General features: G+C 61.0%; 121 protein-coding genes and 2 pseudogenes. 53 read left to right on the top strand and 70 right to left on the bottom strand.

Annotated features, from left to right (window positions below):
- Window positions 1-49 precede the first annotated feature (49 nt).
- The 3 genes from R1W01_RS00615 to R1W01_RS00605 all read left to right on the top strand — a co-directional run bounded on the left by R1W01_RS00615 (window position 50) and on the right by R1W01_RS00605 (window position 2,667).
- Complete coding sequence (locus R1W01_RS00615; RefSeq protein ID WP_243611441.1) at window positions 50-427, top strand: hypothetical protein; 378 nt, start codon at window positions 50-52, stop codon at window positions 425-427.
- Between the two features lie 78 nt (window positions 428-505).
- A complete protein-coding gene (locus R1W01_RS00610) occupies window positions 506-1,888 on the top strand; it encodes a leucyl aminopeptidase family protein (protein WP_297756519.1) in 1,383 nt (460 codons plus the stop codon).
- Window positions 1,885-2,667, top strand: coding sequence for an NlpC/P60 family protein (locus tag R1W01_RS00605; protein ID WP_297756520.1), 783 nt, complete (start codon window positions 1,885-1,887; stop codon window positions 2,665-2,667). Before R1W01_RS00610 ends, R1W01_RS00605 begins: the two co-directional genes overlap by 4 nt.
- Before the next feature lie 85 nt (window positions 2,668-2,752).
- Here R1W01_RS00605 and R1W01_RS00600 read toward each other — a convergent pair whose 3' ends face one another.
- Entirely contained in the window at window positions 2,753-3,094 is a 342-nt protein-coding gene (locus tag R1W01_RS00600; protein WP_297756521.1) for a DUF2794 domain-containing protein, read from the bottom strand.
- A 333-nt stretch (window positions 3,095-3,427) separates the two neighbouring features.
- On the opposite strand from R1W01_RS00600, the gene R1W01_RS00595 reads away from it, so the two are divergent.
- Window positions 3,428-4,564: an S-(hydroxymethyl)glutathione dehydrogenase/class III alcohol dehydrogenase gene (locus R1W01_RS00595; RefSeq protein ID WP_243611445.1), complete on the top strand. Its 1,137-nt coding sequence runs from the start codon at window positions 3,428-3,430 to the stop codon at window positions 4,562-4,564.
- Window positions 4,565-4,637: 73 nt separating this feature from the next.
- Window positions 4,638-5,351: an NYN domain-containing protein gene (locus R1W01_RS00590; RefSeq protein WP_243611446.1), complete on the top strand. Its 714-nt coding sequence runs from the start codon at window positions 4,638-4,640 to the stop codon at window positions 5,349-5,351.
- On the opposite strand, the gene R1W01_RS00585 is transcribed toward R1W01_RS00590, so the two are convergent.
- On the bottom strand, window positions 5,329-5,970 hold the full coding sequence (locus tag R1W01_RS00585) for an NAD(P)-dependent oxidoreductase (protein ID WP_297756522.1): 642 nt from the start codon (window positions 5,968-5,970) through the stop codon (window positions 5,329-5,331). The genes R1W01_RS00590 and R1W01_RS00585 overlap by 23 nt on opposite strands.
- 155 nt (window positions 5,971-6,125) lie before the next feature.
- On the opposite strand from R1W01_RS00585, the gene R1W01_RS00580 reads away from it, so the two are divergent.
- Together R1W01_RS00580 and R1W01_RS00575 are read left to right on the top strand one after the other, a co-directional pair.
- Window positions 6,126-6,992 (top strand): LysR family transcriptional regulator, encoded by an 867-nt coding sequence (locus R1W01_RS00580; RefSeq protein ID WP_279391694.1) that lies wholly within the window; start codon window positions 6,126-6,128, stop codon window positions 6,990-6,992.
- 117 nt (window positions 6,993-7,109) lie between these two features.
- Complete coding sequence (locus tag R1W01_RS00575; protein WP_297756523.1) at window positions 7,110-7,850, top strand: outer membrane protein; 741 nt, start codon at window positions 7,110-7,112, stop codon at window positions 7,848-7,850.
- A 33-nt stretch (window positions 7,851-7,883) separates the two neighbouring features.
- On the opposite strand, the gene R1W01_RS00570 is transcribed toward R1W01_RS00575, so the two are convergent.
- Window positions 7,884-8,507: a TetR/AcrR family transcriptional regulator gene (locus R1W01_RS00570; protein ID WP_243611450.1), complete on the bottom strand. Its 624-nt coding sequence runs from the start codon at window positions 8,505-8,507 to the stop codon at window positions 7,884-7,886.
- Window positions 8,508-8,642: 135 nt separating this feature from the next.
- Here R1W01_RS00570 and mbfA point away from each other — a divergent pair, with 135 nt between their 5' ends.
- From mbfA to R1W01_RS00530, 8 genes are all read left to right on the top strand, one after another.
- Complete coding sequence (gene mbfA / locus R1W01_RS00565; RefSeq protein ID WP_297756524.1) at window positions 8,643-9,617, top strand: iron exporter MbfA; 975 nt, start codon at window positions 8,643-8,645, stop codon at window positions 9,615-9,617.
- A 58-nt stretch (window positions 9,618-9,675) separates the two neighbouring features.
- Window positions 9,676-10,605 (top strand): AEC family transporter, encoded by a 930-nt coding sequence (locus R1W01_RS00560; RefSeq protein ID WP_243611452.1) that lies wholly within the window; start codon window positions 9,676-9,678, stop codon window positions 10,603-10,605.
- Between the two features lie 86 nt (window positions 10,606-10,691).
- Window positions 10,692-11,525, top strand: coding sequence for an S-formylglutathione hydrolase (fghA, locus tag R1W01_RS00555; RefSeq protein ID WP_297756525.1), 834 nt, complete (start codon window positions 10,692-10,694; stop codon window positions 11,523-11,525).
- A 22-nt stretch (window positions 11,526-11,547) separates the two neighbouring features.
- A complete protein-coding gene (sthA, locus tag R1W01_RS00550) occupies window positions 11,548-12,984 on the top strand; it encodes a Si-specific NAD(P)(+) transhydrogenase (RefSeq protein ID WP_243611454.1) in 1,437 nt (478 codons plus the stop codon).
- The gene (locus tag R1W01_RS00545; protein WP_243611455.1) at window positions 12,981-13,430 is read left to right on the top strand and encodes a YaiI/YqxD family protein; all 450 of its coding nucleotides are present in this window, start codon (window positions 12,981-12,983) and stop codon (window positions 13,428-13,430) included. The genes sthA and R1W01_RS00545 overlap by 4 nt, the downstream gene beginning before the upstream one ends.
- Before the next feature lie 59 nt (window positions 13,431-13,489).
- Complete coding sequence (locus tag R1W01_RS00540) at window positions 13,490-14,443, top strand: DMT family transporter (protein WP_243611456.1); 954 nt, start codon at window positions 13,490-13,492, stop codon at window positions 14,441-14,443.
- Between the two features lie 35 nt (window positions 14,444-14,478).
- The gene (locus R1W01_RS00535; protein ID WP_317275008.1) at window positions 14,479-15,099 is read left to right on the top strand and encodes an HAD family phosphatase; all 621 of its coding nucleotides are present in this window, start codon (window positions 14,479-14,481) and stop codon (window positions 15,097-15,099) included.
- Window positions 15,096-16,007 carry an ornithine cyclodeaminase family protein gene (locus R1W01_RS00530; RefSeq protein WP_297756527.1) on the top strand — a complete coding sequence of 304 codons (912 nt, stop codon included), beginning with the start codon at window positions 15,096-15,098 and terminating at the stop codon, window positions 16,005-16,007. Before R1W01_RS00535 ends, R1W01_RS00530 begins: the two co-directional genes overlap by 4 nt.
- Window positions 16,008-16,159: 152 nt before the next feature.
- On the opposite strand, the gene R1W01_RS00525 is transcribed toward R1W01_RS00530, so the two are convergent.
- Window positions 16,160-17,395: an MFS transporter gene (locus R1W01_RS00525; RefSeq protein WP_297756528.1), complete on the bottom strand. Its 1,236-nt coding sequence runs from the start codon at window positions 17,393-17,395 to the stop codon at window positions 16,160-16,162.
- A 138-nt stretch (window positions 17,396-17,533) separates the two neighbouring features.
- On the opposite strand from R1W01_RS00525, the gene zapE reads away from it, so the two are divergent.
- Window positions 17,534-18,601 (top strand): cell division protein ZapE, encoded by a 1,068-nt coding sequence (gene zapE, locus R1W01_RS00520; protein WP_317275007.1) that lies wholly within the window; start codon window positions 17,534-17,536, stop codon window positions 18,599-18,601.
- A gap of 242 nt (window positions 18,602-18,843) precedes the next feature.
- Here the strand turns inward: zapE and R1W01_RS00515 are convergent, their stop codons facing one another.
- The 3 genes from R1W01_RS00515 to R1W01_RS00505 all read right to left on the bottom strand — a co-directional run bounded on the left by R1W01_RS00515 (window position 18,844) and on the right by R1W01_RS00505 (window position 22,094).
- Window positions 18,844-20,124, bottom strand: coding sequence for a bifunctional folylpolyglutamate synthase/dihydrofolate synthase (locus R1W01_RS00515; RefSeq protein ID WP_297756530.1), 1,281 nt, complete (start codon window positions 20,122-20,124; stop codon window positions 18,844-18,846).
- A 97-nt stretch (window positions 20,125-20,221) separates the two neighbouring features.
- The gene (accD, locus tag R1W01_RS00510; protein ID WP_243611462.1) at window positions 20,222-21,148 is read right to left on the bottom strand and encodes an acetyl-CoA carboxylase, carboxyltransferase subunit beta; all 927 of its coding nucleotides are present in this window, start codon (window positions 21,146-21,148) and stop codon (window positions 20,222-20,224) included.
- Window positions 21,149-21,212: 64 nt separating this feature from the next.
- Window positions 21,213-22,094, bottom strand: coding sequence for a CPBP family intramembrane glutamic endopeptidase (locus R1W01_RS00505; RefSeq protein ID WP_297756531.1), 882 nt, complete (start codon window positions 22,092-22,094; stop codon window positions 21,213-21,215).
- Window positions 22,095-22,299: 205 nt separating this feature from the next.
- Here R1W01_RS00505 and R1W01_RS00500 point away from each other — a divergent pair, with 205 nt between their 5' ends.
- Together R1W01_RS00500 and R1W01_RS00495 are read left to right on the top strand one after the other, a co-directional pair.
- Window positions 22,300-23,073: a DUF6478 family protein gene (locus R1W01_RS00500; protein ID WP_317275006.1), complete on the top strand. Its 774-nt coding sequence runs from the start codon at window positions 22,300-22,302 to the stop codon at window positions 23,071-23,073.
- A gap of 20 nt (window positions 23,074-23,093) precedes the next feature.
- Window positions 23,094-23,471 (top strand): hypothetical protein, encoded by a 378-nt coding sequence (locus R1W01_RS00495; RefSeq protein ID WP_243611465.1) that lies wholly within the window; start codon window positions 23,094-23,096, stop codon window positions 23,469-23,471.
- 7 nt (window positions 23,472-23,478) lie between these two features.
- On the opposite strand, the gene R1W01_RS00490 is transcribed toward R1W01_RS00495, so the two are convergent.
- Window positions 23,479-24,240: an SDR family oxidoreductase gene (locus R1W01_RS00490; protein ID WP_297756533.1), complete on the bottom strand. Its 762-nt coding sequence runs from the start codon at window positions 24,238-24,240 to the stop codon at window positions 23,479-23,481.
- A 164-nt stretch (window positions 24,241-24,404) separates the two neighbouring features.
- On the opposite strand from R1W01_RS00490, the gene R1W01_RS00485 reads away from it, so the two are divergent.
- Both R1W01_RS00485 and R1W01_RS00480 read left to right on the top strand, forming a co-directional pair.
- Window positions 24,405-26,432, top strand: coding sequence for an NADPH-dependent 2,4-dienoyl-CoA reductase (locus R1W01_RS00485; RefSeq protein ID WP_297756534.1), 2,028 nt, complete (start codon window positions 24,405-24,407; stop codon window positions 26,430-26,432).
- A gap of 67 nt (window positions 26,433-26,499) precedes the next feature.
- Complete coding sequence (locus tag R1W01_RS00480; protein WP_317275005.1) at window positions 26,500-28,014, top strand: YifB family Mg chelatase-like AAA ATPase; 1,515 nt, start codon at window positions 26,500-26,502, stop codon at window positions 28,012-28,014.
- Here R1W01_RS00480 and R1W01_RS00475 read toward each other — a convergent pair.
- The 4 genes from R1W01_RS00475 to rsmI form a co-directional block, all read right to left on the bottom strand.
- The gene (locus tag R1W01_RS00475) at window positions 27,980-28,894 is read right to left on the bottom strand and encodes an alpha/beta hydrolase (RefSeq protein WP_317275004.1); all 915 of its coding nucleotides are present in this window, start codon (window positions 28,892-28,894) and stop codon (window positions 27,980-27,982) included. The genes R1W01_RS00480 and R1W01_RS00475 overlap by 35 nt on opposite strands.
- The gene (gene gshB, locus R1W01_RS00470; RefSeq protein WP_243611470.1) at window positions 28,891-29,826 is read right to left on the bottom strand and encodes a glutathione synthase; all 936 of its coding nucleotides are present in this window, start codon (window positions 29,824-29,826) and stop codon (window positions 28,891-28,893) included. The genes R1W01_RS00475 and gshB overlap by 4 nt, the downstream gene beginning before the upstream one ends.
- 63 nt (window positions 29,827-29,889) lie before the next feature.
- Window positions 29,890-30,273 (bottom strand): YraN family protein, encoded by a 384-nt coding sequence (locus R1W01_RS00465; RefSeq protein WP_297756537.1) that lies wholly within the window; start codon window positions 30,271-30,273, stop codon window positions 29,890-29,892.
- Window positions 30,274-30,289: 16 nt separating this feature from the next.
- On the bottom strand, window positions 30,290-31,150 hold the full coding sequence (gene rsmI, locus R1W01_RS00460; RefSeq protein ID WP_297756584.1) for a 16S rRNA (cytidine(1402)-2'-O)-methyltransferase: 861 nt from the start codon (window positions 31,148-31,150) through the stop codon (window positions 30,290-30,292).
- 105 nt (window positions 31,151-31,255) lie between these two features.
- Here rsmI and R1W01_RS00455 point away from each other — a divergent pair, with 105 nt between their 5' ends.
- From R1W01_RS00455 to murJ, 3 genes are read left to right on the top strand one after another with little or no spacing between them, the layout of a single operon-like run.
- Window positions 31,256-32,419, top strand: coding sequence for a penicillin-binding protein activator (locus R1W01_RS00455; protein ID WP_297756538.1), 1,164 nt, complete (start codon window positions 31,256-31,258; stop codon window positions 32,417-32,419).
- A complete protein-coding gene (locus R1W01_RS00450) occupies window positions 32,379-35,189 on the top strand; it encodes a [protein-PII] uridylyltransferase (RefSeq protein ID WP_411028129.1) in 2,811 nt (936 codons plus the stop codon). The genes R1W01_RS00455 and R1W01_RS00450 overlap by 41 nt, the downstream gene beginning before the upstream one ends.
- Complete coding sequence (murJ, locus tag R1W01_RS00445; RefSeq protein ID WP_297756539.1) at window positions 35,186-36,727, top strand: murein biosynthesis integral membrane protein MurJ; 1,542 nt, start codon at window positions 35,186-35,188, stop codon at window positions 36,725-36,727. Before R1W01_RS00450 ends, murJ begins: the two co-directional genes overlap by 4 nt.
- Window positions 36,728-36,735: 8 nt before the next feature.
- On the opposite strand, the gene R1W01_RS00440 is transcribed toward murJ, so the two are convergent.
- On the bottom strand, window positions 36,736-37,425 hold the full coding sequence (locus R1W01_RS00440; protein WP_297756540.1) for a rhomboid family intramembrane serine protease: 690 nt from the start codon (window positions 37,423-37,425) through the stop codon (window positions 36,736-36,738).
- A gap of 74 nt (window positions 37,426-37,499) precedes the next feature.
- On the opposite strand from R1W01_RS00440, the gene trpS reads away from it, so the two are divergent.
- Window positions 37,500-38,534 carry a tryptophan--tRNA ligase gene (trpS, locus tag R1W01_RS00435; protein ID WP_297756541.1) on the top strand — a complete coding sequence of 345 codons (1,035 nt, stop codon included), beginning with the start codon at window positions 37,500-37,502 and terminating at the stop codon, window positions 38,532-38,534.
- Between the two features lie 21 nt (window positions 38,535-38,555).
- Here trpS and R1W01_RS00430 read toward each other — a convergent pair whose 3' ends face one another.
- Window positions 38,556-39,821, bottom strand: coding sequence for a PqqD family protein (locus tag R1W01_RS00430; RefSeq protein WP_317275003.1), 1,266 nt, complete (start codon window positions 39,819-39,821; stop codon window positions 38,556-38,558).
- Window positions 39,822-39,846: 25 nt separating this feature from the next.
- Window positions 39,847-40,305, bottom strand: a complete 459-nt coding sequence (locus R1W01_RS00425; protein ID WP_243611477.1) for a hypothetical protein — start codon at window positions 40,303-40,305, stop codon at window positions 39,847-39,849.
- A 435-nt stretch (window positions 40,306-40,740) separates the two neighbouring features.
- Between R1W01_RS00425 and R1W01_RS00420 the strand changes: the two genes are divergently transcribed.
- The 7 genes from R1W01_RS00420 to R1W01_RS00390 all read left to right on the top strand — a co-directional run bounded on the left by R1W01_RS00420 (window position 40,741) and on the right by R1W01_RS00390 (window position 45,630).
- The gene (locus R1W01_RS00420; protein WP_243611478.1) at window positions 40,741-41,610 is read left to right on the top strand and encodes a branched-chain amino acid aminotransferase; all 870 of its coding nucleotides are present in this window, start codon (window positions 40,741-40,743) and stop codon (window positions 41,608-41,610) included.
- 76 nt (window positions 41,611-41,686) lie between these two features.
- The gene (locus R1W01_RS00415) at window positions 41,687-42,142 is read left to right on the top strand and encodes a universal stress protein (protein ID WP_243611479.1); all 456 of its coding nucleotides are present in this window, start codon (window positions 41,687-41,689) and stop codon (window positions 42,140-42,142) included.
- 92 nt (window positions 42,143-42,234) lie between these two features.
- Window positions 42,235-42,798, top strand: coding sequence for a NifU family protein (locus R1W01_RS00410; RefSeq protein WP_243611480.1), 564 nt, complete (start codon window positions 42,235-42,237; stop codon window positions 42,796-42,798).
- A complete protein-coding gene (tsaB, locus tag R1W01_RS00405; protein WP_297756543.1) occupies window positions 42,788-43,441 on the top strand; it encodes a tRNA (adenosine(37)-N6)-threonylcarbamoyltransferase complex dimerization subunit type 1 TsaB in 654 nt (217 codons plus the stop codon). The genes R1W01_RS00410 and tsaB overlap by 11 nt, the downstream gene beginning before the upstream one ends.
- Window positions 43,441-43,863: a ribosomal protein S18-alanine N-acetyltransferase gene (rimI, locus tag R1W01_RS00400; RefSeq protein WP_297756544.1), complete on the top strand. Its 423-nt coding sequence runs from the start codon at window positions 43,441-43,443 to the stop codon at window positions 43,861-43,863. Before tsaB ends, rimI begins: the two co-directional genes overlap by 1 nt.
- 92 nt (window positions 43,864-43,955) lie before the next feature.
- Complete coding sequence (locus R1W01_RS00395) at window positions 43,956-44,870, top strand: sulfite exporter TauE/SafE family protein (protein ID WP_243611483.1); 915 nt, start codon at window positions 43,956-43,958, stop codon at window positions 44,868-44,870.
- Window position 44,871: 1 nt separating this feature from the next.
- Window positions 44,872-45,630, top strand: a complete 759-nt coding sequence (locus tag R1W01_RS00390) for a TIGR02186 family protein (RefSeq protein WP_297756545.1) — start codon at window positions 44,872-44,874, stop codon at window positions 45,628-45,630.
- 10 nt (window positions 45,631-45,640) lie between these two features.
- Here R1W01_RS00390 and R1W01_RS00385 read toward each other — a convergent pair whose 3' ends face one another.
- The 6 genes from R1W01_RS00385 to R1W01_RS00360 all read right to left on the bottom strand — a co-directional run bounded on the left by R1W01_RS00385 (window position 45,641) and on the right by R1W01_RS00360 (window position 52,572).
- The gene (locus R1W01_RS00385) at window positions 45,641-46,369 is read right to left on the bottom strand and encodes an SDR family oxidoreductase (RefSeq protein ID WP_297756546.1); all 729 of its coding nucleotides are present in this window, start codon (window positions 46,367-46,369) and stop codon (window positions 45,641-45,643) included.
- Window positions 46,366-47,898, bottom strand: a complete 1,533-nt coding sequence (locus tag R1W01_RS00380; RefSeq protein ID WP_297756547.1) for an ATP-dependent RecD-like DNA helicase — start codon at window positions 47,896-47,898, stop codon at window positions 46,366-46,368. The genes R1W01_RS00385 and R1W01_RS00380 overlap by 4 nt, the downstream gene beginning before the upstream one ends.
- 51 nt (window positions 47,899-47,949) lie before the next feature.
- Window positions 47,950-48,588: an acyl-homoserine-lactone synthase gene (locus R1W01_RS00375; RefSeq protein ID WP_297756548.1), complete on the bottom strand. Its 639-nt coding sequence runs from the start codon at window positions 48,586-48,588 to the stop codon at window positions 47,950-47,952.
- Window positions 48,589-48,666: 78 nt separating this feature from the next.
- On the bottom strand, window positions 48,667-49,386 hold the full coding sequence (locus R1W01_RS00370) for a helix-turn-helix transcriptional regulator (RefSeq protein ID WP_243611631.1): 720 nt from the start codon (window positions 49,384-49,386) through the stop codon (window positions 48,667-48,669).
- A gap of 385 nt (window positions 49,387-49,771) precedes the next feature.
- A complete protein-coding gene (gene ccrA / locus R1W01_RS00365) occupies window positions 49,772-51,058 on the bottom strand; it encodes a crotonyl-CoA carboxylase/reductase (RefSeq protein ID WP_243611488.1) in 1,287 nt (428 codons plus the stop codon).
- Between the two features lie 155 nt (window positions 51,059-51,213).
- A complete protein-coding gene (locus tag R1W01_RS00360; protein ID WP_243611489.1) occupies window positions 51,214-52,572 on the bottom strand; it encodes a 1-acyl-sn-glycerol-3-phosphate acyltransferase in 1,359 nt (452 codons plus the stop codon).
- Window positions 52,573-52,637: 65 nt separating this feature from the next.
- On the opposite strand from R1W01_RS00360, the gene R1W01_RS00355 reads away from it, so the two are divergent.
- The 4 genes and pseudogenes from R1W01_RS00355 to deoD all read left to right on the top strand — a co-directional run bounded on the left by R1W01_RS00355 (window position 52,638) and on the right by deoD (window position 56,623).
- On the top strand, window positions 52,638-53,228 hold the full coding sequence (locus tag R1W01_RS00355; protein ID WP_297756549.1) for a GNAT family N-acetyltransferase: 591 nt from the start codon (window positions 52,638-52,640) through the stop codon (window positions 53,226-53,228).
- A 105-nt stretch (window positions 53,229-53,333) separates the two neighbouring features.
- A pseudogene (locus tag R1W01_RS00350) lies at window positions 53,334-55,304 on the top strand (methylmalonyl-CoA mutase family protein); the annotation flags it as partial.
- A gap of 182 nt (window positions 55,305-55,486) precedes the next feature.
- On the top strand, window positions 55,487-55,801 hold the full coding sequence (locus R1W01_RS00345) for an H-NS histone family protein (protein WP_297756550.1): 315 nt from the start codon (window positions 55,487-55,489) through the stop codon (window positions 55,799-55,801).
- Between the two features lie 111 nt (window positions 55,802-55,912).
- Window positions 55,913-56,623: a purine-nucleoside phosphorylase gene (gene deoD, locus R1W01_RS00340; RefSeq protein WP_297756551.1), complete on the top strand. Its 711-nt coding sequence runs from the start codon at window positions 55,913-55,915 to the stop codon at window positions 56,621-56,623.
- On the opposite strand, the gene R1W01_RS00335 is transcribed toward deoD, so the two are convergent.
- A complete protein-coding gene (locus R1W01_RS00335) occupies window positions 56,576-57,427 on the bottom strand; it encodes a LysR family transcriptional regulator (protein ID WP_317275002.1) in 852 nt (283 codons plus the stop codon). The two genes, deoD and R1W01_RS00335, sit on opposite strands and share 48 nt — an antisense overlap.
- Before the next feature lie 138 nt (window positions 57,428-57,565).
- Here R1W01_RS00335 and glyA point away from each other — a divergent pair, with 138 nt between their 5' ends.
- The 3 genes from glyA to R1W01_RS00320 all read left to right on the top strand — a co-directional run bounded on the left by glyA (window position 57,566) and on the right by R1W01_RS00320 (window position 60,895).
- Window positions 57,566-58,888: a serine hydroxymethyltransferase gene (glyA, locus tag R1W01_RS00330; protein WP_297756553.1), complete on the top strand. Its 1,323-nt coding sequence runs from the start codon at window positions 57,566-57,568 to the stop codon at window positions 58,886-58,888.
- A gap of 50 nt (window positions 58,889-58,938) precedes the next feature.
- Window positions 58,939-59,847, top strand: a complete 909-nt coding sequence (locus R1W01_RS00325; RefSeq protein WP_297756554.1) for an AEC family transporter — start codon at window positions 58,939-58,941, stop codon at window positions 59,845-59,847.
- Window positions 59,848-59,989: 142 nt separating this feature from the next.
- A complete protein-coding gene (locus R1W01_RS00320; protein ID WP_297756555.1) occupies window positions 59,990-60,895 on the top strand; it encodes a LysR family transcriptional regulator in 906 nt (301 codons plus the stop codon).
- 124 nt (window positions 60,896-61,019) lie between these two features.
- Here the strand turns inward: R1W01_RS00320 and R1W01_RS00315 are convergent, their stop codons facing one another.
- Genes R1W01_RS00315 through R1W01_RS00300 form a run of 4 tightly spaced genes read right to left on the bottom strand, consistent with a single transcriptional unit; the run spans window position 61,020 to window position 63,978 of the window.
- Window positions 61,020-61,913: an OmpA family protein gene (locus R1W01_RS00315; protein ID WP_317275001.1), complete on the bottom strand. Its 894-nt coding sequence runs from the start codon at window positions 61,911-61,913 to the stop codon at window positions 61,020-61,022.
- A 38-nt stretch (window positions 61,914-61,951) separates the two neighbouring features.
- A complete protein-coding gene (locus tag R1W01_RS00310; protein WP_243611499.1) occupies window positions 61,952-62,524 on the bottom strand; it encodes a peroxidase-related enzyme in 573 nt (190 codons plus the stop codon).
- A 12-nt stretch (window positions 62,525-62,536) separates the two neighbouring features.
- Complete coding sequence (locus tag R1W01_RS00305) at window positions 62,537-63,262, bottom strand: GNAT family N-acetyltransferase (RefSeq protein ID WP_243611500.1); 726 nt, start codon at window positions 63,260-63,262, stop codon at window positions 62,537-62,539.
- Window positions 63,259-63,978, bottom strand: a complete 720-nt coding sequence (locus tag R1W01_RS00300) for a competence/damage-inducible protein A (RefSeq protein ID WP_297756557.1) — start codon at window positions 63,976-63,978, stop codon at window positions 63,259-63,261. Before R1W01_RS00300 ends, R1W01_RS00305 begins: the two co-directional genes overlap by 4 nt.
- 49 nt (window positions 63,979-64,027) lie before the next feature.
- Here R1W01_RS00300 and sfsA point away from each other — a divergent pair, with 49 nt between their 5' ends.
- The 3 genes from sfsA to R1W01_RS00285 all read left to right on the top strand — a co-directional run bounded on the left by sfsA (window position 64,028) and on the right by R1W01_RS00285 (window position 66,971).
- Window positions 64,028-64,732, top strand: coding sequence for a DNA/RNA nuclease SfsA (sfsA, locus tag R1W01_RS00295; RefSeq protein ID WP_297756558.1), 705 nt, complete (start codon window positions 64,028-64,030; stop codon window positions 64,730-64,732).
- Between the two features lie 142 nt (window positions 64,733-64,874).
- Complete coding sequence (map, locus tag R1W01_RS00290) at window positions 64,875-65,681, top strand: type I methionyl aminopeptidase (RefSeq protein ID WP_243611503.1); 807 nt, start codon at window positions 64,875-64,877, stop codon at window positions 65,679-65,681.
- Window positions 65,682-65,924: 243 nt separating this feature from the next.
- On the top strand, window positions 65,925-66,971 hold the full coding sequence (locus R1W01_RS00285) for a TRAP transporter substrate-binding protein (RefSeq protein WP_243611504.1): 1,047 nt from the start codon (window positions 65,925-65,927) through the stop codon (window positions 66,969-66,971).
- A gap of 60 nt (window positions 66,972-67,031) precedes the next feature.
- Here the strand turns inward: R1W01_RS00285 and R1W01_RS00280 are convergent, their stop codons facing one another.
- Window positions 67,032-67,568 carry a DUF3833 domain-containing protein gene (locus R1W01_RS00280; protein WP_411028128.1) on the bottom strand — a complete coding sequence of 179 codons (537 nt, stop codon included), beginning with the start codon at window positions 67,566-67,568 and terminating at the stop codon, window positions 67,032-67,034.
- A 105-nt stretch (window positions 67,569-67,673) separates the two neighbouring features.
- Between R1W01_RS00280 and ttcA the strand changes: the two genes are divergently transcribed.
- From ttcA to yihA, 5 genes are all read left to right on the top strand, one after another.
- The gene (ttcA, locus tag R1W01_RS00275; protein ID WP_297756560.1) at window positions 67,674-68,552 is read left to right on the top strand and encodes a tRNA 2-thiocytidine(32) synthetase TtcA; all 879 of its coding nucleotides are present in this window, start codon (window positions 67,674-67,676) and stop codon (window positions 68,550-68,552) included.
- A gap of 56 nt (window positions 68,553-68,608) precedes the next feature.
- A complete protein-coding gene (locus tag R1W01_RS00270; protein ID WP_297756561.1) occupies window positions 68,609-70,126 on the top strand; it encodes a putative bifunctional diguanylate cyclase/phosphodiesterase in 1,518 nt (505 codons plus the stop codon).
- Between the two features lie 108 nt (window positions 70,127-70,234).
- Window positions 70,235-72,052, top strand: coding sequence for a membrane protein insertase YidC (gene yidC, locus R1W01_RS00265; protein ID WP_297756562.1), 1,818 nt, complete (start codon window positions 70,235-70,237; stop codon window positions 72,050-72,052).
- Window positions 72,049-72,801, top strand: a complete 753-nt coding sequence (locus R1W01_RS00260) for an MOSC domain-containing protein (protein WP_297756563.1) — start codon at window positions 72,049-72,051, stop codon at window positions 72,799-72,801. Before yidC ends, R1W01_RS00260 begins: the two co-directional genes overlap by 4 nt.
- Window positions 72,801-73,454 (top strand): ribosome biogenesis GTP-binding protein YihA/YsxC, encoded by a 654-nt coding sequence (yihA, locus tag R1W01_RS00255; RefSeq protein WP_243611510.1) that lies wholly within the window; start codon window positions 72,801-72,803, stop codon window positions 73,452-73,454. Before R1W01_RS00260 ends, yihA begins: the two co-directional genes overlap by 1 nt.
- Window positions 73,455-73,633: 179 nt before the next feature.
- Here yihA and R1W01_RS00250 read toward each other — a convergent pair whose 3' ends face one another.
- On the bottom strand, window positions 73,634-74,365 hold the full coding sequence (locus R1W01_RS00250) for an SDR family NAD(P)-dependent oxidoreductase (protein ID WP_243611511.1): 732 nt from the start codon (window positions 74,363-74,365) through the stop codon (window positions 73,634-73,636).
- 112 nt (window positions 74,366-74,477) lie between these two features.
- On the opposite strand from R1W01_RS00250, the gene argB reads away from it, so the two are divergent.
- From argB to R1W01_RS00235, 3 genes are read left to right on the top strand one after another with little or no spacing between them, the layout of a single operon-like run.
- Window positions 74,478-75,341 carry an acetylglutamate kinase gene (gene argB, locus R1W01_RS00245; RefSeq protein WP_243611512.1) on the top strand — a complete coding sequence of 288 codons (864 nt, stop codon included), beginning with the start codon at window positions 74,478-74,480 and terminating at the stop codon, window positions 75,339-75,341.
- 23 nt (window positions 75,342-75,364) lie between these two features.
- Complete coding sequence (locus R1W01_RS00240) at window positions 75,365-76,024, top strand: ferredoxin (protein ID WP_297756565.1); 660 nt, start codon at window positions 75,365-75,367, stop codon at window positions 76,022-76,024.
- A complete protein-coding gene (locus R1W01_RS00235) occupies window positions 76,014-76,505 on the top strand; it encodes a SixA phosphatase family protein (protein WP_297756566.1) in 492 nt (163 codons plus the stop codon). Before R1W01_RS00240 ends, R1W01_RS00235 begins: the two co-directional genes overlap by 11 nt.
- Window positions 76,506-76,562: 57 nt before the next feature.
- Here the strand turns inward: R1W01_RS00235 and R1W01_RS00230 are convergent, their stop codons facing one another.
- From R1W01_RS00230 to rpsM, 14 genes are all read right to left on the bottom strand, one after another.
- Entirely contained in the window at window positions 76,563-77,354 is a 792-nt protein-coding gene (locus R1W01_RS00230; protein WP_279391695.1) for an amino acid ABC transporter ATP-binding protein, read from the bottom strand.
- A 12-nt stretch (window positions 77,355-77,366) separates the two neighbouring features.
- Window positions 77,367-78,665, bottom strand: a complete 1,299-nt coding sequence (locus R1W01_RS00225; RefSeq protein ID WP_243611515.1) for an amino acid ABC transporter permease — start codon at window positions 78,663-78,665, stop codon at window positions 77,367-77,369.
- A 3-nt stretch (window positions 78,666-78,668) separates the two neighbouring features.
- On the bottom strand, window positions 78,669-79,901 hold the full coding sequence (locus tag R1W01_RS00220; protein ID WP_243611516.1) for an amino acid ABC transporter permease: 1,233 nt from the start codon (window positions 79,899-79,901) through the stop codon (window positions 78,669-78,671).
- Window positions 79,902-80,018: 117 nt separating this feature from the next.
- On the bottom strand, window positions 80,019-81,035 hold the full coding sequence (locus tag R1W01_RS00215; protein ID WP_243611517.1) for an amino acid ABC transporter substrate-binding protein: 1,017 nt from the start codon (window positions 81,033-81,035) through the stop codon (window positions 80,019-80,021).
- A gap of 203 nt (window positions 81,036-81,238) precedes the next feature.
- A complete protein-coding gene (locus tag R1W01_RS00210; RefSeq protein WP_243611518.1) occupies window positions 81,239-81,946 on the bottom strand; it encodes an ATP12 family chaperone protein in 708 nt (235 codons plus the stop codon).
- The gene (locus R1W01_RS00205; RefSeq protein ID WP_297756567.1) at window positions 81,943-82,623 is read right to left on the bottom strand and encodes an HAD-IA family hydrolase; all 681 of its coding nucleotides are present in this window, start codon (window positions 82,621-82,623) and stop codon (window positions 81,943-81,945) included. The genes R1W01_RS00210 and R1W01_RS00205 overlap by 4 nt, the downstream gene beginning before the upstream one ends.
- The gene (locus R1W01_RS00200; protein WP_243611520.1) at window positions 82,620-83,672 is read right to left on the bottom strand and encodes an RluA family pseudouridine synthase; all 1,053 of its coding nucleotides are present in this window, start codon (window positions 83,670-83,672) and stop codon (window positions 82,620-82,622) included. Before R1W01_RS00200 ends, R1W01_RS00205 begins: the two co-directional genes overlap by 4 nt.
- Entirely contained in the window at window positions 83,669-84,046 is a 378-nt protein-coding gene (gene crcB / locus R1W01_RS00195; protein WP_243611521.1) for a fluoride efflux transporter CrcB, read from the bottom strand. Before crcB ends, R1W01_RS00200 begins: the two co-directional genes overlap by 4 nt.
- Window positions 84,047-84,099: 53 nt before the next feature.
- Window positions 84,100-85,416: a replication-associated recombination protein A gene (locus R1W01_RS00190; RefSeq protein ID WP_297756568.1), complete on the bottom strand. Its 1,317-nt coding sequence runs from the start codon at window positions 85,414-85,416 to the stop codon at window positions 84,100-84,102.
- A 3-nt stretch (window positions 85,417-85,419) separates the two neighbouring features.
- Window positions 85,420-86,796: a trypsin-like peptidase domain-containing protein gene (locus tag R1W01_RS00185; protein ID WP_297756569.1), complete on the bottom strand. Its 1,377-nt coding sequence runs from the start codon at window positions 86,794-86,796 to the stop codon at window positions 85,420-85,422.
- A gap of 257 nt (window positions 86,797-87,053) precedes the next feature.
- The gene (gene rplQ, locus R1W01_RS00180) at window positions 87,054-87,479 is read right to left on the bottom strand and encodes a 50S ribosomal protein L17 (RefSeq protein ID WP_243611524.1); all 426 of its coding nucleotides are present in this window, start codon (window positions 87,477-87,479) and stop codon (window positions 87,054-87,056) included.
- Between the two features lie 137 nt (window positions 87,480-87,616).
- Window positions 87,617-88,633, bottom strand: coding sequence for a DNA-directed RNA polymerase subunit alpha (locus R1W01_RS00175; RefSeq protein WP_243611525.1), 1,017 nt, complete (start codon window positions 88,631-88,633; stop codon window positions 87,617-87,619).
- A 114-nt stretch (window positions 88,634-88,747) separates the two neighbouring features.
- Window positions 88,748-89,137, bottom strand: coding sequence for a 30S ribosomal protein S11 (gene rpsK / locus R1W01_RS00170; RefSeq protein WP_243611526.1), 390 nt, complete (start codon window positions 89,135-89,137; stop codon window positions 88,748-88,750).
- Between the two features lie 15 nt (window positions 89,138-89,152).
- A complete protein-coding gene (rpsM, locus tag R1W01_RS00165; RefSeq protein WP_243611527.1) occupies window positions 89,153-89,521 on the bottom strand; it encodes a 30S ribosomal protein S13 in 369 nt (122 codons plus the stop codon).
- 457 nt (window positions 89,522-89,978) lie between these two features.
- On the opposite strand from rpsM, the gene R1W01_RS00160 reads away from it, so the two are divergent.
- From R1W01_RS00160 to R1W01_RS00150, 3 genes are all read left to right on the top strand, one after another.
- Complete coding sequence (locus R1W01_RS00160; RefSeq protein ID WP_297756570.1) at window positions 89,979-90,392, top strand: universal stress protein; 414 nt, start codon at window positions 89,979-89,981, stop codon at window positions 90,390-90,392.
- 53 nt (window positions 90,393-90,445) lie between these two features.
- A complete protein-coding gene (locus tag R1W01_RS00155) occupies window positions 90,446-92,089 on the top strand; it encodes a BCCT family transporter (protein WP_297756571.1) in 1,644 nt (547 codons plus the stop codon).
- A gap of 188 nt (window positions 92,090-92,277) precedes the next feature.
- The gene (locus tag R1W01_RS00150; RefSeq protein ID WP_243611530.1) at window positions 92,278-92,706 is read left to right on the top strand and encodes a BLUF domain-containing protein; all 429 of its coding nucleotides are present in this window, start codon (window positions 92,278-92,280) and stop codon (window positions 92,704-92,706) included.
- Window positions 92,707-92,790: 84 nt separating this feature from the next.
- On the opposite strand, the gene R1W01_RS00145 is transcribed toward R1W01_RS00150, so the two are convergent.
- The 16 genes from R1W01_RS00145 to R1W01_RS00070 all read right to left on the bottom strand — a co-directional run bounded on the left by R1W01_RS00145 (window position 92,791) and on the right by R1W01_RS00070 (window position 101,438).
- The gene (locus R1W01_RS00145; RefSeq protein WP_243611531.1) at window positions 92,791-93,369 is read right to left on the bottom strand and encodes an adenylate kinase; all 579 of its coding nucleotides are present in this window, start codon (window positions 93,367-93,369) and stop codon (window positions 92,791-92,793) included.
- A complete protein-coding gene (gene secY / locus R1W01_RS00140; RefSeq protein WP_243611532.1) occupies window positions 93,366-94,730 on the bottom strand; it encodes a preprotein translocase subunit SecY in 1,365 nt (454 codons plus the stop codon). The genes R1W01_RS00145 and secY overlap by 4 nt, the downstream gene beginning before the upstream one ends.
- A gap of 117 nt (window positions 94,731-94,847) precedes the next feature.
- Window positions 94,848-95,309 (bottom strand): 50S ribosomal protein L15, encoded by a 462-nt coding sequence (rplO, locus tag R1W01_RS00135; protein WP_243611533.1) that lies wholly within the window; start codon window positions 95,307-95,309, stop codon window positions 94,848-94,850.
- 545 nt (window positions 95,310-95,854) lie between these two features.
- Entirely contained in the window at window positions 95,855-96,043 is a 189-nt protein-coding gene (gene rpmD / locus R1W01_RS00130) for a 50S ribosomal protein L30 (RefSeq protein ID WP_050605831.1), read from the bottom strand.
- Window positions 96,044-96,056: 13 nt separating this feature from the next.
- A complete protein-coding gene (rpsE, locus tag R1W01_RS00125; protein WP_243611535.1) occupies window positions 96,057-96,620 on the bottom strand; it encodes a 30S ribosomal protein S5 in 564 nt (187 codons plus the stop codon).
- 129 nt (window positions 96,621-96,749) lie between these two features.
- On the bottom strand, window positions 96,750-97,112 hold the full coding sequence (rplR, locus tag R1W01_RS00120; protein WP_297756572.1) for a 50S ribosomal protein L18: 363 nt from the start codon (window positions 97,110-97,112) through the stop codon (window positions 96,750-96,752).
- An 11-nt stretch (window positions 97,113-97,123) separates the two neighbouring features.
- Window positions 97,124-97,657 carry a 50S ribosomal protein L6 gene (rplF, locus tag R1W01_RS00115; RefSeq protein WP_243611537.1) on the bottom strand — a complete coding sequence of 178 codons (534 nt, stop codon included), beginning with the start codon at window positions 97,655-97,657 and terminating at the stop codon, window positions 97,124-97,126.
- 10 nt (window positions 97,658-97,667) lie between these two features.
- Entirely contained in the window at window positions 97,668-98,060 is a 393-nt protein-coding gene (gene rpsH, locus R1W01_RS00110; RefSeq protein ID WP_243611538.1) for a 30S ribosomal protein S8, read from the bottom strand.
- Window positions 98,061-98,072: 12 nt separating this feature from the next.
- Window positions 98,073-98,378 carry a 30S ribosomal protein S14 gene (rpsN, locus tag R1W01_RS00105; protein ID WP_243611539.1) on the bottom strand — a complete coding sequence of 102 codons (306 nt, stop codon included), beginning with the start codon at window positions 98,376-98,378 and terminating at the stop codon, window positions 98,073-98,075.
- A gap of 18 nt (window positions 98,379-98,396) precedes the next feature.
- Window positions 98,397-98,957: a 50S ribosomal protein L5 gene (rplE, locus tag R1W01_RS00100; RefSeq protein ID WP_243611540.1), complete on the bottom strand. Its 561-nt coding sequence runs from the start codon at window positions 98,955-98,957 to the stop codon at window positions 98,397-98,399.
- Entirely contained in the window at window positions 98,950-99,261 is a 312-nt protein-coding gene (gene rplX, locus R1W01_RS00095) for a 50S ribosomal protein L24 (RefSeq protein WP_243611541.1), read from the bottom strand. Before rplX ends, rplE begins: the two co-directional genes overlap by 8 nt.
- Complete coding sequence (gene rplN / locus R1W01_RS00090) at window positions 99,261-99,629, bottom strand: 50S ribosomal protein L14 (protein WP_005621870.1); 369 nt, start codon at window positions 99,627-99,629, stop codon at window positions 99,261-99,263. The genes rplX and rplN overlap by 1 nt, the downstream gene beginning before the upstream one ends.
- A 101-nt stretch (window positions 99,630-99,730) precedes the next feature.
- A complete protein-coding gene (gene rpsQ, locus R1W01_RS00085; RefSeq protein WP_243611542.1) occupies window positions 99,731-99,961 on the bottom strand; it encodes a 30S ribosomal protein S17 in 231 nt (76 codons plus the stop codon).
- A 14-nt stretch (window positions 99,962-99,975) separates the two neighbouring features.
- Window positions 99,976-100,176 carry a 50S ribosomal protein L29 gene (gene rpmC, locus R1W01_RS00080; protein ID WP_243611543.1) on the bottom strand — a complete coding sequence of 67 codons (201 nt, stop codon included), beginning with the start codon at window positions 100,174-100,176 and terminating at the stop codon, window positions 99,976-99,978.
- 270 nt (window positions 100,177-100,446) lie between these two features.
- Entirely contained in the window at window positions 100,447-100,653 is a 207-nt protein-coding gene (locus R1W01_RS00075; protein WP_243611633.1) for a cold-shock protein, read from the bottom strand.
- 212 nt (window positions 100,654-100,865) lie between these two features.
- Window positions 100,866-101,438, bottom strand: a complete 573-nt coding sequence (locus R1W01_RS00070) for a TetR/AcrR family transcriptional regulator (protein WP_243611544.1) — start codon at window positions 101,436-101,438, stop codon at window positions 100,866-100,868.
- Between the two features lie 176 nt (window positions 101,439-101,614).
- Between R1W01_RS00070 and R1W01_RS00065 the strand changes: the two genes are divergently transcribed.
- On the top strand, window positions 101,615-102,088 hold the full coding sequence (locus R1W01_RS00065; RefSeq protein WP_297756574.1) for a YHS domain-containing (seleno)protein: 474 nt from the start codon (window positions 101,615-101,617) through the stop codon (window positions 102,086-102,088).
- A gap of 64 nt (window positions 102,089-102,152) precedes the next feature.
- On the opposite strand, the gene R1W01_RS00060 is transcribed toward R1W01_RS00065, so the two are convergent.
- From R1W01_RS00060 to tuf, 12 genes and pseudogenes are all read right to left on the bottom strand, one after another.
- Window positions 102,153-102,773 carry a TIGR02466 family protein gene (locus tag R1W01_RS00060; protein ID WP_297756575.1) on the bottom strand — a complete coding sequence of 207 codons (621 nt, stop codon included), beginning with the start codon at window positions 102,771-102,773 and terminating at the stop codon, window positions 102,153-102,155.
- A gap of 125 nt (window positions 102,774-102,898) precedes the next feature.
- Complete coding sequence (gene rplP / locus R1W01_RS00055) at window positions 102,899-103,312, bottom strand: 50S ribosomal protein L16 (RefSeq protein ID WP_243611547.1); 414 nt, start codon at window positions 103,310-103,312, stop codon at window positions 102,899-102,901.
- Between the two features lie 14 nt (window positions 103,313-103,326).
- A complete protein-coding gene (gene rpsC, locus R1W01_RS00050) occupies window positions 103,327-104,034 on the bottom strand; it encodes a 30S ribosomal protein S3 (protein ID WP_243611548.1) in 708 nt (235 codons plus the stop codon).
- On the bottom strand, window positions 104,034-104,414 hold the full coding sequence (gene rplV / locus R1W01_RS00045; protein WP_243611549.1) for a 50S ribosomal protein L22: 381 nt from the start codon (window positions 104,412-104,414) through the stop codon (window positions 104,034-104,036). The genes rpsC and rplV overlap by 1 nt, the downstream gene beginning before the upstream one ends.
- 3 nt (window positions 104,415-104,417) lie before the next feature.
- Window positions 104,418-104,696 carry a 30S ribosomal protein S19 gene (gene rpsS / locus R1W01_RS00040; RefSeq protein ID WP_243611550.1) on the bottom strand — a complete coding sequence of 93 codons (279 nt, stop codon included), beginning with the start codon at window positions 104,694-104,696 and terminating at the stop codon, window positions 104,418-104,420.
- A gap of 3 nt (window positions 104,697-104,699) precedes the next feature.
- Window positions 104,700-105,542 carry a 50S ribosomal protein L2 gene (rplB, locus tag R1W01_RS00035; protein ID WP_243611551.1) on the bottom strand — a complete coding sequence of 281 codons (843 nt, stop codon included), beginning with the start codon at window positions 105,540-105,542 and terminating at the stop codon, window positions 104,700-104,702.
- Window positions 105,543-105,995: 453 nt separating this feature from the next.
- Window positions 105,996-106,292, bottom strand: coding sequence for a 50S ribosomal protein L23 (locus R1W01_RS00030; RefSeq protein WP_243611552.1), 297 nt, complete (start codon window positions 106,290-106,292; stop codon window positions 105,996-105,998).
- On the bottom strand, window positions 106,289-106,906 hold the full coding sequence (rplD, locus tag R1W01_RS00025) for a 50S ribosomal protein L4 (protein ID WP_243611553.1): 618 nt from the start codon (window positions 106,904-106,906) through the stop codon (window positions 106,289-106,291). Before rplD ends, R1W01_RS00030 begins: the two co-directional genes overlap by 4 nt.
- Window positions 106,903-107,628, bottom strand: coding sequence for a 50S ribosomal protein L3 (gene rplC, locus R1W01_RS00020; protein ID WP_243611554.1), 726 nt, complete (start codon window positions 107,626-107,628; stop codon window positions 106,903-106,905). The genes rplD and rplC overlap by 4 nt, the downstream gene beginning before the upstream one ends.
- Window positions 107,629-107,643: 15 nt before the next feature.
- Complete coding sequence (gene rpsJ, locus R1W01_RS00015) at window positions 107,644-107,952, bottom strand: 30S ribosomal protein S10 (protein WP_044028221.1); 309 nt, start codon at window positions 107,950-107,952, stop codon at window positions 107,644-107,646.
- A 176-nt stretch (window positions 107,953-108,128) separates the two neighbouring features.
- Entirely contained in the window at window positions 108,129-108,965 is an 837-nt protein-coding gene (locus R1W01_RS00010) for a lysophospholipid acyltransferase family protein (RefSeq protein WP_317275000.1), read from the bottom strand.
- Between the two features lie 155 nt (window positions 108,966-109,120).
- Window positions 109,121-109,423, bottom strand: a pseudogene (tuf, locus tag R1W01_RS00005) (elongation factor Tu); the annotation flags it as partial.

The raw sequence follows: 109,423 nt of genomic DNA, 5'->3' as shown, positions 1-109,423 counted from the left end.
TGCCCCGCATCCTGCTATTTGCCGTGGGGGCTGATTGTGGGTGAGAGAAATGCACGTATCCGTTCTGAAAATGCGGGAACCGGTCTATGTCAATCATGACCGGGTCCATCAACTGAATCGCCAGTTGGGAGAAGAGACAACGCGCTCGATCCTGACCCGCGCAATTGAGGAGGCGGCGGTACGCCTCGAACACATCGCGCGCACGCATGCCAGCGCCGCTCTGGATGAGATGACGCGCTGCACCCGATCGCTCATCGGCATCAGCGACCAGATCGGCCTCGATACCTTGACGATGGTGGCCGACGATGTGCTGGCCTGTCTCGAATCATGCGACACCGTGGCCACCGCGGCAACCACCGCGCGCCTCTTGCGGATCGGCGAAGGCTCCTTGCGCGAAATCTGCGATCTTCAGGGCCTGCCACGCTGAGCGACGCGCCTTCCCGCTTGCAGGTCCGCCCCGGCGCGCTAGGCTACGGGCAAACAGGATCGACGCGAAAGGCCTATCATGCCCCTGAGTTTTGCCCCCGACAGTGAGGACGCCCTGCCTCTGCACCTCGTTGATAGCGACGGCTATGACGGCTGGTGCGCGGCACAAACCCCGGCTCATCAAGCCTGGCTCGCGGCGGGTGATTTCAAACCGGGCATCGGCAAATCCGCTCTCCTGCCCGGCCCGGATGGCGCCCCGGTGATGGCCGTGGCCGGATTTGGCGATGCGCGGGCGCGCGCGCGTGGCCGCTTCCCGCTTGCTGCGGCTGCCGCCTCCTTGCCCAAAGGCACCTACCATCTCGCCACGCCGCTCCCGGCTGGCGATCTCGAGACCGAAGCGCTGGGTTGGCTTCTGACGGGCTATCGCTTTGACCGTTACACCTCGCAACCCGGCGTCGGCGCCGCGTTGGTCTGCCCCGAAGGCCTCGACGCCGCCCGGATCGAGGCCATCGCCAATGCCGAGGCGCTGACCCGCGACCTCATCAACACACCCGCCTCCGACATGGGCCCCGATGCGCTCGAGGCGGCCTGCCGTGACCTCGCCACGGCCTTTGACGCGACACTCACGGTGACAACAGGCGACGCGCTTCTGGCCAACAACCTGCCGATGATCCATGCCGTCGGTCGCGCCGCGACGGCTGCGCCGCGCCTGATCGACATGCGCTGGGGCACATCCGGCCCGCAACTGACGCTTGTCGGCAAAGGGGTCTGTTTTGACACGGGCGGTCTCAACCTCAAGCCCGGCAATTCCATGGCGCTGATGAAAAAGGACATGGGCGGCGCGGCCACGGTGCTTGGTCTTGCGCGCATGATCATGGCCCTCAACCTGCCCCTGCGCCTCCGTGTCCTGATCCCGGCGGTCGAAAACGCCGTCTCCGGCAACGCCTTCCGCCCCGGTGACATCCTGACGTCGCGCAAGGGTCTGACCGTCGAGATCAACAATACCGACGCCGAAGGCCGCCTTGTCCTCGCCGATGCCCTGACCTTGGCGGACGAGGACGATCCCGATCTCCTGCTCTCCATGGCGACGCTGACCGGCGCGGCGCGCGTTGCTGTCGGCCCGGACCTCTCGCCTTTCTATACCGATGACGACGCCCTCGCCGCCGCCCTGTCCTCGGTTACCTCCGAGGTCTCCGATCCGGTCTGGCGCATGCCCTTCTGGGAACCTTACGAAAAAATGATCGAACCCGGCATCGCCGATCTCGACAACGCGCCCTCCGGCGGGTTTGCGGGCTCGATCACCGCTGCGCTCTTTCTGCGCCGGTTCACCAGCAACCCGCGCTATACCCATTTCGACATCTACGGCTGGAACCCGACCCCGGCGCCGGCCCGATCCAAAGGCGGCACGGGCATGGGCGCGCGCGCCCTTCTCGGCGCGCTGCCCGGGCTCTTGAACCTGTGAGCGATCGTCGCCTGACACCGAACCCGGACTGGGCCACAGGCGAGACGCCGGCGCGCATCTGCCTGCCCGTGGTGGACCTTCTCGCGCGTCCCCACGGCCCCCGGGATCGCCAGCTCCTCATGGGCGAGGCCGTCACGATCCTCGGACAACGCGAGGACACCGCCCATATCCGAGCAGAGAAGGATGGCTACCACGGCTTCGTCAATGCTGCCGCGCTCGGCCCTGAGAGCCAGCCAACGCACAAGATCTCGGCACCCGCGAGCCATGCCTATGCCGAGCCGGACCTTAAATCCCCCGACCGCCTTTCGCTCAGCTTCGCAAGCCGCGTCGCCGTCATCGCCACCTCGGGCGATTTCTGCGAAACAGAATACGGCCACATCCCGGCGCAACACCTGCGCCCCATCGACAGCCTCGAAACCGACCCCGCCGCGGTCGCCGAGAGGTTCATCGGCACGCCTTACCTCTGGGGGGGCAATTCCCGCTTCGGCATTGACTGCTCCGGCCTCGTTCAGGCCGCCTTCCTCGCCTGTGGCCATCCCTGCCCCGGCGATAGCGATCTGCAAGCCGCAGATCTGGGTGAGGCGCTTCCTGACGGCACGCCCTATCTGCGCAACGACCTCCTCTTCTGGAAAGGCCATGTCGCTCTGGTGCTGACCCCGAAAACCCTGATCCACGCCAACGCCCATGCCATGGCCGTGGCCGTTGAGGGCATCGACGCCGCGATTGCACGGATCGCGTCCCAAGGCGACGGCCCGGTCACCGCGCATAGACGCCTCTGAGCGCCCGTCTCTTTCTCTTGCTGAAAATATCCCCGCCGGAGGCATGAAATCTCCGAGGTCGCCCGCAAGGGCGGCTGAGGCTGTGCTACTCGACCGCGCGGATCAATTTCCGCTCGAGCACTCTGAGCACGGTCTTGAGATCATGTCCGCGTTTGAGGATCTGTCCATCCATGCCGATCACGGCGTACATCCCCTGTTTGGCGCGCAGCTTCGGGCGTTTCTCGATCTGGTAGAGCGGATGCTCAGCCGTGCGGCGAAACACAGAAAAGACCGCGACATCGCGCAGGTTCGAAATCCCGTAGTCGCGCCATTCCCCGGCCGCGACCATGCGCCCATAGAGCGACAGGATGACATTGAGCTCCGTGCGGTGAAAAGAGACCTGCGTCGGGGCGACTGCGGCAAATGGCGAGGTTGGGGGCGCGTTCATATCCCCAGAGTTGCGCCGCTTGGAGGAAAAATCAACCCCGCCCCCGTTTCGCCTCAAATTCTTCTGCAAAAGGTCACCGGCTTTCCCTCTTACTGCCCAAGGCCGGGGCAATATTGGCATCATAGCGAAAGATAACGCTACCTCCGGCGACGCAGCGCATTTGCCCCCACCCAGTCTGTGTCGTCGGAGGGCCTATTTCCGCCTCTTTTCACCATAGCCTGCCTGCCGGTCTCGCGCCTCGTGCCGCAAATGGTCCGCAGGACGACGCGCTTCCCCTTGCACGGCCACGGCACCTGCCTCTACTCTCCCCGAAAGTAACAGGAGGACTCCCCCATGCGCACCCGTGCCGCCGTCGCCCTTGAGGCTGGAAAACCGCTTGAAATCATGGACGTGAACCTCGAAGGCCCGAAGGCCGGCGAGGTGCTGATCGAGGTCAAGGCCACCGGCCTTTGCCACACGGATGAATTTACCCGCTCCGGCGCCGACCCCGAGGGGCTTTTCCCCTCGATCCTCGGCCACGAAGGGGCCGGCATCGTTCTTGAAGTCGGTGAAGGCGTCACCACGCTGAAACCCGGCGATCACGTGATTCCGCTCTACACGCCGGAATGCCGCGAATGTCATGCGTGCTTGTCTGGCAAGACCAACCTCTGCACCGCCATTCGTGGCACCCAAGGCCAGGGTCTCATGCCCGATGGCACAACGCGCTTTTCCATGCTCGATGGCACCCCGATCTATCACTACATGGGCTGCTCGACCTTCGCCAACCACACCGTGATGCCCGAGATCGCGCTCGCCAAGGTTCGCGATGACGCGCCCTTCGACAAGATCTGCTATATCGGCTGCGGCGTGACGACGGGTATTGGCGCGGTCATCAATACCGCAGGCGTCGAGATCGGCTCCTCGGCGGCGGTCTTCGGGCTTGGCGGCATCGGTCTCAACGTGATCCAAGGCCTGCGCATGGCGGGCGCAGACAAGATCATCGGCGTCGACCTCAACGACGACAAGGCCGAGATGGCACGCAAGTTCGGCATGACTGATTTCGTGAACCCCTCCAAACTCCCCGAGGGCCAATCCGTCACCGAAGCGATCATCGAACTGACCAAGACCGACAAAGACCAATTCGGCGGCGTCGACTATTCCTTCGACGCGACAGGCAACGTGCAGGTCATGCGCGATGCGCTCGAATGCTCGCATCGCGGCTGGGGTGTGTCGGTCATCATCGGTGTCGCCCCGGCGGGCGCCGAGATTTCCACCCGCCCATTCCAACTCGTCACGGGCCGCGTCTGGAAAGGCACGGCCTTCGGCGGCGCCAAGGGCCGCACCGACGTGCCGAAATTCGTCGATTGGTACATGGACGGCAAAATCGAGATCGACCCGATGATCACACACAAGCTCACGCTGGACGAGATCAACCACGGCTTCGACCTCATGCACGAGGGCAAATCCATCCGCGCCGTGGTGGAATTCTAAGGCCCGAGACCATATACTCGACCGAACAGGGCGCGCTGATCTTGGCGCGCCCTTCTTTGTTGCAAGGACTTCCATGCCCAACCGTGACCGCCCGCTTTATGCCGTTCTGATCGACGCCGACAACATCCCCGCGAAATACGCCGGGCCGATCCTGAAGGAGATCACCTCCGTGGGCGAACCCGCCCTGCGCCGGGTCTATGGCGACTGGTCCTCCGGCCAGCTTCGCGGCTGGGCCGAGACGGTGCGCGAACACGGGCTTGTCGCGCATCAGGAATCGGCCAACACCAAAGGCAAGAACGCCTCGGACATCGGCCTCGTGATCGACGCGATGGACATCCTGCACACCGGGCGTTTCGACGGTTTCGTGCTGGTCTCCTCCGATAGCGACTTTACCGCGCTCGCCAACCGCATCCGCGAACAGGGGCTCGACGTGATCGGCATCGGCGAAGGCAAGACCCCGGAATCGCTCCGCAATGTCTGCAATCGCTTTATCCTGATCGAGAATATCGTCGATGAACCCACGCCCGAGAAATCCGGCGCCCCCGCGAAATCCGGCAAACGTCCGGTGACCGAGGCGATCCCGCTCATCCTCTCTGCGATGGAGAAGATCGAACAGGACGATGAATGGTATGCGCTCGGCCCCCTTGGCCAATATATCACCGCCGAACATTCCGATTTCGACACCCGTTCCTACGGGCACAAGAAACTCTCGGACCTCGTGAAAAGCCTCAAGCGCTTCGAGACCCGCAAGACCGGCAATCAACTCATGGTGCGGCGCGTCGACTGATCGGGCCCGAAACCCCAACAACGTCATGCCCGGCCCATCCGCGGCAAACGCTATCGACAAGGAAATGCGCAAGCGCCTTACGCGCAACCGACCGCCCCTTTTCAGGCAGCGCATCGTGTTTCGCGCGATAGACCGAGGTCTCCGCATCCGTCAGGAACCCACAGCGCGCCACCACCACGTCAAGGCCCGTGGAAAACAGCGTCCGCTCCATCTTGCGCGCCGCGAGAACAACCGGCCGCGCGATGAGACCAAGAATCCGGTCCGCCAATCCGCGCGCCGGGAAAAGAAGGGCGGTCGAGGTCACAGCCACCTTCCTGACCCCGGCGTCCCATGCCGCCTCTGCAATCGCCTCTGCCGAGTCTGGATAGACCGACGCCGCCTTGCGTGTCGGGCTGCGTCCCCCAAGGGTCGAGATCACCGCGTCCTGCCCGTGCAGAACTTTCCGCAGGAACCGCGCATCGCACGGGTCTCCGATCACGACGCTAAGCCTCGGGTCCGTCTCTCGCGGCCATTTGGCGACGGAGCGCACGACCGCCGTCACCTCTGCTCCCTCGTCCAACGCCCGCCGCAAGACAAGACGCCCCGTGCGCCCATTGGCGCCAAGAATGACAAGCTTCATATCTGTTCCGATCTTTTCTCTGGTGGCGGGTCCGGCCCATGCTCCGGCCCCGCGCCGCATTGCTCTTTCAAGCGAAACCGTAATACATACGGATTTCGACAGTAAATTTCGAAAATCTGTTGCCTAGCATACGCAAATAGAAGACTGAGACCGTGATGTCCTTCGACTGGAACCATGCCCGGACCTTCCTTGCCGCAGCCGATGCGGGTTCGCTCTCTGCCGCCGCGCGCCTCCTAAATCAGACGCAGCCCACCGTGAGCCGCCAGATTGCCGCCCTTGAGACAGCGCTCGGCGTGACGCTGTTTGAACGCACCGGCCGCTCTGTCCATCTCACGCAGGCCGGGATTGAACTTGTCGAGCATGTCCGCGCGATGCAGGCCGGTGCCAACCTCGTGTCGCTCTCCGCCTCCGGAAAATCGCAATCCATCGAAGGACAGGTCCGCATCACGGCCTCTGACATGGTCGCGGCGCATCTCTTGCCGCCGGTCCTCAAATCGCTCCGCCGTGCCGCACCACAGCTCGAGATCGACGTGATCGCCGACAACGGCGTCAAGGATCTTGTCCAACGCGAAGCCGATATCGCAATCCGCCATGCGCGCCCCGAACAACCGGGCCTCGTGACCCGGCGCCTGCGGGACGAAATGCTCCGCTTCTATGCAAGCGAGTCCTATCTCAAAGCCCATGGTGACCCACGCCCCGACGCCCTCGCCCATCACCAGTTCCTGAGCTTTGTCGATGCCGACCGCATGCTCGGCTATCTCTGCCCGCTCGGGCTTGATCTCACCCGCGCGAACTTCCGCATCACAGCGTCAACGCAACTCGCCGCATGGGAACTGGCGCGCAGTGGGCTTGGCATGATGATCATGCACGAAAGCGTCGCCAAAGCATGCCCGGACATGCGCCCGGTCCTGACGGAGATCGAGCCGTTTACCATCCCTGTCTGGCTCGTGGCGCATCGCGAATTGAAGACAAGCCGCCGTATTCGCATGACCTTTGACCTCCTCGCTGACGCCCTCTCCTAACGGGTTCGACCCCCCCGAAACCCATCCGGAGCGCGCCAGATATCCGCTCATCGCAGGGAATCCGTGACCGAAGCGCCAAAATGACCTATGGTAAACTCAGAAAAAAAGGGGGATTCGATGAAAACGCTAAAGATGCGCGCGCTCGCCACGGCCTGCGCCTTAGTCACCGTCGGCAATGGCGGCATGGTCTCGGCAGACGGCTATACCGTCGCAACGCCGGACCCTGCCCCGACTGCCTCGATACCCGATGTGAACTGGACCGGCTTCTACGGCGGCCTGTTTGTCGGCCATGGCAACGGCGATTCCAACCACTGTGACCAGAGTGCCGCCGGGAATTGCTCCGTCCCGCCGACCGTCGCGAACCAAGTCAGCACCGACCCAAGCGGCGCTGTCTTCGGGATCATGGCTGGCTATAACTACCAGATGGCCAACGACATCGTTCTCGGCATCGAATTCGACTACGCCAAGAGCAATATGGACGCGACATCGCCCAGTTTCGGCCTATTCAACTGCGTCACGAACTGCACGACGGATATCGAGAACATGGCGACGCTCCGGGTCCGCGCGGGCTATGCCGTTGACAATCTCCTGCCCTACGTCACCGCTGGTATCGCAAGCACCGAATACACCGCGACGATCAATGGCACCGGCTCATCGAACCGCGTGACAAGCGCGGTCTACGGCGTCGGTCTCGAATACATGCTGAACGAAAAATGGACCGTGCGCGGCGAATTCCTGCAAGTGCATGATCCGGGCTTGATCGACTATGACGTGGTCAACTCTTGCTTGGCGCCCGGCTGTGCGATCGTGGATAACACCTACCGCATGTTCCGTTTCGGCGCGACCTACCGGTTCTAAGACCACATCGGGGGCGGGCCGCACGCCCGCCTCTCACCGTTCCGCGCCGTAGCGCGCCATGAACATCTCGACCGCGCCCGTCAGGACGCGCTCTATCTCTGCTTCGCCGAAATCCTCGTCCATACCAAAAACGAGACGCGGGAAAAGATCGGCCTTGCAAAGCTCCGGGAACTGGCTCGCGGCAAGGTCGAAATCCTCGATCCGCACTTCCCCGCGCGCCGCCGCCTCCTTGAGATAGCATTTCAACCCTTCATGCAGAAACGCAGGCCCGGTCTCATAGAACTTGCGGCCCAGCTCTGGAAAACGATCCGATTCCGCGACCGCGATGCGAAAGACCCGCCGTCCGAACTCGGTCAACATAAAGCTCATCATGCCGCGTCCGACCTGCGGCAACACGGTCTCGGGCGGGGCGTTAAAGTCAAGGCAGGAGGCCATACGCTCTGCCTGCCCCGCCATCTCGAGCCGCGCCATCTCCATGAAAAGCGCTGATTTATCAGGGAAGTAGCTATAGAGAGTCGCCTTGGAAACCGACGCCGCGCGTGCGATATCATCGACGCTCGCGCCTTCGAAACCGTCGCGCAGGAAAACATCCCGCGCCCCATCCAGAACCTGATCGAATTTGCGCCCTTTGCGGATTTCGGGCTTTTGCACGGTCATCGCGTCCCCCTTGCACGTGGCTCTGCGCGCCAGACTTCGAATATAAACTGTTCGGTTCAGTTTCGACAAGAACCCCCCTTGCATTCCCGCTCTGCATTCGTATTTTAGAATCGTTCTAAACTGACGGATTCCGATATGCGTTTCTTCTCTCAACGCCGCCATTTCAATGATCTTTCCGAACAAGAGATCATCGCCCTCGCCATTTCCTCCGAAGAAGACGATGCCCGCATTTATCGCTCTTATGCCGAGATGCTGCGCGTCGACTATCCGGCCACGGCCAAGGTCTTCGACGGCATGGCAGCCGAGGAAGACGAGCACCGCAAGCGCCTGATCGACCTTCATACCGACCGCTTTGGCCAGGTGATCCCCCTGATCCGGCGCGAACATGTCGCCGGGTTCTATGCCCGCCGTCCCGTCTGGCTCGTCGAGAATCTTGGCATCGAACGTATCCGCACCGAGGCCGCCGCGATGGAACGGGACGCCGAGCACTTCTACCTCGCCGCCGCCAAGCGCAGCACCGATGCCACCACCCGCGCGCTTCTCGGCGACCTTGCCGCCGCCGAGGCCGGGCATCAGGACGCCGCGCAAGACCTCGAGCGCACGCACCTTGATGACGATTCCCGCGCCTCCGAAGACGAGATGGCCAAACGCCAATTCCTCCTGACATGGGTGCAACCCGGTCTCGCAGGCCTCATGGACGGCTCCGTCTCGACCCTTGCCCCGATCTTTGCCACCGCCTTCGCGACCCACGACCCGTGGACAACCTTCCTCGTTGGTCTCGCCGCCTCTGTTGGGGCGGGCATCTCCATGGGCTTTACCGAGGCCGCCTCCGACGATGGCGAATTGTCGGGCCGTGGCTCTCCGATCAAACGCGGCTTTGCCTCGGGTATCATGACGACGCTCGGCGGCTTGGGCCACGCCCTGCCCTACCTGATCCCCGATTTCTGGACCGCGACGACCATCGCCATCCTGATCGTCTTCGTCGAGCTTTGGGCCATCGCCTGGATTCAAAACCGTTTCATGGAAACGCCCTTCTTCCGCGCCGCCTTTCAGGTCGTGCTCGGCGGCGCGCTTGTCTTCGCCGCCGGTGTCCTGATCGGCAGCGGTTAGGGCGCAGGCGCTGCATACAAACAATTGACCTCGCCGCCGGGGATGCTACGAGTTGCCCATGCTGGCGATCTTCCTCAAAACGCTCCCCTTCTTTGCCGTGATCGGCGTAGGCTACTGGGCCGGGCGCACCCGTTTCTTTAGCGAAGAGGCGACGGGCTACCTGACCAAGTTCGTCTTCTACTTCGCGCTCTCCGCGATGCTGTTCCGCTTTGCCGCGAACCTGTCACTGGCCGAGGTGCTCGACTGGACACTGGTCGGCGCCTATCTCTGGGGCACGGCAGTCGTCTACGCCATCGCCTCCGCCATCGCCTTCCTCCGCAAGCTCGATGTCGCCACCACGGCGATCGAAGCCCAATGCGCGGTGATCGGCAATGTGGGGTTCCTAGGCGTGCCGATGCTCGCCCTTCTCTTGGGCGAAGCGGCGATCGGCCCGGTCATGCTCGTCCTCGCGGTCGATTTGATCGTCTTTTCCTCGCTGATCGTGATCCTCATCACTGGCTCGCGTGAAGGCCACCTGCGTCTCTCGATCCTCAAGACCGTCGGTATGGGCCTGCTCAAAAACCCGATGATCGTCGCCATCACGCTTGGCCTCGCATGGTCGGCGCTGGAAATTCCGATCCCCGGCCCCCTGAACGAATTCCTCGCCATCCTCGGCGGCGCCGCCACCCCCGGCGCGCTCTTTGCCATCGGAGCCTCGCTCGCCTCGAAATCCGCCGAACGCGCCCATGTCGCGCTCTGGCTCTCCTTCTGCAAACTGGCCCTGCATCCGCTCTTTGTCGCCATTGGCGCGCTCTGGCTCTTCCCCGTGGACACCTACTCCGCCGGGGTCATCATTTCCGCTGCTGCGCTTCCGGTCGCGGGCAATGTCTATATGCTCGCCCAACACTATAACGTCGCCCCGCACCGCGCCTCGGCGGCGATCCTCTTCTCCACAGTCCTCAGCATCGCGACCGTTTCCCTCATCATAGGATGGGTAACGACGCTATGAGGAGATAATGGGGCGGTTTTGCTTGCGCCGCTCCGCACCGCTGCGATAGCCCTTGTGGGGTCAGGTCAGCGAAAAGGAAATAAACCATGGAAATCCTCTCCGAAAACAAGGCGTTCGGTGGAACGCAAGGTGTCTACAAGCACAACTCCCATTCCTGCCGCTGTGATATGACCTTCGGGCTCTTCCTCCCGGAAGAGGCGCAATACGGCGCGGTCCCGGTGCTCTGGTATCTCTCCGGCCTGACCTGCACCCACGAGAACGCCATGACCAAGGCCGCTGCCCAAGGATGGGCCGCCGAGCAAGGCATCGCGCTGGTCTTCCCCGACACCTCTCCGCGCGGCGAAGGTGTTGCGGACGATGACGCCTATGATCTCGGTCAGGGCGCGGGCTTCTACGTCAACGCCACGCAAGAGCCCTGGGCCAAGCACTTCAACATGTGGGACTACATCACCGAAGACCTCCCCTCGATGTTGCAGGAAAACCTGCCCCTCGACATGACCCGACAGGCGATCACCGGCCACTCAATGGGCGGCCACGGCGCGCTCACCATGGCCATGTCGCTGCCGGGACGGTTCCGCTCGGTCTCGGCTTTCGCGCCGATCTGCAACCCGACCGGCTCCGACTGGGGCCGCAAACAGCTTTCCGCCTACCTCGGTGACGACGAGAGCACATGGGCCGCCCATGACGCCTCCCTCTTGATGACCGAGAAGGGCTTTGACGGCCCGGTCCTCATCGACCAAGGCACAGAGGATCAGTTCCTCGATCTTCTGCGCCCCGAAACGCTGGCCTCTGCGGCCGCCCTGCGTCGTCAGGAAATCACCCACCGGATGCAGAAGGGCTATGACCATAGCTATTTCTTCGTCTCGAGCTTCATGGAAGAGCATATCGCCTTCCACGCTGAAGCCCTCTACGCAGACTAACCCCCGACGCCGGAGCCTCCCCTTGTCCCATTACGATCTCATCATCATAGGCTCCGGCCCCGCAGGTCGGGCCGCCGCCATTCAGGCCGGCAAACTCAAGCGCCGCGTGCTTCTCGTCGATGGCAATGAACGGCTCGGCGGCGTGTCGGTCCATACCGGCACCATCCCGTCCAAAACGCTGCGCGAAACCGTGCTGAACCTCTCGGGCTGGCGCGAACGCTCTTTCTATGGCCGGGGCTACCGCGCCAAAGAAGAGATCAGCGCCGAAGACCTCAAGGCGCGCTTGCACATGACCCTCGACCAAGAGGTCGACGCGCTCGAACACCAGCTGAACCGCAACCATGTCGATACAATGATTGGCCGCGCGGTCTTTACCGGACCAAACGAGATCAAGGTGACGCGCGAGGCGGGCAAGATCGTGACCCTCACCGCCGACAAGTTCCTGATCTCGACCGGGACAGTGACCTACCGCCCCGACAACATCCCCTTCAACGGCACGACCATCGTCGATAGCGACGAGTTCCTCGAGATGGGCCAGATCCCCCGGAGCCTGATCGTTGTCGGCGCGGGCGTGATCGGCGTCGAATACGCCTCCATGTTTGCCGCCCTCGATGTCACCGTGACGCTCATTGAGCCGCGCGAAACCTTCCTCGACTTCATCGACAGCTATACCGTCGCCGAGTTCACCCATCAGGTCCGCGACAACGGCATGAGCCTGCGGCTCGGCTCTGCCATCGAAAAGGTCGAAGACGCCGGAGAGCATGTCGAGGTCAGCCTCGAGAACGGCCGCCACGTGCGCGCCGAAATGCTCCTCTTCGCCGCCGGACGCATGGGCGCAACCGCGGGCCTCGGCCTCGACAAGGTGGGCCTTGAGACCGACCACCGGGGCCGGATCGAAGTTGACCGCAAAAGCTATCAGACCGCCGTGCCGCATATCTATGCCGCCGGTGACGTGATCGGCCACCCCTCGCTGGCCTCGACCTCCCTGCAACAGGGCCGCGTCGCCGCCTGCCACGCGCTCGAAACACCGACCCTGCCAGAAAGCCCGTGGTTCCCCTACGGGATCTATTCCGTCCCCGAAATCTCGACCTGTGGCATGTCCGAAGAAGAGGTCAAGGAACGCGGCATCCCCTACGAGGTCGGCATCGCCCGCTTCCGCGAAACCTCTCGCGGCCACATCATGGGCCTGCACCACGGCATGCTGAAAATGCTCGTCAGCCTCAAGACCCGCCGCCTCCTCGGCGTGCAAATCGTCGGCGAAGGCGCGACCGAGCTGATCCACATCGCCCAGGCCGTTTTGAACCTCAAAGGCACCGTGGACTACTTCGTCGAAAACACCTTCAACTACCCCACCCTCGCCGAAGCCTACCGCGTCGCCGGTCTGGATGCCTTCAACCGCATGCCGATCCCGGAGGAATACAAGGTCAAGAAGGCGGGCAAAAAGAAGGCCGCCAAGTGAGCCTCTACATCGACGCCGATGCCTGCCCCGTAAAGGCCGAGGCCGAGCGTGTCGGCACACGCCATAAGACCCGCATCTACATCGTCTCCAACGGCGGCCTGCGCCCCTCGCAGAACCCGTTGGTAGAAACCGTGATCGTCCCCGAAGGCCCGGACGTGGCCGACATGTGGATCGCCGAACGCGCCGGTCCCGGCGATGTGGTCATCACCGGCGACATCCCCCTTGCCGCCAAATGCGTCGAGGCGGGCGCGCGCGTCCTCAAACATAACGGTGAGGCGCTGACACAGGCCAATATCGGTAATATCCTCGCCACCCGCGATCTCATGGCCGACCTGCGCGCCGCCGATCCCTTCCGCCAGGGCGGCGGCAAGGGCTTTACCAAGGCCGACCGCTCCCGCTTCCTCGACGCGCTCGAACGCGAGTTGCGCGCCGCCGCGCGGGGCTGACCCGACGTCCTGTCGCAATCGGGCTAGACCGCCCGTTTCCGACACGGCACCCTCGCCCCATGAATACGCGCATCCCCCTCGGACCGCTCTCCGCCCTCATGGCGACGGTCTTCTTCTCGATCAATGACGTCACGATCAAGTTCCTCTCGGGCGATTATGCCCTGCACGAGATCGTCCTCATCCGCTCCCTGATCGGCCTGTCCCTCCTCCTCGCCATCATCGTCCCGCTTCAGGGCGGCTTTTCCGTCCTGCGCACACGCCGCCTTCCGGCCCATATGCTGCGCGGGGTCTGCGTCGTCTTTGCCAACACCTCCTTCTTCCTCGGCCTCTCGGTCCTGCCGCTGGCCGACGCCGTCGCGGTGTTCTTCGTCTCCCCCCTCATCATCACAGCCTTCTCCGCCCTCTTCCTCGGCGAGAAGATCGGCCCCCGCCGCCTTGGCGCGGTCGCGGCGGGGATGGTCGGCGTCCTCATCATGGTCCGCCCCGGCACCGAAGGCTTCAACGCCGCCCTCCTGTTCCCGGTCGCTGCCGCCTTTGCCTATGCAACGCTCCACGTCATGACCCGCAAGATCGGCGGCACGGAAAGCGCGGCAACCATGGCCGTCTATATCCAGATGGTCTTTGTGATCGTCTCCGGCACGGTCGGCCTCACGGTCGGCCATGGCGCCTATGAGGACGCGGGCGGCGAAATGCTCTCCTTCCTCCTGCGGACATGGCACCCGCCAGCCGCATCCGATCTCTGGCTCCTCGTCCTTCTTGGCGTGGCAAGCGCGGGCGGGGGCTTTTTCATCTCACAGGCCTACCGTCTCTCCGAAGCAAGCCTCATTGCCCCGCTCGAATACGCCGCCATGCCCATGGCCGTGGCCTTTGGCGTGATCGTCTTTGACGAGTGGCCCGAACCCGCCACATGGGCAGGCATGGCGCTTATCATCGGGGCCGGGCTCTTCACCTTCTGGCGCGAGGCCCAGCTTCCTGCCGATCCGGCTCTGGACCACCCCCGCACCCGCCGTTAGGGTCGCCCCGAACGCGAGCAACCCAAAGGCCCCCCATGCCCATCGACGCTGTCATCTTCGACATCGGCAATGTCCTCATTCGCTGGAACCCCGAGGCCTACTACGACTCGGTGATCGGCCCTGACCGCCGCCGCGCCTTCTTTGACGAGGTGCCGCTCCACCAAGAACACCTGCGCGTTGACGAGGGTGCGTCCTTGCGCGATGTGGTCTATCCATTGGCAGACCGCTTCCCCCACTGGGGCGATGAAATCCGCATGTGGCACGACAACTGGAACGACCTCGCCGCGCCCGACATTCCCCATTCCGTGCGCCTTCTGCGCGCGCTCAAAGACCAAGGCACACCGGTCTTCGCCCTGACCAATTTCGGGCATGATAACTACCCCCGCTCACAAGAGGCCTTTCCCTTCCTGACCCTCTTCGACCGCGAATATGTCTCGGGCCGCCTGCAAATGATCAAGCCCAACGCCGAAATCTACGCCCATGTCGAGGCCGACTGCGGCATCGCGCCCGAGCGCCTGCTCTTTGCCGATGACCGCCCCGAGAATATCGACGCCGCCGCCGCGCGCGGCTGGCAAACCCATCTTTTCGAACACCCCCAAGGCTGGGCCGCAAGGCTTGTCGCCGAGGGGCTCCTAACCCCGGAGGACGCCGCATGACCACGATCATCTCCTTTGCCGAAGGCGAAGCCAATCTCGATTGGATCAAACTGACCGACGCGCTCGCCGCAGGCCACGATCTCCCCAAGGCCGAGATTTCCGATAGCTTCCTCTACCGGGGCAAGGACACGCTCCTGCAACGCCAAGCCTGGATCGACGGCATGGGGATCGGCGTCAAATCCGCAACCGTTTTCCCCGGCAACCCGGCCCAAGGCGTGCCGATGATCCACGGCGGCGTGACGCTCTATGACGACGCACATGGCATCCTCGAGGCGCTGATCGACTTTCACCTCGTGACCAAATGGAAGACGGCAGGCGACAGCCTCCTCGCCGCGCGCCGCCTCGCGCGCCCCGATAGCCGCAAGATCCTTATCGTCGGCGCGGGCACCGTGGGCCGCAACCTCCACGCCGCCTATTCCGCCGCCTTCCCCGACGCGCAATTCACCGTCTGGAACCGGACCCAGGCCAATGCCGAAGCCATGGCCGAAGAGATCGAGGGGATTGCTGTGGCAAACGATCTGGAAACTGCCGTGGGCGAGGCCGACATCATCACCTCCGCCACCATGTCGACGGAGCCAACCCTGCGCGGCGACTGGCTCCAGCCCGGCCAGCATGTCGACCTGATCGGTGCCTACCGCCCCGACATGCGCGAAATCGACAACACCGCCCTGACCCGCGCCCGGCTCTTCGTCGACAGCTACGACACCACGCTCGACCATATCGGCGAGATGAAGATTCCGCTCGCCGAGGGCGTAATCTCCCGCGACGACATCGTCGCCGACTACTACAGTCTTGCGGATTTCACCCGCCAGAGCGACGACGAGATCACCCTCTTCAAGAATGGCGGCGGCGCGCATCTCGACCTGATGACAAGCCGCTTTATCCTCGACCAATTCAAGGGCGCCTAAGGTCTGAGAATTGCCAAGATTATAGACCAAGCGATGTCAAAATCGCTTGGTCCGCCCCGTTAACCCGTGCGGTGCGTTAACCTCCCCGAACATACCCAATACAGATGCAATACCGACGTAATACCGACGTTGGATATGCCGTTAACCTTTGCTCAGGCCGGGGTCGCAGTCAGAGACCTCTCGCGGATCGGAAGATGCACGATCGCGCTAAACGCACCGACCCCGACCCCGATCCACCACACCATCGTGTAGTCGCCAAACGCGTCATACATCCGCCCCCCGAGCCACACCCCGAGGAAGCTGCCGAGCTGGTGGCTGAAGAACACGATCCCATAAAGCGTCCCCATGTAGCGCAGCCCGTAAATATGCGCGACTAGCCCGCTCGTGAGAGGCACTGTAGCAAGCCACAAAGACCCCATCACAATCGAGAAGATGATGACCGAGGTTGGCGTGATCGGCATCATGATGAAAAGCGCCGCGGCAATGGTGCGGCCCGTGTAAATCCCTGCAAGCAAATACTTTTTTGAGTAGGTCTTGCCAAGGTAGCCGGCGAATAGCGTGCCCCCGATATTGGCCAGCCCGATGAGCGAGATCGCCACCGCGCCAAGCGTCGAGGTGGTCGAAACACCGACCGAGGCAAGCGTGCCCGACGGGTCAATCGCGCCACACATCTCGGTGATCATCGCCGGGAAATGCGCGGTGATAAAAGCAAGCTGATAGCCGCAGGAAAAGAAGCCGAGGAAGATAAGCGTATAGGACGGATCGCGAAACGCCTTGCGGAGAATCTCGCCCATGCTCTCTTCAAGTTCCGCCTTGCTCGCCACCGGCGCGCGCATCAGCGGCAGCATCAACAAGACCGTCAAAATCGCCGCCGCAAAGATCAGGAACGTGCTCTGCCACGTCATGAACCCCAACATCCACTCCGCCATCGGCGCCCCGAACACCTGCCCGGCCGAACCCGCAGCGGTCGCGATGGCAAGCGACATAGAGCGGTTCTCGTCCGAGCTGGCCCGCCCGACGACCGCAAGAATGACGCCAAAACCCGTGCCCGCGATGCCGAAACCTACAAGGATTTCATAGAGTTGATGCGCGCCCGGCGTGACTGCGAAAGACGAGAGCACAAGCCCCGCCGCATAGATCAGCGCGCCCATGATGATGGCTTTACGATCCCCGATCTTCTCGGCAATCGCGCCAAAAATCGGCTGGCCGATCCCCCATGCAAGGTTCTGGATCGCGATGGCCAGCGAGAATTCCGCCCGCGCCCATCCGAACTCATCTGCAATCGGAATCTGGAAGACCCCGAAACTCGCCCGGATCGCAAAGGACACGAGGATGATGATACAGCCGACGATAAGCACCGGCGTCATAAGCGGTGTCTTCTGATCCATGGGAGCACTCCTGTTGCGCACGCGAACCATAGCCGCCCCACCCCGATGGTCAATTCAGCAAATGTGTATGGCACCATCGCATATCCTTATGCTCATCAGCACCTTTTCACGCCCGCGCCCATTCGCTAAGGGAAAGACATGACGCGCCTGTCCGACATCTACGCCGCCAAGGTGGCCTCCGGCGAACTGCACGCCGACGACGCGCAGGAAGCAATCCTGCCCGAGTTCGACCGCATCCGCGAAGCTGTTGAAACACCTGTGAAAAAAGGCTGGTTCCGCAAGGCCAAGCCGGAACCAGTCAAGGGGCTCTACCTCTGGGGCGGCGTCGGGCGCGGCAAGTCGATGATGATGGATCTCTTCGTAGAGTCGCTAAGCGTGCCGGTCCGCCGGGTGCATTTTCATGCCTTCATGCAGGAAATCCATACCGGCATGCACGAGGCCCGCCAACGTGGCGTCGAAGACGCGCTCGCCCCTGTCGCCGAGGCCGTCGCCGAGAGCGTCCGCGTCCTCGCCTTTGACGAAATGCAGATCACCGACATCACCGACGCCATGATTGTCGGGCGCTTGTTCGAATTCCTCTTTGATGCAGGCGTGGTCGTGGTCACCACTTCGAACCGCATCCCCGATGATCTCTACAAGGACGGCCTCAACCGCCAGCTTTTCTTACCCTTCATCGACCTCATCAAGGAACGCCTGACGGTCTGGGAAATGGCCTCGCCGCGCGATTACCGCCAGAACCGCCTGCAAGGAAATCAGGTCTATTTCGTCCAAGCCAACCGCGAGGCCCGCGCCGATATCGATGCGATCTGGAAAGACCTGACGGGCGGCGAAGCCGAACCGCTTGCATTGACCGTGAAGGGCCGCGCGGTGACCATCCCTGCCTATCGTAACGGCATTGGACGTGCGCGGTTCTATGATCTCTGCGGCGCAATGCTTGGCCCCGGCGACTATCTCGCCATTGCCGACGCTGTGAAGGTTCTCATCCTCGAAAATATCCCAACCCTGTCGCGTTCGAATTTCAACGAGGCCAAGCGTTTCGTGACATTGATCGACGCGCTGTATGAGGCGAAGGTGCGGCTGATCTGTTCCGCGGCGGCAGAACCGGAGATGCTCTATCTCGAAGGCGAAGGCACGTTTGAATTCGAACGCACGGCAAGCCGCCTGCGCGAGATGCAGGACGAGAATTGGGGGAGTGACGAAGGCTAAGGCCCGACCTGCACGCGCCATTTACCTTTTCTTGACGATGCCCCCCTAGAACGGTGAGCATCCCACCAAACGCGGAAAGGGGACGCCGAAGCATCCCCTTTAACCTGCCTGCCTGTCCCGTAAGCCTGCGATGGCGTCCTGTTTTGGTGCTTAGTGATTCGCAAGGATCGCCGAAAACTGATTCGACTATAGGCGCGGTGATTCGCACCCGTCAACCGGGTGATTCGCAAAAACCGAATCGCTTACCCGTTTTCCTGTAGCACCCGCCCCGCAAGGTAGAGCGATCCACAGATCAAAACCCGCGCGCCCGGTGACTCTGCCGCAATCGCTTTGAGAGCCTCCAGAACGCTCTCTGCCGTTGTTGCCTTCATGCCCACAGCCGTCGCTGCCTCCGCGGTCTCTTCTGCCGGAAGCGTGTTCGCCTCGCCCGGAACCGACACCGCCGTGAGGCTCGCCGCCTCGGCCGCCAGCGGCGCAAGATAGCCCTTGATGTCTTTGGTGTTGAGCATCCCGCAGATGAGATGCGTCGGGCGTGTCGGCAAACCCGCGAGCACTTTGCCAAGCGCCTGCCCCGCCGCCGCGTTGTGCCCGCCGTCGAGCCACAACTCGATCTCCGGCGCAGCCTCGACCAAGGGCCCTTTGCGCAGCCGCTGCATTCGCGCGGGCCACTCCCCTCCGGTCATCGCCGCTTCGCAAGCCGCCTCATCCGCGCCGCGATGGCGCAGCGCCGCAATCGCCGCGCCTGCGTTTTGCACCTGGTGCGCCCCGAGAAGGGCTGGCAAAGGCAGGTCGAGTAACCCGGTCTCATCCTGATAAACAAGCCGCCCACGTTCCTCCCAGACATGCCACTGCTGCCCATAGGCAATCAACGGTGCCCCAAGACGCGCTGCCGTGGCTTCGATCACATCCATCGCCTCGTCCGGCTGGGGGCCAACCACACAAGGCACGCCGCGCTTGATGATCCCAGCCTTCTCGCCCGCGATCTTGGCAAGCGTGTCACCAAGGAATTGCTCATGGTCGATCGAGATCGGCGTGATGATGGTGAGTGCCGGGTCCGAGATCACGTTGGTCGCATCCAAGCGCCCGCCAAGCCCGACCTCGAGAAGCGTGTAATCCGCCGGCACCCGCGAAAACGCCAGCAGCGCCGCCGCGGTGGTGATCTCGAAATAGGTGATATTCTCGCCGCCATTCTTGGCATAGCACTCGTCAAGAACCTCGGTGAGGTGTCCCTCGTCGATCAAATCCCCGGCAAGGCGAATTCGCTCATGAAACCGCGCCAGATGCGGCGAGGTATAGGCATGAACCGATTGCCCCATCGCCTCAAGCCCCGCGCGGATCATCGCCTGCGTCGATCCCTTGCCATTGGTCCCGGCGATATGGATCACCGGCGGTAGGCGCTCCTCTGGGTGCTCCAACGCCTCGAGCAATCGCCACATCCGGTCAAGCGTCAGGTCGATAATCTTGGGATGCAACGCCATCATGCGCGCAAGGATGGCGTCGGAGGTCTGGTTGGTCTCGGTCATGGGAAGGGTCCGCGAATTGCTGTCGCGCCGCTCATAAAGCAAAGGGGCCCGCGATCAAACACCGCAAGCCCCCTTTCATCCCATAAAAGCGACAGGCTTACCCCTCTTTCGCGGGCGCCTCGTCTTTCGCAACATCTTCCGGTTTCGGCGCAGGCAGGTCGCCCTTGACCGCCGGCGGCAGGCCAAGAAGCATCCGCGTGATGGTAATCAACTCGTCCCGCATCTCGCCGCGCGGCGTCACCCGATCAAGCATCCCGTGATCGAGAAGGTATTCCGCGCGCTGAAACCCCTCTGGGAGCTTCTCGCGGATGGTCTGTTCAATAACCCGCGGCCCGGCAAAACAAATAAGGGCGTTCGGCTCGGCAATCTGCACATCGCCCAGCATCGCATAGGACGCCGTGACGCCGCCCGTGGTCGGGTGGGTCAACACGACGATATAAGGCAGCCCCGCTTCCTTGAGCATCTGTACCGCGACGGTCGTGCGCGGCATCTGCATGAGCGACAGGATACCTTCCTGCATCCGCGCGCCGCCAGCGGCCGAGAAAAGAACCAACGGGCGCTTGAGCTTCACTGCGCGCTCGGCGGCGGCAATGATCGCGTTGCCGACATACATCCCCATCGAACCGCCCATGAACGAAAAGTCCTGACAGGCGGCGACAATCGGTGTGCGCCCGATTTCGCCCTCGGCAACAAGCATCGCTTCCTTCTCGCCGGTGTTCTTCTGCGCCGCTTTCATGCGGTCGGGATATTTTTTCTGATCCCGGAAATGCAACGGATCAGCGAGCGGCGCAGGCACATCGACCTCGGTAAAGATGCCGCCGTCGAAAAGCGCGGAGAACCGATCACGCGGTGTGATCGCCATGTGATGCCCGCAATGGGTGCAGACATTGAGGTTCGCGGAAAGCTCGCGGTGAAAGAGCATCGTGCCGCATTCGTCGCATTTGGACCAAAGGTTGTCCGGCGTTTCGCGGCGCGAAAAGATCGAGTTGATCCGAGGGCGGACGTAGTTGGTGATCCAGTTCATGCGCGCAATCCTTCATGCCATGGAGCGGTTTCTGTCAGATAAGACCCTGCGTCAGGAAATGCAATCAACGCCGTATTGCAACACGTGCCACAAGCCAGCCGCACAGGATCACCAGACCCTCAAGCGGCAAGATGGCCCGTAGGGCCTCGGTATCCTCCGGGCCAAAGGGATAAACGTAGAGCGCGAGCCCGTCCCAGTGATCGCGCATCGCAGAGAACATCATCGCGCTGACATTGTTGAGAAAATGCAGCGCCAGCGCGGGGCCAAGGTTCCCCGCCCGCGCCGTCAGGTCCGCCGCCGCAAGCCCGAAAAGACCTGACCACGCCGCAAGCCAGATTGCGTTCTCGCCATAGGTCGACGGTTCGTAGTGCAGCGCACCGAAGAGGATCGAGGGAATCACCATCCAAGCAATTGGCGACGAAAACCGCGCCGCAATCTGGCTCTGGAGATACCCCCGGAACAGGAGTTCCTCGGTCCCGATCTGGATAAAGATCAGGAGGAGCGACAGCGGCAGGAGCCGCACCCACGCCCCGAACGCCATGTTCCCGACCGGCTCTGCGCCGCCTGGCGAGGGAATGAGGAACACCACGAAGAAAAGCAGAAGCGCGAGCCGCCCGACCCTTGTGAAATCCCGCAGGACAAGCCCGAGCGGCCCCGTCAGCGCCGCAAGATTACGACCGTTCAGGAGCCGCGCCGCCAGCACCACCACGATCAAAAGCGGCACAAAATTCCCCAACATCGCCCAAATGGCCCGCGCAGAACTACCATCGCGCAGTTCGATCCGCAGGGCATTCCACGCGGGAAGGCTCGCAAGTGTTTGGAAATAAGCAATATTGAGGGCAAGAAAGCCAAGCACAATCAGGACGATAGCAGCCACGAGACGCCAAAGCTCCGCCGTGGGGCGGGCCGAGGCGACAAGCGCTTCATGTGGGCGATAGGCAGACATGCTAACGGCATTGCCCGTTTTGCCGACCTCTGGCAAGAGGAGGTGCAGCGGATTGTCGGAACAGCTGATAAAATGATGAAAATCGGTCGCAATTCATCATTGTGAGTTTGTTTCGCTCCAACCAATCCGATACAAAATGAACAATACCGCAGCAGCATTGTTTCTCAGGGTGAAACAAAAATGGGACGGTCGGAGCAGTTGAGAGATGAGTAAGAACGGTGTTGGGGTCCTGCAAAGCATTTATCAACGCGCCGTGTCGCGCTATTGGGCGCGGAGCGCACGGTTGGCCGCCAAGACCGATCTCAGCACCCTGCGCAAGCAACGCGCCCGCGCCCGGACCTTGCGCCACTACCTCGACACCCTGATTGCGATCTCAGAGAGCCGACTCGCCCTGCCGATGATCGGCTCGAACGCCTTTCCAGTACCGCATGGCACCGAATGGTCCTGGCGGCCCGAGGCTTGGCGCGAGCCGCTACCGATCAAGGGGCGCTCCTCCGTCGGCAACCGCGAGATGCTCGGCGACGAAGTTACGCTATTCCACGATTGTCGGCTTTCCGAACTGACCCTGCGCCAGCTTCGTAATCACCGCGAAGCCGATCTTGCGCCTTTCGGGCTGCGCATGGACGTGTTCCGTTTCGACGGTTCTTTCCTTTCGCTGGCCATCGACCTGCCGCCAGAAGCCGTGCAGGGCCTAACGCGCAACCACCTCATCCGCCTCGACACCAATGTCGAGATGGAAAAACCGCTCGAGATATTCGCCCGCCTCAACATCAAGCACGGCCCGAACACAGAACAGATCGTGCGCGAACTACCTCTCGACGCCGAGGAAATCTCGGTCGAGTTCGATCTCGCCTACTCCAAACTGAACGAAAAACGGGTCGAACGCGCCTGGCTTGACCTGATCTTCGAAGGACCGGAGATGAACGAGGTGATCTTGCGCGATCTGACCTTCTCCCGACGGCCCCGCGCCGAACTCTGACCCTTTCAGGAGAGCCGACCATGAGTGACTGGACGCTGACCAAAACCCGCCTGTCTCAAGGTGTCTGGGAAGGGGCATTGACGCGCGATGCCGACTCTGGCCCGGCGCCAGAGATCCGTGCAACGCACCTCAACGAAACTGTGACCGGGGTCGAACTCAAGGAAGACGTCGCTCACGGTCGTTGGGTGCTGCGCATTCCGATCCCGACCGAGGCAATCGCCGACGGGGTGCAGACCATCCTAGTTCACGACAAGCAAACAGGTGATCTGCTAGACAACATCACACTGATCGCTGGCGAAGCTCTGGCGGGTGACATTCGCGCCGAGATGACGCTCCTGCGCGCAGAACTCGACATGCTCAAACGCGCCTTTCGCCGCCACTGCGTCGAGACGATGTAAACCCAGATCAGTAATGCGCGGTATATCCGCCATCCACGGCCAAGACCTGCCCTGTGACATAGCTTGCGGCCGGTGACGCCAAGAAAAGGATCGCCGGGGCAAGCTCTTCCGGATCGCCCCATCTCCCAAGCGATGTGGCCGCCTCAAGCCGCGCCTGAATGGCGGGATTCTTCGCGGCCTCCCGGTTCGGTTCTGTCAGAAAGAACCCCGGTGCGATTGCATTGACGTTGATACCCTGCGGACCAAGCTCAGCCGCAAGCGCGCGGGTCAAACCGTTGATCCCCGCCTTTGCGGTCGTATAGGCAGCATCGCCAGCCTGCGCGATGATCCCCGCAATGGAGGAAATATTCACGATCCGCCCGCCCGGCCCCATCATCGCCGCGGCCTTCTGACAGATCATGAAGGGCGACACGAGGTCCACATCGAGCAACCGATGAACGTCTTCCAGGCTGAACTCCTGAAGGGCCCGACGGTCCCGCATCCCGACGTTGTTGACGAGGATATCAAGACCGCCCTCCTCAGCGATCTCGGCAAAAGCGGCTGCAACCGCCGCCGCGTCCGATACATCAAAAGGCAGTGCTTTGGCCTTACCTCCCGCTTCTACGATCTCCTGAGCCGCGCGCGCCGTCGTGCCTCTGTCGCGCCCGTTGATCCAGACCATCGCACCCGCCTCGGCCAAGAGACGCGCCGCAGCAAAACCAAGCCCGCTATTCGAACCGGTCACAAGCGCCTTGCGCCCTGCGAGAGAAAACACACCGTAGTGGGCCATGAAATGCTCCTGTCTGAACCGATTTCATACTGCCAAGGACGCCCGGTGCCTACAAACCCAAAAGCGTCCTGCCGCAACGACACGACGGGCTGACGCGGCGTTTTGGGGTGACAAGCCACGGGGCTTCGGGTCTCCTGCGAGGCAACATATTCAGGGAGGCACCCATGACAGAGTATCCGCATCTGTTGGCACCGCTTGATCTTGGCTTTACCACGCTCAAGAACCGCGTGCTCATGGGCTCGATGCATACCGGGCTCGAAGAAACCAAGGGCTGGAACCGCGTCGCCGAGTTCTACGCCGAGCGCGCGCGCGGCCAGGTCGGCCTGATCGTCACCGGCGGCATGGCACCCAACCGCGAAGGCGGCGTCTTTCCCGGCGCGGCGGGCCTTTTCTCCGACGAGGACATCGCCAACCACAAGATTGTGACGGATCGCGTCCACGCCGCGGGCGGCAAGATCGCAATGCAGATTCTCCACGCGGGCCGCTATGCCTATAGCCCCGAATGTGTGTCCTCCTCCGCCGTGAAATCGCCGATCTCCCCTTTCCCGCCAAAGGAACTCGACGAAGACGGGATCGAAAAACAGATCGCGGATTTCGTCACCGCCACGACCCGCGCCCGCGAAGCCGGATATGACGGGGTCGAGATCATGGGCTCTGAGGGGTACTTCCTGAACCAGTTCCTCGTCACCCACGTCAACAAGCGCACCGATCGTTGGGGCGGCTCCTATGAGAACCGCATGCGCCTTCCGGTCGAAGTCGTGCGCCGTTGTCGCGAAGCAGTGGGCGAGGACTTCATCATCATTTATCGCTTGTCGATGATCGACCTCATACCCAATGGATCGACCCACGCAGAAGTCGTGCAACTCGCCAAGGCCATCGAGGAGGCCGGCGCAACGATCCTCAATACCGGCATCGGCTGGCACGAGGCGCGCATCCCCACCATCGCCACCTCCGTCCCCCGCCGCGCCTTTGCATGGGTCACGAAAAAACTTATGGGCAAGGTCTCGATCCCGGTCATCACCTCGAACCGGATCAACATGCCGGACGTGGCCGAGGAGGTTCTGGCCGAAGGTTGCGCCGATATGGTGTCGATGGCACGCCCGTTCCTTGCAGATGCCGATTTCGTCGCCAAGGCCGCATCCGGCAAAGCCGATCAAATCGCGCCCTGTATCGGCTGCAATCAGGCCTGCCTTGATCATACTTTCTCGGGCAAGCTAACGACTTGTCTTGTCAATCCGCGCGCCTGTCACGAGACCGACCTCGAAATCACAAAGACGGATCACCCCAAGACCATCGCCGTGGTCGGCGCCGGCCCCGCAGGACTCTCCGCCGCCATCACCGCCGCCCAGCGCGGCCATGACGTGACGCTGTTCGATAAGGCAAACACCATCGGCGGCCAGCTCAACATCGCAAAACAAATCCCCGGCAAGGAAGAGTTCTGGGGGCTGGTTGATTGGTATGAAACCATGGTGGCCGAGTCTGGCGTGACCCTGCGCCTAGGCGAGGAAGCGACATCTGAAACACTGATGAATTTCGACGAGGTCGTGATCGCAACCGGGATCATCCCGCGCGACCCCGGCATTCCCGGGCAGGATCGCGCCAACGTGCTCTCCTATGTCGATGTGCTGCACGACAAGAAACCTGTCGGGAAGAAAGTCGCCGTCATCGGCGCAGGCGGCATCGGGTTCGACGTATCGGAGTTCCTTGTCCACGAAGGCGAGAGCCTGACCGAGAACCTTCCTGAGTGGATGGTCGAATGGGGCGTTGGTGACCCGGAAGAGGTCCGCGGCGGTCTCGCCCCCGCAGGTCCGCAACCGCACGCGCCCGCGCGTCAAGTCTATCTCATGCAGCGCAAAGCAAAGGCCCTTGGCAAAGGGCTTGGCAAGACGACGGGCTGGATCCATCGCGCCGCGCTCAAGATGAAGAATGTCGAGATGATCGGCGGCGTTAACTACGAGAAGATCGACGACGCGGGCCTGCATATTTCCTTCGGCGAGGCCCGTGAGAACCCACGTGTCTTGGATGTCGATACCGTGGTGATCTGCGCCGGGCAACTTTCCGAACGTTCCCTCGCCGACGCGCTCGAGGAAAAAGGCGTGACCGCGCATGTCATCGGTGGCGCGGATGTCGCGGCCGAGCTGGACGCCAAGCGTGCGATCAATCAGGGTACCCGGCTCGCCGCCACGCTCTAGGTGGCATTTACCATTCGCTAACCATGTCCCGTTAACACTCATTAAGCGTGTGAACGGGGAGTGAAACATGGTGGCTCGCGCCTATACCGTTGCCTTCGAAGGGGTCGATGCGCACCCCGTCGAGGTGCAATGCGCCGTCTCCAACGGGTTGCCGGCTTTCTCCATCGTTGGTTTGCCCGACAAGGCCGTCTCAGAGGCACGTGACCGCGTGCGCGCGGCGCTCAACGCTATGGCCATCGCACTGCCCTCAAAAAGGATCACGATCAACCTCTCCCCCGCCGATCTGCCCAAGGAAGGAAGCCATTTCGACCTCCCCGTTGCTGTGGCCCTCCTCGCCGCGCTCAACATCATCCCCGAGGATGCCGCCGAGAGCTGTGTCGCGCTTGGGGAATTGTCGCTCGACGGTTCACTTGTTCCAGTGACCGGGGCACTCCCTGCCGCGATGTCCGCTGCCGAAACAGGGCGCAGCTTGCTCTGTCCAGAACCCTCCGGTCCAGAAGCCGCATGGGTCGGAGCGGCACAGGTCATCGCCGCGCGTTCCCTCGCAGACGTGGTGCGCCACTACACAGGTCAATCACCCCTCCCCCCATCTGAGCCAGGCGAGGTATCGACCGACCCGCTCTCAATCGACATGCGCGACGTGAAGGGGCAGGAACGCGCCAAGCGCGCGCTCGAGATCGCCGCCGCCGGGCGGCATCATTTCTTCATGGTCGGCAGTCCCGGTTCTGGGAAATCCATGCTCGCCGCACGCTTGCCCACGATCCTCCCCCCCCTGACCCCGGCAGAGGCGCTTGAAACCTCGATGATCCATTCCATTGCCGGGCTTCTCGACGCGGGCGGCATCTCGCGCCAGCGGCCCTTCCGGGAGCCACATCACACCGCGTCGATGGCGGCGATCGTCGGCGGTGGTCGCCGCGCAAGCCCCGGCGAGATCAGCCTCGCGCATAACGGCGTCTTGTTCATGGATGAGTTCCCGGAATACTCCCGCTCGGTCCTCGAGACCTTGCGCCAACCCATCGAGACCGGCTCCGTCATGGTCGCCCGCGCCAATGCTCATGTCTCCTACCCGTGTCGGTTCATGCTGGTCGCAGCAGCCAATCCCTGCCGCTGTGGCGAGATGTTCGACCCCAACAAGGCCTGTTCGCGCGCGCCGGTGTGCGGCGAGGACTACCTCGGGCGCATTTCCGGCCCCCTGATGGACCGCTTCGATCTCCGCCTCGAAGTGCCCCCGGTCAGCTTTCAGGACCTCGATCTCCCCGCCAGCGGTGAAACGTCCGCGAGCATCGCCGCCCGGGTCGCCGCCGCCCGCGAGACGCAGGCGGCACGCTATGAAGACATCCCCGGCACCCGCGCCAATGCCGATATTCACGGCGCCCTACTAGAGGAAATCACCGCACCGGATAGCGACGGGCGCGCCTTTCTCAACAGCGTCGCAGAGAAGATGGGGCTTTCGGCACGCGGCTATCATCGTATCTTACGAGTCGCGCGCACTATCGCCGATCTTGATGACGCGGACCAAATCAAGCGTCCACATATCGCCGAAGCCGTCAGCTTCCGGCTTCTGTCTGCCAAAGAGAATTGATCCACTCAGCCACGCGTTCGACCGTCTCCCGCGCCTCCGGGATCAATCCTTGGAAGAGCGGCCAAGCATGGGGAGCCTCTGCATGCACCTCAAGCGTAACATGTGCCCCGTCTTCGTTGAGCCGCTCGACCATGCGCAGCGTATCATCGCGCAGGATTTCGCGTTGTGAGACTGTCAGGTAGATTGGTGGCGCACCCTGCATATCGGCGAAGAGCGGTGAGGCGCGCGGGTCTCGTGGATCTTGCCCAGCGAGATAGTATTCGGCACAGACAAACGCCCGTTCCGCAGGCAAGAGCACATCGCACCCCGCGTTCTCGCGAATGCTCGGCGCGGTAAAGCTGAGATCGGTCAGCGGCGACAAGGCGAACACCCCGACTGGCAAGTCTTCACCTTCGGCGATGAGTTGCCCCAACAAAGCGAGCGCCAATCCACCCCCGGCACTATCTCCACCAATGACGATCTGATCGGATCGATAGCCAGAATCGCGCAACAGATCATAGGCAAGGCGCGCATCGTCGATCGCGGCGGGAAAAGGATTTTCCGGGGCGAGGCGATAGCTCGGCATACAGGCCGTAACGCCCGAATAGCGCGACAAGTGGGCGACCAGTGCGCCATGGGTGTGCGGCGAGCCAAAAACATAGGCCCCGCCATGGAAGTAGAGGATTGCGTGATCGTCCGCCGCTCCTGGCCCGGTCACCCAGTGTAGATCAAGCCCCTGCGCCGCTTCATTGCGCCAGGTCGCCCCGCGTGGCCCATGCAGCCAGACCCGCGCCTTCCAATCCAAGGCCCGCCGAAGCGATGTCGGATCCGGCGCTCGTGCCAAAAGCGGTTTCTCGAAGAACCGCATTTGCGCATTTAGGAGAGCGAGGCGGAGGCTCATCCGATGCGCGCCTCGATTGCCTCCCAGATCTTTTCGGCAATATTCACCCCATCGAAGCGCTCAAGCTCTTGGATGCCCGTGGGCGAGGTGACGTTGATCTCGGTGAGGTAGTCGCCGATCACGTCGATCCCGACGAAGACTTGCCCCTTTTCGCGCAGAAGCGGGCCTATCGCGGCGCAAATCTCCATGTCGCGTTCGGTGAGGCCGATTTTCTCGGGGCGCCCGCCCACATGCATGTTCGAGCGCGTCTCTCCTGCGGCGGGTACACGGTTGATTGCGCCGACCGGTTCGCCATCAACAAGGATCACGCGCTTGTCGCCATTGCTCACATCCGGCAGGAATTTCTGCACAATAAGTGGCTCGCGACTGAAGCCGGTGAACAACTCGTGCAGCGAGGTCAGGTTGCGGTCATTGGCATCGAGCCGGAAAACACCCGCGCCACCATTGCCGTAAAGCGGCTTCAGGATCACATCGCCATGGCGCTCTTTGAAGGCCTTGATCGTGTCGAGGTCGCGGGCAATCGTCGTTGGTGGGGTGAGGTCTGGAAAATCCAGCACGAGGAGTTTCTCGGGATAGTTTCGAACCCAGAAAGGATCATTCACCACAAGCACCTTGTCTTTGAGACGATCAAGAAGATGCGTCGACGTGATATAGTGCATATCGAACGGCGGATCCTGACGGAGCCAGATAACGTCGAAGTCGGCGAGGTTTACGTGGGTCTCGGGACCGAGGTCAACGTGATTGCCCACCTCGCGCCGCACCACCATGCTTTGGCCGCGAGCGGTGATCTCGCCCTCTTCATAGGCGAGCATGTCCGGGGAATAAAAGAACAGCTCGTGCCCCCGCGCTTGCGCTTCTTCGGCAAGGCGGAAAGAGCTGTCGGCGTTGATGTCGACAGACGTGATCGGGTCCATCTGAAAGGCGATTTTCATGGGCGTTCCTCTGCGCTGCTTGCTCCTTAAATGGCGCATGCCCTCCGCCCTTGCAATGCCTTGTCAGAACGCGCTCTCGAGAATTCGGGTTTCCCCTGTCGCATTGACCAATGCGACATCAAAACGGCAGGGCGTCAATTCGCCCTTTGGCTCACCTGCGAGAAAGTGCGCAGCCCCTGCATGAATGCGCGCGATCTGCCGCTCTGTGACACGGGCTGCCGCGCGTTCGAAATCAGGGGCTTGCTTTACTTCAACAAAGACAACTCCATCCCCATCGCGCAGGATCAGGTCAATCTCGCCACCCCCTTTGCGCCAACGACGTGCCGCAACGGTCAGACCCTGGCGCAGATAGAGGCGCTCCACGCTCTCTTCGGCCGCCGCACCCGCATGCCATGCGCGCCGTCCACGCTCAGCTTTGCGCATGGTTCTCTCTTCGGCCTCCGTCATGGGCGGCCTCCTTTCGTCATTCTTCAGACGAAAGCTTGAGCGCCAACTGGTAAATCTTTCGTTTATGCACGTTATAGGCCTTCGCCACGCTTTCCGCCGCATCCCGAACGGACATGCTCTCCAACGCTTGACGCACCGCGGCCTCGAGATCGGCCTCGCCGTGTTCTTCCGTGCCCTGCCGATCAATGAGAACCACGATTTCACCGCGCAAAGCGTCGGTGCCGATATCCTCTGCAAGGCTCTGCAACGTGCCACGCCGCACTTCCTCGAACTTCTTGGTCAACTCGCGACAGACCACCGCCACACGTTCTCCGCCAAGAACCTTCGCCGCATCCCGAAGCATCGCGCCGACGCGTTTCGGCGATTCGTAGAACACGAGCGTACCCGGCACCGCCTTCACGGCCTCAAGCGCGCTCTGCCGCGCGCCTTTGGCATTCGGGAGAAACCCCGCGAAAAAGAACGCGTCCGTTGGCAAACCCGCAAGCGTCAAGGCAGTGATGATCGCCGAAGGTCCGGGGGCCGAGGTGACGTTGTGCCCCGCGTCCATCGCTTCACGCGCCAGATGGTAGCCCGGATCGGCAATCAGCGGAGTCCCAGCCTCGGATCCATAAGCTACAGAGTTCCCCTCTTCGAGAAGCTTGAGCAGTTTTGCCCGCCCTTTTGCGCCGGAATGGTCATGGTAAGAGATCAGCGGACGATCGCCGAGCCGCACCCCGTGAATCTCAAGAAGCCGACGCATTGATCGCGTGTCTTCCGCAGCGATGACATCAGCGGAGGCAAGAATATCGAGCGCCCGCAAGGTGATGTCTCGCGCCGTCCCGATGGGCGTGGCAACGAAGTAGAGCCCGGGCTCCAATCTGCGAATTTCGTGATTCAAAGCTGGACCCATCTTCTGTGTTCTCTATGATTTGCCCAAACCGGGCCAGCGCGTTATACGCCAGCCTGACGCCGCAAACCGACCCGCCAAGGGAGTTATCATTCCATGTTGTTCCGTTCTAGCCTTGCCCGCCGGTTTCTGAAAGGGGCCGCTGCCACGCTGGCTCTCGTGGGTCTGACCGCCTGTGTTCCTTCAACGGGACCGGTTATCTCGACGTCGAACCCCGTGCCGGTCGCGCTTCTCGTGCCCTCAGGGTCCGGAGATTCCGGCGATGCCTTGATTGCGCAAAGCCTTGAGAACGCGGCACGCCTTGCAATTTCCGATCTCGACGGGGTCAAGATTGACCTGCGCGTCTATTCTACAGCAGGCAAACCTGCGACTGCCGCCGCCGCCGCGCAAAAGGCTGTCGCGGAAGGGGCGAAGATCATCGTTGGCCCGCTCTACGGGGCTGCCGCGAATGCTGCAGGCAAGGCCGTTGCGGGGAATGGCGTCAACGTTCTGACCTTCTCCAACAACACCGAGATCGCGGGCGGCAATGTCTTTGTCCTCGGGTCGACATTTGAGAACACCGCGAACCGGTTGGTGAACTATGCGACGAGCCAAGGGAAACGCAACATCCTGATCGTTCACGCCGATACTGTCCCCGGACAGGTCGGGCGCAATGCGATCATGGGCGCGATCAACGCCTCTTCTGCGTCGAGCGCCGGCACTGTCGCTTATAAATACTCTCAGGATGGCGTGATCGCCGCCGTGGCCGAGATCAAGGCTGCGGTCGAGCAGAACGCGCCGGACACCATCTTCCTGACGGCCTCGACCTCCGGCGCACTGCCGCTCTTCTCGCAAATGCTTCCCGAAGCCGGAATCGACCCCCAGACGGTGCAGTATATCGGACTGACTCGCTGGGATTTGCCGTCGCAAACCGTTGCGCTGCCTGGCGTACAGGGATCGTGGTTCGCACGCCCCGACGAAGCACTGAGCCGCGCCTATACCGATCGCTATGCCCAAGCCTATGGCGGCCTGCCGCATAACCTGAGCGGTCTGGCTTATGACGGCATTGCGGCGATCGGCGCACTGGTCAAAGCCGGCAAAAGCACCGCATTGACCACAAGCGCCCTAACCCAGGGTGCCGGATTCCAAGGGGTGAACGGTATCTTCCGCCTGCGGTCCGATGGAACGAACGAACGCGGCCTGGCGGTTGTCACGATCCGCGACAAACAAGTGGTGACCCTTGACCCTGCGCCAAAAAGTTTCGGCGGCTTCGGTTTCTAAACCGGACGACCTCCCGCTTCCCGCCCCCTCAACCGATCTCGTCCGCCCCGCAGATGACATCCTTGATCGCAAGGCCCTTCTCGACGCCGTTTCCGGCGCTCGGGAAGCACACGCCGACGACAGGGCCTTTCGCAATGCCGTTGTGAAGCTCTTGCTTGCTGCGCGCAAAGCGGCCAATGTCGAGATCGAGGCAGGTTTCCTTGACCGCCCCCGTGACGCGCGCGCTATGAAAAGCGCCTATACATGGGTCACCGATTGCCTTGTTGGGACGGCGCACCATGTCGCCACGACCTACTTGCATCCGCTTCAGACCCCAACAGAAGCCGAACGGATCGCCCTCTTTGCAGTGGGCGGCTATGGGCGCGGCGAGATGGCACCGCAATCCGATGTCGATCTGCTGTTCCTGACACCCTACAAGATCACCCCCTGGGCCGAGAGCGTGATCGAAACCATGCTCTACATCCTGTGGGATTTACGGCTGAAGGTTGGCCACGCCTCACGCACGGTCAAAGACTGTCTGCGGCTTGGCGGCGAGGACTTCACCATTCGCACCGCCCTGCTTGAGAACCGTTTCCTGCGTGGCTATGCCCCACTTGCAGACGAACTGAATGCGCGTCTCGAAAAAGACCTGTTCAAAGGCTCAGAACGCGAGTTCATCGAAGCAAAGCTGCATGAACGCGACGAGCGTCACAAGAAGCAGGGCGAACGCTACATGGTCGAGCCCAATGTCAAAGAGGGCAAAGGCGGCCTTCGCGATCTGCAATCGCTATTTTGGATCGCCAAATACGTCTACCACGTCCAACAGGCCCGAGACCTTCTAGACAAGGGGCTGTTCCACAAGGACGAGTATGAGCGTTTCGCCGAGGCCGAGAATTTCCTCTGGGCCGTGCGCGGCCATATGCATATCCTCGCAGGTCGCCCTGTCGAACAACTGACCTTCGATCTGCAAGTGCAGGTCGCTGAACGCATGAGGTATCTCGACAAAGGTGGTCGGCGTGCCGTCGAACACTTTATGCAGGACTATTTCCGTCACGCGACCTCGGTGGGAGATCTGACGCGCATCCTATTGACCAAGCTGGAAGCTGACCACGCCAAGGCGGCTCCCCTGATGGAGCGCCTCTTCCGTCGCCGCCCAAGGATCAAACCGGGCTATGAGGTCATCAACAATCGTCTGGCGATCACCGACGAAAAGGACTTCCTTGCTGACAAGCTCAATATCCTGCGCTTGTTCGAGGAAGGGTTGCGCACGGGCCTCTTGATCCACCCAGACGCCATGCGGCTTGTGACGGCAAATCTAGACCTGATCGACGACGAATTTCGCGCCAACAAGGACGCCCAGAAGATCTTTCTCGGATTGCTCCTCAAACACGGCAATCCCGAACGCGCGCTCCGCCGGATGAACGAACTTGGTGTGCTCGCCGCTTTCATCCCCGAATTCGCCCCGGTCGTCGCGATGATGCAGTTCAACATGTACCATTCGTACACCGTCGACGAACACACGATTCAGGTGATTTCAAACTACGCCCAGATCGAACGGGAAGAGCTTCAGGTCGAACTGCCGCTCTCCTCGGAGATCATCAAGACCGGGATCAACCGGCGCGTCCTCATGGTCGCGATGCTGTTGCACGACATCGGCAAAGGGCAAGAGACCGACCATTCTATTCTCGGCGCGCAGATCGCCCGCCGCGTCGCACCTGCGCTTGGCTTGCGCAAAGGCGAATCTGAAACCGTCGAATGGCTGGTGCGCTATCACTTGTTGATGTCCGACACGGCTCAGAAACGAGATATCGCGGACCCGCGCACCGTGCGCGACTTTGCCAAGGCCGTGCGCTCGGTGGACCGACTCAACCTCCTAACGGTGCTGACCGTGTGCGATATTCGCGGTGTTGGCCCCGATGTCTGGAACAACTGGAAAGCCGCGCTCCTGCGCGCACTCTACCGTCAGACACGCGTTGTCCTCGAAGACGGCATGGAGGCCATCAACCGCGAGAACCGCGGAGCCGAAGCCAAGAAAAAGCTTCGCGCGGAACTCAAGGGGTGGTCCGGCAAGGACATCAAGCGCGAAACCACCCGCCACTACGATCCGTATTGGCAGGGCCTGCACATCACTGCCCACAAGGTCTTTGCCGAGCTGCTACGCGATATCGACGACGACGAGGTACGTATCGACCTGCACCCAGACGAGGATCGCGATGCGACCCGCGTCTGTTTTGCCATGTCCGATCACCCCGGCATCTTTAGCCGCATGTGCGGCGCCTTGGCACTGGTCGGGGCAAACATCGTCGACGCCCGCACCTTCACCTCTAAGGACGGCTACGCGACCGCTGCCTTCTGGATTCAGGATGCCGACGGCTCGCCCTATGAAGCCAGCCGCCTCAAACGCCTGCAACAGATGATCGACAAGACCCTCAAGGGCGAAGTGATCGCCACTGAAGCGATCAAATCGCGCGACGTCATCAAGAAACGCGAACGCGCCTTCAAGGTGCCGACGACGATCACCTTCGACAACGAAGGCTCGGAAATCTACACGATTATCGAGGTCGACACCCGCGACCGCCCCGGCCTTCTCTTCGATCTGACGCGCACCCTTGCCAATAACAACGTCTATATCGCCTCCGCCGTTATCGCGACCTACGGTGAACAGGTGGTTGATAGCTTCTACGTCAAAGACATGTTCGGCCTGAAATTCCATTCCGCGTCGAAGCAGCAAGCGCTTGAAAAGAAACTGCGTGAAGCAATCGAGCGCGGCGTCGAAAGGGCTATTTCGTGAAGCCGATCCGCCTGATGCGCGGCTTCCTGACCGTGGGGGGCTGGACGATGGCAAGCCGCATCCTCGGCTTCGTGCGTGATATCCTGATCCTCGCTTTCCTCGGCACTGGCCCTCTCTACGAGGCCTATGTCGTGGCGTTCCGCCTGCCCAATATGTTCCGTCGTTTCTTTGCCGAAGGCGCGTTCAACATGGCCTTTGTGCCGATGTTCTCAAAGAAGCTGGAGGGCGAAGAAGACCCACTTGGGTTCGCCCGCGAAGCCTTTGCCGGACTTGCCACGGTGTTGATCGTCCTCACGCTCCTGGCTCAGTTGGTCATGCCTTGGCTTATCCTCGGCCTTGCCTCCGGCTTTGCTGGTCAAGAGCAGTTCGCGCTCTCGGTGGAATTCGGGCGCATCGCCTTTCCCTATATCCTATTCATCTCACTTGCCGCGCTTTTGTCGGGTGTGCTGAACGCGACAGGGCGCTTCGCCGCTGCCGCCGCCGCGCCTGTGTTGCTGAATATCCTTTTGGTGGCGGGCATCTCTGGTGCCGCATGGCTTGGCCTCGATGTGGCGCGCGCTCTGATCTGGATGATCCCGGTCGCCGGTATCGCGCAGCTTGCCCTTGTCTGGGTCGCCGCCGCGCGCGCCGGTTTCCCGCTGTCCCTGCAACGGCCGCGCTGGACGCCCGAGTTGAAACGCCTCGTGACCATCGCCATCCCCGCCGCGCTCGCGGGCGGTGTCGTGCAGATCAACCTCCTTGTCGGTCAGCAGGTCGCTTCCTATTTCGACCGTGCCGTGGGTTGGCTCTTCGCCGCCGACCGTCTCTATCAACTGCCGCTCGGCGTTGTCGGCATCGCCATCGGCATCGTGCTCCTGCCCGACCTGTCCCGCCGCCTCAAAGCTGACGACGAGGCCGGATCGCGCACCGCCCTATCCCGCGCGGCCGAAATCTCGCTGGCCTTAACGATCCCCTGCGCCGTGGCGCTTATGGTGATCCCACTGCCGCTTGTTTCGGTGCTCTTCGAGCGCGGCGCGACAACCGCCGACGATAGCGCCGCTATCGCGCTTGCCGTTGCGGTCTACGGCCTCGGCCTGCCTTCCTTCGTGATCCAAAAGATCCTGCAACCGCTGTTCTTCGCCCGTGAAGATACCAAGACGCCGTTCCGCTACGCGCTCTGGGCGATGGTGGTGAACGCTGTCGTCGCCATCGGCCTCGCGCCGTTCATTGGCTGGATTGCCCCCGCCATCGCGACAACGCTTGCAGGCTGGGTCATGGTCGCGCTGCTCTACAAAGGCACCCGTCCGATGGGCTACGTCGCCAAGTTCGATGAGCGCCTGCGCCGCCGCCTGCCGCGCATTTGCCTCGCCTCTGCAATCATGGGGGGCGCGCTTTGGGGCCTAACCATCGTCCTTGGCCCGGCGCTTGGCACCGATGGCTGGCGCTATCTTGCGCTCGCGATCCTGATCCTTCTCGGCTCGGTCGTCTACTTCGTCTCGGGGCACATTATTGGCGCCTTCCGCCTCTCCGATTTTCGCCGCGCGGCGAAACGCGGCTGACGCTCGCGTCAGTCGCGCTTGCGCAACTTCTCCACAAGATGCTGCCAGCCGCCAGGCGCGAGGACAAAAGACATCAGGAATCCCGCTGCGAAACCACACACATCCGCAACCCAGTCCTTGTTGCCGCCGAAGAGCAAACCAAAGAGAAGCTGAATCCCCAAAAGAAAACCGATCATCGTGAAAGCCCGCGCCTGATTGGCGCCCAACTGGCCAAGCCGCGTCCAGAGCAGGAAGGTAAACGCTCCGATCAACCCATACACGCCGGGGAATGCCCCAAAGAGCGGCTGCGACGCCTCGAGGATAAGCGCGTAGCCAAGTGCACCAACGATCCCCGACAGAACAAAAATCGCGAGTGTCGCGACCCCCGAAAACACCTCGCCCACCATCTTGCCAAGAGCGAGAAGCATCACGCTGGCAAATGCCGCATGGGTAAAGCTGCCATGCACGAATAGATAGGTCACCGTGCGGATCACATGCTCTACCGGCCAGATATTGTTGACCAGCATCCAGCTAAAAATCTCATCTGCAAACGCATATCTCTGTAGCGCCGAGACGCGCCAGCCGATCGCCGCCGGCCCACCGACAACTCCTTGCGCGCCAAGCGTGAAGACGATCTCGATCCCCGCGATCAGCAGGAAAAGCGCGACCACGACAGGCGGCAGCGGATTGATCGGGTGCGAATGCTCGGGCTGGGACATACCTGCTCTCCTTGACGGGCTTTTGCCCCATCGGTAAGGCAACGACACCCATAAATCCAGACGGAGTATTCCTCATGAACGAGGCGGTCCAAACGTCCTCTCAATTCACCCCGCGGGTCTTCTCGGGCATCCAACCCTCGGGCAACCTGCACCTCGGCAACTATCTCGGTGCGCTCAAGCGCTTCGTAGATATGCAGAGCGATGATACGGAAACCCTCTACTGCATGGTCGACATGCATGCGATTACCGTCTGGCAAGACCCTGATGACCTCCGCCATGCCACGCGCGAACTCTGCGCCGGGTTCATCGCCGCGGGCCTCGATCCGACAAAATCGATCCTCTTCAACCAGAGTCAGGTTGCTGAACATGCCCAACTCGCATGGATCTTCAACTGTGTCGCGCGGATGGGCTGGATGCAGCGCATGACCCAGTGGAAGGACAAGGCGGGCAAGAACCAGCAGAACGCCTCTCTCGGCCTCTTGGCCTATCCGGCGCTGATGGCGGCGGATATTCTTGTGTATCACGCGACCCATGTGCCCGTCGGTGAGGACCAGAAGCAGCATCTCGAGCTGACCCGCGACATCGCGATCAAATTCAACCATGACTATGGTGTCGAGCATTTCCCGATTACCGAGCCGGTCATCGAAGGCGCGGCGACGCGTGTCATGAGCCTGCGCGACGGGTCCAAAAAGATGTCGAAGTCCGATCCCTCGGATGCCTCCCGGATCAATATGACCGATGACGCCGACACCATTGCTAAGAAGATTCGCAAGGCCAAGACAGATCCCGATGCCCTACCCTCCGAGGCCAAGGGGCTTGAAGAGCGTCCCGAGGCGCGCAACCTCGTCAACATCTACGCCGCGCTCGCGGATACCACTGTTGATGCGGTGCTCGCGGATGTGGGCGGCAAGCAGTTTTCGGAGTTCAAACCGATCCTCTCTGAACTCGCCGTGGAAAAGCTCGCGCCGATCTCGACCGAGATGGCCCGTCTGATGCAGGAAAAGGACGAGATCGACCGCATTCTCGCCTCCGGCGCAAGCCGCGCCCGCGAAATCGCTGCACCGATCCTCAAAAAGACCTACGAGATCGTCGGCATGGTCGGCGCCTGAGGCGCTGACCACTGATCTTCTTCAAACAGCCATGATCAGGCGGTGCTTCAGCATCGCCTGAATGATCTTGCTCACCGCCTGAGACAGATCCTCCCGTGGCTGCTCTGGGAAGGCGGCGGCAAGTGTCTGCGTGATATCTTCTTGCGTTGTCGGCTCCAACAGAAGCGTCCAGATCCCGGTCGTCACCCCGTTGAACGCATGCATGCCCGGTCCCTCGGCGCAGGCGACAAAGACATCCTCTTGAAGCTGAGCCTCGTAGACCGAAGGATTACGTTGGTAGGTGTGATCCCCCGCAACGGCCTTGTCCGTTGTGTAAACTGCATGGCTGTCTGGCGGCAGGTTCGACGGATCAACCCGTGCTGTCGCCCCCCGGGGGTTCGCATCGCACCACGCTTTGAGGTAGGCCGCCGCCTCTTCGCCGTTGCTGTATCGCAGACGAAGGCACTGTGACGTCTCAACCAGCCCGTTGAGCATAGCCAGCACGCGCGCCGGGTTCATGCTGCGAGAAAAATTCTGCCGGATAAGCCGCCGCATGACCTTGGAGGAGGCGACTGGCTCAAGCTCCGCCTCTCCCTCCTCCCGGCGATCCAGAAGGATGATCGTAGAAATGGGCAGCGTCTCACCATGCGGCGCCAGCTGACCGTCGGGAAGGTCAAGGTAGAGATACTGCTGGTTTCGCGGCCCCGCATGATGCTCCATCCATCGCACGAGACCCTGCGAAAACTCTTTAGGCAATGGCCGACGCAACCGGGGCGCCGCACCGTTTGCAATGCCGCGCATCGCGCCATCCTTGCCGAGGCGTAAAGGCAGGTAGTCATCCGTAAAGACATGCGCGCCCAGTGCAGCAAGACAGGCCGTCAGTGTGCTCTTGCCGGCGCGCCGTTGATTGGGGAACAGCATAAGGCTCCCCTCACGCTCAATCGCGGCACCATGAAAGCACAACAACCCCTGTTCAGCGCGAATTCGCGACCAGGCCAACTCTGCCAACAAAGTGCAGGCAGCATGGAGTGGATCCGAATGGGACTTCGAAAGGTCGTAGTGATCGGAAGAAAAGCAAAATCTCCCGTCCCTCTGTGACACGGTGAGCGTCGGAACGTCCATTCCGCCTTCAACAGGTGCGTAAGGCCAGTCACTGAATATCTCTGGAAGAAGAGAGACGACCGCGTCGGCACCTTCAAAAACAACCGGGCCGTCCGTGCCCGTGAAATAGAAACGTTGCGTCGCCGTCATCGGAAACAGTCTCAAATAATCGGATGCCCGGCACCAGCGATTTCTGGCCCCGGGCATCCTCTTTTCTCAGATCACTCTCAACTTAGTGCATGTCCTGCGCGGCGTCGCTTGGTCCGGACGCGGTGGACCCACCGTCATCGGAACCATCATCGGACTCGCCACCGGAAGCGCCGTCATCGGCACCCGAGGCGCCATCGTCGGACTCGCCGCCCGAAGCCCCATCATCACCGCCAGATGCGCCGCCGTCGTCACCACCCGATGCGCCACCATCGCCGTCTCCGCCCCCGGAACCACCGCCGGAGCCACCGCCGGAGCCACCACCGTCACCGCCACCGGAACCACCACCGTCACCACCGCCGGAACCGCCTCCGCCGTCGCCACCGCCGCCGTCACCGCCACCGGACCCTCCGGATGCGTGTGCCATGCTCAGCGTCGTGAAGGCCGGTGCAGCATAGATCGCTGTCGCCCCCAAACCGAGTTTGGCAAGGAATTTGCGGCGATCAACCGCCTCTGTTGTAGTTTCTTCGTTCATGTCGTCCATGATAAGCTCCTCCTTCGGTGGGTATCCCACTCCTGCTTGAGACGAAGTTTCTTGCGAAACAAATAGCTCTTCCTGAATGTGACGTTACGGCATGTAAATTTAGAAATCTGTTAAAAATGTGTCACATTCAAATCTTGCGCGGAATTTCGCGAGAGGTGAGCCAATTGTTGCTACTTCAATCACTGCGGGATCTATCTTCCGGTTGAAAATGTGCCCTTGATAGATGAGTTCCCGCCTCCGGGTGTCATGAACTTGAATCAATAAAACGCTACCCTTGCCTCAATCGCACCCCGCGAGAATTTCTGAGTTCTGTGATTTGAGTTCCAAACCATTCGCCCCCGGTCTTCCCCAGGCCCGGGGGCTTCCCTTTGCCTCTGGACCTCCCGACAGGCCGCGACTAGCATCCGCCGGAGCGAGCGAGGGAGACCAGCATCAATGGCAATCAGCAACACAATCAGAACCTATTTCAACGGCACATGGCATGATGGCGACGTGCCCGTCATGCGCGCCGCAGACCATGGCGCATGGCTTGGCACCACGGTGTTCGACGGCGCACGATATTTCGAGGGCATGTCCCCTGATCTCGAACCGCATCTCGCGCGCATCAATCGCTCGGCCAAGGCGCTGATGCTGACGCCGACGGTCTCGACCGAGGACATGCTCGACATCGCCCGCGAAGGCCTTTCCGCCTTCGGTCCCGAGGATGCTGTCTATATCCGTCCTATGTATTGGGGCATCGACGGCGATATGAGTGTCTCCGCCATCGCCCCGACCGAAGAGGCGACCGGCTTTGCCCTCTGCCTAGAGGCCGTTCCCATGGCCCCGCCCGAAGCCTCCACGACCCTAACGCGGACCCGGTTCCGCCGCCCGGTGCTCGATTGCGCCGTGGTCAACGCCAAGGCCGGATGCCTTTATCCCAACAACGCCCGAATGCTTGTCGAGGCGCGCTCCAAAGGTTTTGGCAACGCGCTCGTGGCCGACGCGATGGGCAATGTCGCCGAAAGCGCGACGGCGAACGTCTTCATGGTCAAGGATGGTGAAGTCTTTACGCCCATTGAGAACGGCACCTTCCTCGCCGGGATCACCCGCGCGCGCCACATGTCCAACATGCGCGCCGAGGGCATGAAAGTGCATGAAACCGTGCTCACCTTCGAAGATTTTGAAGATGCTGACGAGGTTTTCCTCTCTGGCAACTTCTCCAAGGTGACGCCAGTAACGGCCTTCGACGACCGCCAATATCAGATTGGCCCCGTGACCCGCCAGGTGCGTGAGATGTATTGGGACTGGGCGCGCGCCACGGCATGAGCCCATCGGGGATCTCGCATCAGACGTTGCCTGATCCCCGACCATGCGCCATGATTGCGCCAAGGGAGACCATCAGATGCGCAAATTCCTCGTCGTTCTCGATGATAGCCGCGAATGCCTGAACGCCATGCGTTTTGCCGCCATGCGGGCGGCGAATACGGATGCAGGCGTGCAGATTCTCTCTATCATCCCGCCAGACGAGTTCAACCACTGGATCGGTGTCAGCGACATCATGCGCGAAGAGGCCCGCGAACGCATCATCGCCCATTTCGAGGTCTTCGCCAAATGGATGCGCGATCGGCAAGGCGTGGACCCCGAGTTGGTGATCCGCGAAGGCGAAGCGGTGAAGGAAATCCTTGGCCAGATACAAGATGATCCGCAGATTGGTGTTCTCGTGCTTGGCGCTGGTGTCGACAAGAAAGGCCCCGGCCCGCTTGTCAGCCAATTGACAAAGACCTCTGGAAACCTGCCGGTTCCGATCACCATCGTGCCGGGCGATATGTCCAAGGAACGGCTCGAGTCGATTACCTGACCTGTCGCACCCAGTTTAGAATCATTCCAAACCTTGACTATCCGGGTTCGGAGGCGCATATCTCAAGACGAGATAGAAAAGGTGCATCCGCTATGTTTATTCAGACCGAATCCACGCCGAACCCCGCAACGCTCAAGTTCCTTCCGGGGCAGACCGTGCTTGAAGCAGGCACCGCTGATTTCCCCTCCTCCGAAGGTGCCGAGGCGTCGCCTCTGGCGAGCCGTGTTTTCGCGGTCAAGGGTGTTTCTGCCGTGTTCTTTGGCACCGATTTCATCACCGTGACCAAGGAAGAGGCGGTCGAGTGGGACCACATCAAGCCCTCGATCCTCGGCGCTATCATGGAGCATTTCCAATCCGGTCAACCGGTCATGGCCGGTGCGGCCACCGCCGCCTCCGGGCATGCCGATCATGACGGCCCCGACTCCGAAGTTGTTGGCCAGATTAAGGAACTGCTCGACACCCGCGTACGTCCCGCCGTGGCCCAAGACGGTGGTGACATCACGTTCCACGGTTTCGACCGCGGTGTTGTCTATCTGCACATGCAGGGCGCCTGCGCGGGCTGCCCCTCTTCGACCCTGACGTTGAAGATGGGTATTGAGAACCTCCTGCGTCATTACATCCCGGAAGTCACCGAGGTGCGCCCGGTTGCCGTCTGATCCTCTGATCCTCGGCTTTGACACATCGGCGGCGCATTGCGCCGCCGCTCTGCTTTGTGGCGGCCGCATTCTCGCATCTGCCCATGAAGAGATGAAACGCGGACAGGCCGAACGCCTTTTTCCGCTACTGGAAGGCGTGCTAGCCGAAGCTGGGGTGGCATGGTCTGACCTGTCGGCCATCGGCGTCGGCATCGGCCCCGGCAATTTCACCGGTATCCGCCTTTCGGTCTCTGCCGCGCGCGGCCTTGCCCTCGCACGCGCCATCCCGGCTGTCGGGGTGTCGAGCCTCGACGCCCTAGCGCATGGCGCGAACGGCCCCACGCTCACCTGCCTCGCCGCGCCCCGCGATCACGCCTATATCGCAGGACATCGCATGGCCAAGGCCGTCGCGCCGTCGCTGGTCTCCATCGCTGACATCCCCGCCTCCCTTGCCGAACCTGACCTGACCTGCATCGGCTCTGCGTCCGCCCCCGTGGCCGCCGCGCTTGGCGCCGCTGAGGCTGTACCGGCCTACCCGACCGCAGAAGCCATCGCCCGCATCGCGGCAGGCCGCTGGCAGGACACCCCAGACCGCCCGGCCCCGCTCTACCTCAAGCCCGCCGATGCCGCCCCGGCCCGCGACGCCGCGCCGGTCATTCTCTGATGACACCCGACGACCTCGCCGCCCTCCATGCCGCGGCCTTCACCCAAAGCCGTCCTTGGAGTACCGAGGAATTCGCCGCACTTCTTGCCTCGCCCCATTGCTTTCTCGTCGCCCAAGGACAGAGCTTCGCTCTGGGTCGCGCCATCGCCGGGGAGGCCGAACTTCTCACTATTGCGACCCATCCGAAGGCTCGGCGCCAAGGCCTTGCCCGAGCGTGCCTCTCGCAGTTCGAAACCGCCGCCCGCGCGCGCGGCGCCAATAGCGCCTTTCTCGAAGTTGCCGCCGACAACCCGGCAGCCATCGCGCTCTACCGGGCAGCGGGCTTTACCGATGCCGGGCAACGCAAAGGCTATTACACGCGCCCCGACGGACCTGCAGTTGATGCGTTGATCCTGACCAAGCCCTTGGAGCAACATGCCTAAGCCGTGACGGAAATCTGAGATTCTTCCGGTGCCCCAATCTCTTGCCCTGTTCACATATTGCATTGCCGTCGCCCCTCCCGCAAAGTGAAGCTATGCAAATCTACCTACCGATCGCCGAAGTCTCCGTTAATGCCTTCCTGCTCCTCGGGCTTGGCGGCATTGTCGGTATTCTCTCGGGCATGTTCGGCGTCGGCGGTGGATTTCTGATCACGCCGCTTCTGTTCTTTGTCGGCATCCCGCCCGCCGTCGCCGTGGCCACCTCCGCGACCCAGATTGTCGCCTCTTCGGTCTCAGGGGTGCTGGCCCACCTCAAAAGGCGATCCGTGGACCTGAAGATGGGCCTTGTCCTGCTCGCTGGCGGCCTTGTCGGCGCCGCCCTCGGCGTGTTGGTCTTCAATTACCTGAAATCACTGGGTCAGGTCGATCTACTGGTGAAGCTCTGTTATGTGGTCTTCCTCGGCATCATCGGTACACTGATGTTTATCGAGAGCGTCAACGCGATCCGAAAATCGCGCCGCAACGCCCCCGTCAAGCGACGCAACCATAACTGGATTCACGGCCTGCCATTTAAGATGCGCTTTCGCGTTTCCGGCCTCTACATCTCTGTCATTCCACCGCTTCTCGTCGGCCTGAGCGTCGGTGTCCTGGCCGCAATCATGGGGGTCGGTGGCGGCTTCATCATGGTGCCCGCCATGATCTACCTTTTGTCCATGCCAACCAAGGTCGTGATCGGCACATCGCTTTTCCAGATCATCTTCGTGACCGCCTTCACGACGCTCCTGCACGCCACGACAAACTACACGGTCGACATCGCCCTCGCGGTGCTCTTGCTGATCGGTGGCGTCATCGGCGCCCAGTTCGGAACCCGTATCGGCACCCTTCTCAATGCCGAGCAACTACGCATTCTGCTGTCGCTCATGGTCATTGTGGTCTGCGGCAATCTCGCCCTTGGCCTGCTGCTTCAACCGGACGAGCTTTTTAGCATCGGCGCGGTCGGAGGCCACTGAGATGCGCGCGATCCTTGCCCTTTTCCTCTTATTCGCCGCGCCGCTCATGGCCGAAGAGGTCGTGCTTGGCCTTAGCAAGAAAAACGTCTCGATCACCGCGAATTTCGACGGTTCCGAAATCCTCATCTTCGGCGCCGTCAAGCGCGAGACCCCGATCATCGAAGATCCGCCGCTGGATGTGGTGATCGCCGTCTCCGGCCCCTTGCAGCCCCTGACCGTGCGCCGCAAGGAAAAACGGTTCGGCATCTGGGTCAACACCGAGAGCGTCGAGATCGACGCCGCTCCAAGTTTCTATGCCGTCGCCACGAGCGCGCCCTTCCGCGAAGCCCTGACTGACGTCGAAGATCTGCGCCACAAGGTCTCGATTCCGCGCGCCATCCGCTCGGTCGGCGCGCCCTATAACGTGCAAGACTCCGCCGCATTTACCCGCGCTGTGATCCGCATCCGAACAGAGAACGGCAATTATCAATTGCGCGAAAACGCTGTCTCCCTTGACCAGCAGACCCTGTTCCGGACCTCCATCGACCTACCCGCCAACCTAACTGAAGGCGACTACGAAACCCGTATCTTCCTCACCCGTGAGGGACAGGTCGTGTCGAAATTCGAAACCGTGATCGGTGTGCGCAAGGTCGGGCTGGAGCGTTGGCTCTATACCTTGTCGCGCCAACAGCCGCTTCTCTACGGGCTCTTGTCACTCTTCATCGCCGTGACCGCCGGTTGGGGTGCCTCGACACTTTTCCGCATCCTACGCCAAGGCTAGCGCGCGAGCCCTACCCGCGCCCGATATAGGGCATCTTCGTCGCCATCACCGTCATGAACTGCACATTCGCGTTGAGCGGAAGCTCTGCCATATGCAGCACCGACCGCGCCGCGTCTCGCACGTCCATTGTGGCATTGGGCGGCTGCCCGGCCTCGATCAACCGCGCATTCAACCCGGCGACCATGTCTGTCTCGGCATTGCCGATATCGATCTGCCCACAGGCAATATCGAGCGCCCGCCCATCAAGCGACAGGCTCCGCGTCAACCCGGTGATCGCGTGTTTGGTCGTGGTGTAGCTAACCGATCCCTCGCGCGGCACATGCGCCGAGATTGACCCGTTGTTGATGATCCGTCCGCCGCACGGGCTCTGCACCCGCATCCGGGCAAAGGCCTCACGGGCACAAATGAACATGCCGCGCAAATTGACATTCACAACCGCATCAAAATCTTCGACCTCTATTTCGTCAATCGCCCCCGGCGCGCCAAACATGCCGGCATTGTTGAAGAGCGCATCAATCCGCCCGGCCTCCGCCACGAAGCGCGCGAACACCTCCCGCATCGCCGCCACATCCGTCACATCACCGGGAAGCGCCATCGCCCCCTTATGCGCCGCGGCCATCGCCTCGAGCGGCTCTGCCCGCCGCGCCACAAGCCCCACGCGCCAGCCCGCCTCGAGGAAAGCTTCCGCAGTCGCCTTTCCAATGCCAGAGCTCGCGCCCGTGATCAGGATCGTCTTCATGCCGCGCCTTCTTCTTCTGCTTCCAGTGTGAGCGGAGCCGGAGCCACCGCGAGGTCATCCGTACCGAGAGGATGCGTAGGACGCGCCAAACGGTTGCGCACCACCCAATGAAGCCGTTCCGACGCCCGCGTGATCGCCACATAGGCCAACCGTTTCCAAAGTGGCTGCCCTGCTTCGACCCGGCCCATCCGTGCCGCCGCATATAGATCCGGTGCAAAGACCTGCACGTTCTCCCATTGCGAGCCTTGCGCCTTATGGATCGTGACGGCGGCCCCATGCAAGAACGTCGCGCCCATGCGGGCCGCATAGGGGATAAAAGGCTCTTCCTCATCCGGTTTCTCGATCTTCACAATCGACGCTGCCGACACGCGCGGGTCTTCCGCCCCGATCACATGCAGCCGCGAAAACCCCGGCTTGCGTCCGGGCCCGAGATAGATCACCTGCGCCCCCTTGATGAGACCCCGCGCCTCGAGGTCGAGCCGCTTCTTACGGTGCTTGAGTGGCAGCTCAATCCCATCACATATGAGCGGCTCCCCCTCAAGAAGCGCATCCTCGGGCGCGCCATGCACCTGCCGGAACGCATTGATGAGACGAATGCGCGTCGCATTGCGCCAGACGAGCACCGGCGAACGCGCCATGAGGTCCACCTCGACCCGCTGCCCCCAGACCACTCGGTCATCGCGCTTGGCCGTTTCCTCGACAAGCCGCTCGAACTCCTCGAACCCCAGCGCCGGATCGCCGAGCGCATGCGCAAGGTCAAGGATCGGGCTATCGGCATCCTGCCGGTGCACCCGGCTCAGCTCGAGCTTGGACGGCGCGGGCATCGCGTCAAACACCATGCTTCCAGACTGGTTCACCGGGGCAAGCTGTGCCGGATCTCCAAAAAGAAGCAGCGTCGGAAAAATCTCTTTCAAGTCCTCGAACTGGCGATCATCCAACATCGACGCCTCATCGACGAACCCGATATCGAGCGGTTCATCGCGGCGCTTCCATCCGGTGATGAAATCCGACCCGCGCAGTCCCGCCGCGGCAAGCGCGCCAGGGATCGACTTGTGCAACTGGTAAAAGGCCTGCGCCCGCGCGAGCGCCTCTTCGGTGAGGCCCTCGATCTCTGGCTTGTCGCCATTGCCGACAAGCCACTCCGCGATGCGTTCGTATTCCGGGTCGTAGACGGGGGTATAGATGATGCGGTGGATCGTCGTTGCAGGGACGCCGCGCATCCGAAGCACACTCGCCGCCTTGTTCGTCGGCGCAAGAATGGCCAACGTGCGGCGATCCTTGCGCCGCTTGCCTTCATAGTCCCCCGAAACGATATCCACGCCTGCCGCTTCGAGCGCCTTGACCAATTCGGCAAGCAGCAGTGTCTTGCCCGACCCCGCCTTGCCAAGCACCGCGGCAAGCGCCTGTTTGCTCTCGCGTGGCGGTGTCAAAATCCCGTCGTCGAGATCAACGCCCACCCCGCGCAGAAGCTCGGCGATCGTGTCATAGGCTTCGGCCTGGTCATGCGAAAGGGTCAGCGCGTTTGTCATGCGCTGACCCTACCGTTGCCCCGGTCCAAGCGCCAGCGGCTTTGCCTGCCCTCAGGCTGTTTGCGCGAGGGTCTGACGGCACTCACCGCCAAAGGCTCGTTCAAACCACATCCGCGAAGTCTCGGGCGCGATCCCGGCACGTTCTGCGACGGTTCGGCGCGCGGCTTCGCAGAAACCCCAGAGGCCGACACTGATCCTGTCGCGCCCTTCGCCTTGCGCGCCGATGATCTCTGGCGACGCGCCGATCATCCGATAGATCCGCACCATCCGCGCATCGAAAACACCCACGTAGTGCTCGACACCAAACCCCGCCATGACCTCGCCGCCGCCAAGCATCAGCGCGGCTGCCGTCTTCGGCTCGCAATCACGCGCCAGACAGAACCGCGTGCATTCCCAGATGAAAGGTGAGGTGATCCGAACCCCGTTGGTCAGGTCAAGGAAATGATCGTTGACCATACACGGCCCCGTGGTCGGCAAAAGCCGCATGGAACCGCCATGAGTCCCGTCTGGCTTTTCCCATAGGACATAGAGAGGGTTCATTTCATCATAGGCGTCACGTTCTTCCCCCGTCGGATCGACCGTCACATCCCAACCGAGACGCGTCTTGAACTGATCCGCACGGTCAAGAAACATGCTGCGTTTCAGCTTGGGGAATCTGTCGATTTCATCGCCATAAATAAACCGGAGCATTCTGCCATCCCTTCCCATTCTCGATAGGGAACAGAGATAGGACGCCATGGTTAATGCCCGGCTAACTTGCCGCGCGCCTTAGACCACGATCAACCCGCGGCTCAGTGCTCGCGCCACTGCATGCGTGGTGTTGAGCGCCCCGAGCTTCGAGCGCGCAGATTCAATATAGACGCGCAGCGTATGCTCCGAGATCGAGAGCGTTTCCGCGACCTGTGCCCGGCTATACCCCATCGCCACAAGGGTCATCGCGTCAATCTCCCGCGGGCTTAGAGCGCGGGATTGCTCCGGGGTGCGCCCCGGCGCCAGTTCGAGCGCCCGCTCGTTGAACCCATGTGCAAAGAGGATTAGGTCACGCCGGTTTGCCTCGGTGAAGCGCGCCCATTCCTCATCGTCGCAAGTGTGGCTCACGGTGAAGAGCGCGAACTGCCCCACAGGACCACGGATCGGAACAGAGAAGCCTTGATTGCCGACGCCGTGGGAAATCGCCTCTGCCTGAAATGCCCGCGCCGCCTTCGAGGACCAGTCGAGCCGCTTCCAGTCGACCGGGTGAAACCGTTGATAACAGCCGATAATGACCGGATCGACGCGCAGATAGTCTTGATCGACATAGCGCTGCACCCAAGCGTCCGAATACGTGCCACAGCCAAACTGCTCACCATCCGAACTCACCCAGTGATAGACCATATGATCGACGCGGAAGTGATCCCGAAGGTCTAGGATCGCGGATTGTAGTTGCTCAAGCCCTTGCGCCCGTTCGAGCTCTCCGAGCAATGTCTCCCGTCTTTCGATCTTCCCCATGAGGCCAAGCACCACCCGCCATGTCACCCGATGACGCGATCTCGACCGAGGCAACCATCCGGGTCTGCTCCAGCTCTTGTGCCAGGGCGTTCAGACCGTTGGCCTGGGCGAAGGTTCTCAGGTCCACGAGAACGTCGAGTATCCAGTCATATTTCATGTTAACTCTCGTTTTCAGGGGTTAATGAAAGGTTAATACAAGCATAGCACGAACGCCTTTCAGTCGAATATTCGCAGATTTCCACTCCCCCGAAATGGGGAGGGACCGCATCCTTAAGCCTCTGAATACACCCGAACCTCTTTCGCAAACGTAAATCCCCCGCGAATCCTGTGTGATTCGCGGGGGATCCAAGTCATCTGTCCCGCTAGGTGCGCGGGACGAAACGGCTTACTTGCCGGCTTCGAGCACATCCTCGAGCGTGCGCAGGCCGGTCTTCGGGGCCTGCACGAGGACGGACATGTTGCCCGGCTTGTGTTCGTTCTTGAGCATCTTCATATGCGCCGCCGGGATCTCGTCCCACGCGAACACTTCCGACATGCACGGGTCGAGACGACGCTCGCACATCAGACGGTTGGCCGATGCGGCCTGTTTCAGGTTGGCAAAGTGCGACCCCTGAAGACGCTTCTGGTGCATCCACATGTAGCGCACGTCAAAAGTACAGTTGAACCCGGAGGTGCCCGCACAGATCACAACGATACCGCCTTTCTTGACCACGAGGGTCGAGACAGGGAAGGTCGCCTCGCCGGGGTGTTCGAACACCATGTCGACGCTGACGCCTTTGCCGGTGATGTCCCAGATCGCCTTGCCGAACTTGCGCGCTTCCTTGAGCCACTCGTTGTATTCCGGCGAGTTGACCGTCGGGAGCTGACCCCAGCAGTTGAATTCCTTGCGGTTGATGACGCCCTTGGCGCCCTGATCCATTACGAACTGACGCTTGCTCTCGTCCGAGATCACACCGATCGCGTTGGCGCCTGCTGTGTTGGCAAGCTGGATCGCGTAAGAGCCAAGACCGCCCGACGCGCCCCAAACGAGGACGTTCTGGCCGGGCTTGAGCTCATGCGGGTGGTGACCGAAAAGCATCCGGTACGCGGTCGCAAGCGTCAGCGTGTAGCAGGCAGACTCTTCCCAAGTCAGGTGCTTCGGACGCGGCATGAGCTGCTGAGCCTGCACCTTGGTGAATTGCGAGAACGACCCATCGCCGGTCTCATAGCCCCAGATCCGCTGGGTCGGCGAGAACATCGGATCGCCACCGTTACATTCTTCGTCGTCACCATCGTCCTGGTTACAGTGGATCACGACCTCGTCGCCCACTTTCCAGTTCTTCACCTTGTCACCGACTTTCCAGACGATGCCCGACGCATCGGAACCCGCAATGTGGTAGTCCTGACCATGCACATCAAAGGGCGAGATCGGCTGGCCGAGACCGGCCCAAACGCCGTTATAGTTCACACCAGCCGCCATCACGAGCACGAGAACTTCGTGGCTGTCGATATCCCAGGTGTCGACAACTTCGACCTCAAAGGACTTATCCGGCTCGCCATGACGGTCACGACGGATCGCCCAAGCGTACATTTTCTTGGGCACATAGCCCATCGGCGGCATTTCACCGACCTCATAGAGGTCTTTTTCCGGGGCGTCGTAGGTGGCCAGACCGTTTTCGGTATCGAGAGCCATTTTCGTCTCCTGATTTTGAACTCTTGCCGCGATGCAGAATCGCGCTTCCTGTCCAGTGAAATAAAGACGGCCGCGCAACATTGCAACCGCAATTGGCATAGTTTTGTAATTTTATGACCGAGCCGATGCAGAAAAATCCTGCCGCAACTGCGAAATCAGGGGAAAAGATGCCCGATTGAGCGTGCGTAGTAGGTCAGAAGGGCGCCCTCCGACGGATTCGCGCTGTAGCACCCGGCTTCGCGACGGATCGCGCCACGCTTCTCAAGGCTACGCAGGCCAACCTCCGCCGCATAGGCCACGTCTCCCCGAGGTAGGTGCACATGTTCCGGCGCAAGCTTCGCGATCCGCTCCCCAAAGGCGTTCTCGACGGCGGCACGGGACAAAGGTGCCTCTGCGCCGTCGATGATCGACGCGACAAGCGGAACAGGCAAAGCCGGCACCACGTCCGAAATGCGCGCCATGAGGGCCTCTGCAAGCGGTTCTGCCACATCGCCGTCCTGCCTCGCCGCAAACGCTGCAAGCGAAAGCGGCTCGCCGAAACTCACCGCCGCATAGCCGAACCTGTGATAGCGTCCGCGGAGACGCAGCCAGAGCTGCTTGAGCAAGAAACCGGCGATGACACTGATCCGCGCACGGAACCGCCGACGCTTCTTATCCTGTGCAGCAATCAGGATGCGATCCTCCAACACGCGGTCATAGTTGAGCGCCACCGGCACAAACACGACGTCGCGGATCGCCGGGTCGAACCCGTCCACGATATACTTCAGAAGCCCGAGTTTCGGCGGATGAAGCCCGCCATCAACCGACAAGCCCCCTTCCGGGAACATCGCCTGTGTCACACCGCCATCCGTCGCAAGCCGCACATAGCGCGCAAGCACCTTACGGTAGAGCGCATTGCGCGATTGCCGCCGGATAAAATACGCCCCCATTGCCTTGATGAGGCGGCTAAGCGGCCAGACCCGCGCCCACTCCCCGACCGCATAGGCCAGTGCCGAACGCTCCGCCGCGAGATAGGTTACAAGCACGTAGTCCATGTTCGAACGATGGTTCATCACGAAAACCACTGTCGAATCCTTTGGGATATTCTGAATGCCCGCCTCATCGAAGTACCCGAGTCGCACACGATAGAGCGCCCTGCTCAGAAGTTTCGCCGCCCGGATGGCAAAACCGAAATAGGTCGAGGCACTAAAGGAAGGCACGATTTCCCGCGCGTAACGCTTGGCTTGTTCAAAGGCGACGTTCTCGGGAATACCTTCTTCCTTCGCGTGATCGGCAATCGCTTGGCTAACGTCAGGCGAATAGACAATGCGCTGAATCATGTCATGGCGCCGTAATAGCTTGAACGGCTCAATCGGACGCTCGAGACGCTCGTTCAGACGTGACACCGCCTTTTCCATACGCCGACGAAAGAACCACCTTACCGATGGAAAAAGAAGATGGCTCGCCGCCGTCACCGCTGCGAATAGCAGGATCAGGATGAAGAGCCAGATCGGAAGTTCGATGGTCGATGTCATAACCTGACTCTTGCAATGGCGGGGCCGCAGGTAAATATCAAATACGACCTTGTTCCGAGAAACCTATGCCCGCACTGACGATCTCAGCCGGCTTTTCCGATGCCGAACGCCCCCTCGCAGCCCGCCTCTACTGGCAGGCGTTCAAGGGCAAGCTCGGCCCGGTCATGCGGCCGACAGCGCGCGCCCTTGCCTTTTTCGAGACAATCCTGGATCCGCGTTTCGCCCTCGTCGCCCGCGACGACAAGGGCGTCCTACTTGGCCTCGCGGGTTTTAAGACCGCCGAAGGCGCTCTCACGGGCGGGAGCCTTGGCGACCTGTGCCGTGCCTATGGATGGATCGGCGGAACGTGGCGCGGCCTCGTGCTCTCGGTGCTCGAACGCGATCTTGCCGCAGACACGCTCCTGATGGATGGCATTTTCGTCTCCGAAGTTGCGCGGGGGCAGGGTGTCGGCACTGCGCTGCTCTCGGCGATCAAGGACGAAGCCCGCGCCCGCGGCCTTTCATGCGTGCGCCTCGACGTGATCGACACCAACCCGCGCGCCCGCGCGCTCTACGAACGCGAGGGTTTTGTCGCCTGCGGCACCGAAGACACCGGACCGTTCCGTTATATCTTTGGCTTCAAGACAAGCACCAAGATGGTTTACCGCCTGCCGTAACGTTCCAATCTGATTTTGCCGCAACGCAGCGAATTGACTTGCACATGATCTTTCGCATATCTACCCTCTGACGCAATAAAATTGCCAAGCTGATTCAAGAGGACGCCCATGTCGCAGACGCAGAAAGATCGCCCCTGGCTGATCCGAACCTATGCTGGCCACTCGACCGCCAAGGCCTCAAACGCGCTTTACCGCTCCAACCTCGAAAGGGGCCAGACAGGGCTCTCGGTCGCCTTCGACCTGCCGACCCAAACTGGCTACGATTCTGACCACGTCCTGTCGCGCGGCGAAGTCGGCAAGGTGGGTGTGCCCGTTTGCCATCTCGGCGACATGCGGACGCTGTTCGACCAGATCCCCCTCGAGCAGATGAACACATCGATGACAATCAATGCCACCGCGCCGTGGCTCTTGTCGCTTTACATCGCCGTGGCCGAGGAACAGGGCGCCGACGTGTCCAAGCTCCAAGGCACCGTGCAGAACGACCTGATCAAGGAATACCTGTCTCGCGGCACCTATATTTGCCCGCCCGCGCCCTCGCTCAAGATGATCGCGGATGTGGCCGAGTATTGCTACACCAACGTGCCCAAATGGAACCCGATGAACGTCTGTTCCTATCACCTGCAAGAGGCCGGTGCGACGCCCGAGCAGGAACTGGCCTTCGCACTGGCAACCGCCATCGCGGTTCTCGACGCGCTGAAACCCCGCGTCCCCGAAGAAGACTTCCCGCGTCTCTGCGGACGGATTTCCTTCTTCGTCAACGCTGGCATCCGCTTCGTCACAGAGATGTGCAAGATGCGCGCCTTCGTCGATCTCTGGGATGAGATCCTTGTCGAACGCTACGGCATCACCGATCCAAAATCCCGCCGCTTCCGCTATGGCGTGCAGGTGAATTCCCTCGGCCTGACCGAGCAACAACCCGAGAACAACGTCTATCGTATCCTGATCGAGATGCTCGCCGTGACGCTTTCCAAGAAGGCCCGCGCCCGCGCCGTACAGCTTCCGGCGTGGAACGAGGCGCTTGGCCTGCCGCGTCCTTGGGATCAGCAATGGTCCATGCGCATGCAGCAGATCATGGCCTACGAGACAGACCTCCTCGAGTATGACGACCTGTTCGACAACAACCCCGCCGTCGACAAGAAAGTCGCCGAACTCAAGGACGGCGCGCGCGCCGAGTTGGCGAACCTCGATTCCATGGGCGGCGCCATCAGCGCCATCGACTACATGAAATCGCGGCTTGTTGAATCCAACGCCGAACGCCTCAACCGCATCGAGGCAGGGGAAACCGTCGTGGTGGGTGTCAACAAGTGGCAGCAGGGCGAACCCTCGCCGCTGATGACAGGCGACGGCGGCATCATGGTTGTCGATCCCGCCGTGGAACAGGAGCAAATCGCCCGCCTGAATGACTGGCGAAACGAGCGCGATGACGACGCTGTCTGTGCCGCCCTTACGGCGCTGAAAGAGGCCGCTAGCAAGGGCGAAAACATCATGCCTGCCTCCATCGACTGCGCCAAGGCCGGTGTGACGACCGGCGAATGGGCACAGGAGATGCGCTCGGTGCATGGCGAATACCGCGGCCCGACCGGCGTTTCGCCTTCGCCCTCCAACAAGACCGAAGGCCTCGACGATCTGCGCGCTGCCGTGGATGCGGTTTCTGATCGTCTCGGGCGTCGCCTGAAATTTGTCATCGGCAAACCTGGGCTGGACGGCCACTCGAACGGCGCGGAGCAGATTGCCTTCCGCGCCCGAGATTGCGGCATGGACATCGAATATGACGGCATCCGCCTCACCCCCGAGGAAATCGTCGCTTCGGCCATCGAAACCGAGGCCCATGTCGTTGGGCTATCGATCCTCTCTGGCTCTCATATCCCGCTCGTCGAGGATCTCATGAATCGGATGCGTGAAGCGGGTCTGGGCAATACGCCGGTGATCGTGGGCGGCATTATCCCTGATGACGATGCAGAACGCCTGAAGGCAATGGGCGTGGCGCGGGTCTACACACCCAAGGATTTCGAATTGAATACGATCATGAATGATGTGGTGGTGCTCGTAGACCCCGAAGCTGTCGCCGCTGAATAGCGTCAACCTCGCCTCACAATTCGCTAAACAGATGAAAACCCTCACCTATTAGGCGAGGGTCTTTCTTTTGCCCTCAACCGGAATACTGCCCCATCAAGAAAAGTCTCAATTCGGCAAAAAATATCTCTTGCCAGTTTTCGTCTTTGCGCCAAATTAATGGGTTCTAGAAAAGGACAGCATATATGACACTTGATGGTATGACACGCACCGAGCTTGTCGAGCTTAAGACCAAGATCGACATTCAACTCGGTCGCCTTGAGGCACAGCGCAAATCCGACGCCCTAGAAGCGGCGCGCAAAGCCGCTGAGGAATTCGGCTTCTCCCTCGAAGAACTCGCCGATGCCAAGAAAGCCAAGAACGGCAAACTGGTCAAAGGCATGCCGAAATACGCGGACCCCAAAGACATCTCCCGAACCTGGACGGGCAAGGGACGCAAACCGAAATGGTTCGACGAAGCATTGTCCGCCGGTATTCACCCGGAAGACATGGAGCTCTGATCCGGAGTTTCAAGCCGCCTTCGGCTTGACGCTCAGTCGCAAAGTTTGCGCGCCTGCTTTCGTTTGAAGCGGTCGATGCCGATGCTATGGTCTAGGCAAAAGGAGTTACCCATGACCATACATATCGGCGCTGCGCCCGGAGACATCGCGGAAACGGTTCTGATGCCCGGCGACCCGCTGCGCGCGAAATGGGCCGCCGAGCGGTTTCTCGAGAACCCGCGCTGCGTCAACGAAGTGCGCGGCATGTTGGGCTTTACTGGCACATGGCAAGGCCATCCGGTCACGATCCATGGCTCTGGCATGGGAATGCCTTCTCTCTCAATCTACGCCAACGAATTGATCCGCGACTATGGCGCGAAGACCCTGATTCGGATCGGTTCCTGCGGCGCGATGCAGCCCCAAGTGGCGCTGCGCGACCTCGTCCTCGCCATGTCGGCCACCGCTGTCTCGACCCCGTCCTCGACCATCTTCCGCGAATTGACCTACGCACCCACCGCTGATTTCTCCTTGCTCGAAGCTGCCGCCGCCACTGCGCGCGCCCGCGGTCTCGCGCCGCATGTGGGGGGCATCTATTCCTCCGACACCTTCTATGATGAACGCCCCGACCTCGATGAACAGATGGTGCGCCACGGCATTCTCGCCGTCGAGATGGAAGCCGCCGAGCTTTATACGCTCGCAGCACGCTACCAGTGTCGCGCACTCGCGATCCTGACGGTCTCCGATCACCTTCCGAGCGGTGAACGTCTCTCTTCCGCCGACCGCGAACAGAGTTTCTCAGACATGGTCGAGATCGCCCTCGAAACCGCCTTCTCCACACAGTAGATCAAGAAGCGCCTGCGCCGGTCCGGTTGGCACGCTCCGCATCCCCGCTTCGAGCCATCGGCCCGTCGCCACGCGCGGCCCAAACGGTGCCACCAAGGCACCGCTCCGCAAATGCCGCGCCACAAGCGCGCCATGCCCCATGAGCACCCCCGCACCGTTCACAGTTTCCTCAACCGCCAGCGCATAGAGCGAATACACCGGTCCAGAGACATCAATCTCCCGCTCCACAGCCCTGAGCCAGAGCGCCCAATCCTCACGCCATACCGCATCGCCAAGGCAGGGCACCGTCGCGAGGTCGTCAACAGTCGACAACCCTTTCGCAACCTGCGGCGCGCAGACCGGAAAGATCACGTCCCGCGCAAGGCATAACCCACCCCCATCGCCATAGAACACCGTCAGGTCGAACGGTTCTCGGCCAAGGTTCGGCGGGGTTTCCATCGCGGTGATCGACACCTCAAGCTCGGGCATCGCACGCCGCACCTCTGGCAATCGCGGAGAAAGCCAGAGCTGCGCAATCGCCGGAAGCGCCGCCACATGGAGCCGCTCTGGACGCGCTGCCTCGCGCAGGACCCCGACCGCGAGGCCCATCGCGTCAAACGCCGCGATCATCTTCGGCAACACCCTCTCGCCCACCGATGTAAGGCGCACCCCTTGCGCCCCGCGCTCGAAAAGCGCCGCCCCGGCCCAGGCCTCGAGCGCCTTGACCTGCTGCGCAATCGCCCCCGGCGTCACGCAAAGCTCCTCCGCCGCCCGCGTAAACCCACCAAGCCGCGCCGCCGCCTCAAAGGCGCGCATCGCGTTCATAGGTGGCCCTTGCGGGCGCGGTGGCTGAACCGACATGACATGACCCCTAGATTTTCTATGCCTAGCATACATGAAAACTCGTTTGCGCCAATCTCGCCTTTCCGCTTCGATACCCGCACCAAACTCAAGGATCAGTCCATGCCAACCCTCGCCCTGCGCCCATGGGTGCCTGCCCATTGCGAAACCTACATCCAAGACCTCGCCGACGAGACCACCCAAGGCACAAGCGCCGCGCTCAACGCTCGGCTCGACGCGCTGGTGGCCGAGAACCGCGCCATCCACGAGCGCGACTGTTTCAACCTCAACCCGGCGACCAACGTGCTCAACCCACGCGCCGAAGCGATGCTCGCCTCTGGCCTCGGGTCGCGCCCCTCGCTTGGCTATCCCGGCGACAAGTACGAGATGGGCCTCGAAGCCATGGAGCAGATCGAAGTCATCGCCGCCGAGCTCGCGGCGGAGATCTTTGACGCGCGCTATGCCGAAATCCGTGTGCCCTCCGGCGCCATCGCCAATCTTTATGGCTTCATGGCCCTGACCAAACCGGGTGACGCCATCATCACGCCCCCGGCCTCCGTGGGCGGCCACGTCACGCATCATGCCGACGGCTGTGCCGGGCTCTATGGGCTGACATCGCACCCCGCCCCGGTCGATGCCGACGGCTATACGATCGACCTTGTTGGATTGCGCGCGCTTGCTCATGAGGTCAAGCCGACGCTCATCACCATCGGCGGCTCCCTGAACCTCCTTGAACACCCGGTCTCTGAGATCCGGACGATTGCCGACGAGGTCGGCGCGCATGTCCTCTTCGACGCAGCGCATCAATGCGGCATCATCGCGGGCAAGGCTTGGAAAAACCCGCTGGCCGAGGGCGCCCATATGATGACCATGTCCACCTACAAGAGCCTCGGCGGCCCGCCCTCTGGCCTCATCGTCACCAACGATGCCGAGATCGCCAAGCGCCTCGATGCCATCGCCTTTCCCGGCATGACCGCGAATTTCGACGCCGCCAAATCCGCGGCGCTCGCCGTGACGATGCTCGACTGGCGTGACTTCGGCGCGGCCTACGCCACCGCCATGATCGACCTCTCTCAATCCCTCGCCGAGGCGCTCAAATCCGAAGGCCTCCCCGTGTTCGAAACCCGTCACGGCCCGACGCAGTCGCATCAGTTCGCCGTCGAAGCCGCCTCTTTCGGTGGTGGACAGGCCGCGTCCAAGACCCTGCGCAAGGCGGGCTTCCTCGCCTGCGGCATCGGCCTGCCCATCCCGGCGGTCGAAGGCGATATGAACGGGTTGCGCATCGGCACACCGGAACTTGTCCGCTGGGGCATGACCCCCGAGGACGCGCCGGAACTGGCCCGACGCATCGCCGCCGCCCTCCGCGCAAACGATCCCGCCGCCCTCGCGCCCGAGACGGCCGCATGGCGCAAGAGCTTCGACCGCATCCATTTTATTCACTCGTGAACCGGGCGCGGGCGATTGTGCCCGCGCACCGTTCGGCCTAGACCGTCTGCATGGTGTTCGTCACGATCCTCCTCGGGCTCTTGCCCTCCTTCCTCATGGTCGCCCTCGGCGGCCTCCTGCGCAGTCGCCTCTCGCGTGATGCGTGGCAGGGACTCGATCGGCTGAACTTCGAAGTCCTGTTTCCCGCGCTGATCTTTGTCGCGGCTTCCTCGCGCCCCATTGCCGTGGCCGACATCTTGCGCATTGGTCCCGCTGTCTGGGCAATCCTCTTCACAGGCCTCGCACTCGGCTATCTTGCCCGTCCCTTTGGCCCGCCACGTTTCGTTGACTTTGCGGGCGCATGGCAGACAGCGTGGCGTTTCAACACCGCGATGGCCTTTGTCGCCGTCGAAACCCTGATCAATCCGCCGCTTGGCGCGCTCGCCGTCGCCGTAGGCCTGGCCATCCCGATGGCGAACCTCCTCGCCGTCTCCGCGCTCTCACGCGGAAGTGGGTCTCTGATCCAAACCATCCGCCGGGTCGCAACCAACCCGTTCCTGATCGCTTCGGTCTCCGGCGTGATCGTCGGCCTCTCGGGCTTCACGATTCCCGACCCCATCATGGCGCCGCTTGAGATGCTCTCGCGCGCGGCGATCCCCATCGCACTGATCTCAGTGGGGGCCACGATGAACTGGGGCGCCCTCGCGCGCCTCGATCGCTTCAGCGGCATCATCTGCGCGACCAAGCTCGTCGCCCTGCCCGCCTTGACCTTCACCGCTTGCAAGCTCCTCGCGGTCGAGCCCACCATCGCCCGCACGCTCACACTCTTTGCCGCCATGCCAACTGCGTCTGCGGCCCATGTCCTCGCTGGCGGATTTGGCGCCGACCGCCGCCTCTCGGCCACGCTTGTCGCGCAATCCACGCTGCTCGCAGCCCTCACATTGCCCCTCTGGATCACACTGATCGCGCTCTCCTTCTGACGCGAAACAGATCGTTTCGGCGTTTCCAAGTCGCAAACGATCCGCGACAAATCCCCGATATTGTCAGCCCCCTGCCCTGCTTTGGCCCGATTTCGCCCTGATACCTGAGCCTCGACGAACAGTGTTACGAGGACGCAGAACGATGGATCGCCTGACTGAAATGGAAGCCTTTGCCACGGTGGTGGATCAAGGTGGCTTCACCGATGCCGCCAAGAAGATGGGGATTTCCAAGTCCGCCGTGTCCAAGCACGTCTCATCGCTCGAGGCCCGCCTCGGCGCGCGTTTGCTGAACCGGACCACGCGCCGCGTCTCGCCAACAGAGATCGGTCTCGCGTATTACGACCGCGCCCGCCGCGTCCTCAATGATGCAGGCGAAGCCGACTCCCTCGTGACCTCGATGCAGTCCGCCCCCTCCGGCCTCCTGCGCATCTCCGTGGCGACGGACTTTGGCGTCAATCATCTTTCCCCGGTGCTCGGCGACTTCCTCGCCGAGTTCCCCGAGATCAACGTGAACATGGTGCTGAACAACCGCTATGTGGAGTTGATCTCCGAAGGGTTCGACATGGCGATCCGCATTGGCGAACTTGAGGACTCCTCCCTGCGCGCACGGAAATTTTCCGAAACCACCCGCCGCATGATCGCAAGCCCCGCCTATATCGAGAAATACGGTCGCCCCGAAAAGATCGACGATCTGAACGAGCACAAGCTCCTGCACTACTCGAGTCAATCGAACGGCGCCGTCTGGAAACTGACCGCGCCGTCCGGCGAAAAGCGCCAGATTCGCACCGCGGGATGGCTCTCGGTCAATGATGGCCAGTCGCTCCTCAACGCCGCAATTGCAGGTCTCGGAATCGCCTATCTGCCGTCCTTCCTCTATGCCGACGCAATGGCACAGGGCCTTGTCGAGGACGTGATCCCCGAACTCCCGGTCGAGACCCAAGGCATCTACGCGGTCTACCCGCCGGGTCGCTTTACCCAGCCCAAGGTTCGCGCCTTCATCGACTTCCTCGTCCATGCCTTCGCAGACAAAGGCCCCACCGACTGGTGAGGCTGGACTTCCCCAAGATTCCCCAAGGCTTTCCGATAGAAAGCTGACTTGCCCGGGCCACCCAAGCGCCCGGGTTTTTTCTTGGCGAAAGAAGGCGTTTCGAAATCGCTTACCAGCACAAATCCTAGGGCCGCACCACGACTTCAACGCGCCGGTTGGCCTTTCGGCCTTCTTCGGTCGCGTTGCTTTTGCGTGGCGCAAGGAACCCGATCCCGCGCGCACTCATCTGTTCGGCGTTGACGCCGTAGTCATTGCTAAGCGCTTCAAGCACCGCCTGCGCCCGCTCTTGCGAAAGCGCGATATTGCGATCGAGGTCTCCCTCGCTATCGGTATGCCCAACGAGAACAACCCGCCGCGTCTCATCGGCCAAAAGCCATGCCGCCAACGCTTCAAGCGTTTCGAACGGCCCCTCTCCTAGCTCTGACGCCCCGGTCTTGAAGGTCAGTCCCGCCAGAACCGCCGCACCGCGCGCCTCAAGCGCCTGCGCCAGCGGCCCCGCCCCGGATCCGGTCACATGCCCCACCTGCGGCACCTCTCCCGGCGCCGGTGCCGGTGCAAGCGTCAATGGCGCCCCCGCTCCCGGCGAGACGCGCATGATCTGCACCATCGCTGCAAGCACCGTCTGGCTGATCATGATACCAACCGCCTCATCCCCATCGGTGCGCTGCGCCGAAATGAAATGGTAATCGGCGAGATCGACAAACATGCTTGGCGGCGGCAACACTTCGACCGCGAAACGGAAATCGAACCCTCCGCAACGTTGCGAGATACAGTTGAGAACAATCTCATAACCCTGCGCAACAAGCTGTTCTTCGATGCTGCGCGCAATGGCCGCCGTCTTGTCCGAAAGCCCTGGAATACGCCAGCTTCGCCGCGTCACCCGCCCCTCAACCGTCTCGAGCGGAACTGCGCTCCCGTCAAAGACACCAATCGGCAGGCGATACGCCCCGTCCTCTACGATCTCCGCGGCAAGGGGTTCTGCGCCCTCCGGCAAGGACGCATCAAATGCCGCCGCCATACTCGGCACAAGTAGAACGCATATGGCGGCGAAACGGATCATCTGTGCTGGGCGTGGTATTCGTCGTTGGGGCGCATATCCGTCGCCGAGGCGACACGGTTGGACATATTGAAGAACCCCGTGACATTCGCAATGTCCCAGATGTCGCGGTCGGTGAACCCTAGATCGCGCAGCGCTTGACGGTCCCCTTCGGTGACCGCGCTGCTTTCCTTGGTGATCTTCTCCGCAAAGCCGAGCATCGCGCGCTGGCGATCATCTAGACGCGCGGCCTTCCAATTCATCACCATCAACTCGCCAAGCACCGGATCGCCCGAAAGCTCGCGCACCGCCGCGCCATGCGCAGTAAGGCAATAGAAACACTTGTTGATCGAGGACACGACAACGGCGATCATCTCCCGCTCAAGCTTGCTGAGGTTGCTCTCGCCAAGCATGATATCGTTATAGAGCGCCGTGAATGCGTTGAGCTTATTGATATCAAACGCATGCGCCTTGAGCACATTCGGCACCATGCCAAGCTTCTCGTCACAGATATCAAAATACTTCTGCGTCGCCTCCGGCAACGGATCGACCATCGGCAGATCAAGCGCCGTGGGCTGGTCTGACTGACTCATAATTCCTCCCTTTCAGTCCGACAAAATGCGGTAGTGATACTGTCCCACAACCGTCATGCCGAGGGAAGCATAGAGCCCATTTGCCGCTGCGTTCTCATTGGTGCAAATAACCGAAAGCGTGTGCCCGCCATTATCGAGCGTCCAATAGGCCGCCCGCCGCATGAGCCACCGCCCCACCCCCTGACGGCGTTGGAACGGCAGGATTTCCACAGCGTGCACCATGCTGATCCCTTTGTGCATGGCGCAGAAACTCGCGCCCGCCGGCTTGTCGCGCCATCGGCTGACAAACCCGGTCTTCGGCTTGCAGGCTCGGAACATCACGTCAATCCGCGCCTCGTCGATCCCGCCCGCGGCCCAGATTTCGCGCATGATCTGCAACGGTTCCCACGCTTGGATCGCCGCCGTGCGTGGCGGCAGTTCGGTGGCAATATCCTCCGCCTTGGCCGCATACATGGTCACCGGGTCAATGACCTCATAGCCGCGCGCCGCAAGCGCCGCATCAAGCGCCTCATCTCCCGCGCGCACCTGAAATAGCGCCCCCTGGCCCAGCGCCCGCATCGCTGCTTCCGCCGCCGCGATATCCGCCTCTTCAAAAGGACCGGAACAGGTCGCCGCCGAGACCCGCTTGCCGCCGCCCTTGCCTTCACGAATACGGAACGGCCCGCACTCCGACACCGCCGCTGCGGGCCATGTCGCGTCGATCACGTCATAAAGCTCGGTTGCGCTCGGAAGGCTCATGCGAACATCTCCGCCAGTCTGGTCATCGCCGCATCAATCTGCGCTCCGTCCGTCCCCCGGATCACGATATTCGCCCCATATGCCCCGTCCTTCTGATATGGATACGACCCGATGGACAGGTCCGGATAGGCCTCCGCCAAAGCGCGCAGCGGCCCGGCAATCTCGCCTTCGCCCCGCTCAATCCGAAGACTCTGTGACAAGAGCGGCTTGCCCCCGGTCAACGTCGGCAACACACTCGCCACCATCGCCTGAAACACCGCTGGCACCCCTGCCATCACATGCACGTTCTCGATCGTGAAACCCGGCGCGATGGACACAGGGTTTTCGATCAACACCGCACTATCCGGGATCCGCGCCATCCGTTGACGCGCCTCATTGAACTCCATGCCCTGCCGCTCGTAATGCGCCGCGAGAAGCGCGCGCGCATCGTCGCGCACACTGATCCCCTGCCCAAAGGCCTCGGCCATACAATCGGCGGTGATATCATCATGGGTCGGCCCGATGCCGCCGCTCGTGAACACATGGTCATAAAGGTTCGCCAACTCGCGCACCGCGTAGACGATATCGCCCCGGTCGTCGCCAACGATCCGCACCTGCGCAAGGTCGATCCCGAGCTTGGAAAGCTCACAGGCAAGGAAATGCATGTTGCTGTCACGCGTGCGCCCCGAAAGGATTTCATCACCGATGACAAGCATCGCCGCCGTGGGGTTGGACATGAAAAGTGCCTCCTTGCCAGATGTCACCTGCATCTATAGGCCCCTGCCCATGCGCTTTCAAACCCCCCTTGTGCCAGCGGTGCTGATCCGCCGCTACAAACGCTTCCTCGCCGATGCCCGGCTCGAGGACGGGCGCGAGATCACGGCCCATTGCGCCAACCCCGGCTCGATGATGGGGCTCGCCACCCCCGGAAGCCGAATTTGGCTCGAACCTAATGATGACCCGAAGAAAAAGCTCAAATACGGCTGGCGGCTCGTCGAACATGCTGATGGTCACTATACCGGGGTCGACACCTCCGTGCCCAACCGCGCTCTGAAGTCCGCTCTGCGCGCCCATGCCATTCCGGAACTCGCCGACTACCCGCTCGTGCGCCCCGAGGTGAAATACGGCGAAAAAAGCCGAATTGATTTCCTCCTTTCCGGTGACGGCAAGCCCGACCTCTATGTCGAGGTCAAGAGCGTCACCCTCTCGCGCCGCCCCGGTCTTGCCGAGTTCCCCGACAGTGTGACCGCGCGCGGTGCCAAACACCTGAGCGAGCTTCAGGCGATGATCGCAGAGGGTCACCGCGCCATGATGCTCTACCTCGTGCAACGGACCGATGCCACGTCCGTGACCCTCGCCGCCGATATCGACCCGGCCTACGCCGCCGCCTTTGACGCCGCCCGTGCCGCAGGGGTCGAGGTTCTGGCCTATGGCTGCCGCATCTCTCCACAGGAAATCGAGATCGGCGCGCCGCTCGCATTTCATCGCTGAGGCGCCACTTCCTCTTGCCAGAAATATCCTGGGGTGAATTGGCCCAACGGGCCAAGAGGGGCAAAGCCCCTGCCCCCTCTGGCATCCGGGCGCATTTCGACGTAAATAGCGCGGGAAAAGATACAAACGGAGCACCGGGCAGATGATCGGCAAAGGGCACCAGACCCGCGACGGGATCAGGATTCACCAAGACGCGGATTTCGCAGGCATGCACAAGGCCGGCGAACTGGCCGCGCGTATCCTCGACGAAATCGCAGAGCATATCTTCCCGGGCCAGACCACGGGCGAGATCGACCGCCTGATCGAAGAGAAAGTCGACGCCGCGGGCGCGACATCCGCCACCATCGGCTATCGCGGCTATCAACACGCCTCCTGCATTTCCGTGAACCATGTGGTCTGTCATGGCATTCCCGGCGACAAAAAGCTCAAGGATGGTGACATTCTGAATATCGACGTGACCGTGATCGTCGATGGCTGGTTCGGCGACACCTCGCGCATGTATGTCGCGGGCAAGCTCAACCGCAAAGCCGAGCGCCTGATCCAAGTGACCCACGATTCCCTGATGAAAGGGATCGAAGCCGTGAAACCCGGCAACACTTTTGGCGACATCGGCCACGCCATCCAAAGCTTTGTTGAAGGCCATCGCATGTCTGTGGTGCGCGATTTCTGCGGCCACGGCCTCGGCCGTGTGTTCCACGCGCCGCCCAACGTCCTGCACTATGGTCGCGCGGGCACGGGACCGACGCTCGAAGAAGGCATGTTCTTCACCATCGAACCGATGGTCAATCTCGGTCGTCCCGAAACCAAGGTGCTCGCCGATGACTGGACCGCAGTGACCCGTGACAAGTCGCTTTCGGCCCAGTTCGAGCATTCCGTCGGCGTCACGGCGACCGGCGTGGAAATTTTTACGCTCTCACCGGCCGGAAAATTTCATCCGACCTACGGCTGATCTTCTGCGCTGCGGGGCGGATCAGGACGCATTTTCCGCCTTTGCTTTACGTAGGGGAAGTTTTACCGAATTTTCCCACACGGTCAAAAATTATCATGATTTTTCAGGGCATTATCGTGGGTGAAAATCGCCTGCGACCCTGAGAACCATTTGAATCGAGAAGACGCATCTCGTATATACCTCCCACGCCGCGGTGCAGAGATGCGCCGATCTGACGTTCATAACCAAAAGGAGGCTCGCGCGATGTTCCACTTCAAGTCCGCAGCCCTCGCCGCCCTACTCGGGCTGACCGCAACCACAAGCTTCGCACAGGAAGTCACTCTACGCTTCCAGCATTTCGTCTCACCGAAATCCGCGAACCCGAAATACTTCATCGAGCCTTGGGCCGAGAAGGTCGAGAAAGACTCAGGCGGCCGCATCAAGGTCGAGATCTATCCCTTCATGCAACTGGGCGGCAAAGCGCCGAGCCAGTATGACCTGATCCGCGATGGCGCGATCGACGGTGGCTGGGTCATCCCCGGCTACCAGCCCGGTCGCTTCCCCGAGGCCGAGGCCATGGAAATGCCCTTCCTCGTGACCAAATCCGCCGAGGAAGCCTCCAAGGCTGCATGGCTCTATACGCAAAAGCACCTGATGGACGACTTCAAGGATGTCCATGTCATCGCCGCCCACATGCACGGCCGTGGCCTCGTGCACAAGAAAGGCCCCGCCGTCGCAGCGGTTGGCGACTTTTCCGGCCTCAAGCTGCGTGGCCCCTCGCGCCCGGCAACGCTGCTGCTGAAAAAGCTCGGTGCAACGCCCATCGGTATGCCCGTGCCCGCCTTCCCCGAAGCGCTTTCCAAGGGCGTGGTCGATGGCGGCGTCATCACATGGGAAATGTCGCCCTCGCTCAAGCTCGACGAGCTGACCGATAGCCACACCGACGTGGCTGGCGACAAGTCGCTCTACAACCTCTATTTCATCTGGGCGATGAACAAAGAGAAATACGAGAGCCTCCCCGATGATCTCAAGGCCGTGATCGACGCCAACTCTGGCTTCTTCGCCTCTGCTTGGGCCGGACGCGCCCACGATACTGGCGACAAAGAAGGCAAGCAGGTCATGACCGATGCGGGCAACGAGATCGCCACGCTGAGCGAGGCCGAGACGGACCGCATCAAGACCCTCGGAGACGAGGTTATCGCGGAATGGATTGCCGATGTGACCAAAAAAGGCCTCGATGGGGCCGCGCTTATCGACGACGCCCGCGCCGCCGTGCAAGTGACGCGCGACGTCTCGGGTCGCGAATACTGATCGCGCCGCATATCCCGAAAGAAAAGGCCGCTCCCCGAGCGGCCTTTTTGGTCTCCGGCCTCAAGACCGTTTTTCAAAGAAGATCGTGACCTCGCCAAGCCGGACACCCGCCTTCGACATATAGGCCTTATTGAGCACCCGCCCGTCTTCCATGAGCCACATCCAGTCATCGAATTTGACACGGATCGTCTCGCCGCTCGCACGCGGCAGGTCGATCACATAGGACCAGTTGAACGTATCGCCCCGTTCCTCGCCACGCGCCACGCCCTGCACACCTTCCGCCGTGCCTTCCCAAGTCTCGTCGCCGGTCTTGGTGAGCCGCCAGACGCGCGTTTCCTTGCCGCCATCGTCATAGCGGAACCTCTCCGTGAGCGTGAGAACCTCGCCGTCCCACTCTCCGTCAATCGTAACCTTGAACCGCCGCTGCACCGATCCGAACCGGTCCATGAACTGGCCATAGGCGACGCTCTGCCCCTCGAAATAGCGTTCGAGATCGAACTCTCGGTCGCTCAGGCTCTCATCGTCAAGCGACGGCGACCCGCAGGCGGCCAATCCGGTCAGAAGGGCAGTGGCAAGAGCAAAACGGCGCATAGACATCTCCTTTGAACTTTCCCGGAATACGGTCCACCCCGCGCTTTGGATGACTTTCCCCCGCCTGTCTCTTCTCTTGCCTGATCGTCCGCCTTGCCCTAAAGCGCCCCCATGCTCGACGATCTTGACGATATTCATCCGCTCTTTCATGGCGCGCCTTCCTCGGCGGGCTTTAAGAAGCTGCGCAAACGCATCGTGCGCCAGACACGCGAAGCGATTGACCAATATGGCATGATTGAACGCGACGGGAAAAAACAGAAATGGCTCGTCTGCCTTTCCGGTGGCAAGGATAGCTACACGCTCCTCGCTGTGCTGCACGAATTGAAATGGCGCGGCCTCTTGCCCGTCGATCTCCTCGCCTGCAACCTCGATCAGGGCCAGCCCGGCTTCCCGGCCACCGTTCTGCCCGAATTCCTCGAGAGAATGGGCGTTGAACACCGGATCGAGTATCAAGACACCTATTCCATTGTGAAGGACAAGGTGCCAGCGGGCCGAACCTATTGTGCGCTCTGCTCGCGCCTGCGCCGCGGAAACCTCTACCGCATTGCCCGTGAAGAGGGCTGTTCGGCGGTCGTGCTCGGCCATCACCGCGACGACATCCTCGAAACCTTCTTCATGAACCTCTTTCATGGTGGGCGCCTCGCCACCATGCCGCCGAAACTCGTCAATGAAGAGGGCGATCTCTTTCTCTACCGCCCGCTCGCCCACGTGGCCGAAGCTGATTGCGAGAAATTTGCCACCGCGATGAACTACCCGATCATCCCCTGCGATCTCTGCGGCTCACAGGACGGGCTTCAGCGCCAGCAGGTAAAACAGATTCTCGACCAATGGGAAAAGAACTCCCCCGGTCGCCGTCAGGTCATGTTCCGGTCTCTGATGAATATCCGCCCCTCCCATATGCTCGACCCGAAACTCTTTGATTTCGCGGGGCTGGCGCTGGGGTCGGAAAAATTTGAACAAATTGACACGGAAATTCCGAAGCTGCGTTAACGGCTGCCTTACAGACCCTCCCCTAGCCTGCGAGCGATGTTTGCAGGGGACGAACCATGTATGCGCTGAGTTGGTTGAGGATGACCTCCCGCTATTTTCAGGTGCTCGCACCGCTGATCGCGATCTGCGGCTATCTGTGGGGTGGGGAAATCTGGCTCCTTGCGGTGCTCGCGCTTTTGCCGCTGGCGGGTTTTCTGGCCGCGCCGCTGGCCAACGCCCGGCCCCACGGCCTCGAACCGCAACAGCGCGATATGCTGACCGGAGTGTTGACGCGTGACGGCTTCGAGAATCAGGTGCGCGCGACCTTTGCGGCCTCTGAAACCGGCCAACACGCAAGCGCGATCCTCCTTCTGGAACTCAACGGGTTTGCCGATATACGCGCCCGTCATGGAGAGGCGGCGGCGGATGCCGTCCTGAAACAGGCTGCGTTGCGCATCCGCGCCGCGTTGCGGCAGGATGATATCCTCGCAAGGGTCGGTGAGGCCCGCATGGGCGTCTGCCTCGCACCCGCCCCCTCTCTCGACGACGAGGCCTGCCTGCAACTTGCCGCCCGGCTTCAGACTGCGCTGGAAGAGCCGGTTGCCCTGCCGATGGCCTCGATCCTGCCGGGCTGGACGATTGGCCTGCACCGCGCATCTCTCAGAACCGAGGCGGCCGAGCCTGCAATCGATTGCGCTGCACAGGCGCTCGAGGACGCTCTGCGGGTTGGCCCCTCTGCGCTCCGCCTGTTTACACCTGCCCTTGGCCGTCGCGCCACGCGCCAGCGTCAGATCGCGCTGGATGCGGGCCATGCGCTCGATCGCGATCAGATCGAAGCCTGGTTTCAGCCACAGATTTCAACTGATACCGGCGATATCTCCGGCTTCGAGGCGCTGGCGCGTTGGCGCCACCCGCGCCTCGGCCTCGTGCCGCCCTATGATTTCCTCCCCCTCCTGCAGAAATCCGGCCAATCCGAACGGCTTTCCGATCGCATGCTGCATCTCGCGCTTGCCGCTTTGCGCGATTGGGACGCGGCGGGGCTGCACGTGCCGGGAATCGGTGTCAACTTTGCTGCCGAAGACCTCTCCAACCCGGCCCTGCCGGACAAGATCGCCTGGACGCTTGACCGATTCGACCTCACACCGGGGCGGCTATCGGTCGAAATCCTCGAATCCGTCGCCGCTGGCCCCGGTGACAGCATCGTGATCGAGACCGTCAACCGCCTCGCGGCGATGGGATGCGCCATCGACCTCGATGATTTCGGCACCGGTCACACGTCGATCAGCGCGATGCGCCGCCTCGCCGTGTCGCGTCTCAAGATCGACCGTTCCTTCGTGACACATGTCGATTTGGACGGTGAACAACGCCGCATGGTTGCTGCGATCCTGACGATGTGTGAACGGCTTGGCCTCGAAACCGTCGCCGAGGGCGTTGAAACGCCGGGCGAACATGCCATGCTCGCCCAGCTTGGCTGTACCCATGTGCAGGGATTTGGAATCGCCCGCCCCATGCCGCTTGAGGAAACGGCCGAATGGATCGCCGCGCACCGCGCCGCCCTTACCGCCCCTCCGGCCATCGGTCGCAGCACTGGCTGATCGCCTCTGGCTGGCGTCAAACCCGCCGATTCCCCATAATCCGCTTGACCTTTGCCCCACACCTCTGTTGAACCCTCCCAAAGTTTCAAGGAACAGGTGTCTTCGGCAATGGACGATCAGAACAAGAACCTCATCCTCGCGACCGTGCTGAGCTTCGTCGTGATTTTGGTATGGTTTGTCATGTTTCCCCCCCCCGAAGAGCCGGTGGTCGACCCCAACGCCCCGGCCGTGACGAGTCAGGCCGACACGCCTCAAGCGCCCCCCGTCGCCAATCCGAGCGCGACAACCGGGGATCAGGCCGCCGCCTCTCCCGACGTGACCGCCCTCGCCGAGGCGCCGCGGATCAAGATCGAAACCGCACGCCTGTCCGGCTCGATTTCGCTTCTGGGTGGCCGCATCGACGACCTGCATCTCGATGACTATCGCGAAACCCTTGACCCCGGCGCGCCGACGGTGACTTTCCTCGCCCCCCGTGGTGAACAGGATGCCTTCTACGCGCTTTATGGCTGGGCGCCCGGCGCAGGCCTGTCGCTTGATGCGGTGCCTGGTGCCAACACCGAATGGACCGCCGCCGCCGACGCGACCTTGACCGAGGACAGCCCGGTCACCCTCACATGGGACAACGGCGCTGGCCTGACCTTCCGCCGCACCATCTCGGTCGATGAAAACTACATGTTCTCCATCGACCAAAGCGTCGAGAACACCGGCGCGGGCACCGTATCGCTCGCCCCGTATGGCATCCTCGCCCGCCATGGCGAACCGACCGACCTCAAGAACTTCTTCATCCTGCACGAGGGCGTCGTCGGCATGGCCGATGGCGAACTGTCGGAAGTCGATTATGACGAGATCACCGACTTTGCCTTTGACCAGCGTGAAGGCGCCAAGGCCGAAGTCACCCCGGTAACGGAAAACGGCTGGATCGGCTTTACCGATCATTACTGGATGGCAACCCTCATCCCGACCCAGAACAGCCCCTTCAAATCCGTCGTCAAATACGATGACCGCCGCGACATCTACCAGACCGAAGCCGTCATGCCGACCGTGACCCTCGCCGCTGGCGAGACCGTCTCTGTCGACAGCCAGCTTTTCGCCGGTGCCAAGGAATGGGCCACGATCCGCGAATACGAAAAGGACGGTGTGACCGGCTTCCTCGACTCGATCGACTGGGGCTGGTTCTTCTTCCTGACCAAGCCGATCTTCGCGACCCTGCATTGGCTGAACTCGCTGATCGGCAACATGGGCTGGGCGATCATCGGCCTGACCGTGATCCTCAAGATCATCGTCTTCCCGCTGGCCTATAAATCCTATGCCTCCATGGCCAAGATGAAAGAGCTTCAACCGCAAATGGAGAAGCTCAAAGAAGCCGCGGGCGACGACCGTCAGAAGATGCAGCAATCCATGATGGAGCTCTACAAGAAGGAAAAGGTGAACCCGGCCTCGGGCTGTCTGCCGATCCTGATCCAGATCCCCATCTTCTTCTCGCTCTACAAGGTGATCTTCGTAACGCTCGAATTGCGTCACGCGCCTTGGCTTGGCTGGATCACGGACCTTTCCGCCCCGGACCCGTCCTCGATCCTGAACCTCTTCGGCCTGCTGCCCTTTGCAGCGCCCGATCCCGGCTCCTTCCTCGCCATCATCAGCCTCGGCATCCTGCCGATCCTGCTCGGGATTTCCATGTGGCTTCAGCAGAAGCTGAACCCGGCGCCCACCGACCAGACGCAGGCGATGATCTTTGCGTGGATGCCATGGGTCTTCATGTTCATGCTCGGCAGCTTTGCCTCGGGCTTGGTTCTCTACTGGATCACCAACAACGTGATTACCTTCACCCAGCAATACCTCATCATGCGCAGCCACGGGTATAAGCCCGATGTCTTCGGCAACATCAAATCGAGCTTCTCGCGCAGCAAGAAGACCGACGCGAAATGACCGCGCGTGTCGCGGCCCTCTGGCGACACCCGATCAAGTCGCACGGGCGGGAATCCCTCTCGCACGTGCATCTTGAACAAGGGCAGACCATGCCCTGGGACCGTCGCTGGGCCGTGGCACATGAGGACGCCAAGATTGTTGATATGGCAGCTTGGGCACCGTGCCAGAACTTCTCGCGCGGGGCCAAGGCACCGCGCCTGATGGCGATCAACGCGTCGGTCGATGAGACCAGCGGGACAGTGACCCTGAGCCACCCGCACCGCCCAGACCTGCGCTTTGACCCCGACACCGATCAGGCCGCCTTCCTCGACTGGGTGCGCCCTCTGATGCCGGAGAACCGCTCGGCCTCCGCAAAGCTCTTGCGCCCGACACAGAACGGCATGACCGACACGGATTTTCCTTCGGTGAGCCTTCTGAACCTCGCCTCTAACGACGCGCTCTCTTCGGCAATGGGCGGTGCGCCGCTATCGATGCTGCGTTGGCGCGGCAATATCCACCTCGAGGGCCTCGCCCCGTGGGAGGAACAGGGCTGGCTCGGCAAGCGCCTGCGCATCGGCACCGTCGAATTTGAAGTGCGCGAAGAGATCGTGCGCTGCCTTGCGACGACCGCAAACCCCAAGACGGGCGAACGCGATGCCGATACACTCGGCGCGCTCAACGCAACCTTCGGTCATCAGAATTTCGGCGTCTATGCCGTGGTGACGCAATCCGGTGACATCGCGCTTGGCGATCGCCTAGAGGTGCTCTGATGCAGCTTCCCTTCCCCATCGCCGAAGAGCCGGATGAAATCAGCCGCGAGAAGGGCCGCAAGCTCTTTGCCGGAAGCAACGCCGACTTTCTCAAGGGCGTCGTCGCCATGTCCGGCCTGCCGCCCGATGACCGGATCGAGGTCTGCTTTGCCGGGCGCTCAAACGTTGGCAAATCCTCCCTCATCAACGCGCTGACCGGCCGCACCCGCCTCGCGCGGGCCTCCAACACGCCGGGCCGCACGCAAGAGATCAACTACTTCACGCTGGCGGATGATCACTATCTCGTCGACCTCCCCGGCTATGGCTATGCCAATGCCCCGCTCGACGTGATCGCCAAGTGGCAGAAGCTGCTCAAGCAATATCTCTCCGGCCGCGCGACCCTGCGGCGCGCATTCGTCCTCATCGACGCGCGCCACGGGATCAAGGACGTGGACGAGGAAATCATGTCCCTCCTCGATAGCTCCGCCGTGACCTTTCAGGCGGTGCTGACCAAGGCCGACAAGGTCAAGCTGAAGGACCGCGAAAAGGTGCTCGCTCAGGTGCGCGAGAAACTCGCCAAACACCCCGCCGCCTTCCCCGAGATCGTCCTGACCTCGTCCGAAAAAGGCGACGGCCTGCCGACCCTGCGCGCCATCATCGCCAACCTCATCTAGCGCTTTTTCTGAACCAGTCTTCGGCAACGCCCAGCGCGCGGTGCCCCCTCGATTCGCGCAACGCACGCCGCCTTAGACCGGGTCTTGGCCGAACCGGCACAGACGCAATACCGACGTAATACCGACGTGATACCGAAGGACAGTTTTCCTCCGAAATCAGCGCGTTAACCCTGATTCGCCTAGACGTGCTGCGCGCCGTTGACTTCGATCTCCGCCCCCGAGATATACGAGCTCTCATCCGAGCACAGGAAGTAAATCGCCGAGGCCACTTCCTCGGGCTGACCAAGGCGTTGGAGCGGCAGTTTCTCGACGATCTTGTCCGTGCCGGGACTAAGGATCGCGGTCTCGACTTCCCCCGGTGCAATGGCGTTGACGCGAACCCCTAAGGGCCCGAAATCATGGGCCATTTCTCGGGTGAGCGCCGCAAGCGCCGCCTTTGATGTGGCATAGGCCGCGCCGGCAAACGGGTGCACCCGGCTGCCTGCAATCGAGGTGATGTTGACAACCGATCCTTTCGCCGCCGCCAGCTCGTCCTTGAGCCCGCGCGCCAACACCACGGAGGCGAAGAAATTGACGTGGAACACCTGCCCCCATGTCATCAGATCGGTGTTGAGAGTATTGAGCCGCTCTCCTTCCGGCCCCTTCGGCGACACACCGGCGTTATTGACCAACGCATCCAACCTCCCACCGAGCATTTCTTGAAGGATTCCAATGGCATTGACCGTATCCGCGGCATCCGACAGGTCGAGCATGAGGTGGTTTTCGGGGCTCGCAAATGGGCATTCCGGCGCACAGGGCGTGCGCGACACGGTGACGACCCGCCAGCCTTCGCGATTGAACCGCCGCACCGTCGCGTGGCCGATCCCCCGGCTCGCGCCCGTGATAAGGAGCGTCTTCTGTGAATCGGCCATGTCACACCTCTCTCTGCCCTCCCAAGTCCTGCGCCAAACCGCATCAAAGGGCAATGGCTCTTGGCAGCCAAGGCCCAAAGGGCTAACACATTTGCCCAAGAGGATCTCAGACATGAAGAAGCAAGACATGAACCGCGACTGGATCGCAACCGCCCGCACACTCTCTCAGGCGCTCCCCTACCTGCAGCGCTACTCCGGCGCTATCGTCGTCATCAAGCTCGGCGGTCACGCCATGGGCAGCGACGAGGCGATGGAAGAATTCGCCCGCGATGTGGTTCTCATGCGACAGGTTGGGGTCAATCCGGTGATCGTCCATGGCGGCGGTCCGATGATCAACGCGATGTTGGAACGTCTTGATATCAAATCCGATTTCGTCAACGGCAAACGGGTCACCGATGCCGCAACGGTCGAAGTGGTCGAGATGGTGCTGTCCGGCATCGTCAACAAGCGTATCGTGCAAGCGATCAATGGTCAGGGGGGCAAGGCCGTCGGCCTTTCGGGCAAGGACGCGAACCTCATGATTTGCGACCAGACCAATCCCGACCTTGGTTTCGTCGGCACGCCATCCGAAATGGATCCCGATATCCTGCACGAGCTTTTCGCCCATGACACGATCCCCGTGATCGCCCCCCTTGGTGCGGGCCGTGATGGCGAAACCTTCAACGTCAATGGCGACACTGCCGCCGGGGCCATCGCCGCCGCGCTCAATGCCGACCGGTTGCTTCTTCTGACGGATGTCGCTGGTGTCAAAGACAAGACCGGAGATGTCATCACCGAGCTCAAGGCCCAGCAAATCCGCGATCTTATCGAAGACGGCACCATCGCGGGCGGCATGATCCCCAAGACCGAAACCGCCCTCTATGCAATTGATGGCGGAGTGCGCGCCGTGGTCATCCTTGATGGTCGCGCGCCTCATGCCTGCTTGCTCGAACTCTATACCGAGCACGGTGCCGGGTCGCTCATTCGTGCGGACTGAGTGATGCAGTATCGCGGACGCTCATGAACTACGAGACGCTGAAATCCGCCGCGAACGCGCTACACCTCGATATCTTGGGCGGGTTTCATCCGGCGCTGGACGACACCGATCTAGATGGATTCGGCACCCTGCTTATGCTCGGCCCGCTCGAGCCCGCCTTCTGGACCCATTTCAAGACCCAGAAAGAGTATCTCGACGGCGGCCCGAACCCGGTTGATCGCTGGTCCTCGCGGGTCGTCACCGCACTGGCAACCGCACTTGGCGGGCACCCGTTCTTTCCCTATTCCGGCCCGCCCTACATGCCGTTCTATCAGTGGGCGCTGCGCACCGAACGGTGCCATAGCTCTCCTGTAAACCTTCTCGTGCATGATCGTGCTGGTCTGTTCGTGTCGTTCCGCGGCGCGCTCGCCCTGCGCCAGCATGTCGAGCTACCCGATTCGCCGCCCTCGCCTTGCGAAACATGCCCGGATCGCCCCTGTATCAGCGCCTGCCCCGTCGATGCCTTTGCATCCGGGAGCTACGATGTCGCCGCTTGCCGCAAGGTCATCCGCGATGACGGCCCCGCGTGCTGCCTAACGCGCGGCTGTGCAGTTCGGCGCGCTTGTCCGGCGTCACAAGGCTATGGCAGACTGGAAGAGCAATCGTCTTACCATATGCGAGTCTTCCTCGAAAATGACCCTTAGACTGATCCTCATGCGGCATGCGAAATCGAGCTGGAGACAGACCGACCTTGCCGATCATGAACGCACCCTGAACCAGCGGGGCCGCGACTCGGCCGATGCCATCGGCGACTGGCTGCGCAAGAATGACTATGCGCCAGACACTGTCTTGAGCTCGTCTTCTGAACGCACGCGCGAAACCTATGCTCACCTGCGGGTCGACGCCAAGCCGACCTACACCCGCAAGCTCTATCTCGCCCCCGCCACGGCCATGCTCGACTGCCTCCGCGAGGCGTCGGGCGACACGGTTCTGATGCTTGGCCATAACCCCGGCATTGGCGAATTTGCAGAGCGACTGGCCAAGAAAATCCCAGAGCATTCGCGTTTTCTCGACTATCCGACCTGCGCAACGACAGTATTTGAATTCAAGGTCGATCGCTGGCAGGATATTCAACTCGGCAAGGGCAAGGTCCGCGCCTTCATCGTCCCGCGCGAGTTGCTCTAACCAAAAGCAAAGAGCCCCGCACTTGGCGGGGCACTTTTTATTCTCACGCAGCCGCGCTTAGTGCCCGAGGATCTGGCTCAGGAAAAGCTTGGTGCGGTCGCTCTTCGGGTTATTGAAGAACTCTTCCGGCTCGTTCTGCTCCACGATCTGACCCTCATCCATAAAGATCACGCGGTTCGCGACTTGCCGTGCAAAGCCCATCTCATGCGTCACACAGAGCATCGTCATCCCCTCTTCCGCGAGCTCAATCATGGTGTCGAGCACCTCTTTGATCATCTCCGGGTCGAGCGCCGAAGTCGGCTCGTCAAAGAGCATGATACGGGGCTTCATACAGAGCGAGCGCGCAATCGCCACACGCTGCTGTTGCCCGCCCGAAAGCTGGCCGGGATACTTGTGCGCCTGATCCGGAATTTTCACCTTCTCAAGATAGTGCATCGCCGTTTCCTCGGCTTCCTTCTTGGGTGTCTTACGAACCCAAATCGGCGCCAACGTGCAGTTCTCAAGGATCGTCAGGTGCGGGAAAAGGTTGAAGTGCTGAAAGCACATGCCAACTTCCGACCGGATCTTGTCGATGTTCTTGAGATCGTTGGTAAGCTCCGTGCCATCGACGACAATACTGCCCGACTGATGCTCCTCGAGGCGGTTGATACAGCGGATCAACGTCGACTTGCCCGAGCCCGACGGGCCACAGATCACGATCCGCTCGCCCGAGTTGACGGTTAGGTTGATGTCGCGCAGCACGTGGAACGTACCGTACCACTTGTTCATCGCGTTGATTTCAATGGCTATATCGCTGCCCACTTGCATTTTGGAGCGGTCGATATCGCGTTCAGACATAAGTTCAGACATTTGCAGAACTCCTTAGCGGTGGTCGGTGGCAAGGCGACGCTCGAGCCACTGAGAATATTGAGAGATGCCGTAGCAGACGATGAAGAAAAGCAGGGCCGCAAAGCCAAGCAATTCCCAATAGACGCCGTTCCATTCCGTAGAAGCGAGGATCGGCCCGCGGATCATACCGACAAGGTCGAACATCGAGATCACCGAGACGAGCGTGGTATCTTTAAAAAGACCCACGGCCACATTCACGATGCCCGGAATGGAGATCTTGAGCGCCTGCGGCAGGATGATGAGACGCATCGCCTGCGGGTAGGCAAGGCCGATGCTGTCCGCGGCCTCGTACTGCCCTTTGGGAAGGGCCGCGAGACCGCCACGGATCACCTCTGCGATATAGGCAGAGGCAAACATCGTGATCATGATGACCACACGCAGGAACAGGTCCACCGTGCTCTCTGGCGGGAAGAAGTAGGACAACATCACCGATGCCACGAAGAGCAGCGTGATAAGCGGCACGCCCCTCACGAACTCAATGAAGATCACACAGACCCACTTGATAAGCGGCATGTCCGACTGACGCCCGAGGGCAAGCACGATCCCGATCGGCAGCGAGAGCGACACGCAGGTCGCGCCCAGCATCAGGTTGAGCATGAACCCACCTAGATCACGGCTTGGCACCGAGGACAGGAAAGCGTTTTCCGACGCGGATTCCGGGATCAATGCCCCGCCTCCGAGCCAGACAACAAAGGCCGCGATCACCGCCCCGAAGAAGCCGATGGCAAAACTGCCCTTGCTGAAGGTCTGAAAGACCATGCCCGCCACGACGAAGCCGAGAAGTGCGATCAGCGGCACAAAGATCGTCCCGCCCCAGATCAACCAATAGGCGAGAAACGGATAGATCGCTGTAAAGATAAGAAGCTTGCGCGGCAGGTCGAAGAACAGAACCGGCGCTGCGGCAACGATCATGAACAGAAGTGCCAAGTTCGGGCGCCAATACTCATCCACGGGGTATTTGAACCCATAGAGCAACTGGTTCCAGCGCTCCGTCAGGACCGAGAAACACGCCCCGGTCTCACCGTTCAGAACCTCCCGGCATTGTGCGAGACTGGACGTCGTCCAGACCCCGTTCAACATCCAGGGCATGGTGTTCTTGAGAACGAGAAAGATCACGTAGAGCGAAACGATCGTCAGGATGGAGTTGGGAATATTCGAGAACAGGTTCTCTCGCAGCCATTTGACCGCCCCTGTTTCGCGTGCAGGCGGTGGCGAGGGCGGGATGGTGCCCTCTGCCACGAAAGCCACGGAATTCGTTGATTGATCACTCATGGCTTAGCGCTCCTTCAGCTTGACGGACGCGTTATAGGCATTCATCCCAAGCGAGATCAGCAACGACGCCGTCAGGTAGAACAACATCAACAGCAAAACACTCTCAATCGCGCGGCCCGTCTGGTTGAGCGTGATCCCACCAAGCGTCGCGGTGATGTCGGCATAGCCCACGGCAATCGCCAGCGAAGAGTTCTTGGTAATGTTGAGATACTGCGAGATCAGCGGCGGGATGATGACCCGAAGCGCCTGCGGCAGAACCACAAGGTTCATGACACGACGCGGCCGTAGCCCAAGCGCGGCGGCGGCTTCGGTCTGCCCCTTGGAAATCGCTTGGATCCCGGCACGCACGTTCTCTGCGATAAATGCGCCCGTGTAGATCGAAAGCGCGAACCAAAGCGCGATCAACGGTCCACCGATCTTGATACCGCCACGGAAGTTGAAGCCTTTCAACTCCGGGGTTTCCCAACTCAGACCCATGATGAGCATGAGAACAAGGAAAGGCACAAGCCAGGTCGCAAGAAGCGGCAAGAGCGTCTTGGGACGAATGCCCGTCGCTTCCTGTTTTACCGTGGCCCAATGATTGATGCGATGCGCAACGAACCAAGAAAGGGCAAATCCAGCCAGTACCAAAAGCCAGTTCATCGTCGGGCTTGCGAAAATCCCGTTCTCGAACCAAGGCATCGGGATATAGACGCCGCGGTTCGTGAAGGCGAAAGAGCTAAACAGCATGCTCGCCGCCGGATCATCGCCGCGGAAGGCTCGTGGTCCGGGTAGAACCGCGGTCATGATCGTAAAGATGATGATGATCCAGATCAGGACCGGGATATTGCGGAAGATCTCGACATAGCCGGCCATCAGCTTGGACACCAACCAGTTGTTGGACAAACGCAATACGCCGGCGATCACGCCGAAGATCGTTGCGGTCACACAGGCCAGGAAGGCGACAAGTACAGTATTGAGCAGGCCAACCAAGGCAGCCCGCGCGTGGGTTGACTGGCTGTCGTACTCAACGAGACGTTGGTTGATGTCATATCCGGAAGGGTCGCCAAGGAAATCGAAGGCGATGTTCAGCCCGGCGGCACGCAGGTTCTGTATCAGGTTGTTCCCTAGGTACCAGATACAAAGCGCAAGGACGACGGCTGTGATTGCTTGAAACGTGAGTGAACGATACCGGGTATCGTAGATCAGCATAGATAGCCGGAACGACTCCTTGTGAGGGTCGGTCGTTGTTGTCATCTGAGATGTTCCCCGTTGTTCGGCCTTATTTTCAAAGGTGGCTTTTGTGCCGTTGGCCGATCTGTATGGAAAATCGAAGGGGCGCGAAGTTGCCTCCGCGCCCCTCCAATGTCGTTCTTAGCGGAAGGGCGGCGAGTAGAGCAGGCCGCCATTCGTCCACTGGGCGTTCAGCCCGCGTGCGAGGCCAACCGGGGTTTCTTCGCCGATGTTCTTGGCAAAGAGTTCACCATAGTTGCCGCCTGCTGCGATTGCGCGCTTGGCCCAATCTGCGTCAAGGCCGAGCATCTCGCCGAGCGAACCTTCGGTGCCCATCATACGGTTGATTTCCGGGTTGTTCGTGCCCTTGGCCATCTCTTCGAGGTTGGCCGAGGTGATGCCGAGCTCTTCAGACGCGATGAGCGCATTGAGGGTCCAGCGCACAACGTCGCCCCACTCATTGTCGCCGTGGCGCACGAGCGGGCCAAGCGGCTCCTTCGAGATAATTTCCGGAAGAACGGCGTGCTCGCCCGGGTTCTCGAAGGTCGCACGGGTGGCTGCGAGGCCGGATGCGTCGGTGGTGAAGACGTCGCAAGCACCGGCAAGGTACTGCTGCTGTGCTTCTGCGTTGGTTTCGATCGGAACCGGCTCATAGCTGATGTTGTTGGCGCGGAAGAAGTCCGCAAGGTTCAGCTCGGTGGTGGTGCCGGTCTGGATGCAGACGGTGGCGCCGTCGAGTTCCTTGGCCGAGCTCACGCCGAGCTCTTTCGGAACCATGAAGCCCTGACCGTCGTAGTAGTTCACACCAACGAATTCGAACTTGAGGTCGACGTCGCGCGAGAAGGTCCAGGTGGTGTTACGAGCCAGCATGTCGATCTCACCCGAAGCCAGCGCGGTGAAGCGGGTCTTACCGGTGGTCGGTACAAACTCGACGGCTGTCGGGTCGCCAAGAACAGCAGCTGCAACAGCGCGGCAGACGCCAACGTCAAAGCCATCCCAGTTGCCGTTCGCATCCGGCGCCGCAAAGCCGACGAGACCAGTGGTCACGCCACAGTTCAGCTTGCCGCGTGCTTTCACGTCGTCCAGCGTACCTGCAGCGGCTGCGCCTGCTGCGAGACCGGCTACGGTCAGTGCGCCAAGAATAACGGATTTTTTCATGTTTACCTCTTCCTGATGGTCCGCCCCTACGGGCGTTTTGTCCGGCCATGCATGACCGAATGGGTTACTGGAAAGGGGCAATCCCCTCAGTAAGAGTCAGTTTGGGCGGATTCATCGGAAAACGTCAAGGGCAGTATCACAGGTTACAATCATTCCGATAATGCCTGCCCGAGAATTCAGAAAAACGACAAGTTACTATGCAGTTAGCGGGCCATCGCGAAGAATCGATCTGCATGCAAAAATGCTTCTTTCTTGATTGCGGCCTGCGCTTGCGCCTCTTCATCGACGCCCCACTGCTCTTCTTGCCAGGTTTCGTCGATACGCGAGACGTCCCAAAGCTCGTCAATCGGAGCCCAGCCATGTACCGCAGCGAAACCGATCACCAAAGAGCCCGACAAGCTCACGAGATCATGGAACGCCGCCAGCTCGAATTCGTTCAGCGCGTGAACGCGCTTGCGCAACTCGGCAAGGCTCCGTGCGTCTTGGTCGACATGCATGATCCCAGAGAGCGGCCGCAGTGACGCTGAAAGCTCTTTAGCCGCCCGCTCAAGCAACGGATCCCAAGCCTCTGCTTGTCGTGCGATCAACTCCTGCGGCTGTGCCGCTCGATAACAGAGAAGATCGCTATTGCCATACTCCGCAAGCATGTCCGCCACTTCGCCATGCTGAATCCGTACTTTGTCGATCGCCGCATTGGCACCACGTGTTGTCGGCATGGCGGTCGGATTGATCTCGGCTTCCTGCGCGTCCCACTCTGCCGCGATGGCCTCGGCCATTGCGCGGGTCGGTACGATGAGCGCCGCCTTTGCCGGTGTCTTTACCGCGCGTCCATCGAGGCGCACGCCAAATCCTTCGCCCTCGTCCTCGACCGTTGTCTCTTTCCAGAACCGTTTCTTTGCCCAACCACTCATGTGTCTCGTCTCCAGATATCATCCAAAGCTGCGGGCAGGTCGTCGAATCGCTCGATGATCCGGTCCGCTGCAGAAAGCCGTGCCGCGTCGTGGTAGCCCCAGCCGACGCCAATCCCCCGTATCCCCGCCGCGCGCGCCATGTCCATGTCAAAGCTCGTATCACCGATCATCACGGCTTCCTGTGCTTGAACACCTGTCTCTGCGAGGGCTGCTTCGAGCATTGCAGGATGAGGTTTGGACGGGTGGAAGTCCGCAACTTGCTCGGTCACGAAAACCCCTTCGAGACCATGCCCTGCGATCAGTTTGTCGAGACCACGCCGAGACTTTCCCGTCGCCACGCCAAGCAGAAGATCCTCCCGTGCGGCCAGCGACATGAGCGTGTCCCTCGCGCCGGGAAAGAAGGGGGAAGAGAGCTTTGTTCCCTCGCGCGCGCGTCGATCGACATAGGCGCTCTTATAAGCGTCTGCGAGCGCATGATGGGTCTCGCGCGGTGCATCGGGTGCAAGTTCAGCCATCGCTACATCTAGCGAGAGACCAACGATCCCAAGCACGTCCTCGCGCGTGGGCTGCGTAACTCCGACCGCCTCAAATGCACGCCGCATGGATTCGAGGATCGTGCGCTGACTATCCACCAACGTCCCGTCGACATCGAACACCACAAGGCGCAATGCGCTCATTGCAGCGCCTCGAAGGGATCGTCCGCGGCAAGGTCTGGCGTCCAGCCGAACGTTTCCCAAGTTGCGGCCATATGATCCGGCAGGTCCGCCGTGATCGTCATCGCCTCAAACGTCGCGGGATGCTCGAATGTAAAGCTGCGTGCATGAAGGTGGAGCTTGTTGCTGATGACGCCGCCCATATGTGCGCCCCATCCGTCGCCAAGGTTCTCCTGCCCCGATCCGCCGTATTTGCCATCGCCTATGATCGGATGCCCGATCTCGGCCATGTGCGCCCGAAGCTGGTGCGTGCGCCCGGTGATCGGCTCGAGCGCGACCCAGGCCGCACGGCTCGCCACACGGTAGAGCGTCGCATACTGGGTAATCGCACGCTTGGCGCCCTCTGTCTGAGCCACGTCACGAGGATGGACGCAGAGCATCTTTTCGCCTTCGCCACGCTTGCCATGCCCCGGTGCTTTGACGAGGCCGTATTTGATCTCTCCAAGATAAGGCGTCGGCACACCGGCCACCACGGCCCAATAAATCTTGCGTGTGGCATGGTGTCGGAATGCCGTGGTCAGCGCACTCGCCATCTTGCGCGTTCGCGCTAGGATCAGGACACCGGACGTATCCTTGTCGAGCCGGTGCACGAGGCGCGGCTTTTCGTCGAGATCGAACTTCAACGCCTCGGCCAGCCCATCCACGTGCTTGGTCTGTTTGCTACCGCCTTGCGTTGGAAGGCCCGGCGGCTTGTTCAGCGCGATGATGTGATCGTCCTTGTAGATCACGCAATCGCGGATCATCCGTGCATCCGCATCCGAGACGCGTGTCGGGGCCGACTTGCGCGCAGCGGCAACTTCGCCCGCATCTGGCAGAGGCGGAATCCGAACCTGCTGTCCTGCCTGCAATCGCGTCGCCGGTTTGACCCGCCCGCCATCGACCCGAATTTCGCCCTTGCGGCACATCTTCTCGATGCGGATCTGATTGATGTGCGGGAAAATGCGACGCAGCCAACGGTCGAGCCGCTGATCGGAATCGTCTTCGCCAACCTCGATGACCTGAACCTTGCTCATGCGAACATCCCCCGCGCCATCCAAAGCCCTGCAAAAAGAGCGGCTACCGAGCCTACAACCGATATCATCACATAGAGCGCGGCCGCCCCGGTCTGCCCACGTTCAAATAGTGTCACCGCCTCAAGCGAGAAGGCCGAGAATGTCGTGAACCCGCCAAGGAACCCCGTCATGACGAGAGGCGACAAATGGGTCAGGCTGCGCTGCGCTGCGAGGACCACGAAAGCCCCCATTAGGAATGAGCCGAGAATATTCACCACGATCACGCCAAGCGGGAAGCCATGCCCAAACAGGCGGGTGATCCCGATCCCGGAGGCATAGCGCAAGGACGCCCCGGCCGCGCCGCCGATCGCCACATATATAAGATTTGCAAACATGTCGCGTCTCTCACCTGCCCTTGCTCATTTGTCAAGCAATGCAGGCAAACCCATCAGCTGTTGCGCTTGATCCTGAGCTTGGAGAAATAGTCGAGCCGCTTCTTCAGCTCCCGTTCAAACCCTCGTTCAACCGGCGAGTAGAGGACAGGGCGTTTCATTGTCTCGGGGAAGTAGTCCTGCCCAGAAAACCCGTCTTCCGCGTCATGATCGTACTGGTAGCCCGAGCCATAGCCCTGCTCTTCCATGAGCCGTGTTGGCGCATTGAGGATATGCTTTGGCGGCGGCTCGGAGCCTGTCTTGCGGGCGGCGGCACGAGCTTGTTTGTAGGCAGCGTAGGTTGCGTTCGATTTCGGCGCGAGCGCGAGGTAGACCAGTGCCTGCGCCAATGCCAATTCGCCTTCGGGGCTTCCAAGCCGCTCATAGGTTTGCCAGCTCTGAAGACAGACGTCCTGCGCCTGTGGATCCGCTAGCCCAATATCTTCGACCGCCATCCGGGTGATCCGGCGCGCAAGGAATCGAGGATCTTCCCCCCCTTCGAGCATCCGAGCGAACCAATAGAGCGCGGCATCCGGGTCCGATCCACGCACGGACTTGTGCAGGGCAGAGATCAGATTGTAATGCTCTTCCCCACCCTTGTCGTATTTTGCAGCGCGTTTCATGAGACGCGTTGCAAGCGCCTGAGAGTCGAGCTTGCCCTCTACGGTCCATGCCGCAACTTGTTCGATCAAGTTGAGCAAAGCACGCCCATCGCCATCCGCCATCTCCAGAAGCGCCTCGCGCGCCGGACCGTCGAGAGGGAGAGCGCGACCGAGCTCCTGTTCAGCGCGCTGCGCGAGCCGCTCAAGATCGGCCAAGGAAAGCCGTTCGAGAACAAGGACTTGCGATCGACTCAGCACAGCAGCGTTCAACTCGAAAGAAGGGTTTTCCGTCGTCGCTCCCACGAGGAGGATCGTGCCATCCTCCATATGCGGCAGGAACCCGTCTTGCTGGGCTTTGTTGAAACGGTGAATTTCGTCCACGAACAATAGCGTGCCCTGCCCGTTCTGACGCCTGATCTTGGCGGCTTCAAAGACCTTGCGAAGCTCAGGCACCCCAGTGAAGATCGCACTTATCTGGACAAAATGAAGATTGGTCTCATCCGCGAGGAGCCGCGCGATGGTCGTCTTGCCGACACCCGGCGGCCCCCAGAAGATCAAAGACGACAAAGATCCCGAGGCCAGCATGACACCAAGCGGCGCGTCAGGACCAAGCACCTGTTCTTGACCGATCACCTCACTAAGGGATTTCGGGCGTAGGCGATCCGCAAGGGGACGCGGCGCGTTGCCATCCTTGGGCGAGTCGCCGGGGGATTGATCGAACAGGTCAGCCATCGTTTAGAGACGAAAGCGAGAGACAATGCGTTGGGTTCCGCGCTGAATCTCGAGGGTGATGTTCCGCGATGCTTTGCGCAGGGCGGTTTCCGCGTCTTCGGTGGTCTCAATCTCAACGCCGTCGATGACCCGTAGGATGTCGCCGGGACGCAATCCGATCCGTGCTCCGACCGGGCCGGGGTTCTCGACAGCCACACCGGTCACGTTGAGCGGCAGATTGAACTCGGAAATGACCGCCGGGTTGATGTTCGAGAACGTAAGTTCAGGGACCGCAGAGTCGCTATCGGTCAGGCGTGTCTCCCGATCTGGGCTCTCCGGCGCGACGATCATTGGCACGTCTACCACCGTCTCCTCTCCTGCCATGAGCGCAAGGATCTTCGTCTCATGTCCTATACCTGCCACCGACATGCGAAAGACCATTTCCGCAGGCGTGTTGACCGGTTGACCATCCACCTCAAGGATCACGTCGCCAGGCGCGAACCCTTTGGCCGCAAACGGACTTTCCGGATGAAGGTCGGAAACAAGCACCCCTTCGGGTCGCCCGAGGCCAAGCCCGTCTGCAAGGTCGGAATCGACAGGTTGCCCACCCATACCAGCCCAAGGCCTTGCAAAACTCGCACGGCCCGCGCGGGCCTGTTCAACGAACTCGCGCACAAGCGCCGAGGGGATCGCGAACCCGATCCCGTTCGATCCGCCCGAGCGGGTCAGGATCGAGGTATTCACCCCGACAAGATCGCCATTCACGTCAATGAGCGCGCCGCCGGAATTGCCCGGATTGATCGGCGCGTCGGTTTGCAGGAAATACCCGCGGGCGTTGCCGGTGGCGGTGCCGGAGCGGGCGAGGCCGGAGATGATACCGGAGGTGACGGTCTGGCCGACGCCGAACGGGTTGCCGATCGCGAGGACCAATTCGCCAACTTCGACCGTGTCGCTATCGCGCAGATAGAGGTAGGGCATGGCGTCCGCATCCTCGATCTGAAGGATGGCGAGATCGCTTTCCTGATCGGCGAGAAGCACCTTGGCGGAATACTCACGACGGTCCTTCAACTGCACCCGAATGTCGGTGGCGTGGCCCACAACATGAAAGTTGGACACGACGATACCATCCTCCGACAGGATCACCCCCGAGCCCAAGGAATTCTGCACGCGAGGACGCTGACGCCCTTGATTTCTAAAGAGATTTCCAAAGAATGGATCGCCAGAAAACGGGCTTTCGCGCACGGCGACGACGCGTTTGGCGTATATGTTGACGACCGCCGGGGCAGCCTCTTTCACAAGTGGCGCAAAGCCGAGGGAAATCTCGGCCTGGCTCTGAGGAATGCGGGTTTCGGCGTGGGCCGGAACCACGAGGATTACAAGGGCAATCAACAGTCGAAACATGGGGCCTCCGGAAATACCTGACCATGATATGCGGAGACGCGGCACAGATTGCAAGCGCCACGGCCGAATCGGGAGAAAGGCGCAAAAACGCGGGTCTGTATCGCGTCGGTATCACGTCGGTATTGCGTCGGTGCCGGACTGCGAATTCCACCCGTTTCGCACGTTTAATGCAGCGCACGCAGTTACCAAAAGGCAAAGAAAAACCCCCGCCTGAAACCTCAGGCGGGGGCCATCCAGCGGGCGATGACCGGCGGAACTTATGCTTCGTCGGCGTCGATCTCTTCGGCGGCAACGCGTGCCTTATCGGCGGCGCCTTTGGCATCGACGTCACGGTCAACGAATTCGATGATCGCCATCGGTGCCATGTCGCCATAGCGGAAGCCGGCTTTCAGAATGCGGACATAGCCACCCTGACGGTCGGCAAAGCGCGGGCCGAGCACGTCAAACAGTTTGGTGACATACTGGTCTTCCTTGAGACGGGCACGGGCCTGACGGCGGGCGTGCACGTCGCCGCGCTTGGCGAGGGTGATGAGTTTTTCCACGACCGGGCGCAGTTCTTTCGCCTTGGGCAGGGTGGTCTTGATCTGTTCGTGTTCGATCAGCGAGCCAGCCATGTTGGCGAAGAGCGCCTTGCGGTGCTCGTGGGTACGGTTCAGGCGACGGTAGCCTTTTGCGTGACGCATTGTTCAAATCCTTATCTTGCGTTTTGCTTTGTCTGGCGGCCGATGCGTGTCAGCCGCTCTCCTTGGGGCATGTGCCCAGTTTGTCCCCGGCGGTCCGGGCATTTATGCGGGTGGACCAGAGGCCCACCCGAATTCACTTAGAAGCTGTCTTCGAACTTCTTGGCCAGCTCTTCGATGTTGTCCGGCGGCCAGTCCTCGACGTCCATGCCGAGGTGCAGCCCCATGCCCGAGAGCACTTCCTTGATCTCGTTGAGCGACTTGCGGCCGAAGTTCGGGGTGCGGAGCATCTCGGCTTCGGTCTTCTGGATGAGATCGCCGATATAGACGATGTTGTCGTTCTTGAGGCAGTTTGCCGAACGGACCGACAGTTCCAGCTCGTCGACCTTCTTGAGGAGCAGCGGGTTGAATTCGAGACCGTCGTCTTCTTCCTGACGGCCCGCGGATTCGGGCTCTTCGAAGTTGACGAAGATGGTCAGCTGGTCCTGAAGGATGCGCGCGGCGAAGGCCACGGCGTCTTCGGGGGTCAGCGACCCGTCGGTTTCGATCTTCATGGTCAGTTTGTCATAGTCGAGCACCTGGCCCTCGCGGGTTGGCTGCACGTCATAGGAAACTTTCTTGACCGGCGAATAGATGGCGTCGATCGGGATCAGGCCGATGGGCGCGTCTTCGGGCTTGTTCTTGTCAGCCGAGACATAGCCTTTGCCGGTGTTGACCGTCAGTTCAACGTAGAGGTTTGCACCTTCGTCGAGGTGGCAGATCACGTGATCCTTGTTCAGGATCTCGATGCCCGCGCTGTCGGAGATGTCACCAGCGGTCACGGCGCCCGGACCCTTGGCATTAATCGAGAGGCGCTTGGGGCCTTCGACTTCCATGCGGAGGGAAACGCCCTTGAGGTTCAGGATGACGTCGGTCACGTCTTCGCGCACACCGGCGACGGACGAGAACTCGTGCAGCACGTTGTCGATCTGCACCGAGGTGATGGCCGCGCCCTGAAGCGACGACATCAGCACGCGACGCAGCGCGTTGCCGAGCGTCAGGCCAAAGCCACGCTCAAGCGGTTCTGCCACGATGGTGGCCTGACGTGCGGGGTCATTGCCCGGCTTCACGTCAAGTTGGGTCGGCTTGATAAGTTCAGCCCAGTTCTTGTGGATCATGCGTCCCTCCATTCCTGTCTGCCCTCCATGTCCAAAAAAGGTCAGACGCCCGAGGTTTAAAACGGCGAACTGGGGCCGTGAAAATCACGCGGCCCCAGCAGTAAAGTCATGTGTTTAGACGCGGCGGCGTTTCGGCGGGCGGCAGCCGTTGTGCGCGATCGGGGTCACATCACGGATCGAGGTGATGTTGAAACCGATTGCGGCCAGCGCGCGCAGTGCCGATTCACGGCCCGAACCGGGGCCCTGAACCTCGACCTCGAGGGTCTTGACGCCGTGTTCCTGAGCCTTGCGGCCAGCATCTTCTGCAGCCATCTGGGCGGCATAAGGTGTCGACTTACGCGACCCTTTGAAGCCCATGGTGCCGGCGGAGGACCACGAAATCGCGTTGCCCTGCACGTCCGAGATCAGGATCTTGGTGTTGTTGAACGAAGAGTTCACATGTGCAACGCCGGTGGCGATGTTCTTGCGCTCTTTACGCTTGGTACGAGTCTTATCGCGTGCCATTGATCGAACCCTCCCTTATTTCTTCTTACCGGCAATGGCCTTTGCGGGGCCTTTGCGGGTGCGAGCGTTGGTGTGGGTGCGCTGACCGCGAACCGGCAGGTTGCGGCGGTGACGCAGGCCGCGGTAGCAGCCGAGGTCCATGAGACGCTTGATGTTCATCTGAACTTCGCGGCGCAGGTCACCTTCGACGGTGAAGTTGGCGTCGATGTGCTCGCGGATGGCGAGGACTTCTGCGTCGGAGAGTTCGTTCACACGACGGGTGACGTCGATGCCGACCGCGTCGCAGATAGCTTTGGCGGAAGTGTTGCCAATGCCGGTGATATAGGTGAGGGCGATGGGGACCCGCTTTGCAGTCGGGATGTTAACGCCGGCGATACGTGCCACGTGACATTTCCTTTTCGTTGCGGTTCCGTAGTTCCGGAACCTTTTTTCACAACGTAAGCCCGACGATTTTGCGCCGGGCCTCAGCTGATTCAGGTGATCTTGCGATGCGGGTGCGACCCGCAGCAAAAGATTGATTCTCTCTAAAGAGATGGTGCGGTTTATGGGGATTTGTCCCAAGGGTCAAGCCCCTGATTGGCATGGATTTCCCTTCGCGACAGTCATGGAAAGATACGTCCCTCCCCGGCGAGTCAAGATAAAAGATGCGGCTCTTCGTGTCGTTTTTCTTGTCTGATGGGGCGGGCATGCCTGTTTTTATGGCGATTTCGCCTGTAGGCTGTATCGGAACAGCCAATGTTACGGCTGTTTCAGGAAGGAAACGCGCGAGGCCCGGACAACCGGCCAAAGAGCTGGACCAACATCTCCCGGGCTCGTGCCAGTAACGAAAAGGGAGCAAGACGTGTTCAAACACATCATGGTGCCTGTGGACCTTGCCCATGCCGGGCAGCTCGACAAGGCACTGACCTGTGCATCCGACCTCGCAAAGCTTTACGGCGCGAAGGTGACCTATGTCGCCGTCACCGCCGGAACGCCCGGGTCTGTCGCACATAACCCGAAGGAATTCGCGGAAAAGCTCGACGCCTTTGCCGCGGATCAGGCCAAGGCGCACGGCATCGACGCGAGCGCCCATGCCGTAACCAGCCACGACCCGACGGTGGATCTCGATCCCACCTTGCTCAAGGCCGTGACGGAAACCGGAGCCGATCTTGTCGTGATGGGAAGCCATGTGCCCAACATCACCGACTACATCTGGCCATCGAACGGGGGCACGATCGCGGGGCACGCGAAAGTGACCGTCATGGTGGTGCGCTGATCCTTGCAGGATCGGAGCATCTCAACTGAAACGCGCAAGATGAGGAGGCCACCATGGCCGAAACAAACAACGATCAGGGCATTCCGGAACCGGAAGGTGTCTCTGAAGTGATCGATACCGAATACGAGATCGGTCAAGACAATATCGAAACCCAGATTGGCCCGTTCGGGCTTGATATCCACAACCCGGTGTTCCTTGTATCCGGGCTTAGCATCATGCTGTTCGTGTTCTACGCGCTCGCCCTGCCCGAGCAGGCCGCGTCGATCTTCGGATGGCTGCGTCCCTACCTGACCAGCACCTTCGACTTCTTCTTCCTCGGAGCAGCGAACGTCTTTGTGATCTTCTGCCTCCTGCTGATTGTCTTGCCGCTTGGCAAGGTGCGGCTTGGTGGCGACGACGCGACACCGGACTATAGCTATATTGGCTGGTTCGCGATGCTGTTCGCCGCCGGTATGGGCATCGGCCTGATGTTCTACGGCGTGTCGGAGCCGATGAGCCATTTCTCGACCTCGCTTGGCGGGATCGCGGTTGGCGAAGATGGGGCACGCACGGACTGGGCGCCGCTCGGGGCCGCAGCGGGCAACGAGGCCGAGTCGATCCGCCTTGGCATGGCAGCGACGATCTTCCACTGGGGTCTTCACCCCTGGGCGATCTATGCGGTCGTGGCTCTGGCGCTGGCCTTGTTCTCTTATAACAAGGGTCTGCCGCTCACCATCCGCTCGGCGTTCTACCCAATCCTCGGCGAACGTGTCTGGGGCTGGTGGGGCCATATCATCGACATCATGGCGGTGTTCGCGACGCTCTTCGGCCTTGCCACATCACTTGGCTTTGGCGCGACGCAGGCAAACGCGGGCCTGAACGAGCTGTTTGGCGTTCCGGTTGGCTCTGGCACCGAGGTCATCCTCATCAGTGCCATTACGGCAGTGGCGCTTGTCTCGGTCGTGCGCGGCCTTGATGGTGGTGTGAAGGTGCTCTCCGAGATCAACATGGGGCTGGCGTTTATTCTGCTCGCCTTTGTGCTCATCGTAGGGCCGACCATCGCGATCCTGACCGGCTTCTTTGACAGCCTTGGGGCCTATATCGCCTACCTGCCCGCTCTATCGAACCCGATTGGGCGTGAAGACGCCAACTTCAGCCAGGGCTGGACGGCGTTCTACTGGGCCTGGTGGATCAGCTGGTCCCCGTTCGTCGGCATGTTCATCGCGCGCGTCTCGCGTGGTCGCACCGTGCGGGAATTCGTGATCTGCGTTCTGTTGATCCCGAGCCTCGTCTGCGTCCTGTGGATGAGCGTCTTTGGCGGCACCGCGATCCAGCAATACGTTCAGGACGGTGTCACCACCGTGCAGGATGCCTCGCTCGAGCTGAAGCTGTTCAAGATGCTTGCGGAGCTTCCGCTGGCCAGCATCACCAGCTTTGTCGGCATCATCCTTGTCGTGGTCTTCTTCGTGACCTCCTCGGACTCGGGCTCGCTGGTGATCGACACCATCACCGCAGGCGGTAAGGTCGACGCACCGGTTCCGCAGCGTGTGTTCTGGTGCGTGTTCGAAGGCGCGGTGGCGATTGCGCTGTTGCTTGGGGGTGGCCTCGCGTCGCTTCAGGCGATGGTGATCTCGACCGGCCTGCCCTTCACGGTGGTCCTGCTCTTGATGTGCTACGCCATTTGGCGCGGCCTCGTCGCAGAGCGCAAACAGGTCTGAGCACCGCTCACCCAAGAAGTAAGAGAAGGCCCCGGTTTGCGCCGGGGCCTTTTTTCATGTCTTCGCCTCTGGGCGGCAAGGACTTGCCACCCTCGCTGTTTGGTATAAATAAACCAAATCTTTTAGATCTGCGTCTGTCGCGTTAAGGTGACCGCGACGCGCGCTGATAAACTGACCAAGGCCAACTTATGCCTCATCAATTGCTCTACGGTAGCGTCGCGGTGCACACCTTCCCGCATCCGTCCGATTTCGAGATCCTGCGCAAATCGCATGCCAATAATGCGGCCGCCGGAATGACCGGCTTCCTGATCCGGACTCCGGTGCATTTCCTGCAACTCCTCGAAGGCAAGAAAGAAGACATCGACGCGGCCATGGCCCGCATTCAAAGCGACGACCGGCATTTGTCGCTCCGCGTCTTCTATCGCGGCGACGCGGAAGAGCGCGCTTTCAGAAATTGGGAAATGGGGTTTGCCGGGCTGGACGATGACCGGCTTGACGAGGCAATGCGCACCGCGCCAGAAAACGACGCCGAAAGCGCCTTTGCACTGATCGCACTCATGAAGGAGCTCTCAAAGGAGCGCCACCAGAGCCATGCGCGGTGGCAGAAGGCGAGCTAAACGGCGCCGCTCTGTTGAGGAAAACAAAAACCCCCGGTCAGCGCCGGGGGTTTTGTTTTGTCTTTTCGAGATGCGCGAGGCGTCTTAACTGTCGAGCGCGGCGGCAATCTCTGCCTTCACGGCGTCGATCTCACCCAAACCATCGACCGACTTCAGATCACCCTTGGCATGGTAGTAGCCAATCAGCGGCGAGGTTTTCTTGTAGTATTCCATCAAGCGGATCTTGAGGCTTTCCTCGTTGTCATCCGCGCGTGCGGCCTGCCCTGCGGCAGCGGCTTCTTTGGCGCGGTTGAGGATACGGTCGACAAGCACATCGTCGTTGACCTGAAGCTCGATCACCGCGTCGAGGGTTTCGCCCTTTTCGGCCAGAAGCTCGCCAAGCGCGTCGGCCTGAGCCAGCGTGCGGGGGAAGCCATCAAAGATGAAACCGCCCTTCTTGTCGCCTTCGAGCTTTTCGCGGATCAGACCGATCACGATCTCGTCGGTGACAAGGTCGCCACGTGCCATGACATCGGCAACGATCTTGCCCATCTCCGAACCGCTTTCCTTTGCGGCGCGCAGCATGTCGCCGGTCGAAAGCTGGATCATGTCACGCTCTTCTACGAGCATGGCTGCTTGGGTGCCTTTGCCTGCGCCCGGGGGGCCGAGAAGAATAAGGTTCATCGACGTGCCGCTCCCTTGCGCTTGCGCTTGTTGCGACCTTTGCCGCTCAGCTGCGATTTTTCGATCAGGCCTTCATACTGGTGCGCCAGAAGATGGCTTTGGACCTGCTGAATGGTGTCCATGGTCACGGAGACCACGATGAGCACCGAGGTGCCGCCGAAATAGAACGGGATCGCCAACTGGCCGCGCAGAACTTCGGGCAGAAGGCAGACAGCCGCGAGATAGGCCGCGCCAAGCACAAGGATACGGTTGGTGACGTATTCGAGGTATTCAGCGGTCTTTTTGCCCGGACGGATACCGGGGACAAAGCCGTTCTGGTTCTTCAGGTTGTCTGCAACCTCGTCCGGTTTGAACGAGACGTTGAACGTGTAGAAGTAGGCGAAGAACACGATCATCGACACGAAGAACAAAAGGTAGAGTGGCTGGCCGGGGCCAAAATAGGCGAGGATCGTCGACATGATCGGGCCGGTCTGGCTCCCCGAGAAGGTCGAGATCGTGGTCGGCAGCAGCAGGAGCGAGGAGGCAAAGATCGCCGGGATGACGCCCGCGGGGTTGACCTTGATCGGCAGGTGCGAGGAGCCGCCGTCATAGACCTTCATGCCCACCTGGCGTCGGGGGTATTGGATATGGACCTTGCGCAGGGCGCGTTCCATGAACACCACGAAGGCAATCACCGCAATGACCATGACGATCACGCCAATGATCACAGCGGGCGAGATCGCGCCGGAGCGACCTTGCGACAGGAACTGCGCGAGGGCGGCGGGAACCTCGGCGATGATGCCGACGAAGATGATGAGCGAGATGCCGTTGCCGATGCCGCGCTGGGTGATCTGTTCCCCAAGCCACATCAGGAACATGGTGCCGCCGACGAGGGTAATCATACAGGCGATGCGGAAGAACATGCCCGGATCATGGGCCAGATCGCCCGCCTCAAGCGAGACGGCGAGGCCGTAGGATTGCAGCGTTGCAAGGGCCACCGTGCCGTAACGGGTATACTGGTTGATCTTCTTGCGGCCCTGTTCGCCCTCTTTCTTGAGCTGTTCCAGCGCCGGGACCATCGAGGTCAGGAGCTGAATGATAATCGAGGCCGAAATGTAGGGCATGATGCCGAGGGCAAAGATGCCCATCCGCCCGAGAGCGCCGCCGGTAAACATCGACAGGATGCCGCCGATGCCCTGTGCCGCGCCTTCCATGAATTCACGCAGCGCCACACCGTCAATGCCGGGCACGGGAATGAACGTGCCGAGGCGGTAAACGATCAGGAGGCCGAGCGTGAACAGGATGCGGTTGCGAAGATCGGTGGCTTTACCAAGCGCGGCCCAGCTTGTGTTGGCCGCCATTTGTTCTGCTGCAGATACCATGCGGATCTCTCTTCGAATGAAAACGCCGCCAAAACCGTTTTCCGGTCAGGCGGCGCTTTGGAAAACTATAGGCTATGTAAGCGGCGAGGCCGCCGCTCACAACCAGTTAATGCCGCCTCAGGCCGATTTGACCTTGAGCGAGCCGCCGGCTTTCTCGACAGCTTCGACAGCCGCCTTGGAAGCGCCGGTCACGTCGAGGTCGAGCTTGGCGGTCACGTCGCCCTTGGCGAGAACGCGGATGCCGTCGAGCTTGCGGCGCACGAGGCCGGACTCAACGAGAACGTCTTCGGTGATCGGGGCTTTGGCGTCGAGTTTCTTGGCGTCGACGAATTTCTGGATCAGGCCGAGGTTGATCACAGCGTATTTCTTGGCGTTGGGCTTGTTGAAGCCACGCTTGGGAAGACGCTGGTAGAGGGGCATCTGGCCACCTTCGTAGCCGTTGATCGCCACACCCGAACGCGACTTCTGACCTTTGATACCACGGCCACCGGTCTTACCTTTGCCGGAACCCGGGCCACGGCCCACACGCATGCGTTTCTTGGTTGCGCCCGCGTTGTCGCGGAGTTCATGAAGTTTCATATCGCTTCTCCTTTGCCGGATGTGACCCCCGAAGCGTTAACGGGCCAACCACGGCGTTTCTTGATTTTGATTCTGTGGCGCTTGACCACCGGGCGCGTATAGACGAGGGGCGGTGGTGATGCAAGTCTCATCAATGGGCGGCCCGACCTTGCGGAAACGCGAAACGCCCCAACCATGGGCGGGGCGTTTGGTGTCTTCGCGGGCAAGGCGTTTCGAAACGCCTTGGCAGTTTCGCTTAGCTCTTGGCGCGGCCGCTGAGGTACTCGGTCCAGTGGGGAACCGGCTCGGTGGTGATGAAGGTTTTGAGGTCGCGCAGGAGGGCTGCGAAGGGTTTGAAAACTGCGGTCATGGGAAAGGGTCCGTCGCGTGAGTGATGTGTTGGCCGCTCTCTACGCCGCAGCGCAGAATAAGACCAACGCCAATCCCACAGACCCGGGTTGCGGAAAACGCATGGCTACCCGCATGTTTCCATGCACCGCATGCAAAACGAGAAAAGCCGCCCCCAAAGGGACGGCTTTCCTAATCTTCTGACGAAGGAACGGGGCTTAGCCGCGCTCTTCGACGATCTCGACGAGATGCGGGATCTTGCGGATCATGCCGCGCACCGAGGGGGTATCCTCGAGTTCGCGGGTCTTGTGCATCTTGTTGAGGCCCAGGCCGATCAGGGTTGCGCGCTGTTCGGCGGGGCGACGGATCGGCGAGCCGATCTGTTTGACAACGATGGTTTTAGCCATGTCCTAGGTCTCCTTACGCTTCAGCGGCTTCGGCTGCGTCATCCTTGTGCAGGATATCGGCGACCTTCTTGCCACGGCGAGCAGCAACCTGACGCGGGCTTGCTTCTTTTTGCAGGCCGTTCAGGGTTGCGCGGATCATGTTGTAGGGGTTCTGCGACCCGTTCGACTTCGACACGACGTCTTTGATGCCGAGCATTTCGAACACGGCACGCATCGGACCACCTGCGATGATCCCGGTCCCTTCCGGGGCGGTGCGCATGATGACCTTACCGGCACCGTGACGACCTTCGATGTCGTGGTGCAGGGTACGGCCCTCACGAAGCGGCACGCGGATCATCTGGCGCTTGGCTTGTTCGGTGGCTTTGCGGATCGCCTCGGGGACTTCTTTGGCTTTACCTTTGCCAAAGCCGACGCGGCCTTTCTGATCGCCGACAACCACGAGTGCAGCAAAGCCGAAGCGTTTACCACCTTTCACGGTTTTCGACACACGGTTGATCGCAACGAGACGATCGGCGAATTCCGGGGTTTCTTCTTCGCGGTTGCGGCCACGACCCCGGCGGTTTTCACGTTCTGCCATTGAGGCACTCCATTGATTTCGGCGGTTCGGCAAGAGCCTTTGCGCCTTGTTTTCTATCAATCCTGGTGAGGTCCACGAGGTGGATCTCCCGGATCATCGGGGGGACGACACAGCCGTCCCCCTCAAGTCTTAGAGCTTCAGGCCACCTTCACGCGCAGCGTCGGCCAGAGCCTTCACCTTGCCGTGGAAGAGGAAGCCGCCGCGGTCGAAGTATGCTTCTTCGACACCGGCTTTCTTGGCACGCTCGGCAATCGCCGCACCCACTTTGGTGGCTGCTTCGATGTTGTTTTTGCCGACAACGCCGAGATCTTTCTCGAGCGTCGATGCTGCGGCCACGGTCACGCCGTTGCGATCGTCGATCAGCTGAACGCTGATGTTCTTGTTCGAACGGTGCACCGAGAGACGCATTTTCGCGTCGCCGTTGACCTTGCGAAGCTTGTTCCGGACGCGCAGGCGGCGCTTGAGGAACAGTTCCCGTTTGCTGTTTGCCATCTGTCTGGTCCTTACTTCTTCTTGCCTTCCTTGCGGAAGATATACTCGTCTTTGTACTTGATGCCTTTGCCTTTGTAGGGCTCGGGCTTGCGCCATTCGCGGATGTTTGCCGCGACCTGGCCGACGAGTTGCGGGTCAGTGCCTTCAACGATGATCTCGGTGGGCTTCGGAGCGGTGACGGTGATACCCGCCGGCACTTCGAAGTTCACCTCGTGGCTGAGGCCGAGCGACAGTTTCAGGGTGTTGCCCTGCATCTGTGCACGATAACCAACACCGTTGATTTCAAGCTCTTTCTTGAAGCCCTGGGTGCAGCCTTGAACCATGTTCGCAACAACCGTGCGCGACATGCCCCACTGTTGACGGGCGCGCTTGGATTTGCCGCGCGGCGTCACGGTGACGGCATTGTCCTCAACGGCGATGGTCACATCGTCGGTTGCGGTGAAGGACTGGGTGTCCTTCGGGCCTTTGATTTCCACGGTCTGGCCGGAGACAGAGGCGGTTACGCCGCTGGGCAGCTCGACCGGGCGTTTACCAATACGAGACATTTCGCTCTCCTTAGAAGACCGTGCAGAGGACTTCGCCGCCAACATTGTTGGAGCGCGCCGCTGCATCCGACATCACACCCTTGGGGGTGGAGACAATCGACACACCCAAGCCCTGACGGACGGTCGGGATGTCATTGACGCCCATGTAGACGCGACGGCCGGGTTTGGAGACCCGCTGCAGTTCGCGAATGACGGGAGCGCCTTCGTAGTATTTCAGGCTGATTTCGAGGGCCGGATGGCCGTCGGTACCAGTCGTTGCTTCGTAGCCGCGAATGTAACCTTCGTCAGCCAGAACATCGAGAACCCAACCGCGCAGTTTCGACGCGGGGGTCGACACGGTCGACTTGCCACGCATCTGGCCGTTGCGGATACGGGTCAGCATATCACCGATAGGATCGTTCATATCTGTCCCTCCTTACCAGCTCGATTTGACCATGCCGGGGATCTGGCCGTTCGAGCCCAGATTCCGCAGTGCGATACGGCTGATCTTCAGCTTACGGTAGTAAGCGTGAGGACGGCCGGTCAGCTGGCAACGGTTGTGAAGACGGGTTGCCGACGAGTTGCGCGGCAGTTTCGCCAGTTTCAGACGCGCCTTGAAGCGCTCTTCCATCGGGCGGTTCTCATCATTCGCGATCTCTTTGAGCTCGGCGCGCTTGGCAGCATATTTTGCCACAAGACGCTCGCGCTTCTTCTCGCGTTCGATCATTGCTTTTTTAGCCATGTCTCTCTTCCTTCCCGATTACGCGGTGAAAGGCATGTTGAAAGCTTTCAACAGGCTCTTTGCTTCGGCATCGGTTTTCGCGTCGGTGGCAATAACGATGTCCATGCCCCAGTTCTCGTCGACTTTGTCGAAGTCGATTTCCGGGAACACGATATGTTCCTTGAGACCCATGGCGAAGTTGCCACGGCCGTCAAAGCTCGGCTTCACACCACGGAAGTCGCGGATACGCGGCATCGCGATGGTGATCAGACGATCAAGGAATTCGTACATGCGGTCGCCGCGCAGAGTTACCTTGGCGCCCATCGGCATGCCTTCGCGAACGCGGAAGCCGGCGATGGAGTTCTTGGCCGAGGTGGTCATGGCTTTTTGACCGGCGATGAGGGTCAGGTCTTCCTGAGCCGACTTCGCTTTTTTGCTGTCTTTGACGGCAGCACGGCCACAACCAATGTTGAGCACGATTTTCTCCAGCTTGGGGATCATCATGTCATTGGAGTAGCCGAACTCCTCTTTCATCGAGCCACGAATGGTCTCGTTGTAGAGGGCCCGAAGACGCGGGGTGTAGTTTGCAGTATCAAGCATCGATCACGTCCCCCGTGGTCTTGGCGAAACGAACCTTCTTGTCGCCTTCCATGCGGAAGCCAACGCGGGTCGGTTTGCCGTTTGCGTCAAGAAGCGCAATGTTCGACAGGTCAAGCGGCATCGCCTTGGGGATGCGGCCACCTTGCGAGGTTTGCGACTGGCGGGTGTGGCGGATGGCCATGTTCACGCCATCGACGACAGCCTTGCCGGCTTTCGGATCGACGGAAGCGATGGTGCCTTCCTTACCCTTGTCCTTGCCAGCAAGGACGACGACCTTGTCGCCTTTTTTCAGTTTCGCAGCCATTAGAGCACCTCCGGCGCGAGCGAGATGATCTTCATGAAGTTCTTCGCGCGCAGCTCACGAACCACCGGCCCGAAGATACGGGTGCCGACCGGCTCGTTGTTGTTGTTGAGGATCACGGCCGCGTTCCGATCAAAACGGATCGCGGTGCCGTCTTCACGGCGGACTTCTTTGGCGGTGCGCACGACGACGGCCTTACGGACATCACCTTTCTTCACGCGGCCGCGCGGGATGGCTTCCTTGACCGAGACGACAATGATGTCGCCAACGGATGCGTATTTACGCTTGGAACCACCCAGAACCTTGATGCACTGAACTCGGCGAGCGCCGGAGTTGTCAGCTACATCCAGATTTGTTTGCATCTGGATCATGTGGTTTCTCCCGACCTTTGGGAACGGACGATGCGTGTCCTAGTGTTCCCAGGGTTTCGACAAACTGGAATGTTCGTCGCCAGGAGTCTCTTCAGAGACTCTTAGGCTTCGACGACTTCCCAGCGTTTCGTTTTCGAACGCGGTGCGCATTCGATAATGCGAACAGAGTCACCTACTTTGTAGGTGTTGTTCTCATCGTGAGCCCGATACTTCTTGGACTTACGAATGGTCTTCTTCAGAACCGGGTGCGTGAAGCGGCGTTCAACCGACACGGTGATGGTCTGGGCGTTGGCGTCCGAGGTCACGGTGCCTTGCAGGATACGTTTGGGCATCTATCTGGCTCCTCTTACTCGGCTGCCGACTGGGCTTTTTCGTTCAGGATGGTCTTCACACGCGCAGCGGCACGACGTGCCTCGCGGATGCGAGCCGGGTTCTCGAGCTGGCCAGTGGCCGCCTGAAAACGCAGGTTGAACGATTCTTTCTTGAGGTTGGCCAGCTCTTCACGGAGCTGATCCGGCGTTTTATCACGCAGTTCGTTGGCGTTCATCGCCTCTTCCTTTCTCATACATCAGAAGGCCCCCTGGGTTATGTGAGGGGTTACCTTTTGACCTGATGGACAAATGACAAGCACACGAATCCCCGTAACGGGAATCCGCGAGATGGCGCTCTATACGGGGTGAGCCATGCCTTGGCAAGGGATAGATCAGAAATACTTAGGAAATCCGAAGTTTTACTGCCTCACCTGCGCACACCCCTTCGCCACGAAAAACGCGGCCCCGATTGGAGCCGCGTTTCGAAATCTCAGGCGTGAGCCAGCTTATGCAAGCGCGATGTTGGTCGCCGACTCGCGGCCGTCGCGGCCAGCTTCGAGGTCGTAGGTCACTTTCTGGTCATCGGCGAGGCCGGTGAGGCCTGCGCGCTCAACGGCGGAGATGTGCACAAACACGTCTTTGCCGCCCTGTTCCGGTGCGATGAAACCAAACCCTTTGGTAGAGTTGAACCATTTTACGGTGCCATTGGCCATATCCGTAGTCTCCATAGATAGAATGTTGCCCACACTATGCGGCAACCCGGCGTCGTCGGTCATGATCGAAAGACTGAACGCCGAAGAACGGGAGACAGTGGTCGAAATAGAAAAACGGTAGCCCGGTCTACTTGGGGGCAGTGCGCGGTTTTTACAAGGGGGTTTGGCACAAACCGTGCTTCCAACGCCATGTGGTGCAAAATGCACGCAGTCTATTGCGCGGCCTCATCAGCCTCACCAAGCATCGCTTTCAGGCGCTGGCCCCAATCGGCATCGGGGGTTGCCGATTTCCCAACCGCCTTGAAGCCGAGGAACAAGATCACCACCAAATCGGCCGTAGCGCGGGCCTGCGCCTGAGACGACACCGATTGATAGCGGATCAGGACATTCTGAACAGCCGCGCGCAATTGATCGGTCATGGCGTTGGTTTTTTCGGCCACCTTCGGATTGTCGGCCGCTAGCTCGACAATGGCGTTGCACAGGAAGCAGCCGCGCCGCGTATCACAATCGACCGAGAACATGTGCGACAGACATGCGCTGGCGGTCGCCTCGTGGCAGCCTTCCAGCATTTCGACAGTGCTCGCGATCACTTCGCGGTCATATTGCTCCAGCGCAGCGAGGTAGACGTTTTCTTTGTCGCCGAAGGCTTTGTAAAAACTGCCGCGCGTGAGACCCATCGCGTCGAGAAGGTCTGGCAGGTTGGTTGCCTTGTACCCCTGACGCCAGAACACCTCCATCGCACCGCGCACCGCAGTGTCCCAGTCGAATTCGCGCGGTCGACCCATGCGCGACGCCCCCTCAATACCTGACATAACAAAACCTCAAGTTTATTTGATTTGTACCATTTGGTTCCAAACTACAGATTGTCAATCATTCAAGGCCACTCACGCCCTGAACACATACCTGTTGAAACCGCCGGCATATCCCATAGGCCCGGCCTGAAATCTGGAAAGTTCCTCCCATGAACGCACTCAAGACCCTCATCTCCGGTACAGCACTGTCTCTGGCGCTGGCAACCTCGGCCCTCGCCCTTGGCGTAGAGCTGAACACCTCGACCACCGGCCTCGCGCTGCAGGGCTATGACCCGGTCTCCTACTTCCTCGACAGCGCTGCCGAGAAAGGTAGCTACAAGATCACGTCTGTCCACAACGGTGCGACCTACCGCTTTGCCAACAAAGAACACAAAGAGGCGTTCGACGCCAACCCGGATGCCTACCTGCCCCAGTATGGCGGCTACTGCGCGTTCGGTACGGCGATGGGCTTCAAGTTCGACGGTGACCCGACCCAGTGGAAGATCGTCGATGGCGAACTGTTCCTGAACCTGTCTTCCGAGATCCACGAGAAATGGCAGGGCGATCAGGCGAACTTTATCACCAAAGCCGACGACAACTGGCCCGAGATTGAAGACAAAGCACCGACCGACCTGCAGAACTAAGCTTACCTTCGCAGTGTCACCTCAGGCCCCCGCTGTCGACTCAGCGGGGGTCTTTTCGTGCGCTCTAGGCCCAGGCGTAGTTGAAGCTCACCGAGATGCGCTCATCCTCGGCCATATTCATCGGCACCTCGTGGCGCAGCCAGCTTTCCCAGAGGAACACCTCGCCAATCTCGGGCTTCATGTAGAGAAACGCCTGTTGTTCGCGCGGCGCATCGGGCTTGCGGGCGGGCGCCGCCATCATGCGAGCCGAGCGCGGGTCTTCGAGCTTCAGCGCCCCTGCCCCGTCGGGCAGCGACACATAGGTCGTGCCGGAGATGACGGAATGGGGATGCAGGTGCGAGGTATGAAGGCCACCCTCGGGCAGGATGTTGATCCAGATATCCTCAAGCACGAGTTTCTTGTCCTCGAGATTGAAGGCGAGATCCTCGGCAAAGGCGGCGACGTGCAGATCGAGCGCCTCGACGATGTCGGCAAAAATCGGGAAGCGCCAGGGCAGGTCGGTCAGCGAGGCATAGGAGGTATAGCCGGGATAGCCCTCTTTCTCGCACCATTCCTGGCCCGCCTCATCATCCTCGGCGATGGAGTAGCAGGAGGCAATCAGCTCGTCATTGTCGACAGGCTTGCCATGCTCGGAAAGCAGGGCGCGGTAGAAGCGGGTGACGAAAAGGGATTCGATCTGGGCCATTGGGTGTTCCGATCTCGATAGCGGTGCGCGTTGCGGGCCTCATACCCCAAAGCAAAACCCCCGCCAATCTCTCGGCGGGGGTTTCTGTGTCTTGCGATGAAAACGCCGGAGCGTTTTCGCCGGACTTACCAGTCTTCGCGAACGACGACGCGGGTCTTGACCGGAAGTTTCATCGCGGCGAGGCGCAGGGCTTCGCGAGCGACTTCGTCCGAGACGCCGTCGATTTCGAACATCACGCGGCCGGGCTTCACTTTGCAGACCCAACGGTCGACAGAGCCTTTACCCTTACCCATACGAACTTCGATGGGTTTCGCGGTCACGGGGGTGTCCGGGAAGATACGGATCCAAACACGGCCCTGACGCTTCATATGGCGCGTCATGGCACGACGTGCTGCTTCGATCTGGCGGGCAGTCACACGCTCGGGTGTGGTTGCCTTGAGGCCGAAGGAGCCGAAGTTGAGGTCCGAACCGCCTTTTGCGAGGCCCTTGATCCGGCCTTTGTGCATCTTGCGGAATTTAGTGCGCTTTGGTTGAAGCATTTCTCAAGCCTCCCTTAGCGACGGCCGCCAGCACCACGCGGTGCAGGGCCATCCTGGAGTTCCTGTGCCTTACGGTCACGCGCCGCCGGATCGTGCTCCATGATCTCACCTTTGAAGATCCAGACCTTGATCCCGATGATCCCGTAGGGGGTCATCGCTTCGGAATGTGCGTAATCGATGTCGGCACGCAGGGTGTGAAGGGGCACGCGACCTTCGCGATACCATTCGGTGCGTGCGATCTCGGCGCCGCCGAGACGGCCAGCCACGTTGACGCGGATGCCGAGGGCACCCATGCGCATGGCGTTTTGCACGGCACGCTTCATGGCGCGACGGAAGGACACACGACGCTCAAGCTGCTGAGCGATCGACTCACCGACGAGCTGGGCGTCGAGCTCGGGCTTGCGGACCTCAACGATGTTGAGGTGCAGTTCCGAGTCGGTCATCGCGGCGATTTTCTTGCGCAGGGTTTCGATGTCTGCGCCTTTCTTGCCGATGATGACGCCGGGACGCGCGGTCTGGATCGTGACGCGGCACTTCTTGTGCGGACGTTCGATGATCACGCGAGCCACGCCGGCTTGCTTGCACTCTTCCTTGATGAACTCACGGATTTTGAGGTCTTCGAGAAGAAGATCACCGTAGTCCTTGGTATCTGCGTACCAACGGCTGTCCCAGGTGCGGTTCACCTGAAGACGCATGCCGACCGGATTTACTTTGTTACCCATTAGGCTTGCTCCTCAACTTGACGCACCGTGATGGTGAGTTCCGAGAACGGCTTCACGATCTTGCCGAAACGACCACGGGCGCGCGGACGACCGCGTTTCATGGTCAGGTTTTTGCCGACATAGGCCTCGGAGACGATGAGCTCATCGACGTCGAGGTTGTGGTTGTTCTCGGCATTGGCGATCGCGGACTGAAGGCATTTCTTCACGTCCTGCGCAATCCGCTTCTTGGAGAAAGTCAGGTCGGTCAGAGCCTTCTCAACTTTCTTGCCGCGGATCATCGCTGCAACCAGGTTCAGTTTCTGCGGGCTGGTGCGAAGCATACGGACTTTGGCCATTGCTTCGTTGTCTGCCACGCGGCGGGGGTTCTTTGCCTTGCCCATGACTTACTTCCGCTTCGCTTTCTTGTCGGCAGCGTGCCCGTAGTAGGTACGGGTCGGCGAATATTCACCGAATTTCTGACCGATCATGTCTTCGGATACCAGCACGGGAACGTGCTTCTGGCCGTTGTAGACGCCAAACGTCAGACCCACGAATTGGGGCAGGATCGTCGAGCGGCGCGACCAGATCTTGATGACTTCATTGCGGCCCGAGTCGCGTGCTGCTTCGGCTTTCTTAAGCACGTAAGCATCCACGAAGGGACCTTTCCATACAGAGCGAGACATATGTTAGCGCCCTTTCTTCTTGGCGTGACGCGAGCGGATGATGAGCTTCTGCGACGCCTTGTTTTTGTTGCGGGTGCGCTTACCCTTGGTCGGCTTACCCCAGGGGGTCACCGGGTGACGACCACCCGAAGTCCGGCCTTCACCACCACCATGGGGGTGGTCGATCGGGTTCATAACGACACCACGGACCGACGGACGTTTGCCCTTGTGGCGCATACGACCGGCTTTACCGTAGTTCTGGTTGCTGTTGTCGGGGTTCGACACGGCACCGACGGTGGCCATGCATTCCTGACGAACGAGACGCAGTTCACCCGAGGAGAGGCGGATCTGGGCGTAGCCACCGTCACGACCGACGAACTGGGCATAGGTGCCCGCGGCGCGTGCGATCTGACCGCCTTTGCCCGGCTTCAACTCGATGTTGTGAACGATGGTACCGATCGGCATCCCCGAGAACGGCATTGCGTTGCCCGGCTTGATGTCGGCCTTGGCAGACGCGACAACCTTGTCACCTTCAGCGAGACGCTGGGGCGCGAGGATGTAGGCCTGTTCGCCGTCATCATATTTGATCAGTGCGATGAATGCGGTCCGGTTCGGGTCGTATTCGATCCGCTCGACGGTTGCCGCCACATCAAATTTGTTCCGTTTGAAGTCAACGATCCGGTAGAGGCGTTTTGCCCCGCCACCACGACGACGCGAGGTGATCCGTCCGGTGTTGTTCCGGCCGCCCGATTTGGTCAGACCCTCAGTGAGAGATTTGACCGGACGCCCTTTCCAAAGCTCCGAACGGTCGATCAGCACCAGCCCACGCTGGCCCGGCGTCGTCGGCTTGTACGACTTAAGTGCCATGCTTTCTGTCTTCCGTATAGCGTGCCAGACCTTAGGTTCTTGTCTTTGGTCCGGCTATGTTAAAGCCCCCCGAAGGTGGCCTGTGATATAGGGCCCCGAAGGTCCCCGCTTGCAAAAATCACCGGCCCCGGAACGAATCCGAGGCCGCGAGATTGGGCGTCTTTAGCAGGGGTTCTTGGGGGAGTCTATAGGCGGCGTTGTTTTATTGGCAAAAGCCGTGCCAGCGCTGTCCCGAGGGGTGGCGCCGCGACGGATGAGGCTCGCAGTTTATCTCGCCAAATCCGAGAAAGCCCGGAACGAAGCGCGCCCTCTCAACAGCGCCGCCCCATGGGGGCGGGACGGCGCTGGCACGGCGGCCTATCGGCCTTGATTCCGTGCATGCAGCATTTCGCGAAAAAGCCCCCCGGCTCTCACCGAGGGGCTTTTCATTTTCTTCACCTGAAAGGCAGTCTCTTAGAGACCGGTCGACACGTCGATCGTGTTGCCTTCTTCGAGGGTCACGTAAGCCTTTTTGACGTCTTTGCGCTTGCCGAGCTGGCCGCGGAAACGTTTGACTTTACCCTTGGTGATGGTGGTGTTGACCGCTTTGACCTTCACACCAAAGAGAGCTTCAACAGCTTCTTTGATCTGGGGTTTGTTGGCGTCGATCGCCACTTCGAACACAACCGCGCCGGATTCGGACGCCATGGTTGCCTTCTCGGTGATGACCGGCTTGCGGATCACGTCGTAATGTTCTGCCTTCGCACTCATTTCAGACGAGCCTCCAGAGCTTCGATCCCCGCTTTGGTGATCACCAGGGTGTCACGCTTGAGGATGTCATACACGTTTGCACCCATCGTCGGCAGGATATCCAGACCTTCGATGTTGCGCGATGCCTTGAGGAACCCTTCGTTCACGGTCGCGCCGTCGATGACCAGAGCGCGTTTCCAGCCGAGGTTCTTCACCTGCTTGGCCAGGGCTGCGGTCTTGCCTTCTGCGTCGGCGTTCTCGATCACGACAAGCTCACCGGCTTTCGCCTTGGCGCTGAGCGCGTGGCGCAGGCCGAGCTTGCGGAATTTCTTGGGCAGGTCGTGGCCGTGCGAACGCGGCGTCGGGCCTTTGTAGATACCACCTTTGCGGAAGATCGGCGCGTTACGGTCACCGTGGCGTGCGCCGCCGGTGCCCTTCTGGCGATAGATCTTCTTGGTCGAGTAGGAGGTTTCCGAGCGGGTCTTGACCTTGTGGGTGCCGGCCTGCGCGTTGTTGCGCTGCCAACGGACCACACGGTGCAGGATGTCCGCACGCGGCTCGAGACCGAACAGGTCTTCCGACAGTTCGATGTTGCCGGCTTTGCCGCCGTCGAGTTTGATCACGTCAAGTTTCATGCTTCACCACCTTCCGCGGAAGCTTCTTCCGCCGGTGCTTCGGTTGCTGCGACCTTGAGCGCTGCCGGGAACGGCAGGCCTTCCGGCGCTTTCTTCTTCACGGCGTCCTTGACGGTGACCCAACCACCTTTCGAGCCGGGCACAGCGCCCTTGATGAAGACGAGGCCACGGTCGGCATCGGTCTTCACGACTTCGAGGTTCTGGGTGGTCACGCGCACAGCGCCCATGTGACCGGCCATCTTTTTGCCTTTGAAGACGCGGCCCGGGTCCTGACACTGACCGGTCGAACCGTGCGAACGGTGCGAGATCGAAACACCGTGCGTCGCGCGCAGACCGCCGAAGTTGTGGCGCTTCATCGCACCGGCAAAACCTTTACCGATGGTGGTGCCTGCAACGTCGACCTTCTGGCCTTCGACAAAGTGCTCGGCCGAGATTTCGGCGCCGACTTCGATCAGGGCATCTTCCGACACGCGGAACTCTGCAACCTTACGCTTGGGTTCCACGCCTGCCTTGGCATAGTGACCACGCATGGCTTGCGAGGTGCGCTTTGCCTTGGCCGAACCGGCGCCAAGCTGAACGGCGGTGTAGCCGTCGGTTTCAGTGGTGCGCTGAGCGACGACCTGAAGGCCGTCCAGCTGAAGAACGGTGACAGGGATCTGCTTGCCGTCTTCCATGAACAGGCGGGTCATGCCCACCTTTTTCGCGATAATACCAGAGCGCATATTCCTATACCCTCCTTAAACCGAGATCTGGACGTCCACGCCGGCCGCGAGGTCGAGCTTCATCAGCGCGTCCACGGTCTGCGGGGTCGGATCAACGATGTCGAGAAGACGCTTGTGCGTGCGGATCTCGAACTGATCGCGGGATTTCTTGTCAACGTGGGGACCACGAAGAACGGTGAACTTCTCAATCTTGTTGGGAAGCGGGATCGGGCCACGAACCTGCGCGCCGGTGCGCTTTGCAGTGTTCACGATTTCCTGCGTCGATGCATCGAGGACGCGGTAATCGAATGCCTTCAGCCGAATGCGAATGTTTTGGCTTTGCATTGCATATGCCTTTATTGGCGTTGGAGTTGAGAGGAGGAGAAGCGCTCATCGCGACCCCTCTTCGAACCCAAACGGCGGGAATCACCCCGCCGCGATGTTCTTGAAGAGAACCCGCGCGCTATACAGGGGCAAATGCGACGTGACAAGGGGCAAATCCATTTGTCGCCCCTTTCCCGTCATTGCCCGTCGAAGACCGCGACCATGCTATCGCGCAACCGCGCCACATCCATGTCAACCGACGCGGTGGGGTCACAGCAAAAGGGCGGCAGGACCACCACGCGGATCGCACCCGGCTTTGGCAAGACCCGACCGTGCGGCAGGAGGCGCTCAGAATCGAGGATCACGATGGGACGGATCGTGCGCCCGGTTTCCCGCGCAACGACCACGGCACCCGCCTTGAACGGGCCAAGGGTTTCCGTCTTGGTGCGCGTCCCTTCGGGAAAGAGCACCACAGAGCGGCGCGCGGGCATGTCGCGCACCACCTGTCCGAGGGTCTCCATCGCCAGCTTGCCGTTCTTGCGATTGATCTCGACCAGCCCTGCGCCTTTGAACCCAGTGCGCAGCAGGCGCGCATCGAAGAGTTCCTTCTTTGCGGCAAAGGTGAACCATTTGGCGTCAGGGATCGCATCCATCAGGGCAAAGCCATCGAGGTGACTCCGATGATTGATGACGATGACGCTCTCGGTATCGGCGGCCAGGTCGGCCTTGGCGGCCTCGGACATCTCCACACGGATACTCAGGAGCCAGAGAAGGCGCGAACAGGCGCGCTTCACGCTGCGCCAGTACCAGCCACGAAACCCTTTACGCCGCGCGCAGAAGAGAGGCGCAAAGGCGATGACGAAGAAATAGAGCGGTCCGAGAAGGATAAGCACGGCACGTTTCAGAATGCGGATCGGCAGCGGATCTTGCGCGACGCGGGTCGGGGAAGTCTGGGTCATGGTGTCCTGACGCGGGATGCGCCCCAAAGGGGTCGTGGAGCCATGAGACCCGAGCAGCCCGGAAATCAGCGTCATGACATGCGCTTGCCCTGCCCCGAAAGGCAGACGGGCGCTTATCGGTCAATTCACGAACCGCGGCAATGCGAAACTGCCGCTGCGGCAACATCGCCGCCTAAAGAAAAGGCCCCGCCGTTTGGCGGGGCCTTCTGATCTTTCAGGTCAAACCTGGCTTAGTCGAGGATCTTCGACACAACGCCGGAGCCGACGGTGCGGCCACCTTCGCGGATGGCGAAGCGCAGGCCTTCTTCCATCGCGATCGGCGCGATCAGTTCCACAGCGAACTTCAGGTTGTCGCCCGGCATCACCATCTCGGTGCCCGACGGCAGTTCAACGGTCCCGGTCACGTCCGTCGTGCGGAAGTAGAACTGCGGACGGTAGTTCGCGAAGAACGGCGTGTGACGGCCACCTTCATCCTTGGTCAGGATGTAGGCTTCGGCTTCGAACTTGGTGTGCGGGTTCACGGAGCCCGGCTT

Source organism: Shimia sp. FJ5, assembly GCF_032918335.1.
GTDB classification, from domain to species: domain Bacteria; phylum Pseudomonadota; class Alphaproteobacteria; order Rhodobacterales; family Rhodobacteraceae; genus Shimia; species Shimia aestuarii_A.
This window is presented reverse-complemented; position numbering and strand designations above follow the sequence as displayed.

What these genes read in the sequence shown, in the direction of transcription:
- R1W01_RS00150 (WP_243611530.1), top strand. Translation starts at nt 92,278, where the DNA reads ATGCCTCATCAATTGCTCTACGGTAGCGTCGCGGTGCACACCTTCCCG.
- gshB (WP_243611470.1), bottom strand. Translation starts at nt 29,826, where the DNA reads ATGAAAATCGCCTTTCAGATGGACCCGATCACGTCTGTCGACATCAAC.
- R1W01_RS00610 (WP_297756519.1), top strand. Translation starts at nt 506, where the DNA reads ATGCCCCTGAGTTTTGCCCCCGACAGTGAGGACGCCCTGCCTCTGCAC.
- R1W01_RS00145 (WP_243611531.1), bottom strand. Translation starts at nt 93,369, where the DNA reads ATGAACCTTATTCTTCTCGGCCCCCCGGGCGCAGGCAAAGGCACCCAA.
- R1W01_RS00210 (WP_243611518.1), bottom strand. Translation starts at nt 81,946, where the DNA reads ATGAGTGGTTGGGCAAAGAAACGGTTCTGGAAAGAGACAACGGTCGAG.
- R1W01_RS00590 (WP_243611446.1), top strand. Translation starts at nt 4,638, where the DNA reads ATGCCCAACCGTGACCGCCCGCTTTATGCCGTTCTGATCGACGCCGAC.
- R1W01_RS00305 (WP_243611500.1), bottom strand. Translation starts at nt 63,262, where the DNA reads ATGAGCCTTCCGAGCGCAACCGAGCTTTATGACGTGATCGACGCGACA.
- yihA (WP_243611510.1), top strand. Translation starts at nt 72,801, where the DNA reads ATGCAGCTTCCCTTCCCCATCGCCGAAGAGCCGGATGAAATCAGCCGC.
- accD (WP_243611462.1), bottom strand. Translation starts at nt 21,148, where the DNA reads ATGAACTGGATCACCAACTACGTCCGCCCTCGGATCAACTCGATCTTT.
- R1W01_RS00490 (WP_297756533.1), bottom strand. Translation starts at nt 24,240, where the DNA reads ATGGCCCACTACGGTGTGTTTTCTCTCGCAGGGCGCAAGGCGCTTGTG.
- R1W01_RS00600 (WP_297756521.1), bottom strand. Translation starts at nt 3,094, where the DNA reads ATGAACGCGCCCCCAACCTCGCCATTTGCCGCAGTCGCCCCGACGCAG.
- R1W01_RS00260 (WP_297756563.1), top strand. Translation starts at nt 72,049, where the DNA reads ATGACCGCGCGTGTCGCGGCCCTCTGGCGACACCCGATCAAGTCGCAC.
- R1W01_RS00060 (WP_297756575.1), bottom strand. Translation starts at nt 102,773, where the DNA reads ATGGCCCAGATCGAATCCCTTTTCGTCACCCGCTTCTACCGCGCCCTG.
- rpsS (WP_243611550.1), bottom strand. Translation starts at nt 104,696, where the DNA reads ATGTCTCGCTCTGTATGGAAAGGTCCCTTCGTGGATGCTTACGTGCTT.
- R1W01_RS00230 (WP_279391695.1), bottom strand. Translation starts at nt 77,354, where the DNA reads ATGTCTGAACTTATGTCTGAACGCGATATCGACCGCTCCAAAATGCAA.
- R1W01_RS00535 (WP_317275008.1), top strand. Translation starts at nt 14,479, where the DNA reads ATGCCCATCGACGCTGTCATCTTCGACATCGGCAATGTCCTCATTCGC.
- R1W01_RS00030 (WP_243611552.1), bottom strand. Translation starts at nt 106,292, where the DNA reads ATGAGTGCGAAGGCAGAACATTACGACGTGATCCGCAAGCCGGTCATC.
- R1W01_RS00175 (WP_243611525.1), bottom strand. Translation starts at nt 88,633, where the DNA reads ATGATCCACAAGAACTGGGCTGAACTTATCAAGCCGACCCAACTTGAC.
- rimI (WP_297756544.1), top strand. Translation starts at nt 43,441, where the DNA reads ATGACACCCGACGACCTCGCCGCCCTCCATGCCGCGGCCTTCACCCAA.
- R1W01_RS00495 (WP_243611465.1), top strand. Translation starts at nt 23,094, where the DNA reads ATGAGTGACTGGACGCTGACCAAAACCCGCCTGTCTCAAGGTGTCTGG.
- zapE (WP_317275007.1), top strand. Translation starts at nt 17,534, where the DNA reads ATGACGCGCCTGTCCGACATCTACGCCGCCAAGGTGGCCTCCGGCGAA.
- rplE (WP_243611540.1), bottom strand. Translation starts at nt 98,957, where the DNA reads ATGCTTGATACTGCAAACTACACCCCGCGTCTTCGGGCCCTCTACAAC.
- R1W01_RS00585 (WP_297756522.1), bottom strand. Translation starts at nt 5,970, where the DNA reads ATGAAGCTTGTCATTCTTGGCGCCAATGGGCGCACGGGGCGTCTTGTC.
- R1W01_RS00540 (WP_243611456.1), top strand. Translation starts at nt 13,490, where the DNA reads ATGAATACGCGCATCCCCCTCGGACCGCTCTCCGCCCTCATGGCGACG.
- R1W01_RS00310 (WP_243611499.1), bottom strand. Translation starts at nt 62,524, where the DNA reads ATGAGTCAGTCAGACCAGCCCACGGCGCTTGATCTGCCGATGGTCGAT.
- R1W01_RS00370 (WP_243611631.1), bottom strand. Translation starts at nt 49,386, where the DNA reads ATGGGGAAGATCGAAAGACGGGAGACATTGCTCGGAGAGCTCGAACGG.
- crcB (WP_243611521.1), bottom strand. Translation starts at nt 84,046, where the DNA reads ATGTTTGCAAATCTTATATATGTGGCGATCGGCGGCGCGGCCGGGGCG.
- rpsK (WP_243611526.1), bottom strand. Translation starts at nt 89,137, where the DNA reads ATGGCACGCGATAAGACTCGTACCAAGCGTAAAGAGCGCAAGAACATC.
- R1W01_RS00595 (WP_243611445.1), top strand. Translation starts at nt 3,428, where the DNA reads ATGCGCACCCGTGCCGCCGTCGCCCTTGAGGCTGGAAAACCGCTTGAA.
- R1W01_RS00420 (WP_243611478.1), top strand. Translation starts at nt 40,741, where the DNA reads ATGGCAATCAGCAACACAATCAGAACCTATTTCAACGGCACATGGCAT.
- R1W01_RS00425 (WP_243611477.1), bottom strand. Translation starts at nt 40,305, where the DNA reads ATGGACGACATGAACGAAGAAACTACAACAGAGGCGGTTGATCGCCGC.
- R1W01_RS00225 (WP_243611515.1), bottom strand. Translation starts at nt 78,665, where the DNA reads ATGAGTGATCAATCAACGAATTCCGTGGCTTTCGTGGCAGAGGGCACC.
- ttcA (WP_297756560.1), top strand. Translation starts at nt 67,674, where the DNA reads ATGCTCGACGATCTTGACGATATTCATCCGCTCTTTCATGGCGCGCCT.
- R1W01_RS00515 (WP_297756530.1), bottom strand. Translation starts at nt 20,124, where the DNA reads ATGACCGAGACCAACCAGACCTCCGACGCCATCCTTGCGCGCATGATG.
- R1W01_RS00480 (WP_317275005.1), top strand. Translation starts at nt 26,500, where the DNA reads ATGGTGGCTCGCGCCTATACCGTTGCCTTCGAAGGGGTCGATGCGCAC.
- rpsJ (WP_044028221.1), bottom strand. Translation starts at nt 107,952, where the DNA reads ATGCAAAGCCAAAACATTCGCATTCGGCTGAAGGCATTCGATTACCGC.
- R1W01_RS00190 (WP_297756568.1), bottom strand. Translation starts at nt 85,416, where the DNA reads ATGGCTGACCTGTTCGATCAATCCCCCGGCGACTCGCCCAAGGATGGC.
- R1W01_RS00500 (WP_317275006.1), top strand. Translation starts at nt 22,300, where the DNA reads ATGAGTAAGAACGGTGTTGGGGTCCTGCAAAGCATTTATCAACGCGCC.
- R1W01_RS00205 (WP_297756567.1), bottom strand. Translation starts at nt 82,623, where the DNA reads ATGAGCGCATTGCGCCTTGTGGTGTTCGATGTCGACGGGACGTTGGTG.
- R1W01_RS00360 (WP_243611489.1), bottom strand. Translation starts at nt 52,572, where the DNA reads ATGACATCGACCATCGAACTTCCGATCTGGCTCTTCATCCTGATCCTG.
- rpmD (WP_050605831.1), bottom strand. Translation starts at nt 96,043, where the DNA reads ATGGCTAAAACCATCGTTGTCAAACAGATCGGCTCGCCGATCCGTCGC.
- R1W01_RS00285 (WP_243611504.1), top strand. Translation starts at nt 65,925, where the DNA reads ATGTTCCACTTCAAGTCCGCAGCCCTCGCCGCCCTACTCGGGCTGACC.
- rplP (WP_243611547.1), bottom strand. Translation starts at nt 103,312, where the DNA reads ATGCTTCAACCAAAGCGCACTAAATTCCGCAAGATGCACAAAGGCCGG.
- R1W01_RS00465 (WP_297756537.1), bottom strand. Translation starts at nt 30,273, where the DNA reads ATGACGGAGGCCGAAGAGAGAACCATGCGCAAAGCTGAGCGTGGACGG.
- R1W01_RS00615 (WP_243611441.1), top strand. Translation starts at nt 50, where the DNA reads ATGCACGTATCCGTTCTGAAAATGCGGGAACCGGTCTATGTCAATCAT.
- yidC (WP_297756562.1), top strand. Translation starts at nt 70,235, where the DNA reads ATGGACGATCAGAACAAGAACCTCATCCTCGCGACCGTGCTGAGCTTC.
- R1W01_RS00070 (WP_243611544.1), bottom strand. Translation starts at nt 101,438, where the DNA reads ATGGGTCGACCGCGCGAATTCGACTGGGACACTGCGGTGCGCGGTGCG.
- R1W01_RS00220 (WP_243611516.1), bottom strand. Translation starts at nt 79,901, where the DNA reads ATGACAACAACGACCGACCCTCACAAGGAGTCGTTCCGGCTATCTATG.
- R1W01_RS00345 (WP_297756550.1), top strand. Translation starts at nt 55,487, where the DNA reads ATGACACTTGATGGTATGACACGCACCGAGCTTGTCGAGCTTAAGACC.
- rplV (WP_243611549.1), bottom strand. Translation starts at nt 104,414, where the DNA reads ATGGGCAAGGCAAAGAACCCCCGCCGCGTGGCAGACAACGAAGCAATG.
- trpS (WP_297756541.1), top strand. Translation starts at nt 37,500, where the DNA reads ATGAACGAGGCGGTCCAAACGTCCTCTCAATTCACCCCGCGGGTCTTC.
- R1W01_RS00200 (WP_243611520.1), bottom strand. Translation starts at nt 83,672, where the DNA reads ATGAGCAAGGTTCAGGTCATCGAGGTTGGCGAAGACGATTCCGATCAG.
- R1W01_RS00525 (WP_297756528.1), bottom strand. Translation starts at nt 17,395, where the DNA reads ATGGATCAGAAGACACCGCTTATGACGCCGGTGCTTATCGTCGGCTGT.
- argB (WP_243611512.1), top strand. Translation starts at nt 74,478, where the DNA reads ATGAAGAAGCAAGACATGAACCGCGACTGGATCGCAACCGCCCGCACA.
- R1W01_RS00065 (WP_297756574.1), top strand. Translation starts at nt 101,615, where the DNA reads ATGAACGCACTCAAGACCCTCATCTCCGGTACAGCACTGTCTCTGGCG.
- R1W01_RS00155 (WP_297756571.1), top strand. Translation starts at nt 90,446, where the DNA reads ATGGCCGAAACAAACAACGATCAGGGCATTCCGGAACCGGAAGGTGTC.
- R1W01_RS00485 (WP_297756534.1), top strand. Translation starts at nt 24,405, where the DNA reads ATGACAGAGTATCCGCATCTGTTGGCACCGCTTGATCTTGGCTTTACC.
- rpsQ (WP_243611542.1), bottom strand. Translation starts at nt 99,961, where the DNA reads ATGCCCAAACGTATCCTGCAAGGCACCGTGACCTCGGACGCCAACGCC.
- glyA (WP_297756553.1), top strand. Translation starts at nt 57,566, where the DNA reads ATGCCAACCCTCGCCCTGCGCCCATGGGTGCCTGCCCATTGCGAAACC.
- R1W01_RS00075 (WP_243611633.1), bottom strand. Translation starts at nt 100,653, where the DNA reads ATGGCCAATGGCACCGTAAAATGGTTCAACTCTACCAAAGGGTTTGGT.
- R1W01_RS00410 (WP_243611480.1), top strand. Translation starts at nt 42,235, where the DNA reads ATGTTTATTCAGACCGAATCCACGCCGAACCCCGCAACGCTCAAGTTC.
- rplO (WP_243611533.1), bottom strand. Translation starts at nt 95,309, where the DNA reads ATGAAACTTCATGAACTCCGCGACAACGCGGGCGCAACCAAGAAACGC.
- R1W01_RS00320 (WP_297756555.1), top strand. Translation starts at nt 59,990, where the DNA reads ATGGATCGCCTGACTGAAATGGAAGCCTTTGCCACGGTGGTGGATCAA.
- mbfA (WP_297756524.1), top strand. Translation starts at nt 8,643, where the DNA reads ATGCGTTTCTTCTCTCAACGCCGCCATTTCAATGATCTTTCCGAACAA.
- R1W01_RS00270 (WP_297756561.1), top strand. Translation starts at nt 68,609, where the DNA reads ATGTATGCGCTGAGTTGGTTGAGGATGACCTCCCGCTATTTTCAGGTG.
- R1W01_RS00325 (WP_297756554.1), top strand. Translation starts at nt 58,939, where the DNA reads ATGGTGTTCGTCACGATCCTCCTCGGGCTCTTGCCCTCCTTCCTCATG.
- R1W01_RS00505 (WP_297756531.1), bottom strand. Translation starts at nt 22,094, where the DNA reads ATGTCTGCCTATCGCCCACATGAAGCGCTTGTCGCCTCGGCCCGCCCC.
- rplF (WP_243611537.1), bottom strand. Translation starts at nt 97,657, where the DNA reads ATGTCTCGTATTGGTAAACGCCCGGTCGAGCTGCCCAGCGGCGTAACC.
- R1W01_RS00375 (WP_297756548.1), bottom strand. Translation starts at nt 48,588, where the DNA reads ATGCTCCGGTTTATTTATGGCGATGAAATCGACAGATTCCCCAAGCTG.
- R1W01_RS00430 (WP_317275003.1), bottom strand. Translation starts at nt 39,821, where the DNA reads ATGCCCGGGGCCAGAAATCGCTGGTGCCGGGCATCCGATTATTTGAGA.
- R1W01_RS00355 (WP_297756549.1), top strand. Translation starts at nt 52,638, where the DNA reads ATGCCCGCACTGACGATCTCAGCCGGCTTTTCCGATGCCGAACGCCCC.
- rplQ (WP_243611524.1), bottom strand. Translation starts at nt 87,479, where the DNA reads ATGCGTCACGCAAAAGGCTACCGTCGCCTGAACCGTACCCACGAGCAC.
- rplC (WP_243611554.1), bottom strand. Translation starts at nt 107,628, where the DNA reads ATGCGCTCTGGTATTATCGCGAAAAAGGTGGGCATGACCCGCCTGTTC.
- rpmC (WP_243611543.1), bottom strand. Translation starts at nt 100,176, where the DNA reads ATGAACGCCAACGAACTGCGTGATAAAACGCCGGATCAGCTCCGTGAA.
- rpsN (WP_243611539.1), bottom strand. Translation starts at nt 98,378, where the DNA reads ATGGCTAAAAAAGCAATGATCGAACGCGAGAAGAAGCGCGAGCGTCTT.
- R1W01_RS00570 (WP_243611450.1), bottom strand. Translation starts at nt 8,507, where the DNA reads ATGACCGTGCAAAAGCCCGAAATCCGCAAAGGGCGCAAATTCGATCAG.
- R1W01_RS00560 (WP_243611452.1), top strand. Translation starts at nt 9,676, where the DNA reads ATGCTGGCGATCTTCCTCAAAACGCTCCCCTTCTTTGCCGTGATCGGC.
- R1W01_RS00575 (WP_297756523.1), top strand. Translation starts at nt 7,110, where the DNA reads ATGAAAACGCTAAAGATGCGCGCGCTCGCCACGGCCTGCGCCTTAGTC.
- R1W01_RS00580 (WP_279391694.1), top strand. Translation starts at nt 6,126, where the DNA reads ATGTCCTTCGACTGGAACCATGCCCGGACCTTCCTTGCCGCAGCCGAT.
- R1W01_RS00395 (WP_243611483.1), top strand. Translation starts at nt 43,956, where the DNA reads ATGCAAATCTACCTACCGATCGCCGAAGTCTCCGTTAATGCCTTCCTG.
- map (WP_243611503.1), top strand. Translation starts at nt 64,875, where the DNA reads ATGATCGGCAAAGGGCACCAGACCCGCGACGGGATCAGGATTCACCAA.
- R1W01_RS00455 (WP_297756538.1), top strand. Translation starts at nt 31,256, where the DNA reads ATGTTGTTCCGTTCTAGCCTTGCCCGCCGGTTTCTGAAAGGGGCCGCT.
- rpsC (WP_243611548.1), bottom strand. Translation starts at nt 104,034, where the DNA reads ATGGGTAACAAAGTAAATCCGGTCGGCATGCGTCTTCAGGTGAACCGC.
- R1W01_RS00240 (WP_297756565.1), top strand. Translation starts at nt 75,365, where the DNA reads ATGAACTACGAGACGCTGAAATCCGCCGCGAACGCGCTACACCTCGAT.
- R1W01_RS00235 (WP_297756566.1), top strand. Translation starts at nt 76,014, where the DNA reads ATGACCCTTAGACTGATCCTCATGCGGCATGCGAAATCGAGCTGGAGA.
- deoD (WP_297756551.1), top strand. Translation starts at nt 55,913, where the DNA reads ATGACCATACATATCGGCGCTGCGCCCGGAGACATCGCGGAAACGGTT.
- rplX (WP_243611541.1), bottom strand. Translation starts at nt 99,261, where the DNA reads ATGGCTGCGAAACTGAAAAAAGGCGACAAGGTCGTCGTCCTTGCTGGC.
- R1W01_RS00315 (WP_317275001.1), bottom strand. Translation starts at nt 61,913, where the DNA reads ATGGCGGCGGCATTTGATGCGTCCTTGCCGGAGGGCGCAGAACCCCTT.
- rplB (WP_243611551.1), bottom strand. Translation starts at nt 105,542, where the DNA reads ATGGCACTTAAGTCGTACAAGCCGACGACGCCGGGCCAGCGTGGGCTG.
- R1W01_RS00215 (WP_243611517.1), bottom strand. Translation starts at nt 81,035, where the DNA reads ATGAAAAAATCCGTTATTCTTGGCGCACTGACCGTAGCCGGTCTCGCA.
- ccrA (WP_243611488.1), bottom strand. Translation starts at nt 51,058, where the DNA reads ATGGCTCTCGATACCGAAAACGGTCTGGCCACCTACGACGCCCCGGAA.
- R1W01_RS00185 (WP_297756569.1), bottom strand. Translation starts at nt 86,796, where the DNA reads ATGTTTCGACTGTTGATTGCCCTTGTAATCCTCGTGGTTCCGGCCCAC.
- rplD (WP_243611553.1), bottom strand. Translation starts at nt 106,906, where the DNA reads ATGAAACTTGACGTGATCAAACTCGACGGCGGCAAAGCCGGCAACATC.
- R1W01_RS00390 (WP_297756545.1), top strand. Translation starts at nt 44,872, where the DNA reads ATGCGCGCGATCCTTGCCCTTTTCCTCTTATTCGCCGCGCCGCTCATG.
- R1W01_RS00010 (WP_317275000.1), bottom strand. Translation starts at nt 108,965, where the DNA reads ATGACGCTGATTTCCGGGCTGCTCGGGTCTCATGGCTCCACGACCCCT.
- R1W01_RS00250 (WP_243611511.1), bottom strand. Translation starts at nt 74,365, where the DNA reads ATGGCCGATTCACAGAAGACGCTCCTTATCACGGGCGCGAGCCGGGGG.
- secY (WP_243611532.1), bottom strand. Translation starts at nt 94,730, where the DNA reads ATGGTATCTGCAGCAGAACAAATGGCGGCCAACACAAGCTGGGCCGCG.
- sfsA (WP_297756558.1), top strand. Translation starts at nt 64,028, where the DNA reads ATGCGCTTTCAAACCCCCCTTGTGCCAGCGGTGCTGATCCGCCGCTAC.
- rplN (WP_005621870.1), bottom strand. Translation starts at nt 99,629, where the DNA reads ATGATCCAGATGCAAACAAATCTGGATGTAGCTGACAACTCCGGCGCT.
- rpsE (WP_243611535.1), bottom strand. Translation starts at nt 96,620, where the DNA reads ATGGCAGAACGTGAAAACCGCCGGGGTCGTGGCCGCAACCGCGAAGAA.
- R1W01_RS00385 (WP_297756546.1), bottom strand. Translation starts at nt 46,369, where the DNA reads ATGAAGACGATCCTGATCACGGGCGCGAGCTCTGGCATTGGAAAGGCG.
- R1W01_RS00475 (WP_317275004.1), bottom strand. Translation starts at nt 28,894, where the DNA reads ATGAGCCTCCGCCTCGCTCTCCTAAATGCGCAAATGCGGTTCTTCGAG.
- R1W01_RS00440 (WP_297756540.1), bottom strand. Translation starts at nt 37,425, where the DNA reads ATGTCCCAGCCCGAGCATTCGCACCCGATCAATCCGCTGCCGCCTGTC.
- R1W01_RS00415 (WP_243611479.1), top strand. Translation starts at nt 41,687, where the DNA reads ATGCGCAAATTCCTCGTCGTTCTCGATGATAGCCGCGAATGCCTGAAC.
- R1W01_RS00380 (WP_297756547.1), bottom strand. Translation starts at nt 47,898, where the DNA reads ATGACAAACGCGCTGACCCTTTCGCATGACCAGGCCGAAGCCTATGAC.
- rplR (WP_297756572.1), bottom strand. Translation starts at nt 97,112, where the DNA reads ATGGCAAACAGCAAACGGGAACTGTTCCTCAAGCGCCGCCTGCGCGTC.
- R1W01_RS00530 (WP_297756527.1), top strand. Translation starts at nt 15,096, where the DNA reads ATGACCACGATCATCTCCTTTGCCGAAGGCGAAGCCAATCTCGATTGG.
- rpsH (WP_243611538.1), bottom strand. Translation starts at nt 98,060, where the DNA reads ATGAACGATCCTATCGGTGATATGCTGACCCGTATCCGCAACGGCCAG.
- R1W01_RS00335 (WP_317275002.1), bottom strand. Translation starts at nt 57,427, where the DNA reads ATGAACGCGATGCGCGCCTTTGAGGCGGCGGCGCGGCTTGGTGGGTTT.
- fghA (WP_297756525.1), top strand. Translation starts at nt 10,692, where the DNA reads ATGGAAATCCTCTCCGAAAACAAGGCGTTCGGTGGAACGCAAGGTGTC.
- R1W01_RS00300 (WP_297756557.1), bottom strand. Translation starts at nt 63,978, where the DNA reads ATGTCCAACCCCACGGCGGCGATGCTTGTCATCGGTGATGAAATCCTT.
- R1W01_RS00280 (WP_411028128.1), bottom strand. Translation starts at nt 67,568, where the DNA reads ATGTCTATGCGCCGTTTTGCTCTTGCCACTGCCCTTCTGACCGGATTG.